111 protein-coding genes and 1 pseudogene (2 of these 112 running past the window's edge) are annotated in these 109743 nt (G+C 66.6%); 37 read left to right on the forward strand and 75 right to left on the reverse strand.

All coding sequences use genetic code 11. The features are described from left to right. On the forward strand, positions 1 to 310 hold the end of the coding sequence (gene aroG, locus BI347_RS00280) for a 3-deoxy-7-phosphoheptulonate synthase AroG (RefSeq protein ID WP_071111769.1). Its footprint begins 755 nt before the window's first position; 310 of the gene's 1065 nt are visible here — the last part of the coding sequence; its start codon lies off the left edge, out of view; the stop codon is at positions 308 to 310. A 67-nt stretch (positions 311 to 377) separates the two neighbouring features. Here the strand turns inward: aroG and BI347_RS00285 are convergent, their stop codons facing one another. After that, positions 378 to 1370, reverse strand: coding sequence for an extracellular catalytic domain type 2 short-chain-length polyhydroxyalkanoate depolymerase (locus BI347_RS00285; protein WP_071115059.1), 993 nt, complete (start codon positions 1368 to 1370; stop codon positions 378 to 380). Between the two features lie 268 nt (positions 1371 to 1638). Continuing rightward, positions 1639 to 2910: a deoxyribonuclease II family protein gene (locus BI347_RS00290; RefSeq protein WP_071111767.1), complete on the reverse strand. Its 1272-nt coding sequence runs from the start codon at positions 2908 to 2910 to the stop codon at positions 1639 to 1641. A 399-nt stretch (positions 2911 to 3309) separates the two neighbouring features. Between BI347_RS00290 and BI347_RS00295 the strand changes: the two genes are divergently transcribed. Continuing rightward, the gene (locus tag BI347_RS00295; protein ID WP_071111766.1) at positions 3310 to 4044 is read left to right on the forward strand and encodes a class I SAM-dependent methyltransferase; all 735 of its coding nucleotides are present in this window, start codon (positions 3310 to 3312) and stop codon (positions 4042 to 4044) included. Between the two features lie 154 nt (positions 4045 to 4198). On the opposite strand, the gene BI347_RS00300 is transcribed toward BI347_RS00295, so the two are convergent. Continuing rightward, the gene (locus tag BI347_RS00300; protein ID WP_071115060.1) at positions 4199 to 6220 is read right to left on the reverse strand and encodes an oxidoreductase; all 2022 of its coding nucleotides are present in this window, start codon (positions 6218 to 6220) and stop codon (positions 4199 to 4201) included. Between the two features lie 199 nt (positions 6221 to 6419). Here BI347_RS00300 and BI347_RS00305 point away from each other — a divergent pair, with 199 nt between their 5' ends. After that, positions 6420 to 6986: a carbonic anhydrase gene (locus tag BI347_RS00305; protein WP_071111764.1), complete on the forward strand. Its 567-nt coding sequence runs from the start codon at positions 6420 to 6422 to the stop codon at positions 6984 to 6986. A 79-nt stretch (positions 6987 to 7065) separates the two neighbouring features. Here the strand turns inward: BI347_RS00305 and BI347_RS00310 are convergent, their stop codons facing one another. The 17 genes and pseudogenes from BI347_RS00310 to lptM form a co-directional block, all read right to left on the reverse strand. After that, the gene (locus BI347_RS00310) at positions 7066 to 7677 is read right to left on the reverse strand and encodes a glutathione S-transferase family protein (protein WP_071111763.1); all 612 of its coding nucleotides are present in this window, start codon (positions 7675 to 7677) and stop codon (positions 7066 to 7068) included. A gap of 18 nt (positions 7678 to 7695) precedes the next feature. Beyond that, on the reverse strand, positions 7696 to 8634 hold the full coding sequence (locus tag BI347_RS00315) for an alpha/beta fold hydrolase (protein ID WP_071115061.1): 939 nt from the start codon (positions 8632 to 8634) through the stop codon (positions 7696 to 7698). 17 nt (positions 8635 to 8651) lie between these two features. Then, the gene (locus tag BI347_RS23885; protein WP_158020681.1) at positions 8652 to 8822 is read right to left on the reverse strand and encodes a hypothetical protein; all 171 of its coding nucleotides are present in this window, start codon (positions 8820 to 8822) and stop codon (positions 8652 to 8654) included. A gap of 25 nt (positions 8823 to 8847) precedes the next feature. Further along, complete coding sequence (locus tag BI347_RS00320; RefSeq protein ID WP_071111761.1) at positions 8848 to 9429, reverse strand: GNAT family N-acetyltransferase; 582 nt, start codon at positions 9427 to 9429, stop codon at positions 8848 to 8850. 174 nt (positions 9430 to 9603) lie between these two features. Then, positions 9604 to 10482, reverse strand: coding sequence for a phosphoribosylaminoimidazolesuccinocarboxamide synthase (locus tag BI347_RS00325; RefSeq protein ID WP_071111760.1), 879 nt, complete (start codon positions 10480 to 10482; stop codon positions 9604 to 9606). Beyond that, positions 10482 to 11174, reverse strand: coding sequence for a DNA alkylation repair protein (locus BI347_RS00330; protein WP_071115062.1), 693 nt, complete (start codon positions 11172 to 11174; stop codon positions 10482 to 10484). The genes BI347_RS00325 and BI347_RS00330 overlap by 1 nt, the downstream gene beginning before the upstream one ends. Then, positions 11171 to 11595, reverse strand: a pseudogene (locus BI347_RS00335) (VOC family protein). The gene BI347_RS00330 and the pseudogene BI347_RS00335 overlap by 4 nt, the downstream one beginning before the upstream one ends. Before the next feature lie 45 nt (positions 11596 to 11640). Further along, positions 11641 to 12771 carry a 5-(carboxyamino)imidazole ribonucleotide synthase gene (locus tag BI347_RS00340; RefSeq protein ID WP_071112069.1) on the reverse strand — a complete coding sequence of 377 codons (1131 nt, stop codon included), beginning with the start codon at positions 12769 to 12771 and terminating at the stop codon, positions 11641 to 11643. Then, positions 12771 to 13259, reverse strand: a complete 489-nt coding sequence (purE, locus tag BI347_RS00345) for a 5-(carboxyamino)imidazole ribonucleotide mutase (protein ID WP_071111757.1) — start codon at positions 13257 to 13259, stop codon at positions 12771 to 12773. Before purE ends, BI347_RS00340 begins: the two co-directional genes overlap by 1 nt. A 123-nt stretch (positions 13260 to 13382) precedes the next feature. After that, positions 13383 to 14204 (reverse strand): CPBP family intramembrane glutamic endopeptidase, encoded by an 822-nt coding sequence (locus tag BI347_RS00350; RefSeq protein WP_071115063.1) that lies wholly within the window; start codon positions 14202 to 14204, stop codon positions 13383 to 13385. Positions 14205 to 14278: 74 nt separating this feature from the next. Next, complete coding sequence (locus tag BI347_RS00355; RefSeq protein ID WP_139167151.1) at positions 14279 to 14620, reverse strand: cytochrome c; 342 nt, start codon at positions 14618 to 14620, stop codon at positions 14279 to 14281. Next, complete coding sequence (locus BI347_RS00360; RefSeq protein ID WP_071115065.1) at positions 14617 to 15843, reverse strand: molybdopterin-dependent oxidoreductase; 1227 nt, start codon at positions 15841 to 15843, stop codon at positions 14617 to 14619. The genes BI347_RS00355 and BI347_RS00360 overlap by 4 nt, the downstream gene beginning before the upstream one ends. A 136-nt stretch (positions 15844 to 15979) precedes the next feature. Beyond that, positions 15980 to 16285, reverse strand: a complete 306-nt coding sequence (locus BI347_RS00365; RefSeq protein ID WP_071115066.1) for a hypothetical protein — start codon at positions 16283 to 16285, stop codon at positions 15980 to 15982. An 88-nt stretch (positions 16286 to 16373) separates the two neighbouring features. Next, a complete protein-coding gene (locus BI347_RS00370) occupies positions 16374 to 16748 on the reverse strand; it encodes a hypothetical protein (RefSeq protein WP_071111752.1) in 375 nt (124 codons plus the stop codon). A gap of 62 nt (positions 16749 to 16810) precedes the next feature. Further along, on the reverse strand, positions 16811 to 17617 hold the full coding sequence (locus BI347_RS00375; RefSeq protein ID WP_139166885.1) for a hypothetical protein: 807 nt from the start codon (positions 17615 to 17617) through the stop codon (positions 16811 to 16813). 90 nt (positions 17618 to 17707) lie between these two features. Then, positions 17708 to 18802, reverse strand: coding sequence for a pyridoxal phosphate-dependent aminotransferase (locus BI347_RS00380; protein WP_071116305.1), 1095 nt, complete (start codon positions 18800 to 18802; stop codon positions 17708 to 17710). Positions 18803 to 18903: 101 nt separating this feature from the next. Next, positions 18904 to 19110: an LPS translocon maturation chaperone LptM gene (gene lptM / locus BI347_RS24925; protein WP_101686110.1), complete on the reverse strand. Its 207-nt coding sequence runs from the start codon at positions 19108 to 19110 to the stop codon at positions 18904 to 18906. 56 nt (positions 19111 to 19166) lie between these two features. On the opposite strand from lptM, the gene cyaY reads away from it, so the two are divergent. Continuing rightward, a complete protein-coding gene (gene cyaY / locus BI347_RS00385; protein WP_071111750.1) occupies positions 19167 to 19484 on the forward strand; it encodes an iron donor protein CyaY in 318 nt (105 codons plus the stop codon). Between the two features lie 74 nt (positions 19485 to 19558). Beyond that, positions 19559 to 19933, forward strand: coding sequence for a hypothetical protein (locus tag BI347_RS00390; protein ID WP_275638206.1), 375 nt, complete (start codon positions 19559 to 19561; stop codon positions 19931 to 19933). Here BI347_RS00390 and BI347_RS00395 read toward each other — a convergent pair. Next, complete coding sequence (locus BI347_RS00395; RefSeq protein WP_071111748.1) at positions 19930 to 20727, reverse strand: sulfite exporter TauE/SafE family protein; 798 nt, start codon at positions 20725 to 20727, stop codon at positions 19930 to 19932. The genes BI347_RS00390 and BI347_RS00395 overlap by 4 nt on opposite strands. Before the next feature lie 122 nt (positions 20728 to 20849). Between BI347_RS00395 and BI347_RS00400 the strand changes: the two genes are divergently transcribed. Continuing rightward, positions 20850 to 21710 carry an MBL fold metallo-hydrolase gene (locus BI347_RS00400; RefSeq protein WP_071115068.1) on the forward strand — a complete coding sequence of 287 codons (861 nt, stop codon included), beginning with the start codon at positions 20850 to 20852 and terminating at the stop codon, positions 21708 to 21710. Positions 21711 to 21720: 10 nt separating this feature from the next. On the opposite strand, the gene BI347_RS00405 is transcribed toward BI347_RS00400, so the two are convergent. Continuing rightward, complete coding sequence (locus BI347_RS00405) at positions 21721 to 22347, reverse strand: tetratricopeptide repeat protein (RefSeq protein ID WP_071111746.1); 627 nt, start codon at positions 22345 to 22347, stop codon at positions 21721 to 21723. A 139-nt stretch (positions 22348 to 22486) separates the two neighbouring features. On the opposite strand from BI347_RS00405, the gene cysE reads away from it, so the two are divergent. From cysE to BI347_RS00420, 3 genes are all read left to right on the forward strand, one after another. Continuing rightward, entirely contained in the window at positions 22487 to 23269 is a 783-nt protein-coding gene (gene cysE / locus BI347_RS00410; RefSeq protein ID WP_071111745.1) for a serine O-acetyltransferase, read from the forward strand. 106 nt (positions 23270 to 23375) lie between these two features. Next, entirely contained in the window at positions 23376 to 24218 is an 843-nt protein-coding gene (locus tag BI347_RS00415; RefSeq protein WP_071111744.1) for an isopenicillin N synthase family dioxygenase, read from the forward strand. A gap of 177 nt (positions 24219 to 24395) precedes the next feature. Continuing rightward, on the forward strand, positions 24396 to 25937 hold the full coding sequence (locus BI347_RS00420; RefSeq protein ID WP_071115069.1) for a sensor domain-containing diguanylate cyclase: 1542 nt from the start codon (positions 24396 to 24398) through the stop codon (positions 25935 to 25937). Between the two features lie 15 nt (positions 25938 to 25952). Here the strand turns inward: BI347_RS00420 and BI347_RS00425 are convergent, their stop codons facing one another. The 8 genes from BI347_RS00425 to hemC all read right to left on the reverse strand — a co-directional run bounded on the left by BI347_RS00425 (position 25953) and on the right by hemC (position 33808). Beyond that, the gene (locus BI347_RS00425; RefSeq protein WP_071111742.1) at positions 25953 to 26387 is read right to left on the reverse strand and encodes a MarR family winged helix-turn-helix transcriptional regulator; all 435 of its coding nucleotides are present in this window, start codon (positions 26385 to 26387) and stop codon (positions 25953 to 25955) included. Next, a complete protein-coding gene (locus BI347_RS00430) occupies positions 26380 to 27966 on the reverse strand; it encodes an MDR family MFS transporter (protein WP_071115070.1) in 1587 nt (528 codons plus the stop codon). The genes BI347_RS00425 and BI347_RS00430 overlap by 8 nt, the downstream gene beginning before the upstream one ends. 92 nt (positions 27967 to 28058) lie before the next feature. Beyond that, positions 28059 to 28979: a transcriptional regulator GcvA gene (gcvA, locus tag BI347_RS00435; protein WP_071111740.1), complete on the reverse strand. Its 921-nt coding sequence runs from the start codon at positions 28977 to 28979 to the stop codon at positions 28059 to 28061. Positions 28980 to 29342: 363 nt separating this feature from the next. Next, positions 29343 to 30551, reverse strand: a complete 1209-nt coding sequence (locus BI347_RS00440) for a heme biosynthesis protein HemY (RefSeq protein WP_071115071.1) — start codon at positions 30549 to 30551, stop codon at positions 29343 to 29345. Positions 30552 to 30554: 3 nt separating this feature from the next. Next, positions 30555 to 31592, reverse strand: coding sequence for a uroporphyrinogen-III C-methyltransferase (locus tag BI347_RS00445; RefSeq protein WP_071115072.1), 1038 nt, complete (start codon positions 31590 to 31592; stop codon positions 30555 to 30557). Then, complete coding sequence (locus tag BI347_RS00450; protein ID WP_083338605.1) at positions 31589 to 32320, reverse strand: uroporphyrinogen-III synthase; 732 nt, start codon at positions 32318 to 32320, stop codon at positions 31589 to 31591. The genes BI347_RS00445 and BI347_RS00450 overlap by 4 nt, the downstream gene beginning before the upstream one ends. Beyond that, positions 32317 to 32847, reverse strand: coding sequence for a DUF1697 domain-containing protein (locus tag BI347_RS00455; RefSeq protein WP_071115073.1), 531 nt, complete (start codon positions 32845 to 32847; stop codon positions 32317 to 32319). Before BI347_RS00455 ends, BI347_RS00450 begins: the two co-directional genes overlap by 4 nt. A 31-nt stretch (positions 32848 to 32878) precedes the next feature. Continuing rightward, positions 32879 to 33808 carry a hydroxymethylbilane synthase gene (gene hemC / locus BI347_RS00460; protein WP_071111735.1) on the reverse strand — a complete coding sequence of 310 codons (930 nt, stop codon included), beginning with the start codon at positions 33806 to 33808 and terminating at the stop codon, positions 32879 to 32881. 235 nt (positions 33809 to 34043) lie between these two features. Here hemC and ppc point away from each other — a divergent pair, with 235 nt between their 5' ends. Continuing rightward, positions 34044 to 36740: a phosphoenolpyruvate carboxylase gene (ppc, locus tag BI347_RS00465; protein ID WP_071115074.1), complete on the forward strand. Its 2697-nt coding sequence runs from the start codon at positions 34044 to 34046 to the stop codon at positions 36738 to 36740. Between the two features lie 94 nt (positions 36741 to 36834). Here the strand turns inward: ppc and BI347_RS00470 are convergent, their stop codons facing one another. From BI347_RS00470 to BI347_RS00490, 5 genes are all read right to left on the reverse strand, one after another. Beyond that, positions 36835 to 38100: a M28 family metallopeptidase gene (locus BI347_RS00470; protein ID WP_071111733.1), complete on the reverse strand. Its 1266-nt coding sequence runs from the start codon at positions 38098 to 38100 to the stop codon at positions 36835 to 36837. 94 nt (positions 38101 to 38194) lie between these two features. Then, the gene (locus tag BI347_RS00475; protein ID WP_071111732.1) at positions 38195 to 39667 is read right to left on the reverse strand and encodes a M4 family metallopeptidase; all 1473 of its coding nucleotides are present in this window, start codon (positions 39665 to 39667) and stop codon (positions 38195 to 38197) included. Between the two features lie 630 nt (positions 39668 to 40297). Further along, positions 40298 to 40939, reverse strand: coding sequence for a pyridoxamine 5'-phosphate oxidase (gene pdxH, locus BI347_RS00480; protein WP_071111731.1), 642 nt, complete (start codon positions 40937 to 40939; stop codon positions 40298 to 40300). Positions 40940 to 41046: 107 nt separating this feature from the next. Next, positions 41047 to 41871, reverse strand: a complete 825-nt coding sequence (locus BI347_RS00485; RefSeq protein ID WP_071111730.1) for a S1/P1 nuclease — start codon at positions 41869 to 41871, stop codon at positions 41047 to 41049. Between the two features lie 123 nt (positions 41872 to 41994). After that, positions 41995 to 42906 (reverse strand): LysR family transcriptional regulator, encoded by a 912-nt coding sequence (locus BI347_RS00490; protein WP_071115075.1) that lies wholly within the window; start codon positions 42904 to 42906, stop codon positions 41995 to 41997. A gap of 94 nt (positions 42907 to 43000) precedes the next feature. Here BI347_RS00490 and BI347_RS00495 point away from each other — a divergent pair, with 94 nt between their 5' ends. Beyond that, complete coding sequence (locus BI347_RS00495) at positions 43001 to 43921, forward strand: DMT family transporter (RefSeq protein WP_071115076.1); 921 nt, start codon at positions 43001 to 43003, stop codon at positions 43919 to 43921. Here the strand turns inward: BI347_RS00495 and BI347_RS00500 are convergent. The 11 genes from BI347_RS00500 to BI347_RS00550 form a co-directional block, all read right to left on the reverse strand. Beyond that, on the reverse strand, positions 43895 to 46621 hold the full coding sequence (locus tag BI347_RS00500) for a DEAD/DEAH box helicase (protein ID WP_071115077.1): 2727 nt from the start codon (positions 46619 to 46621) through the stop codon (positions 43895 to 43897). The genes BI347_RS00495 and BI347_RS00500 overlap by 27 nt on opposite strands. 113 nt (positions 46622 to 46734) lie before the next feature. After that, complete coding sequence (locus tag BI347_RS23890) at positions 46735 to 48075, reverse strand: hypothetical protein (RefSeq protein ID WP_071115078.1); 1341 nt, start codon at positions 48073 to 48075, stop codon at positions 46735 to 46737. 54 nt (positions 48076 to 48129) lie between these two features. Then, on the reverse strand, positions 48130 to 49458 hold the full coding sequence (locus BI347_RS00510) for a hypothetical protein (RefSeq protein WP_071115079.1): 1329 nt from the start codon (positions 49456 to 49458) through the stop codon (positions 48130 to 48132). A gap of 197 nt (positions 49459 to 49655) precedes the next feature. Next, positions 49656 to 50957, reverse strand: coding sequence for a hypothetical protein (locus BI347_RS00515; RefSeq protein WP_139167152.1), 1302 nt, complete (start codon positions 50955 to 50957; stop codon positions 49656 to 49658). Positions 50958 to 51105: 148 nt separating this feature from the next. Continuing rightward, positions 51106 to 52383, reverse strand: coding sequence for a glutamate-1-semialdehyde 2,1-aminomutase (gene hemL, locus BI347_RS00520; protein WP_071111723.1), 1278 nt, complete (start codon positions 52381 to 52383; stop codon positions 51106 to 51108). Positions 52384 to 52595: 212 nt separating this feature from the next. Continuing rightward, positions 52596 to 53057: a CYTH domain-containing protein gene (locus BI347_RS00525; protein ID WP_071115081.1), complete on the reverse strand. Its 462-nt coding sequence runs from the start codon at positions 53055 to 53057 to the stop codon at positions 52596 to 52598. Between the two features lie 4 nt (positions 53058 to 53061). Further along, the gene (locus BI347_RS00530; protein WP_071111721.1) at positions 53062 to 53523 is read right to left on the reverse strand and encodes a hypothetical protein; all 462 of its coding nucleotides are present in this window, start codon (positions 53521 to 53523) and stop codon (positions 53062 to 53064) included. A 14-nt stretch (positions 53524 to 53537) separates the two neighbouring features. After that, positions 53538 to 53954, reverse strand: coding sequence for a CopD family protein (locus tag BI347_RS00535; protein WP_071111720.1), 417 nt, complete (start codon positions 53952 to 53954; stop codon positions 53538 to 53540). A 63-nt stretch (positions 53955 to 54017) separates the two neighbouring features. Further along, positions 54018 to 54371, reverse strand: a complete 354-nt coding sequence (locus BI347_RS00540) for an MmcQ/YjbR family DNA-binding protein (RefSeq protein WP_071111719.1) — start codon at positions 54369 to 54371, stop codon at positions 54018 to 54020. Positions 54372 to 54373: 2 nt separating this feature from the next. Next, complete coding sequence (locus BI347_RS00545; protein WP_071115082.1) at positions 54374 to 55195, reverse strand: M48 family metallopeptidase; 822 nt, start codon at positions 55193 to 55195, stop codon at positions 54374 to 54376. A 5-nt stretch (positions 55196 to 55200) separates the two neighbouring features. Further along, positions 55201 to 55365: a rubredoxin gene (locus tag BI347_RS00550; RefSeq protein ID WP_011133707.1), complete on the reverse strand. Its 165-nt coding sequence runs from the start codon at positions 55363 to 55365 to the stop codon at positions 55201 to 55203. A 74-nt stretch (positions 55366 to 55439) separates the two neighbouring features. Between BI347_RS00550 and thiD the strand changes: the two genes are divergently transcribed. From thiD to BI347_RS00565, 3 genes are all read left to right on the forward strand, one after another. Then, positions 55440 to 56285 carry a bifunctional hydroxymethylpyrimidine kinase/phosphomethylpyrimidine kinase gene (thiD, locus tag BI347_RS00555; RefSeq protein ID WP_071111717.1) on the forward strand — a complete coding sequence of 282 codons (846 nt, stop codon included), beginning with the start codon at positions 55440 to 55442 and terminating at the stop codon, positions 56283 to 56285. After that, the gene (gene thiE, locus BI347_RS00560) at positions 56269 to 56898 is read left to right on the forward strand and encodes a thiamine phosphate synthase (protein ID WP_071111716.1); all 630 of its coding nucleotides are present in this window, start codon (positions 56269 to 56271) and stop codon (positions 56896 to 56898) included. Before thiD ends, thiE begins: the two co-directional genes overlap by 17 nt. Positions 56899 to 57397: 499 nt before the next feature. Further along, the gene (locus BI347_RS00565) at positions 57398 to 57625 is read left to right on the forward strand and encodes a hypothetical protein (protein ID WP_139167153.1); all 228 of its coding nucleotides are present in this window, start codon (positions 57398 to 57400) and stop codon (positions 57623 to 57625) included. Between the two features lie 53 nt (positions 57626 to 57678). Here BI347_RS00565 and BI347_RS00570 read toward each other — a convergent pair whose 3' ends face one another. From BI347_RS00570 to zwf, 6 genes are all read right to left on the reverse strand, one after another. Continuing rightward, on the reverse strand, positions 57679 to 58047 hold the full coding sequence (locus BI347_RS00570; protein ID WP_071111713.1) for a hypothetical protein: 369 nt from the start codon (positions 58045 to 58047) through the stop codon (positions 57679 to 57681). A 160-nt stretch (positions 58048 to 58207) separates the two neighbouring features. Further along, complete coding sequence (pgi, locus tag BI347_RS00575) at positions 58208 to 59851, reverse strand: glucose-6-phosphate isomerase (RefSeq protein WP_071115084.1); 1644 nt, start codon at positions 59849 to 59851, stop codon at positions 58208 to 58210. A 10-nt stretch (positions 59852 to 59861) separates the two neighbouring features. Continuing rightward, positions 59862 to 60710: a transcriptional regulator HexR gene (gene hexR, locus BI347_RS00580; RefSeq protein WP_071111711.1), complete on the reverse strand. Its 849-nt coding sequence runs from the start codon at positions 60708 to 60710 to the stop codon at positions 59862 to 59864. Next, the gene (locus tag BI347_RS00585; protein ID WP_071111710.1) at positions 60703 to 61749 is read right to left on the reverse strand and encodes a glucokinase; all 1047 of its coding nucleotides are present in this window, start codon (positions 61747 to 61749) and stop codon (positions 60703 to 60705) included. The genes hexR and BI347_RS00585 overlap by 8 nt, the downstream gene beginning before the upstream one ends. Next, positions 61730 to 62407: a 6-phosphogluconolactonase gene (pgl, locus tag BI347_RS00590; RefSeq protein ID WP_071111709.1), complete on the reverse strand. Its 678-nt coding sequence runs from the start codon at positions 62405 to 62407 to the stop codon at positions 61730 to 61732. Before pgl ends, BI347_RS00585 begins: the two co-directional genes overlap by 20 nt. A 102-nt stretch (positions 62408 to 62509) precedes the next feature. Next, positions 62510 to 63988 carry a glucose-6-phosphate dehydrogenase gene (zwf, locus tag BI347_RS00595; protein WP_071111708.1) on the reverse strand — a complete coding sequence of 493 codons (1479 nt, stop codon included), beginning with the start codon at positions 63986 to 63988 and terminating at the stop codon, positions 62510 to 62512. Positions 63989 to 64242: 254 nt separating this feature from the next. On the opposite strand from zwf, the gene edd reads away from it, so the two are divergent. Both edd and eda read left to right on the forward strand, forming a co-directional pair. Continuing rightward, on the forward strand, positions 64243 to 66075 hold the full coding sequence (gene edd / locus BI347_RS00600) for a phosphogluconate dehydratase (RefSeq protein WP_071111707.1): 1833 nt from the start codon (positions 64243 to 64245) through the stop codon (positions 66073 to 66075). Positions 66076 to 66089: 14 nt separating this feature from the next. Continuing rightward, the gene (gene eda / locus BI347_RS00605; RefSeq protein WP_071111706.1) at positions 66090 to 66716 is read left to right on the forward strand and encodes a bifunctional 4-hydroxy-2-oxoglutarate aldolase/2-dehydro-3-deoxy-phosphogluconate aldolase; all 627 of its coding nucleotides are present in this window, start codon (positions 66090 to 66092) and stop codon (positions 66714 to 66716) included. A 159-nt stretch (positions 66717 to 66875) separates the two neighbouring features. On the opposite strand, the gene BI347_RS23355 is transcribed toward eda, so the two are convergent. From BI347_RS23355 to BI347_RS00625, 5 genes are all read right to left on the reverse strand, one after another. After that, the gene (locus tag BI347_RS23355) at positions 66876 to 67127 is read right to left on the reverse strand and encodes a hypothetical protein (RefSeq protein WP_139166882.1); all 252 of its coding nucleotides are present in this window, start codon (positions 67125 to 67127) and stop codon (positions 66876 to 66878) included. 361 nt (positions 67128 to 67488) lie between these two features. Further along, positions 67489 to 67989, reverse strand: coding sequence for a DUF2867 domain-containing protein (locus tag BI347_RS00610; protein WP_071115085.1), 501 nt, complete (start codon positions 67987 to 67989; stop codon positions 67489 to 67491). Between the two features lie 81 nt (positions 67990 to 68070). Continuing rightward, complete coding sequence (locus tag BI347_RS00615; protein WP_139167154.1) at positions 68071 to 68898, reverse strand: helix-turn-helix domain-containing protein; 828 nt, start codon at positions 68896 to 68898, stop codon at positions 68071 to 68073. A gap of 120 nt (positions 68899 to 69018) precedes the next feature. Further along, positions 69019 to 70407 (reverse strand): aminopeptidase P family protein, encoded by a 1389-nt coding sequence (locus BI347_RS00620; protein WP_071115087.1) that lies wholly within the window; start codon positions 70405 to 70407, stop codon positions 69019 to 69021. A 101-nt stretch (positions 70408 to 70508) separates the two neighbouring features. After that, positions 70509 to 71717 carry a benzoate/H(+) symporter BenE family transporter gene (locus BI347_RS00625; RefSeq protein ID WP_071111702.1) on the reverse strand — a complete coding sequence of 403 codons (1209 nt, stop codon included), beginning with the start codon at positions 71715 to 71717 and terminating at the stop codon, positions 70509 to 70511. Between the two features lie 116 nt (positions 71718 to 71833). Here BI347_RS00625 and BI347_RS00630 point away from each other — a divergent pair, with 116 nt between their 5' ends. The 5 genes from BI347_RS00630 to BI347_RS00650 all read left to right on the forward strand — a co-directional run bounded on the left by BI347_RS00630 (position 71834) and on the right by BI347_RS00650 (position 76534). Next, positions 71834 to 73258, forward strand: coding sequence for an aminotransferase-like domain-containing protein (locus BI347_RS00630; protein WP_071111701.1), 1425 nt, complete (start codon positions 71834 to 71836; stop codon positions 73256 to 73258). After that, positions 73255 to 73767: a GNAT family N-acetyltransferase gene (locus tag BI347_RS00635; protein WP_071111700.1), complete on the forward strand. Its 513-nt coding sequence runs from the start codon at positions 73255 to 73257 to the stop codon at positions 73765 to 73767. Before BI347_RS00630 ends, BI347_RS00635 begins: the two co-directional genes overlap by 4 nt. Before the next feature lie 17 nt (positions 73768 to 73784). Continuing rightward, positions 73785 to 74879 carry an NAD(P)/FAD-dependent oxidoreductase gene (locus BI347_RS00640; protein WP_071111699.1) on the forward strand — a complete coding sequence of 365 codons (1095 nt, stop codon included), beginning with the start codon at positions 73785 to 73787 and terminating at the stop codon, positions 74877 to 74879. Between the two features lie 47 nt (positions 74880 to 74926). Next, on the forward strand, positions 74927 to 75691 hold the full coding sequence (locus tag BI347_RS00645; RefSeq protein WP_071115088.1) for a DeoR/GlpR family DNA-binding transcription regulator: 765 nt from the start codon (positions 74927 to 74929) through the stop codon (positions 75689 to 75691). Positions 75692 to 75754: 63 nt separating this feature from the next. After that, complete coding sequence (locus BI347_RS00650) at positions 75755 to 76534, forward strand: EAL domain-containing protein (RefSeq protein WP_071112067.1); 780 nt, start codon at positions 75755 to 75757, stop codon at positions 76532 to 76534. Here the strand turns inward: BI347_RS00650 and BI347_RS00655 are convergent. Continuing rightward, a complete protein-coding gene (locus BI347_RS00655; protein ID WP_071111697.1) occupies positions 76489 to 77661 on the reverse strand; it encodes an MFS transporter in 1173 nt (390 codons plus the stop codon). The two genes, BI347_RS00650 and BI347_RS00655, sit on opposite strands and share 46 nt — an antisense overlap. 189 nt (positions 77662 to 77850) lie before the next feature. Between BI347_RS00655 and BI347_RS00660 the strand changes: the two genes are divergently transcribed. After that, positions 77851 to 78717, forward strand: coding sequence for a LysR family transcriptional regulator (locus BI347_RS00660; RefSeq protein ID WP_239690796.1), 867 nt, complete (start codon positions 77851 to 77853; stop codon positions 78715 to 78717). On the opposite strand, the gene BI347_RS00665 is transcribed toward BI347_RS00660, so the two are convergent. The 5 genes from BI347_RS00665 to BI347_RS00690 form a co-directional block, all read right to left on the reverse strand. Further along, positions 78714 to 79382 (reverse strand): O-methyltransferase, encoded by a 669-nt coding sequence (locus BI347_RS00665; protein WP_071115089.1) that lies wholly within the window; start codon positions 79380 to 79382, stop codon positions 78714 to 78716. The two genes, BI347_RS00660 and BI347_RS00665, sit on opposite strands and share 4 nt — an antisense overlap. 35 nt (positions 79383 to 79417) lie before the next feature. Beyond that, on the reverse strand, positions 79418 to 80035 hold the full coding sequence (locus BI347_RS00670) for a glutathione S-transferase family protein (RefSeq protein WP_071111695.1): 618 nt from the start codon (positions 80033 to 80035) through the stop codon (positions 79418 to 79420). A gap of 275 nt (positions 80036 to 80310) precedes the next feature. Further along, a complete protein-coding gene (locus tag BI347_RS00680; RefSeq protein WP_071111693.1) occupies positions 80311 to 80796 on the reverse strand; it encodes a hypothetical protein in 486 nt (161 codons plus the stop codon). A gap of 166 nt (positions 80797 to 80962) precedes the next feature. Further along, positions 80963 to 81439 (reverse strand): hypothetical protein, encoded by a 477-nt coding sequence (locus BI347_RS00685; protein ID WP_071115091.1) that lies wholly within the window; start codon positions 81437 to 81439, stop codon positions 80963 to 80965. Positions 81440 to 81633: 194 nt separating this feature from the next. Further along, positions 81634 to 81903: a hypothetical protein gene (locus BI347_RS00690; protein WP_071111691.1), complete on the reverse strand. Its 270-nt coding sequence runs from the start codon at positions 81901 to 81903 to the stop codon at positions 81634 to 81636. 432 nt (positions 81904 to 82335) lie between these two features. Here BI347_RS00690 and BI347_RS00695 point away from each other — a divergent pair, with 432 nt between their 5' ends. Then, positions 82336 to 83037, forward strand: a complete 702-nt coding sequence (locus tag BI347_RS00695) for a hypothetical protein (protein ID WP_139166880.1) — start codon at positions 82336 to 82338, stop codon at positions 83035 to 83037. 69 nt (positions 83038 to 83106) lie between these two features. On the opposite strand, the gene BI347_RS00700 is transcribed toward BI347_RS00695, so the two are convergent. Beyond that, positions 83107 to 83613: a DUF2878 domain-containing protein gene (locus BI347_RS00700; protein ID WP_071111689.1), complete on the reverse strand. Its 507-nt coding sequence runs from the start codon at positions 83611 to 83613 to the stop codon at positions 83107 to 83109. A gap of 24 nt (positions 83614 to 83637) precedes the next feature. Continuing rightward, entirely contained in the window at positions 83638 to 87342 is a 3705-nt protein-coding gene (metH, locus tag BI347_RS00705) for a methionine synthase (protein WP_071115093.1), read from the reverse strand. Positions 87343 to 87465: 123 nt separating this feature from the next. Here metH and BI347_RS00710 point away from each other — a divergent pair, with 123 nt between their 5' ends. The 5 genes from BI347_RS00710 to BI347_RS00730 all read left to right on the forward strand — a co-directional run bounded on the left by BI347_RS00710 (position 87466) and on the right by BI347_RS00730 (position 94566). Further along, positions 87466 to 88224, forward strand: a complete 759-nt coding sequence (locus tag BI347_RS00710; RefSeq protein WP_071111687.1) for a substrate-binding periplasmic protein — start codon at positions 87466 to 87468, stop codon at positions 88222 to 88224. 68 nt (positions 88225 to 88292) lie between these two features. Then, on the forward strand, positions 88293 to 90434 hold the full coding sequence (locus BI347_RS00715) for a UvrD-helicase domain-containing protein (RefSeq protein WP_071115094.1): 2142 nt from the start codon (positions 88293 to 88295) through the stop codon (positions 90432 to 90434). Between the two features lie 65 nt (positions 90435 to 90499). Next, positions 90500 to 92218 carry a tetratricopeptide repeat-containing response regulator gene (locus BI347_RS00720; protein WP_071115095.1) on the forward strand — a complete coding sequence of 573 codons (1719 nt, stop codon included), beginning with the start codon at positions 90500 to 90502 and terminating at the stop codon, positions 92216 to 92218. Continuing rightward, complete coding sequence (locus BI347_RS00725; RefSeq protein WP_071111684.1) at positions 92206 to 92955, forward strand: LytR/AlgR family response regulator transcription factor; 750 nt, start codon at positions 92206 to 92208, stop codon at positions 92953 to 92955. The genes BI347_RS00720 and BI347_RS00725 overlap by 13 nt, the downstream gene beginning before the upstream one ends. Positions 92956 to 93072: 117 nt before the next feature. Next, positions 93073 to 94566 (forward strand): sensor domain-containing diguanylate cyclase, encoded by a 1494-nt coding sequence (locus BI347_RS00730; RefSeq protein ID WP_158020684.1) that lies wholly within the window; start codon positions 93073 to 93075, stop codon positions 94564 to 94566. 22 nt (positions 94567 to 94588) lie between these two features. On the opposite strand, the gene BI347_RS00735 is transcribed toward BI347_RS00730, so the two are convergent. From BI347_RS00735 to BI347_RS00745, 3 genes are all read right to left on the reverse strand, one after another. Continuing rightward, complete coding sequence (locus tag BI347_RS00735) at positions 94589 to 95017, reverse strand: organic hydroperoxide resistance protein (RefSeq protein WP_071115096.1); 429 nt, start codon at positions 95015 to 95017, stop codon at positions 94589 to 94591. Positions 95018 to 95103: 86 nt separating this feature from the next. Then, positions 95104 to 95562: a MarR family winged helix-turn-helix transcriptional regulator gene (locus BI347_RS00740; protein WP_071115097.1), complete on the reverse strand. Its 459-nt coding sequence runs from the start codon at positions 95560 to 95562 to the stop codon at positions 95104 to 95106. A 125-nt stretch (positions 95563 to 95687) separates the two neighbouring features. After that, on the reverse strand, positions 95688 to 96095 hold the full coding sequence (locus tag BI347_RS00745) for a hypothetical protein (RefSeq protein ID WP_071111680.1): 408 nt from the start codon (positions 96093 to 96095) through the stop codon (positions 95688 to 95690). 185 nt (positions 96096 to 96280) lie between these two features. On the opposite strand from BI347_RS00745, the gene BI347_RS00750 reads away from it, so the two are divergent. Continuing rightward, a complete protein-coding gene (locus tag BI347_RS00750) occupies positions 96281 to 96862 on the forward strand; it encodes a YqiA/YcfP family alpha/beta fold hydrolase (protein WP_071115098.1) in 582 nt (193 codons plus the stop codon). A 79-nt stretch (positions 96863 to 96941) separates the two neighbouring features. Beyond that, a complete protein-coding gene (locus BI347_RS00755; protein ID WP_071111678.1) occupies positions 96942 to 97916 on the forward strand; it encodes a quinone oxidoreductase family protein in 975 nt (324 codons plus the stop codon). Between the two features lie 9 nt (positions 97917 to 97925). Here BI347_RS00755 and BI347_RS00760 read toward each other — a convergent pair whose 3' ends face one another. Together BI347_RS00760 and BI347_RS00765 are read right to left on the reverse strand one after the other, a co-directional pair. After that, complete coding sequence (locus BI347_RS00760) at positions 97926 to 98366, reverse strand: hypothetical protein (RefSeq protein ID WP_139166879.1); 441 nt, start codon at positions 98364 to 98366, stop codon at positions 97926 to 97928. A gap of 30 nt (positions 98367 to 98396) precedes the next feature. Then, positions 98397 to 98738 (reverse strand): hypothetical protein, encoded by a 342-nt coding sequence (locus tag BI347_RS00765; RefSeq protein WP_071111676.1) that lies wholly within the window; start codon positions 98736 to 98738, stop codon positions 98397 to 98399. Between the two features lie 357 nt (positions 98739 to 99095). Between BI347_RS00765 and ompR the strand changes: the two genes are divergently transcribed. Both ompR and BI347_RS00775 read left to right on the forward strand, forming a co-directional pair. Continuing rightward, complete coding sequence (ompR, locus tag BI347_RS00770) at positions 99096 to 99821, forward strand: osmolarity response regulator transcription factor OmpR (RefSeq protein ID WP_071111675.1); 726 nt, start codon at positions 99096 to 99098, stop codon at positions 99819 to 99821. A 3-nt stretch (positions 99822 to 99824) separates the two neighbouring features. Beyond that, positions 99825 to 101126 (forward strand): ATP-binding protein, encoded by a 1302-nt coding sequence (locus BI347_RS00775; RefSeq protein WP_071111674.1) that lies wholly within the window; start codon positions 99825 to 99827, stop codon positions 101124 to 101126. A gap of 114 nt (positions 101127 to 101240) precedes the next feature. On the opposite strand, the gene BI347_RS00780 is transcribed toward BI347_RS00775, so the two are convergent. The 3 genes from BI347_RS00780 to BI347_RS00790 all read right to left on the reverse strand — a co-directional run bounded on the left by BI347_RS00780 (position 101241) and on the right by BI347_RS00790 (position 103299). Beyond that, complete coding sequence (locus BI347_RS00780) at positions 101241 to 102128, reverse strand: methylated-DNA--[protein]-cysteine S-methyltransferase (RefSeq protein ID WP_071111673.1); 888 nt, start codon at positions 102126 to 102128, stop codon at positions 101241 to 101243. A 1-nt stretch (position 102129) separates the two neighbouring features. Next, entirely contained in the window at positions 102130 to 102609 is a 480-nt protein-coding gene (locus BI347_RS00785) for a DUF1203 domain-containing protein (protein WP_071115099.1), read from the reverse strand. A gap of 87 nt (positions 102610 to 102696) precedes the next feature. Then, a complete protein-coding gene (locus BI347_RS00790) occupies positions 102697 to 103299 on the reverse strand; it encodes a CBS domain-containing protein (protein ID WP_071111671.1) in 603 nt (200 codons plus the stop codon). Positions 103300 to 103469: 170 nt separating this feature from the next. On the opposite strand from BI347_RS00790, the gene BI347_RS00795 reads away from it, so the two are divergent. Then, positions 103470 to 104201, forward strand: coding sequence for a chorismate--pyruvate lyase family protein (locus tag BI347_RS00795; protein WP_239690797.1), 732 nt, complete (start codon positions 103470 to 103472; stop codon positions 104199 to 104201). After that, entirely contained in the window at positions 104198 to 104974 is a 777-nt protein-coding gene (locus tag BI347_RS00800) for a transporter substrate-binding domain-containing protein (RefSeq protein ID WP_071111670.1), read from the forward strand. The genes BI347_RS00795 and BI347_RS00800 overlap by 4 nt, the downstream gene beginning before the upstream one ends. 133 nt (positions 104975 to 105107) lie before the next feature. On the opposite strand, the gene waaA is transcribed toward BI347_RS00800, so the two are convergent. After that, complete coding sequence (gene waaA / locus BI347_RS00805) at positions 105108 to 106376, reverse strand: lipid IV(A) 3-deoxy-D-manno-octulosonic acid transferase (RefSeq protein ID WP_071115100.1); 1269 nt, start codon at positions 106374 to 106376, stop codon at positions 105108 to 105110. Continuing rightward, positions 106373 to 107332, reverse strand: coding sequence for a lipopolysaccharide heptosyltransferase I (gene waaC, locus BI347_RS00810; RefSeq protein ID WP_193431048.1), 960 nt, complete (start codon positions 107330 to 107332; stop codon positions 106373 to 106375). Before waaC ends, waaA begins: the two co-directional genes overlap by 4 nt. 428 nt (positions 107333 to 107760) lie before the next feature. Here waaC and BI347_RS23360 point away from each other — a divergent pair, with 428 nt between their 5' ends. From BI347_RS23360 to BI347_RS00820, 3 genes are all read left to right on the forward strand, one after another. Continuing rightward, a complete protein-coding gene (locus tag BI347_RS23360; protein WP_139167155.1) occupies positions 107761 to 108300 on the forward strand; it encodes a hypothetical protein in 540 nt (179 codons plus the stop codon). A gap of 77 nt (positions 108301 to 108377) precedes the next feature. Further along, positions 108378 to 108800, forward strand: a complete 423-nt coding sequence (locus tag BI347_RS00815; RefSeq protein WP_158020686.1) for a GNAT family N-acetyltransferase — start codon at positions 108378 to 108380, stop codon at positions 108798 to 108800. Between the two features lie 54 nt (positions 108801 to 108854). Continuing rightward, a protein-coding gene (locus tag BI347_RS00820; RefSeq protein WP_071115102.1) for a S66 family peptidase crosses the window boundary here: on the forward strand, positions 108855 to 109743 show its 5' portion. Its footprint extends 104 nt past the window's final position; 889 of the gene's 993 nt are visible here — the first part of the coding sequence; the start codon lies at positions 108855 to 108857; its stop codon lies beyond the right edge, outside the window.

Raw genomic sequence — 109743 nt, forward strand, 5'->3', positions numbered from 1 at the left:
ACTGACCGCGGTCGGCCTGCCTCACAAGCTGATGGTGGACTTCAGCCACGCCAACAGCCGCAAGGACTATCGCCGCCAGATGGAAGTGAGCGCCGACGTCGCCGGCCAGCTGGCCGCCGGCGAGCAAAGCATCTTCGGCGTGATGGTGGAAAGCCACCTGGTGGCAGGCCGGCAGGACCAGAAGCCTGGCTGCGAGCTGACCTACGGCCAGAGCATCACCGACGGCTGCCTGGGCTGGGACGACACCGAGAAGCTGCTGGCCCAGTTGGCCGAGGCGGTGAAGGCACGCCGCGCCCGCGCCGCCGAATAAGCCCGCGCCTCTCCCGCGCAACAACAACGCCCCGCGCGATGCGGGGCATTGTCTTGTCCAGCCGGCTTCAGCGCGCCGACACCAGATGATCGGCCATCGCCTTCAGCGCCCGCATCTGGATACCCTCCTTCCAGGCATAAGCCGGGCCGGTATAGGCGAACCAGTCCCAGCAGCCCTGCGGATTGGCCGCGGAGGTGGTGGTCTGCGGGTATAGCACCAGGATGCGGTTACTATCGGCCCAGTTGTTGTAGCCGGTGTGGGCGTAGAAATCGTCGCCCACCGCGCCGGCGTACTGTTTGCAGCCGTGCAGCGCGATGTGCACCTTGCAGGCCTCGCCCTCGGCGCAGGCGCGCGGCACGTAGACGAAGCCCTCGTCGGCCAGGCTGCTGCCGGTGCCGGCGTAGGGACGCTGGTCGAAGCGCACGATGCGGCCGCCAAGCGCCTGCGCCCTGGGCTGCAGAGGGCCGTAGATGTGCTGCAGGATGACTCCGGCCTGGTCGTAGCCCTGGCCCTGCCAACTGCAATGGTTGATATAGGGCGCGGCGGTGACGTCGCAGTCGTTGCCGAAAGCCGGCGTGATCTGCGCATGGCCGGCCGGCAAGCGGCGTTCATACTGGATCTGCCGCTCCGGCACGCCGGCCAGACGGAAGAAGGCGGCGGCGCTATCGACCACCGGAGTCTTCACCGTGTTGTCCTGGCTGCCGCTGAACAGGTAGACCCGGCGCCTGGCCAGGTTCGGCAAGGGATCGATGTGGCCGCCGGCGGCGAAGGTGCTGGCGGCCGCCAGCAGCTGGACGGCGCTGGGCGGCGGGCCGCTCATGCAGGCCGCGGCGCCGGCGAAGGCGCCCAACGCGCAGTAATACGGGCCGCCGGCCACCACGCCGACTCCCACCACCGAGGCCGAAAAGGCCACCTGGTACTGCACCGCCATGAAAGCGCCGGACGACAACCCGGACACCGACGATTGCCGCGCATCGCCGTGGAAGGCCGGCAACGGCTCCGCGGCCCAGGCCGGCAAAGCCAGCAGGGCCGCCAGCAGGATCAAATGCCTGATGCTCATACATGCTCCTTGGAAGGGAAAGCCGGGCGCGCCGGCGGGATGACTTCAGGGTGCGGGGGAATGATCGAGTATGAAAATGGCAAATATTCCATTGAAAATCAATGATCATGGCGAGGATGCGCCATCCATGCGCGTCGGTGGTGGCCGTTAGACTGGGACGGAATAGGCGACATCCGGGAGCGAATCGGCCGCAAGAACGGGCCAGATGGCCGACGGTATCGCCGTCGGCCATTGGCGGCCTGGCCTTGCGGCCACGCGCCGGACAGGATCAGCGCGCCGCCGCGGTGCTGCCGCCGATCAGCGCGCCTACCGACTTGGCCAGCGTGGCGTTCTGCAGCACGAAGAACAGGCCGCCGCGGCCGTTCTGCGAGCTGGCGCAATCGCCGGACAGCGAACCTTCCTGGTTCATGTCGCCGAAGATCACGTAGGGCTTGCCGCCGCTGGTGCTGACGCCGATCTTGGCGTGATTGAAGTTGTTGCCCAGGCCGCCCTTCAACGAAAAGCTCTGGCCCTGCCAGCTGCCGGAAGTGGCGATGGCCACCGGGCCCGGCGTGGCGAGGCTGCTGTCCCAGCAGGCCGGCTTGCCGGCCTTGGTGGTGCTGGGAATCGCCGTGCTCTTGCTGCCTTCCCACCAGGTGGCGGCGCGCAGGGCCACGCCGCCCAGTTCGGCCGACACCAGCTGCCACGGCGCCACTTGCAGCGCCGACGGCTTGGAAATCAGGCTGACTCCGCTGGACAGCGCGCTGACGGTCGGCATGGCGCTGCCCGACTGCTGGCCCAGCAGGCCCACTGCCGCCTGAATGTCGGCCGGACCGCCGTTCTTGACGATTTGCGGGTTGCCCGGATCGGTCACCACGCTGGCGTTGGCCAGGCCCTGCAATACCGCCAGCACATCATTGTGGTTCAAGCGCAGCGAGAAGAAATGCTGGCTGACCTTGACATCGTTGTCGGCGACACAACCCAGGGTGTTGCCGTCGCTGCTGCGCGGGTATCGCGCATTGCCCGAAGCCGGCCACGATGGCGTGCTCACCTGCATCACCACGCCGTTGCCCTGCGCATCCCAGGCCAGCACGCCCTTGGAGTGGCCCCACGGCGCCGAGCAGGAATCGCCGGAACAGCTGGCGATGGACGGGTCGTCGTAGAATTGGTCGTTCCACACCACGTAGTTGAGCTGACCGTTGTAGATCTGATTGAAGGTGGCACCCACCGGGTCGGTCAGGGTGTCACCGACGCAGCCTCCGCCCTGGCTCAGACTGGGCTGGCTGCTGCTGGCGTAGATATACTGCTGGCTGTAGCTCTTGCCGCTGGTGTAGGTCTGCGGGCTACCGCCAAACTGACAGCTGTTGACCTGCGCTCCGCCACCGCAACCGGGGAAGGAATAGGCGTTGAACTTGAAGGCGAACCACCAGTCCACCGGATGGCTGCTGTCCAGCAGCGGAGCGGGGACATTGGCCGGGATGGCAGCGGCGCCGGCAAACTGGGCGCCGGCAACCATGGCCAGCACCAGGCAGACGTGGCGCCATGAGGGCAGAGTGGGCATGGGTTTCTCCTTTGTATTTATATCGACATGGGTAAGTACGCGCCGCAATAGCGACCGCGCGCCATGCTGATTGAATATTGTGTATGGAGTGTGAAGCCGCAGTCATGCGCAACACTTGTTAACGATGTACAAACTTATGCACAACAGCCTGCCTATCCAGGAACTTATCCACCGCATGCGGCGCGGCGGCAAAACTGTTAACATGGCGGGATGCGCGAACTCGACACCCTGATCGTCTCCAGACCCGGCATCACCCCATCGCGGGGTGAGGGGGAGGGGTGCGCGCGCGTCCCGGGAGCCTAGCTCCGTCCTTCACAAGCCCCGCCGCATCCGGCTGGGCTTGGCTATTGGCATCAAACGCCCAGCGGTCGGCATTCCACCACATGGAGTTTTTTGACAATGACGCAAAACATCTACGACAACCCCGAGTTTTTCCACGGCTACAGCCAGCTGAACCGTTCGGTCCATGGCTTGGCCGGCGCGCCGGAGTGGCCCAGCCTGCAAACGCTGCTGCCGGACCTGAAAGGCCGCGCGGTGGTCGATCTCGGCTGCGGCTACGGCTGGTTCTGCCGCTGGGCGCGGGAGGCGGGCGCCGGCCAGGCGCTGGGCCTGGACGTGTCGGAAAAGATGCTGGAAAAGGCCGTCGCCGACACCCGCGACGATGCCATCCGCTACCAGCGCCAGGACCTGGAGCAGCTGCGGCTGGACGAGCAGGCCTTCGACCTGGTCTACAGCTCGCTGACCTTGCACTACATCGAAAACCTGGCGGGCCTGCTGGCCGCCGTCCACCGCGCGCTGAAGCCGGGCGGCCATCTGGTGTTCTCGATCGAGCACCCTATCTTCATGGCCGCCGAACAGCCGCAATGGCAGCGGGACCAACAGGGCAGGCTGTGCTGGCCGGTCAGAGGCTATCAGGCGGAAGGCCCGCGGGTGACCAACTGGCTGGCCGACGGCGTAGTCAAGCAGCACCGCACCCTGGGAACGCTGCTGAATCTGGTGATGGCGGCCGGCTTCACGCTGCGCCATGTCGAGGAATGGGGTCCCAGCGCCGAACAGGTAGCGGCGCAGCCCGCGCTGGCCGAGGAAAGAGAGCGGCCCATGTTGCTGCTGGTGTCGGCCCAGCGCCAGGGCTGATCCGGTGGCCATCCAAAACGTTCCCGCCGGGAGCGCCGCCCGACACAGCCCGCGCCGCGGGCTGTGTCGTTTTCCGCCATGAAAATGAAAATGCCGTCCGCTTGGCTCAAGCGGACGGCATCGCCGCCATGCCGCGCCAGCGGCGCGCGGCCGATCAGATCGCCGCGGCCAGGCGCGTGCCCTGGTTGATGGCGCGCTTGGCGTCCAGTTCGGCCGCCACGTCGGCGCCGCCTATCAGGTGCACGGTCTTGCCGGCGGCTAGCAGCGGCTGCTGCAGCTCGCGCAGCGGGTCCTGGCCGGCGCAGATCACCACATTGTCCACCGCCAGCACTTGCGCCTCGCCCTTCACCGTGATGTGCAGGCCCTGGTCGTCGATCTTGTCGTAGCTGACGCCGGACAGCATCTTCACCCGCTTCATCTTCAGGCTTTCACGGTGGATCCAGCCGGTGGTCTTGCCCAGGTTTTCGCCCACCTTGCTGGTCTTGCGCTGCAACAGGTAGACCTCGCGCGGGCTCTTGTGCGGCTGCGCGCCTTGAGGAGCCAGGCCGCCCGCGGTTTCGCCGGTCATGTCCACGCCCCATTCCTTCATGAAGGCGGCGGCGTTCAGCGCGGTGGACTGGCCCTCGTGGGTCAGGTATTCGGCGGTGTCGAAGCCTATGCCGCCGGCGCCGATGATGGCGACGCGATGGCCCACCGGCTTCTTGTGCTTGAGCACGTCGATATAGCTCAGCACCTTGGCGTGCTCGATGCCGGGGATGGCCGGCAGCCGCGGCGCGATGCCGGTGGCCAGCACCACTTCGTCGAAACCCTGCAGATCCGCCGCCGCCACCCGGGTGTTCAGCCGCAGCGCCACGCCGCTGGTTTCGATGCGGCGCTTGAAGTAGCGCAGCGTCTCGTGGAACTCCTCCTTGCCCGGAATCTGCTTGGCGATGTTGAACTGGCCGCCGATCTCGCCGGCGGAGTCGAACAGCGTCACCGCATGGCCGCGCTCCGCCGCCACGGTGGCGAAGGCCAGGCCGGCCGGACCGGAACCGACCACCGCCAGCTTCTTCGGCCCGGCGGTTTTTTCATAATTGAGCTCGGTTTCGCGGCAGGCGCGCGGATTGACCAGACAGGAGGTCAGCTGGCCCTGGAAGATATGGTCCAGGCAAGCCTGGTTGCAGCCTATGCAGGTGTTGATCTCGTCGGCGCGGCCTTCGGCCGCCTTGTTGACGAAGTCGGGGTCGGCCAGGAAGGGACGCGCCATCGACACCATGTCGGCGCAGCCGTCGGCCAGGATCTGTTCGCCCACTTCCGGGGTGTTGATGCGGTTGGTGGTGATCAGCGGGATCTTCACCGTGCCCATCAGCTTCTTGGTCACCCAGGCGAAGCCGCCGCGCGGCACCATGGTGGCGATGGTCGGCACCCGCGCCTCGTGCCAGCCTATGCCGGTATTGATGATGGTGGCACCGGCCTTCTCGATTTCCAGCGCCAGCTGCACCACCTCGTCCCAGTTGCTGCCATCCTGCACCAGGTCCAGCATGGAGAGGCGGTAGATGATGATGAAAGCCTCGCCCACCGCCACGCGCACCGCCTTGACGGTTTCGATGGCGAAGCGGATGCGGTTTTCAAAGCTGCCGCCCCAGTCGTCGCTGCGCTTGTTGGTGGCGCGGGCGATGAACTGGTTGATCAGATAGCCTTCCGAGCCCATCACTTCCACGCCGTCGTAGCCGGCCTGCTGCGCCAGGCGGGCGCAATTGGCAAAGTCGGCGATGGTCTGGCGGATGTCGGCGTCGGACAGCTCGCGCGGCTTGTAGAAGTTGATCGGCGCGATCAGGGGGGAAGCCGACACGCAGCTTTCCTGGAAGCTGTAGCGGCCGGAGTGCAGGATCTGCAGCGCGATCTTGCCGCCGGCGGCATGCACCGCGTCGGTGACCAGCTTGTGGCTGGGCACTTCGTGCGCGTCGGACAGCTGCGCCGCGCCCTCGGCGACACAGCCTTCGGCATTGGGGCCGACGCCGCCGGTGACGATCAGGCCGACGCCGCCCCTCGCCCGTTCGGCGTAGAACGCCGCCATCTTCTCGAAGCCGCCTGGCGATTCCTCCAACCCGGTGTGCATCGAACCCATCAACACCCGGTTTTTCAGCGTGGTGAAGCCCAGGTCCAGCGGGGCCAGCAGATGCGGGTAAGCGCTCATGTTTCTTCCTCGTGTTGTTGTCGGCGGCCCGGGTGGTCCCAAGCCTTTGATTCATCTGGCGATGTCAGCCCTGGCCATCAAGATACTTACTGGTAAGTAAGTTGTCAACGGATGGCGCCGCAGGCAACTGTCATGCGCCGCGGCTGTCCACCTATAATCGCCACAGATGGCATCCGCCGTCAGACATAAGGAGAAAAACATGTGCCAGCACCCGCCCCACGCTCATACCGATTGCCTCGCCCCGCTGCCGCAGCGCCCGCTCGGCCGCCGCAGTTTCCTGCGCCTGGCCACCCTGGGCGGCGGCGCCGCGCTGCTGGCCAGCTTCCTGCCGCGCGCCGCCTGGGCCGCGGACGGCACCGACGTGCTGCTGCTGTCGTGCATGGATTACCGGCTGATCGACGAAACTTCGACTTTCATGAACCAGCAGGGACTGCGCGACAAGTACGACCATATCATTTTGGCCGGTGCCTCGCTGGGCGCCGTTACCGACAAGTACCCGGCCTGGAACACCACTTTCTGGCAACACCTGCAGGTGGCGATAGACCTGCACGGCGTCAAGCGGGTGATGCTGCTGGACCACCGCGACTGCGGCGCCTACAAGGTGATACTGGGCGAGGACCTGGCGCAGGACCCGGCCAGGGAAACCCTGGTGCATGCAGGCAAGCTGGGGCAATTGCGCAGGCTGATCAACGACAAATACCCGCGGCTGAAAGTGGAGGCATACCTGATGGGGATGGACGGCAAGGTGGAAACCCTGATCGTCTGACCCGGCCGGGAGCGACCGGGCGGGTAGCTTGCGTTCGGAGCAAAACGCCGCCCCCTGATGCCGGGGGCGGCGCGGCGCCTTATTCGCCGTGCTGGTCGGCCGCGCGGCGGTAAGCCGGCCGGGCTTCGATGCGCTCGACGAAGCGCGCCAGGTTGGGGTAGCGGCCGCGGCCGTCGCCCTTGGCCGCGATCTGCGCGACGAAAGACAGCTGCACGTCGGCGCCGGTCAAGTCATCGCCGACGAAATAGTCGCGTCCGGCCAGTTCGCCGTCCAGATAACCCAGGTGGTTTTCCAGCTCGCTGTGGATGCGCGGATGCAGCGGCGCGCCGGCCTCGCCCAGGAAGCCCACGTACAGCTGCAGCAGGATGGGCAACATCGCCGAACCTTCGGCATAGTGCAGCAGCTGCACGTAGCGGTTGTAGTCCGCGCTGTCCTGCGCCGGCGCGAAGCGGCCCTGGCCGTATGTGCGGATCAGGTAGTCGATGATGGCGCCGGACTCGATCAGCACCTGCTCGCCGTCGCGCAGCACCGGCGCCTTGCCCAGCGGGTGGATGGCTTGCAATTCAGGCGGCGCCAGCCGGGTTTGCGGGTTGCGCTGATAGCGGATCACCCGGTACTCCAGGCCCAGCTCCTCCAGCAGCCAGGTGATGCGGCGCGAGCGCGATTCATTCAGGTGGTGCACTTCTATCATGGCGAACTCCGGGGAAAATTAGAGGAGAGGCGGCGCGCAGTCGGCAGGTACCACCCTGGCCAGCCAGGCCAGGATATCGCCTTCCACTTCTGCGCGATTGCTTTCATTGAGCATTTCATGGCGGCCGCCGGGATACGCTTTGCTCTGCAGGTCCAGCACGCCGGCGTCGCGGTAGCGGATTTCCAGCTGGCCCAGCGCCAGCCGGCCCAGGCTGACCGGGTCGCGGCTGCCGGCGAACAGCAGCACCGGGCAGCGGCGGTTGACGCCGTCTCCGGCCGCCTCGCCCCGCTCCATCTCGACGATGCCGGCGAACAGGTCGGCCCACAGGCCGGGCGTCGGATCGAAACCGCATTGCGGATCGGCCAGATAGGCGTCCACCTCGGCCGCGTCGCGGCTGAGCCAGTCCATCCGGGTGCGGCTGGGGATGAAGCCGAGGTTGAAGCTGCCGAACACCAGCGCCGCCATCAGCCGGCTGGGGCGGTCCCAACCGTTGCGCCGGCCGAGAAAGCGGGCGATGGCGCCCAGCAGGCGCGCCAGCGGCCGCTGGCGGTAGCCGGTGGACGACAGCAGCAGGCCGGACAGCAAGCCGCCGTAGCGCAGGAAATAGGCGCGGGCGATGAAGCTGCCCATGCTGTGGCCCAACAGCATCACCGGCAAGCCGGGATGGCTGGCGGCGGCGTGGCGGCGCACCGCCTCCACATCGTCCACCACCTTGCGCCAGCCATCCCGCTCGGCGAAAAAGCCGCGCGCAGTCGGCGATTCGCCGTGGCCGCGGTGGTCGTGCGCGTACACCGCGTAGCCGGCGGCGGCGAGAACCTCGGCGAAGCGCTGGTAGCGCGCAGCGTATTCGCTCATGCCGTGCGAGATCAGCAGCACCGCGCGCGGCTCGGCGGCGGGCAACCATTGGCACAGCGGAATGGCCACGCCGTCGGCGGCTTCCAGGGTGGTACGGTGCATGCGGCGTCCTCGTCGGCTCAAGCGAAGCAGATGGTGGCGGCGTCCCGCACTTCAATGGGCGTGCCGAAACTCTTCAGGTTGCCCAGCGCGAAGCTGTTGTGCGCGCGCGCCGCCTCCCCGTCGTCCAGGAACGGCGTCTGGTCGGACATATGGCTTTGCACGTCTATCGCCAGCAGGGTTGTCTTCATCGCATTTTCCTTGGAGGGCGCCGGCTCAGGCCAGCAGCGGCTTGTCGTCGAAATCGGGGTTGGTCAGCGCGGTCAGCACGTGGTCGCGCCAGCCGCCGGCCAGGAACAGGTAGTCCTTGGCCTGGCCTTCCACGGTGAAGCCCAGCCGCTCTAGCAGCGCCGCGCTGCGGATGTTTTGCGGCTGGTAGTTGGCCTGGATGCGGTGCAGCTTCAGCTCGCCAAAAGCGAAGGCGATCAGCGCCTCGAGCGCCTCGCGCATCAGGCCCCGGCCTTCGTGCGCCTGGTCTATGCCGTAACCGAGGTGGCAGGCCTGGAACACGCCGCGGACGATGTTGCTGAGGCTGACGGTGCCGATCACGCGGTCAGGCTCTGTCGACATCGTCAACAGGAAGCGCGCGCCGCTGCCGTTCTCCCAGTCGCGCGCGCGCTGGCGCAATTGCATCTCCCAGTACAACTCGGTGTAGAACAGCTCGCCCGGCATCGGGTCCCACGGCGCGAAGTGGGCGCGGTTGCGCAGCTGGTATTCCAGCATCGAGCGCGCCAGCGCCGGATCGGCCGGCAGCAACTGCAGCCGGGAGGTGGACAGCACGGGTTGGGCGAGACTCATCGCTGGCGGCCTGTTTTTATGACAAGAAACTGGATGTTAGCCGCAAGCGGGCAGCGGCTCAAGCCGCGGTGGAGGATGGCCGGAAACGGGCCGGCCCCCGCGGACGCGAACCCCGGTGGAAAATCTCGGGACTCGCCGCCGCGGGGGCCGGCATGGACGGCTGCGGATCCGGAATCAGCCGGTCAGGCGCTGCAGCGCCTCGCGGTACTTGGCGGCGGTTTTCTCGCGCACCTCCAGCGGCACCGCCGGCGCCGGCGCCTGCTTGTTCCAGCCGGAGGCTTCCAGCCAGTCGCGGACGAACTGCTTGTCGAAGGACGGCGGGTTGCTGCCTTCGGCGTAGCTGTCGGCCGGCCAGAAACGGCTGGAGTCGGGCGTCAGCGCCTCGTCCATCAGCGTCAGGGTGCCATGCTCGTCCAGGCCGAACTCGAATTTGGTGTCGCAGATGATGATGCCGCGGGTGGCGGCGTATTCGGCGGCGGCCTGGTACAGCCGGATGGCGGTGTCTCGCACCTGGGCGGCCAGATCGGCGCCGATGATGTCCACGCACTGCTCGTAGCTGATGTTCTCGTCGTGGTCGCCCACCGCCGCCTTGGTGGACGGCGTGAAGATAGGCGCCGGCAGCTTGCCGGCTTCATTCAGCCCGGCCGGCAGCCGCAGGCCGCAAACGGTGCCGCTCTTTTGATATTCCTTCCAGCCGGAGCCGGCCAGGTAGCCGCGCACCACCGCCTCGATCGGCACCGCCTTCAGCCGCTTGGCCACCACCGCGCGGCCCTCAACCTGCGGCAGGTCGGCGGCCGACACCACGTCCTCCGGCTTGTCGCCGGTCAGGTGGTTGGGCACCAGGTCCTTGAGCTTGTCGAACCAGAAGTTGGAGATGGCGGTCAGGATCTGGCCCTTGGCCGGGATGGGATCGTCCAGGATCACGTCGAAGGCCGACAGCCGGTCGGTGGCTATCATCAGCATGCGTTGCTCGTCGATCTGGTACAGATCGCGCACCTTGCCGGAATAGATCTTCTTCAGGCTTGTCAGGTTGGTGGTGTTCAGTCCGGTCATCATGCTTCCTTCGAGGGCAAGGGTTCAATGCGTTTGAGCGCTTCGCGCCGCGACAGCGGCGACAGCGGCGTGGCGGCGACGAAGCCGCGCACGGAGTCTGGATCGGTATAGCCGTATTCGCGCAAGGCCCAGCCTATCGCCTTGCGGATGAAGAACTCGCCTTCGCCGGCATTTGCGGCGCAGTAGACGAACAGGCGCTCGCCGTCGGTTTCGCGCTTCCAATACAACTGGTGCAGGATGGCGACGCGGCGCAGCCAGAAGTCGCCATCCACGCTCAACGCGTCCATCCGCTGCTGCAAGGGGCGGTTGGCGCGCACCAGCTCGCCCACCACCCAGGCGGACAGACCGTCGACGGTGTCCCACCAGGATTTTTCCGCCGCCAGCGCCAGCAGCCGCGGCAGGCTGTCGGCCGGCAGCCGCGCCGCGCATTTGGCCAGCAGGTCCACTGCGGTGTATTGGAATTCGCGCTCCGGCTGCCGCCACAATGCTTCCGCCAACGCCAGCCAGGCTTCCGGACCGGCGTTCTTCAACGACTTCATCCACGGCGCGGCCAGCTTGCGCCGCGCCGGCGTCGCCACGCCCAGGAAATCGAACTGTTCGCGCATATAGGCGCGCATCGCCGGCCGCCTGGCGGGATCGGCGGCCGCCTCAAGCCGGAGGCGCAGGTCGGCCAATTCAAGCGCAACATTCATGGTTTCGGCTCTTCATCGTAAAACACCATGGCCGGATAGGGCTGGGCGCGGCAGGCCGCCAGGCGGCTGGCCAGCGAGCCGACGTGCAGCTCCAGCCGATGGCCGTCCGGATCCAGGAAGTAAAACGAGTCGCCCTCGCTGCGGTTGTCTTTCCAGCATGGCACGCCGGCATCGGTCAGCCGCGCCTTCCAGGCGGCGAAATCCGCCTGATCGACGCTGAAAGCGTAATGGGTGTAGCCGCCGCCGCTAGCCGCGTCGTCCAGCGCCAGGCATAGCCATAATCCGCCCAGGCTAAGGTAGCCGCCGCGCGCCCAGCGCGCGTGCGGCGCGGCGCGGCGCCCAACTGTGCATGGTAAAAACGCCAGGAGCGGTCAAGGTCGGTCACGGCCAGGGTCAGGTGGTTGAGTCCGTTCAGTTTCATCGCGGAAAAATGGCGAAGCCGCCGGCTTCGCCATCTGTTCCCATGCTACAGGGTGTCCTTCAACGCCCTGGCCTGCTCCAGCGCCTCGTCGACGCTGGCCGCCATCACGCTGAAGTGGCCCATCTTGCGGCCGGGACGCGGCTGCTTCTTGCCGTAGAGATGCAGCTGGGCATTGGGCGCTTCCGCCAGCACATCCCAGTGCGGCTCGCGGCCGTCCTCCTTCCACGCCTCGCCCAGCAGGTTCACCATCACCACCGGCGACAGCAGGTCGGTGCGGCCCGGCAGCAGGCCGCACATCGCGCGCACCTGCTGCTGGAACTGGTCGGTGAGGCAGGCGGTGAGCGTGTAGTGGCCGGAGTTGTGCGGACGCGGCGCGATCTCGTTGACCACCAGACTGTCGTCCCCCAGCACGAAGAACTCCACCGCCAGCACGCCGACGTAGTCCAGCTCCTCGGCCAGCCGCTGCGCCATCTTGCGCGCCTGCTCGGCCAGCTGCGGCGCCACCCGCGCCGGGACGATGGATTCGTCGAGAATGCCGTTCTTGTGGATGTTTTCCGCCAGCGGGAACACCGCGCTCTGCGCGGGGCTGACGCGGGTGACGATGGCCGACACTTCCAGCTTCAAGTCCAGCATCTTTTCCAGCACGCAAGCCTGGCCGCCCAGATCGGCGTAGGCGGCGCGCGCCTCGTCCTGGGTGCCCACCCGCACCTGGCCCTTGCCGTCGTAGCCCAGCCGCGCGGTTTTCAGGATGCCCGGCAGATAGGGCGTCAGGTCAACCTGGATGTCCTCGACGCTCTCTATCGCCAGATAGGGGGCGGTGGCCAAGCCGGCCTTGGCGATCCAGCTCTTCTCGGCGATGCGGTCCTGGGCGATGGCGACGCAGTCGCCGGACGGCGACACGCGGGTGCGCTTGGCCAGCTCGCGCATCGCGCCGGCATTGACGTTTTCGAATTCGGTGGTGACGGCGGCGCAGCTGTCGGCCAGCTCGCGCAGCGCGGACGGATCGTTGTAGGACGCCTGGATGTGGCGGTCGGCGAAGGCCGCCGCCGGGGCGTTTTCGTCGGGGTCCAGCACGGTGACGCGGTAGCCCATGGTCTTGGCGGCTACGACGAACATGCGGCCCAGCTGGCCCCCCCCCAGGATGCCCAGCATGGCCGGCGGCAGGATGGCGGCCATCATTCGATCTCCGGCAGCGTCATCGCCAGCACGGTTTCTTCCTGCTCTTTGCGGAAGGCCACCAGTTGCGCGGCCAGTTCCGGCCGGACACTGGCCAGCATGGCCACCGCGAACAGCGCGGCGTTGGCGGCGCCGGCCTCGCCGATGGCGAAGGTGGCCACCGGAATGCCCTTGGGCATCTGCACGATGGACAGCAGCGAATCCTCGCCGCGCAGGTATTTGGACGGCACCGGCACGCCCAGCACCGGCAGGTGGGTCTTGGCCGCCAGCATGCCCGGCAGGTGGGCGGCGCCGCCGGCGCCGGCGATGATGGCCTTCAAGCCGCGCCCGGCGGCCTGTTCGGCGTACTGGAACAACAGGTCCGGGGTACGGTGGGCGGAGACGACGCGGGTTTCGCAGGCGATGCCGAAGCTCTTCAGCATGCGCGCGGCGTGCTGCATCACTTCCCAATCGCTGTTGCTGCCCATCACGATGCCGACTTCAATCATGGAGATGCTGCTCGCAGTGGAGAGTAAACGGCGATTTTACCCGACTGCGGGGCCTACCCGGAATGGTTTTTTATTTTCAGATCAAGATAGTTAGCAGACGGAAAATTTCTCCTTGCCCGTGATTCACGCCAGTTTCGGATAGGTGAACAGCAACAGCTGCAGGGTATTGAAGCCCAGGTGCGCCAGCACCGCCAGCCACAGCTGGCGGCGCGCGGCATAGACCAGGCCGTAGCCTATGCCGGCCAGCGTGGCCAGCCCCGCCCAGACCCAGCCGCCGGCCAGATGGGCCAGGCCGAACAACAGCGACGCCGCCATCAGCGCGGCGAACGGTTCGGTGCGGATTTCCAGCCAGCGCTGCACGCCGCCGCGGAAGAAGGCCTCTTCCACCAGCGACACCAGGAAGCAGTTAGCGAACAACCAGGGCAGCAGCCAGGCCGGCCATTTAGGCGCCAGGGCTATGATGCCGAAGCCGGCGGCGATGCCGAACACGAACAGCAGCGCCAAGCCGCCCACCGCCGCCGCCGGCCAGCCCAGCGTGCGCTTGGGCAATGGCGCATGGCTCAGCTGCAGCAGCAGCAGCAGGCCGGCCAGGCCCTTGTCGTAGCTCCAGAACAGCTGGTAGGGCGCGCTGCCGGCGCTGGCCTTGCCCTGCCACAGCAGCGGGTTGTCGAAACCGGGCAGCGCATGCACCGCCAGCGCCAACAGCAGCGCCACCCATACCAGGAACAGCTCCGGCTTCGGGTAGCGGCGCAGGCTGAAAGTCAGGCCGGCGGCGGCCGCGGTCGCCAACACGCCCAGCGGCTGCAGCACGCCGGCGGCCAGCGCCAGCATCGCGCTGGTAATCAGGGCGATCCAGCCCGGGGCGGCGTGGCGCAGGCTGGCGGCGATAAGGCCCAGTGCCAGCAACGCGAAGGCGGCCAGCGTCAGGGTGGGCGGCAGGGGCATGGCGACTCCGTGGCGTTGAATGGCATAAGCCTCCGATGATAACGGCAGGCGGTGGTCCGGCAAAAGCCCGCCGCTCAGGGCCGGGCCGGCGGCCTGGGTTGCAGCAGGCGCCGCTGCTGGGCGTCGGCCAGGTAGCCGGCGATCTGCTCCACCTCTTCCGGCGCGATCGGCGCCTTGAACGCCACCCGCATCTTGTCGACTACCGCCTGCCAGCGCGCCTGGTTGAAGGTCGGCTGCAGCGCGATATAGTCGGCCGAATGGCAGATCAGGCATTTCTGCAGCGCCGGCAGATAGCCGGGGTGGCCGCTGTCCGGCAACATCGCGGTTTCATTGGGCAGCAGGATGGAGACGGCGCCGGCCGGACCCGCCAGCCAGGCCAACAGGACGAACAGGACGAACAGGACGGACTTCATCATGCGTCTCCCTTTATGGCGATTTCCACCCGCTCCACCACGTTGCGGGCATAGCCGCCGGGATTCCACGGCTGGCTCAGCGGCTGGGTCTGGCCGTCGTTGGCGGTGGCGCGGGCCATCAACAGCAAGGGGCCGGGACCGACCTTGTCCAGCGTATGCCGCCAGGGACGGAAGGCGAAACGGCTGGTTTCCCCGCCAAGGACGGCCGGCTGCCAGCTGCGGCCGCCATCGGCGGAAACGTCCACCCGGCGGATGCCGCTGCCACCGTCGAAGGCGATGCCGCGCAACTCCAGCCTGCCGTCCGGCGCCGCCGCCGTCTGGCCGCCGGCCAGGTTGGTGATGAAGCTGCGCACCTTCATCCGGGTGAGACGCAGCATCCGGTCCGGCTTGCTGCCGGGCGGAATGCCGTAGTCCGGCGTATCCGGCACCGTGTAGGCGGCGCTGGCGAACCAGCCGTCGAACACATGATCTATCACCTCTATCTGCGACAAGTGCTTCATCCAGTACGAGGCGTAGAAGCCCGGCACCACCAGCCGTATCGGGTAGCCGTTGAGCACCGGCAGCGGCCGGCCGTTCATCGCCCAGGCTATCATCGTCTCCGGCCGCAGCGCGTCGGCCAGGTCCAGCGAGCGGATGAAACTGGGCGTTTCCTCCAGCGCCGGCTGATCGGTGCCGCGGCAGGCGATCTGCACCGCGCCGTCGAGCACGCCGGCCGCTCGCAGCACATCGGCCAGCCGCACCCCGGTCATCTCCACGCAGGCCATCGAGCCGTTGCCCAGCTGCGCGCCCTGCACCCTGGGCTGCAGCAGCCCGCGGCCGTTGCCGGCGCACTGCATCACCACCGTCTGGCTGACCGTTTCGAAGCGGGTTTGCAGATCATGCAGCGTCAGCGTCAGCGGCTGCTTGACCATCCCCTTGATGGCGAGGGTATGGCTGGCGGCGTCAATGTCCAGCGGGTGGCCGGCCAGGTGATAACGGACGAACACCGCATCGTTGGGGGTGAGCAGGCTGTGATCGAACTGGGAAAACGGCGTTTCCAGATGCACCGGCCGGGTGGTAATGCGCAGCAGCGGCATCTTCTGCGGATAGGGCACCAACTCGCGCCAGCCGTTTTCAAAGCCCTGGTCCAGCCAGGGCGCCGCGCGCAGCCTGCCGGACAGCGCCAGCAGACCGGCGGCGGCCAGGCCGCCTTTCAATATCGCGCGCCGTTGCAGGGCGTCACCCATGATTGCGGCTCCTTGTATGCTCTAGGTGGGCCGGCAACCGCGCAGATGCCAATCGCATCGCCGGCGCTTGCGCCATCGTAGGCGCGCGCGCCGAATATGTCTACAGCATGGCCAGGATGGGAAACAGGCTGTTGCGTCAGCGGCGACGGCGACGGCGACGGCGACAGGAAAATACCCGCCAGATCGCGCCGCCGGTAGTGGCGGCAATGCCCGCCAGCGCCAGCATCACCCCCAGGCCGAACCCCGGCGGCATCTCGCCGGAATCGGGCGTGACCGGACGGGCCAGCAGCATAGACAGGAAGCCGGCGATCAGCAGCAGCACGCAGCCCAGCCAGTGCAAGCGGCGCAAGCGCCAGGCCTGGCGCAGCGAATACAGCAAGGCGGCGGCGTAGAGGACCAGCAGGGCAATCAGCGGAATCAGTTCGGGATGGATCAGGGGCATGTGGCGCGGGTCTGCTATCGGGCGGGGACCCTGGATAGACCCGCGCCGGGAGGCGAGGTTCAGCGTGGGGAACCATGGAGCCTGGTTGCTACTGCACCACGATGCCGCTCAGATGGTAGGTGCCGGTGCGGTTGGTCTGGCAGAACACCTTGGCCTTCACCGTAATGATCTTGCCCTTGTAGCGGCCCATGTCCTCCTGATTTAGCGCCAGGCTGGCCTTGGACTGCTCGCTGCAATCGGCGCCGTCGTCAAAGGTCATGGCCCGGCCCAGTTTCAGATGGTAGGCCTTGAAAAAGGTGCCGTCGGCCTTGCTGCCGGACGAGATCGGACCGATCACGGTGCCGCGCAGCGTGATCGGAGTTTCGCCGTCCTCGCGCACGGCAACGGCCTTGCCGGCGCAGGCCAGTTGGCTGGCCGCCAGCAGACAGAAGGCGGCGAGACGGGTGGTACGGTTTGTTTTCATGTTTTCTTGCTCATCGCGGTTAAGCCGCTCCTTGCGATGAGGAGCGGTGGTTTTTGCCAATCTCAGCGCGGCTGGCTACAGCGGAAGCCCAACTTGGCCAGCAAGGCCGGCTGGCTGGAGGCGACCTGCCAGTCGCCGCCGTTGCGGGTGAAACGCAATGCCAGCTTCTGGCCGCCCTTCTCCAGCTGCAGCCCCAGGCTGTTGCCGCGCCAGGATTTGAAGGTACTCTCCGCCGAGGCGTCTTTCAGGCTGCAGAACAGGCTGGCCTGTTCTGTCTGCGGCAGCGATACCAGTTGCAGGCGCCAGTCAGGCGAACTCTGCAGCTGCAATAGCGCGCTGCCGTCGGGAGACGGGGCCACCATGTTTTCGGTGCTGTAGGTGAAGAAGACCTTGCCGCTGCGATTGTCGATCAGCAGGCTGCCCGGAGCGTCATGACCGAATTGCAGATCCACGCGTTGCAGGGCATTGCCGGCCAGCGGTCCCTGGTAGAGGAAGGTGGAGCTGTCTCCATCGCCCTTGGCGACTTTCCAGCTCTTGAACTGCAGGCGCTGGCCGGCCGGCGTGGATACGGTCAGCAATTTGCCCTGACGCTGGCTGAGTTCAGGATGGGCCGCGATCATGCGCTTGTCGTCTTCCGGAATGCCCATCGGGTCCAGCAACTGGCGGCGGTCGCCGACTTCGCGCAGGATCTTCGCGCTGGCCGCGGCATCCAGTGTTTGCACCGCGATGGCGCGCGCGCCATGCTGCTGCCCGCGCAGCTGACCGGCCAGGTCGATCACCGGATCGCTGTCGAAATTGGTGATGGGCGCGGCAAGGGCGCCGCCTGCCGCCGATAGCAGCAGGCCAAGCAAGGGATAAATAGGTTTCATGATGAGAATAAGCGATACGGAATAATTTCCGCATCGCTTATGTCACTAACATTTGGCGATGTCAATGCAACTATGACCGCCCGTCCGCCCTCAGTGTCCGGCCAGCGCGTCCAGCACCTTGCTCGACAGCGCCTGCGGCTGCGCGGTGACGCGTAACAGGTGGCGCAGTGCCGGATGGGGCGGGCGGTGCACGGCGATGCCTTCGGCCAACAGCTGGCGTTGGATGGCCTCGCCGCTGACGGCGTTGGGATAGAGCACGCTGACGAAGTTGGTGTGCGAGGGCAGCACCGCCAGGTCGCGCACGCGCAGCGCGGCGTCCAGCTTGTCGCGCAGCTGCACGGTGGCCTGCACCAGCTGGCGCGCGTAGTCCGGGTCGTCCAGCACCAGTTGCGCCGCGTGCTGGGCCAGGCCGGACAAGGCGTACTGCGGGCGGATCTGGTCGGCCTTGGCTATCATCTCGGCCTGGGCCAGCGCAAAGCCGACGCGCAGCCCGGCCAGGCCGTAGGCCTTGGACAGCGTGCGCAGCCGCAGGGTATTGGGCAAGACACCCGCAAGAGGGGCATCATGCGGGTCGGTACAGAAATCGATATAGGCTTCGTCCAGGATCAGCATGGTCTGGGTCGGCAGTTGCTGACGCAGCGCCTGGATGTCGGCGGCCGACCAATAGTGGCCGGTGGGATTGTCGGGATTGGCCAGGTAGAGCACCACCGCGCGTTCGGCGTGCACCACCTCGCACAGGCGCGCCAGGTCAGGCCGCAGACCAATGCCCTGCGCCTGGTAGGGCACCTCCAGGATGCGCGCGCCCACGCCTTCGGCGAAGTAGCGGAAAGCGGGATAGGTGCCGGCGCTGCACACCACCGCGTCGCCGGCATTGCAGCGCAGCCGCAGCGCCAGCAGGATCAGGCTGTCGGCGCCGCTGTCGAAGATCACCTGGCTGCTTTCCACCCCGTGGCGTTGCGCGGCGCGTTCGCGCAGCGCCAGCGCGTAGGGATCGGGATACAGCCGCGCCAGCTCGGCCAGCGCCTCGCCCCACTGCGCCAGCAGCGGCGACTCCGGCTTGTTCATGCTTTCATTGGCGCCCAGCCGGCTGACCACCTTGTGCCCCAGCGCCGCCTCCAGCTTGGCGATGCCGGGAAAGGGATTGACGATGGTATGGTGTTCCAGGTGGCGGGCGTAGTGTGGCATGGCGGTTCCGATTCCCAAGGTGACGACGGCCATTCTAGGCCAACGCGTGTTCAGACAAACGATCGCTTGGAAATATCCTTAGCGCAAAGGAATCTCCCGGGTCAGCGGGCGGCCGAAGCCTCGCCCTTGGCCGCGGACGCGTCCACGTGGGGAGCCGGGGCGGCAGGATGGGACGCGGGACGGGACGGCGGAGCCTTGGGCAATACCAGCGGTCCTTTGTAACCACAGGCGGCCAGGGCCAGGGTCAGGCTTGCACAAGCGAGCAGGGTACGCATACTGACAGCAATCCGATATGGCAAAATCAGCATACTAGCAAAACCACGCCGCGCCGTGTTGCATCCGGCCGGCCATACAGGAAGCCACCATGAACGAAAGCGAATTTCTGCAACTGAGCGACGCCATCTTCGAACAGATCCAGGCCGCGATAGACGACTACGATCTGGACGTCGACGCGCTGCTGCTGGGCAATGTGCTGGAGATCGAGTTTGAAAGCGGCGAGAAGGTGATCGTCAACCGCCACGCCGCCAACCAGGAGCTGTGGATCGCCGCCAAGAGCGGCGGCTACCACTTCGCCCGCAAAGGCGACGCCTGGATCGCCAGCCGCGACGGCGCGGAATTCTTCTCCACCCTGGCCGAGGCCATCCGCGCCGGCAGCGGCGCCCAATTCGATTTCGACCTCTGAACGCCGCCTTCCCGGCCGGGCGCGCCAATCCTGCCGGCAAGCCTGCACGGCTCCGGCAGCGCGCCGCCGCCGTCATCGTCGTGATCGCCGCCGTGCTGTGCTGCTACGCGGTGCAGCTGAAAAACCGTCTGGCCTGGGACGACGCGCTGGACGTATGGGGTGTGCACGGCGTCGGCGGCCTGCTGATGGGCAATCCCGACTTCCTGTGGACGCAAGCGGCCGCCGCGGTGGTGTCGGGCGTGTGGGCGTTCGCCTTCACCTACGGCATGTTGTGGCTGAATAGACGGCGTCACCCCGGTCAAGGTGGACGCCGCCACCCAGCAGGCTCGGTCTGGATAACGCGCTGCACGGCGAGCAGGCCTATTTCCGACACCGGCGGCGGCATCCGCCGCGCGCCCAAGCCGCGGCGCGCCTGCGGCTTTTTGCCGGGAGCGGAGCCGCGCCGCTAAACGCTCCAGGCCCGATGCAGCAGCGCCACCGCCACCGCCGTCACCAGCAGGGAGAATCCGCGCAGCACCTGCGGCGGCGACAGCCGGCGGATCAGGCGCCGGCCCAGCAGCATGCCGCCCATCGCCGCCAGCACGAAAACGGCGCTGGGCAGCGCCGGGATGTGTACGCCATGCCTCCAGGCGGCCAGCACGCCGCCGCCGCCGACCAAAGCGATCACCAGCAGCGAGGTGGCGACGATGGCCTGCATGGACAGATTGCTCAACCGGCGCAAAGCCGGCACGATGACGAAGCCGCCGCCCACCCCCAGCAGGCCGGTGAGAAATCCGGTAAGCGCGCCGATGCCGGCCAGCGCGCAAGCGCCGGCCAGGTTCCAGCGCAGCCGGCCGGTATCCGGGTTCAGGCGGCACGGCGCGGCGCGCCCATGCTGCGCGGCGGCGGCGGAACCGGCAGAACGCCACGAACGCGCGGCCACGATCAGCATCGCCAGCGCGAACAGGCTGGACAGCAGCGGTGCCGGCAGCAGGTGAGCGGCGCGGGTCCCCAACATGGCGAACGGCACGCCGCTGGCCGCCATCCACGCGGCGGCGCGGTAGCGCACCAATTGCCGGCGCCAGCCCTCGTAAGCGCCCAACCCGGCGCCGGCCGCCACCGCCAGCAAGGCCACCGGCGCCGCCTGCGGCAGGGTCCAGCCCTGGCTGGCCATCAGCGCCGGAATCGCCAGGATGCCGCCGCCGGCGCCGGTCAAGCCCAGCACCGCGCCTATCAGCGCGCCCAGGACCAGCATCAGCAGCATGTGGGCGCCTGCGTCGTCGTTGCGGCGCCAAACGGGAAAAGCGTCATCGGGCAGTCTTTGCGAAATATCCTGGCCATCATTATATAAATTTATATAATTTAGGACCATACCGGGAGGACAACATGCCAGCGCAGATCGAAAGCTTCTACGACGCCGCCACCGGCACCGTCAGCCACGTGGTCTACGACCGGGCCGGCGGCCATGCCGCGGCGATAGACCCGGTGCTGGATTTCGACCCCAGGTCCGCCCGCACCTCGGGCCGCTCGGCCGACCGGCTGCTGGACTTCCTGCGCGGCCAGCGACTGACGCTGCAATGGATACTGGAAACCCATGCCCATGCCGACCATCTGTCGGCGGCGGCCTATCTGAAGCAGCGGGCCGGCGGCCGGATCGCCATCGGCGAGCGCATCACCCAGGTGCAGGACATTTTCCGCCAGGTGTTCAACCTGGAACCGGATTTCCGTAGCGACGGCTCGCAATTCGACCATCTATTCCGGGACGGCGAGACTTTCCGCATCGGCGAGTTGGAAGCCGAGGTGCTATGGGTGCCGGGCCATACCCCGGCGGACGTCGCCTACCGGATAGACGATGCGGTGTTCGTCGGCGACACGCTGTTCATGCCGGACGCCGGCACCGCCCGCTGCGACTTTCCCGGCGGCGACGCCGCCGCTCTGTATCGCTCGATCCGCCGGCTGCTGGCGCTGCCGGACCACACCCGGCTGCTGATGTGCCACGACTACCCGCCGGCCGGACGCGAGCCGGCCTGGTGCTCGACAGTGGCCGAGCAGCGCCGCGCCAATCTGCATGCGCATGACGGGGTGGAGGAGACCGATTTCGTGGCGATGCGCGAGGCGCGCGACGCGACGCTCTGCATGCCGCAACTGCTGCTGCCAGCGGTGCAGGTCAATATCCGCGCCGGCCAGTTGCCGCCGGCCGAGGCCAACGGCGTGCGCTATCTGAAGCTGCCGCTGGACGCGCTGTAACGCGCGGCCGTCAACGGCGGGTTTGCGACTTGGCCAGGTCCAGCGCCTTGGCGCGGGCGCCGACGTCGCCCTGCACCGCCGCCTTGGCGTACCAGCGGATGGCGGCGGGAATGTCCCGCTTCACTCCCTCGCCATGCTCGTACATGCTGGCGATCAGGTACTGCGCGCCGACATCGCCCTGCTTGGCGGCCTCCTCGTACCAGTGGGCCGCCAGCCGGTCGTCCTGCGGCGCGCCGCGGCCGAGGAAATACTGGGTGCCCAGATCGATCTCGGCCGCCAGATAGCCCTGGCGCGCCGCCAGCTGGAACCAGCGAGTCGCCTCGGTAAGCGACTTGGGCACGCCGTCGCCGCGCTCCGCCAGCAAGCCCAGCGCGTATTGTGCCTGCGCCAGCTGCTCGTCGGCGGCGCGGCGCAGCCAGTACAACGCCTGCGTTTTGTCCACCGGCCCAGCCTCGCCGCGCCAGTCCATCATCGCCAGATCGAAGGCCGCCACCCGGTCGCCGCGCTCGGCCGCCTGCCAGAAGGCAATGCGAGCGGCGGACAAGCGCCCATCCTGGTATTCGCGCCAACCCGGCACTTTCGGCGCCGCCGCCAACGCGCCCAGGCTGAACAACAGCAACGCCGCAAACCGTTTCATCGCATTCTCCCCTGATTGCAGATTAGTCGGCGATGGCGGCGGCTTCTGATGGCGCGGACAAAATGATGTTGTGCTCCCGGCGCGGCACGCGGCAGGCTACAATGTTTCGACTAGTTGCTATTGCCCCTGGAGTCCCCCAATGAGTTCCCCACTGGTTGATCCGCTGTGGTCGGCCATCCGCGATGAAACGCTGGTGGCGGTGAATGACGAACCGCTGCTAGCCAGTTTCCTGCACATGACCGTTTTGCGCCACGCCACGCTGGAAGACGTGCTGGCCTTCCATCTGTCCAGCAAGCTCGCCAGTCCGGTGATGGACCCGCGCGCGCTGCTGGAATTGTTCCGCGAGGCCTTCCAGGCCGATCCCGCCGTCAGCGCGGCGATGCGCGCCGACATCCGCGCCTGCTATGAGCGCGACCCGGCCTGCGACAGCTATTCCACGCCGCTGCTGTACTTCAAGGGCTTCCACGCCATCCAAAGCCAGCGCATCACCCACTGGCTGTGGCAGCAGAACCGCCGCACGCTGGCGCTGTTCCTGCAGAACCGCATCTCCGAAGTGACCGGCGCCGACATTCATCCCGCGGCGCGCATAGGCGAGGGCGTGATGCTGGACCATGGCACCGGTCTGGTGGTGGGCGAAACCGCCGTGATAGGCAACAATGTCTCCATCCTGCACGGCGTGACGCTGGGCGGCTCCGGCAAGGAGCGCGGCGACCGCCATCCCAAAATAGGCGATGGCGTGATGCTGGGCGCCGGCTCGGCGGTGCTGGGCAATATCAGCGTCGGCGAATGCGCCAAGGTCGGCGCCGGCAGCGTGGTGCTGGAAGACGTGGCGGCGCATACCACGGTGGCAGGCGTGCCGGCGCGGGTGGTGGCGCAGGCTTGTCCCGGCACCCCGGCGCTGGACATGGACCAACGGGTGTAGCCCATGCCGACGGCTTGGCTCGCTGTAGTTTAGCGGCTACAATTCGCGCGCTGACGACCGCCCCGATATTGCCCGGCGGCGTCAGGTTCATCAGGAAAGCCACCCCATGAACGTCAAAGTTGTCGATTACCGCGCGCCGGATGCGGCGGAACGCTTCACCCGTTCGCTACACGAGACCGGCTTCGGCGTGCTCACCAACCATCCGATTCCGCAAGACCTGGTGGAGAAGATCTACGCCGACTGGCTGCGCTTCTTCAACAGCGAAGAGAAGTTCGACTACGCCTTCTCGATGGAAAAGCAGGACGGCTGGTTCTCACCGGAAGTCTCCGAGACCGCCAAGGGCGCCAGCCTCAAGGACATCAAGGAATACTTCCACGTCTACCCGTGGGGCCGCGTGCCGCCGGCGCTCAAGGCCGACGCCGATCGCTACTATCAGGTGGCCAACCAGCTGGCGCGCGAGCTGCTGTCCTGGGTGCAGCAATACACCCCGGCCGCCATCGCCGCCAACTACCGCGAGCCGCTGTCGCACATGATCGAAGACAGCCAGCAGACGCTGCTGCGCGTGCTGCGCTACCCGCCGCTGACCGGCAAGGAGCCGGCCGGCTCCTTGCGCGCCGCCGCACATGGCGACATCAACCTGCTGACCATCCTGCCCGCGGCCAACGAGCCCGGCCTGCAGGTGCAGGACAAGAACGGCGACTGGATAGACGTGCCCTGTGATTTCGGCACTCTGGTGGTGAACATCGGCGACATGCTGCAGGAAGCGTCCGCCGGCTTCTATCCGTCCACCCAGCACCGCGTGGTCAACCCCAGCGGCGAGGGCGCGAAGAAGAGCCGGGTCTCGCTGCCGCTGTTCCTGCACCCGCGCCCGGAAGTGGTGCTGTCCGACCGCCACAGCGCCGGCAGCTACCTGGACGAGCGCCTGCGCGAGCTGGGCGTGAAGATGTAAGCCCACCGCCGCGAGAAAAGGCCGAAGCCCCGCTTCGGCTTTTTTTTCGGGCTGCGTCGGCAGGCTGCGCCAACTACGATGACAGTAGGACGCGGTCCTTGTCTTCCCGCCTTTACGGCGCCGCATCGGACTGCCCCGCTGGGCCGCGCATGCGGCCTGTCTGCAAGAGGGAATTTCATGCGCGGCATTCTTTCCGCTTTTCCGGCTGCCCCCAACTGGCTGGCCTGCGTCCTGGTGGCGGCGCTGTATTGCGCGTCGGCCTGGCTGGGCAGCCGTCTGCTGATGCTGGAGCTGGGAATGGACAGCGTGGTCTGGCCGCAGCCGGGCCTGGCGCTGGCGGCGATGCTGCTGCGGGGCCGGCGGATATGGCCCGGCGTGCTGCTGGGCGCGCTGCTGGCCGAGGGCTGGCAATGGTCCGCCCTGATCGACGGCCTGGGCTGGCTGCTGCCGGCCTGCGGCGTGGCGCTGGGCGTGCTGGCGCAGACACTGCTGGGCGCCTGGCTGGTGCGGCGCCATATTGGCCGCGGCAATCCGCTGGACAGTTTCAGCCACTGCCTGCTGTTTTTCGTCATCGTGGTGGCGATGACCCTGCTGGGCACGCTGATCGCCATCGCCAGCCTCTATCTGTCCGGCCAGCTGCCGCAGAAGCAGCTGGTGGCGGAAGGCTGTCTGCGCTGGCTGAGCAGCGGTTGCGGCGTGCTGCTGTTCGGCAGCATGCTGCTGATTTTCCACCGCCACCGCTGGCCCAGGGTCGGCCGCGAAATCTGGTACGAGATGCTGGCCTATTTCGGCATGGTGACCCTGCTGACCGCCAGCATCTTCGTCTGGTGGCACCCGACGCTGGACACCACCTATCCGCTGGACATGCTGGTGCTGCCGCTGGTGGCCTGGGCGGCTTTCCGCTTCACCCCGCGCGAGGTGGTGCTGGCGCTGCTGCTGATCATGACGCTGGCGCTGTGGGGCACCCGCCACGGCGGCGGCCCCTATCTGGGCTACTCCGCCTACAGCACGCTGATCATCGTGCAGACCTATATCGGCATCCTGACCGTGGTATCGCTGTGCGTGGGGGCGCTGATGAGCGAGCAGCTGCGGATCAAGCAGGAGCTGGACCGCCAGCAGGAACTGCTGGAGCAGCAGGTGCGCATTCGCACGCTGGCGCTGGAGCAATCGCACGCCGAAGTGCTGGCCCTGTCGCGGGTGGACCCGGTGACCGGCATCGCCAACCGCCGCTGCTTCGAGGAAAGCCTGGACGGCGAATGGCGGCGCGCCCGCCGGTTGGGCGCGCCGCTGGGCATGCTGATGATAGATATCGACTACTTCAAGCTGTACAACGACCACTACGGCCACGTCAGCGGCGACTACTGCCTGCGCGAGGTGGCGCAGTCGATACGCAGCAGCGTGCGCCGGCCGCAGGACCTGGTGGCGCGCTACGGCGGCGAGGAAATCATCTGTCTGTTGCCGGACACCACCGAGGACGGAGTGGCCTGCGTCGGCGAGGCGGTGCTGGAAGCGGTGCGCGATCTGCAACTGCCCCACGTCGGCTCGGCGATCTCCGCCATCGTCACCATCAGCGTGGGCGGCGCCTCGGTGCTGCCGCGCGAGACGCCGGACAGCCGACAGCTGGTGGAAGCCGCCGACCGCCAGCTGTACCGCGCCAAGCAGCAGGGCCGCAACCGGATGGAAATCGCCGGCGACGAACCGGACCCGTCCACCGGCTGAGCCGGCCCCGGACGCTCAGCGCGTCTCCGCCGCCATCCGGCGGAAACGCTCCTCCAGCTGCCGCAGCACCTGCAGCGCGCTGTCCAGCTGCTGCGGCTCTATCCCCTCCAGCGCCTGGAGAAAAAAAGCCTGCCGCTGCGGCGCGGCCTCGCGCAGCAGCGCGTGGCCTGCGGCGCCCAGCGTCACCAGGGTCTGGCGGTTGTCGGCCGGATCGGTGCTGCGCGTCACCAGCTGCTCCGCCTCCAGCTGCTTCAACTGACGGGTGAGCGCGCCGGGGTCCATCTGCAGATGGCAGGCCAGCCGCTTCTGGCTGGCCGTTTCCAGCTCTTCTAGCGATTTCAGGATGCGCCAGCGCGGCAGCGCATGGCCCACCCGGCTTTCGAAGGCGCCGTACATGGCGCGGCTGCTGCGGCCCAGCTGTTGCAGCAGATTGGGCGTAGTGTCAGTCATGTTGCGGCTCCTGTGGCGAAACCGCGGAAGACAGCACCACCGCCGGCACCTTGCTCGCCAGCCACAACCCCAGCAACAGACCGCCGGCCACCAGCCACTGGCTGAAGTGGATGGCGTCCACCAGCAGCTGGCGGGTGCACGCCAGCAGCCGCTCCGGCCCTACGGCCGCCGCAGCGTGGCGGAACTGCGCCAGGCTGTCGGGATTGAGCAGGGTCTGCGGATCGGCCAGCCAGCGCAGCCAGGCTTGCGCATGCTGCGTGGCCAGCATGCCGGCCACGCCGTGCTGGAACTGGTGGCTGACCACCGCTCCCATCAGCGCGGTGCCCAGCATGCCGCCTATCATCCGCGTCGACTGCAGCATCGCGGTGGACACGCCCAGTTGCCGGCGCGGCGCCAGTTGCTGGACGAAGATAGTCAGATTGGGCATCAACAGGCCCAGGCCCAGGCCGCCCATCACCATATTGGCGATGATCAGCCAGTGAGCGGTCTCCGGTCCGGCCTGGCTCAGCAGCGCCGCCGTCAGCGCGAACATCAGCAGCCCCACGCTCAGCAAGCGGGTAGGGTGGCGCAGCCGCTGCACGATGCGGCCGTTGAGCATGCTGCCGATGGTGATGAACACTACCAGCGGCGTCACCAGGATGCCGGCGTGGTTGGGCGACAGGCCGAAACCGGCCTGGAACATCAAGGGTGCGTAGTACATCACCGCGAACATGCCGAAGCCCATCAGCAGCGACAGGCCGAACAGCGGCGCCAGGCCGCGGTGGCTGAGCATGCTGGGCGGCAGCAGAGGATTGGGACTGCGCTTTTCCCACCACACCAGGCCAACCAGCGCGGCCAGGCTCAGCGCGGCCAGCGCGCTCAGCAGCCACGGCGACTTGTGTTGCGGCAGCCACTCCACCGTCAACTGCAAGGAGCCGAGGAACAGCGCGATCAACGCCGCGCCCTGCCAGTCCAGCCGCGAGGGCGCGTGCGCCGCATGGCGGATCACCGGCAGAAAGCGCCAGACGAACCACAGGCTGACCACGCCCACCGGCAGGTTGACGAAGAACACCCAGCGCCAGCCCAGGTATTCGGTGAGGAAGCCACCCAGCGAGGGACCAATGGCGTTGGCCAGGCCGAAGGAAGCCGACAGCATCACCTGCCAGCGCAGCCGCTCGCGGGTGTGCGGGAACAGGTCGGGCACGCTGGCGAAGGTGGTCGCCACCAGCATGCCGCCGCCCACGCCCTGCAGCGCGCGCGCCAGCACCAGCTGCAGCATGTCCTGCGCCAGGCCGCACAGCATGGAGGCGGCGGTGAACAGCACGATGGCGGTCAGCACGAAGGGCTTGCGGCCATGGTCGTCGCCCAACTTGCCGAAGATGGGCACAGTGATCACCGAGGTGAGCAGGTAGGAGGTGCCGACCCAGGCGTAAAGCGAGAAGCCGCGCAGGTCGGCCACCACGGTCGGCATCGCGGTGCCGACCACGGTCTGGTCCAGCGCCACCATGATCAGGACGAAACACAGGCCCAGCATCGCCAGCAGGCGCTGGCGGAAATCCAGCGCGCTGGCCTGGCTGGAAGGATTGGAGGGAGCGTTCATGGTTGATGAGTCAATAGTTGCTATAGCAAGCATTTTGCCGGACAGCCGCCCCGGCTGTCCAAACCATGATGGTTAAGAAATGTGACGGCGCTTTAGTAGCCCTGCCGGGTCAGCCAGCTGGCTTCCTCGCTGAGAGCGACGGTGCCCACCAGCCAGTCGCGGAAGGCGCGCACCTTGGGTAGCTCCGCCAGTTCGTGCGGATACACCAGGTAGTAAGCCCATTCGGTTTCCAGCACAGTGTCGAACGGAATCACCAGCCGGCCGCTGTCCAGGTCCTGGGTCACCATCGAGGCCTGCGCCAGCGTCACGCCCATGCCGGCCACCGCCGCGTGCAGCGCGTACTCCAGCGCGTCGAAAGTGACGCCGCTTTCCGGATTGACGCCGGTCACGCCCGCCAGCTTCAGCCAGCGCTTCCAGGTGTTTTGGTCGCGCCAGGGATGCAGCAGGGTGTGGTGCTTGAGGTCGTGCGGTGTGTGCAGCGGATGCTTGCCGGCCAGCAGGCTGGGCGAGCATACCGGGATCAGCTTCTCGCGGCAGATGCATTCCAATCTGAGGTCGGCGGCGGCCTCGGGACTGGACAACCCCACCACCGCCAGGTCGTACTCGGCGCGGTTGAACGGCTTGTTGTGGATCAGCTGGGTCAGCAGGTGCAGCGTGTATTCGGGGTGGCGGGCCTGGAAATCGGCCAGGTTGGGCAGCACCCAGCGCATCGCCGGCGTCGGCGGCATCCGCACCCGGAGGTCGCTCTGGCGCAGCCGCAGCGCCTCGCTGGCCTCGTTCAGCAACTGGAAGGCTTCGCGCGCCGGCTTGAGCAGCGCCTCGCCCTCGGCGGTAAGGGCCAGGCCGCGGGCCTGGCGGGTGAAAAGCGTGGCGCCGTAGTACTCTTCCAGCGTCTGCACATGGCGGCTGATCGCCCCCTGGGTCAGGCTGAGCGCGGCGGCGGCGCGGGTAAACGACAGGTGTTCGGCGGCGACTACAAACACGCGCAGGGCATTCAGCGGAGGCAGCTTCATGCTGTTACATGCCTTTTCTTCATAGTTTTCATGAGATTAACTGCTTTGTGTAAAACCGCGCCGCCACGTATGCTGGGGCTGGTGTTGTCGCAAGCTGCGGCAACATGGCGACGGCAGCCGGTATGCATAGGACTCACGCCAACCATGCATAATGGTTGATTCTGGCACAGCTTTCGCCGCTCGGCATCCTTATTGTCTGACAGGATGCCTGCCTGCACTCTCGTATCGATTTGTTGTTGCCAGTCCACGTTGGCATGAGCGGGCTCCCTGGGGAGTCCGATTTTTTTGCCCGCGGCGGAAAACGGCAAGAAAAATGCCGCCGGCCAATCAGGCGGGCGGCATCGCGGCCGAAGCCGGCGCGGCTCAACAACCCTGGTTCAACGCCATTTCCAGGCTCTTCTGGTAATGCTGCTGCGACTGCTGCTCCTTGCCGGTGGCCTCGAACAGCCGCGCCAGTTCGGCGTGCGCGCACAAGGTCGGCTGGATCGAGACGCTGGCCTCCAGATAGTTCTGCGCCTTGCCCCACAGTTGCTGCGCCTGTGCCAGGCGGCCCAATGCCAGCAGCAGCCAGTGGTCGCGCGGCCGCTGCTTCAGCCAGCCTTCGGCGTTCTTCAGCAGCTCCAGCCGCTTTTCCACGCTCAAGTGGTTGGCCAGCTGGCCCAGCTCGCGCGCCAGCTCAGGCAATTCCATCTCGTCGCTGGCCAGCGCGCCGGCCAACAGCGTGGCGGCGTAGTCGTACTGCTGCAGCTTGATCAGATGCTTGACCACCTGCTGCAGCAATTGCGGGTTGCCGCGTTCGGCTTCCGGTATGCGGCGCAGCCAGTCGCGCACTTCGCGCTCGCCCAGCATGCCCGCCAGCTGTTGCTGATAGGCGGCCAGCCGGTAGCGGCGCGCCTGTTCCGGCTCCACCGCGTCAGCCTTCAGCAGTTTCTCGGTCAGGCCGAGGATGGCCTCCGGCTGTCTTTGCAGCAAGCGGACCTTCAACTCCAGCTTGAGCGCGTTGGTGAGGTTGGGCGACAAGGCGCGCGCGCGCTCGATCGCCGCCAGCGCGCCCAGCGCGTCCTTGTCCTCCAGCCGCAGCTCGGCGTCCAGCATATGGCGCGCCAGCTGCAGCCGCTCCGGCAATTGGTCCAGCTGGACGAGATATTCGTCGCGCTTGGAGCCGGCGCCTGCCGCGCCGGCGGAGCGGGCGGCGATCAGCAGCGCCAGCGCGCGGTTTTCCGGCGCGTATTCATCGCCCAGCGACTTGGCGGCTTCGCGCTCGGCCTTCTGGAAGCGGCCCTCGAAGAAGGCGATGCCGGCCTCGCGCAGCGCGTGGCGCGCGGCCTTCAGCTTCTTCTGGCGCTGGAAGCGCTGCACCTGGCGCGGCAGATCGGTGGCCAGCGCGATCAGACGCAGGGTCAGGTGGGTGACGACGATCAGCGCGATCACCAGCACGATCATCAGGTTGAACGACACCTCCATCCGGTACGGCGGCAAAAACAGGATGGCGTAGCCGGTATTCAGGGTGGAGGCCAGCCCCACCAGCACGGCCAGCGCGAACAGGCCGGTAATCCACAATGCGAATTTCACCGTTTACTCTCCGCTGTTGCCTTGGGCATCGCGCACCGCCTTCAGGCTGGCGGCCATGTCGGGCAGGCTGATGTCGAGCGGCGCGCCTTCCAGTTCGGATAGCGTCGCCAGCCACTGGGTGGTGGCGGCGGCGTCGCGGTCGAAATAGCGCTGCACGTAGCCGCGCGCGGCGGCGACGTCGGCGGCGTAGGTCTTGCCGTCGCGCTGCATCAGCGCCAAGCGGGCGTCCAGCAGGCGCATCTTCAGGTTTTCCCGCAGGAAGAAAGCCTGCTCGGGCGACAACAGCAGCGCCTCGGGCTTGTCCATGCGGCGGATATGGATCAGCTCGCCCAAGCTGGCGCTGATCTCGGCGGAAAGGCGCTCCCACCACGGCACGCCGGCCGGCAGCGCCGCCGGCTGGGCGGCGTGGACGCCGCCCAGCCGGTGGGCATCCACCACCAGCGGCAGCGAGTCGACGCCCAGCATCAGCCGGTCGATCTTGACGGTGAGGCCGACGCTGTCCAGATACGGCAGCGCCTTCAGTTTTTCCAGATCGGTGGCCACCGCCTTCTTCACGCCTATCAGCTGCGGGCGGTCGAACTTGGCCAGCCGGGCGTCGACCATCTCCAGCGCCGACACCGCGGCGCCGACATTGCCGGCCAGCTGCAGCTGCTGGCTGGCGATGGCCAGCGTGTGCTCGATCTCGGACAGCAGCCAGTCGGTGCGGTTCTTGGTCAGTTCCTGGTACATGCCGTTGAGGGTGGCGTACTGGCCGGCGGCCTCGTTGACGCGGGCCTCCACCAGCGCCAGCTTGCCGTCGGTGGCGCGCGCGGCCAGCATCGCCTGCTCGGCGATGGCGCGCTGCTCCTTGCCGGCGCCGCTGCCTTCCGCCAGCCGGCGCGCCAGCTCTTGGCGCATCGAGTCCAGCTGCTGCTGGGTGGTGTAGAACTGCCAGCTTGCCACGCCCAGCGCGGCGACGGCCAGCCACAGGGCCAGGCTGGGGCGTTTGCGGGCAGGGCGCGGCGGAGCCTGGACGGCTTCGTTGATCTGGGATTCGCTCATGGGTGACGACGGAACCATTCTTTGAGGCCGGCGACCAGTGCGGCATCGTCGGCTCGGGTTGTCACGATGCGTGTCGCGCCGAACGCGGCCAAGCGCTCGGCGATGCGCGGATGCGGCACGCAATATAGCAGGCATTGTAGCGTCCCCGCCCGACTCGGGCCAGCCAGTCGGAACAATTGCTCTACCATTTCGCCTGAGGTGAGGACGATGGCATCCGGCGGCGCGGCGTCGAAGGCGTGCCAGTCGGGCGCGCCGTCTACGCGGCGGTAGACCTCGGCCAACGCTACCTGCGCGCCGCGCTCGCTCAGCGTGTCGGCCAACAGCCCCCGGCCGCCGGCGCCGCGCACGATCAGCCAGTTCTGGCCCCGCACCTCGGACAGCTCCGGCAACGCCAGCAGGGCTTCGCTGTCGCTGCCGTCGCGCGGATGCAGCACCGGCTGCCCGGCAAGCGCTTGCAGGCGGCGCGCGCTGGACGCGCCGACGCAAGCCAGGCGCTTGCCGGCCAGGCTTTGGCCCGACAAGGCCGGCCAGCCGGTATCGATGGCGCTGGGGCTGACCCAGAACAGCGTGTCCGCCTGCTGCGCCTGCCATGGCAGGGCGGCCAGCGCCGCCGGCTGCGGCATGATCTCCAGCAGCGGCAGATGCTCCGCCTGCCAGCCTTCGGCCCGCAACTGCGACAGCAAGCCGGCGGCCTGGACCGGCGGACGGGCCACCATGACGCGCGTCACCGCGCCAGCGCCTGTTGCAGTTTCAGCACCGTGGCCCAATTGCGGGTGGTGACGCTGTCGCCCGTCCTCTGGTTGAAAGCCTGCAGCAGCTTGCTGTCCAGAATGCTGTCGGCGCTCCAGAAATAGGCGGCGTGGCTGCCCAGCGCCAGGCGCTCGGTGCCGGTCTGCCGCTCGGTCAGATCGTGGCAGGCCTGCAACGCCGCTGGCGCGGCGCTGAACGCCACCAGCAGACGGGAAGGGTTGCTGGCGATGTCGCGCAGCGGATTTCCCGCGATGATGGCCGGCAGGGCGTCGGCGCCCAGCGTGATCACCCGGGCGGAAAAACCGAAGCGGGCGGCGATGCCGGCTTCCAGATCGGCGGCCAGCGCGGCCGCCGATGTATAGCGGCACAGCAGATTGCCGCTGTTGAGCACGGTAACCGCGTCCTGGCCGCCCAGTTCCGCCGCCAGCTGGCGCAGATCGGCCATCGCGATGCGCTTGGCCTTGCCGACATTGATGCCGCGTATCAGTGCGATGCAGTGCTCCATGCCAGCCTCCCTTTATTGAATGGTCCTGTCCTCAGCGCGGTTCGGCCAGCACCGCGTCTATCAGCGGGCGGGCGCCGTCGTCGATCAGCTTCTTCGCCACCGCGCGGCCCAGCGCCTCGGCGTAGTCGGCCGGCGCGCTGGCGCTGGCGGTCAGCACCACCGAGCCGTCCGGATGCGCCACCAGGCCGCCCAGCGTCAGCGTGCCTTCGCTCAAGGTGGCGAAGGCGCCCAGCGGCACCTGGCAGCTGCCGCCCAACTCCTTGGCCAGCGCGCGTTCGGCCATGGTACAGGCGCGGGTTTCGGCGTGGTTGAGCGGCGCGAGCAATGCCACTAGATCGGCGCGGCCCTCGCGGATTTCGATGCCTAGCGCGCCCTGTCCGGCGGCCGGCAGGCTTTCCGACGGCGCCAGTTCGCTCTTGATCCGTTCCGCCAGGCCCAGGCGCTTGAGGCCAGCGGCGGCCAGGATGACAGCGTCGAATTCGCCGTCGTCCAGCTTCTTCAGCCGGGTCTGCACATTGCCGCGCAGCGGCTTCACCACCAGCTGCGGGAAGCGGGCGCGCAGCTGCGCCTCGCGCCGCAGGCTGGAAGTGCCCACCACGCTGCCAGCCGGCAGTTCGGCCAGGCACTGGAAACGGTTGGATACGAAAGCGTCGCGCGGGTCTTCGCGCTCGCACACCGCCGCCAGCGCGAAGCCGTCCGGCAGCGTCATCGGCACGTCTTTGAGCGAATGCACCGCCAGATCGGCGCGGCCCTCGGCCAGCGCCACCTCCAGTTCCTTGACGAACAGGCCCTTGCCGCCGATCTTGGACAGCGTCTGGTCGAGGATCTGGTCGCCTTGGGTGGTCATGCCGAGGATTTCCACCGCGAGTTGCGGATACAGCGCTTGCAGGCGGGCCTGGATGTGTTCGGCCTGCCACATGGCCAGCCGGCTTTCGCGGCTGGCGATGACGATCTTGTCCATGAAACCGGGTCCCATCGGAAGGGGTGAAGTCAGGCGACGATTCTACCACGCCGCCAGCATGGACTTGGCCGACATGTTGCTGCGACGCAGCAAGATCAAGGCCGATAGCCGGAAATTGCCGTAGTCTCCCCACTACGGCGCGCAAGCTGCTTATGATGGCCATTCGATTATGACAGGTGATGAATCGGCATTGGCGCAGTGCCGATTGATGACCAGTCGAAAACAGGGATGAAACATGAGCGAACAAGACAAGGACCTGCCGCTGCGGGCGGATCTGGCCTGCCTGGACCGGCTGCTGGCCGAAGTGGTGAACGAACAGGAAGGCCCGGTGGTGTACGGCGCGGTGCAGGCCATCGCCCAGCGCCGCGGCGATGAGCGCAGCCACCCGCTGCCGCAGCTGGCACCTGAAGCCGCCGCCTCGCTGCTGCGCGCCTGCGGCCTGTACGCGCAGCTGTTCAACATCGCCGAGGATCTGCACCACAACCGCCGCCGCCGCGCCCACCAGCTGGCGGGCTCGCTACCGCAGCAAGGCAGCCTGGCCCGCGCGCTGCACAAGCTGCGCCAGGACGGCGTCAGCTTCCACAGCCTGCATCAGCTGCTCAGCCACGCCCAGGTCGGCGCCATCCTCACCGCCCACCCCACCGAAGTGCAGCGGCAGAGCGTGCTGGACGGTCATCGCGCGGTGCGGCGCTTCCTGTCCCAACTCAACGCCGCCGATCTGACTCCTGAAGAGCGCGAGGAGCTTGAGGCCAAACTCAAGCGGGTGATCCTTGGCCTGTGGCAGACCTCGGAAATCCGCCATTTCAAGATGACGGTGCGCGACGAGATCACCAACGGCGTCGCCTACCACCCGCTGGCCTTCTTTGAGGCGCTGCCGGCGCTGTACCAGCGGCTGGAGCGCGCAATCGGCCAGCTGTGGGGCGAGGTGCCCTGCCTGCCGTCCTTCATCCGCGTCGGCAGCTGGATAGGCGGCGACCGCGACGGCAATCCCAATGTCGACGCCGGCCTGCTGCGCCAGGCGGTGACGCGCCAGGCGCAGCAGGCGTTCGAACACTATCTGCGCGAATTGCAGAGCCTGTATCGCGAGCTGTCGCTGTCGTCGCGGCTGGTGAGCGCCAGTCCGACGGTGCTGGAGCTGGCGGCGGACTCGCCGGACGGCGCGGTCAGCCGCAGCGAAGAGCCGTACCGCCGCGCGCTGGCGACGATGCAGGGCAGACTGCGCGCCAGCGCCCAGCAGCGCGGCGTCGAGCTGAACTGCCGCTGGGACGAACGCCAGCCTTATGACAACCACCACGCGCTGGCGGCCGATCTGGCGGCTCTGTCCGACTCGCTGCACGCGCACGGCAGCGCGCTACTGGCCGAAGGCCGCCTGGCCAGCCTGATCCGCGCCGTCGATGTGTTCGGCTTCTTCCTGATGCCGCTGGACCTGCGCCAGCACGCGGCGGTGCACGAGGGCGCGGTGGCCGAGCTGTTCAGCGCCGCCGGCCTGGAGGAATACCGGGCGCTGGACGAGGCGGCGCGGGTGCGGGTGCTCACCCGCGAGCTGGCCACGCCGCGGCTGTTGTATTCGCCCTATCTGCGCTACAGCGCCGAAATCGCCAAGGAGCTGGCCATCTTCCGCGAAGCGGCGGCGATCCAGCGCGAGTTCGGCGTCGACGCCATCGGCCAGTGCATCATCTCCAACTGCGCCAGCGTCAGCGACATCCTGGCGCTGGCGCTGCTGTGCAAGGAGGCCGGGCTGATCCGGCAGGAAAACGGCGCGCCGCGCGCCAGCGTCAACCTGGTGCCGCTGTTCGAAACCATCGCCGACCTGGAAAACAGCAGCGCGGTGATGGCGGCGCTGTTCGCCCTGCCCTGGTACCGGCAGTTGCTGGACAGCCGCGCGCGGGTGCAGGAGGTGATGCTGGGCTATTCTGACAGCAATAAGGATGGCGGCTACCTGACCAGCCAGTGGCAGCTGTACCAGGCCGAAACCCGGCTGGTGAAGTGTTTTGACGAGGCCGGCGCGCGGCTGCAACTGTTCCACGGCCGCGGCGGCTCGGTGGGCCGCGGCGGCGGGCCATCCTACGAGGCCATCGTCGCCCAGCCGGCCGGCAGCGTGGCCGGCCGCATCCGCATCACCGAGCAAGGCGAGGTGATCACCGCCAAATATTCCGATCCGGCCATCGCCGGCCGCAATCTGGAAGCATTGGTGGCCGCCACGCTGGAGGCCAGCCTCGGCCATGCGCCGGGCGGCGAGACCGACATCCAGCCATTCGAGGAGCTGTCCTGCACCGCTTTCGCCGCCTACCGCGCGCTGGTGGAAACGCCGGGCTTCATGCAGTACTTCCTGGAGGCGACGCCGGTGACGGCGATCGCCAAGCTCAATATCGGCAGCCGCCCGGCCTCGCGCAAGAGCCTGTCCGCCATCACCGACCTGCGCGCCATTCCCTGGGTGTTTTCCTGGTCGCAGTCGCGGCTGATGCTGCCGGGCTGGTTCGGCGTCGGTTCGGCGGTGGCCGCCTATGTGCAGAAGCACGGCGACGCCGGTCTGGCGCGGCTGCAGGGCCTATACCGCCATTCGCCGTTCTTCCAGGTGATGCTGTCCAATATGGAACAGGTGCTGGCCAAGGCCGACCTGGGCATCGCCCGCCGTTTCGCCGGCCTGGTGGCCGACCGCGAACTGGCGGCGCGGCTGTTCGGCATGATAGAGGCGGAATGGCAGAAGACCCACGACGCCTTCTTCGCCATCAGCGGCCAAAACGCATTGCTGGAGGGCAACCCGACGCTGCGCCGCAGCCTGGAAACCCGGCTGCCCTACCTGGACGCGCTGGGCCTGCTGCAGATCGACCTGCTGGCCAAGCTGCGCGCCGAGCCCGAAGATGAAGACACGCTGCACGCCATCCACCTGACCATCAACGGCACCTCGGCCGGCCTGCGCAATACCGGCTGAACGTAAAAAAATCCGCGGCCCGGCGCGAAGCCGTAACCGCGGCAGAATCCATGGCGCCAGCCCCATGGCAGGCGGACGCCTGGACGGAGAGCGCTCAGCGCAGCTCGGCCACCTTGCTTGCCTTGGCGGCTGGGCCGTCGCTGCCCAGCTCCACCGCGTAGGCCAGCGCCAGCTGCGAGAACTTCAGCGCATGGCGCGCCTGGTTGCCGGAGCTGGCCAGGGTGTCGCTACTGCTGTGGATATAAGGGTTGGACTTGTCGAAGCTGGACTCGAACGGGAAGGACGCCGGGTAGCCCTGCGCGTGCCACGAAGCGTGGTCGGAGCAAGCGTAGCCGCACTGGCTGTAGCCGACTTTCAGGTTGGGCAGATAGGCCTTGGCCAGATTGGCGAGGAAGGTATTCTGCGCCGCGTTGGTGTAATCGGTGAACAGAAAGATGTCCTGCGCGTCGCCCTGATAGTTGGTCATGTCCAGTTGCAGCGCGCCCACCACCTTGACCTGCTGCTGCTTGAAGCGCTTGGCGATGTCGGACGAGCCGCGCAGGCCCACCTCCTCCGCCGCGTAGGCCATGAACTTGATGGTGCGGCGCGGCTGGTAATTGCTGGCCAGCAGCACGCGCGCCACCTCGGTCAGGCTGGCCACGCCGGAAGCGTCGTCGTCGGCGCCGGGGGCGCGGCTGTTTTCGCCGGTGCCATTGCCTACCGTAGAGTCCAGATGGCCGCCCAATACCAGGGTTTCGGCGGCGTTGTCCGTGCCCTTGATGGTGAGAATCACCGATTTCTGCGGCCAGCTGGCGTGGCTGAACTGCTCCACCGTGACATCGCTGCGGCTGCCGGCGAGCTGCTTCCACTGGCTGGCGATCCAGTTGGAGGCATTGACGCCGTGGCTGGTGGTGTAGAAACGGTTCTGGTAGCCGGACAGCGACTGGATGGTGCCGAGGATGTTGCTGTCCTGCAGCTGCGGCAACAGCTTGTTCACCGTCGCCTGGTTGTCTATCGCATAGCTGGGCGCCAGCGTGGCCAGCGCGGCGGCGGGCCCCCTCAGCGAAGCGCGCGCTTCCTGCAGGCTGGGGTGGACGATGAAGCCGCCGCAGTGGCGCAGGTTTTCATGGATGGCGTCGGACAGGCGCGGCAGCAGCGCTTCGTCCACGGCCACCAGATGCACGGTCTCGTCGGCCTCGCCCTTGGCCAGCGCGCTATTGGGCGCCAGCTTGCGGCTCTCCTGGCTCTTGATGCCGGCATCGAGCTTGCGCAGCAGCTGGTAGCCTTGTTCTCCCAGCGAAATCCAGACCGGTTGCGCGGCCTGAGCGGTGCCGGCCAGGCTCAGCATGGCCAGCAGTATGGTTTGACGCAGTTTCAACATGTATGGTGCTCCCGAGCGGAGGCCGGCGCCTCCCGGCGCCGGCACTGCTGTCAGATGCGGCCCCGGACGGGACCGCGGTCCTGGCGGCGGCTTATTACTGCTGGCAAGTCACGCCGACGGCGGAGAAGGCCTTGGTGACATCGGCGCTGCTGTAGCCGCGATCGCCGGCCGCCTTGACCACGCCGCAAGCGGCGCTGTTGTAGGTGGCGTTGGCGGTCCAGTACAGGCGGTTGGCGTCGACGAACACTTCAAACGCCTTGCGGGTGTTCCAGCCCGGGCTGGTGGCGATCAGGTAGAACGCCTTGTTGTATACCCCGCTGGAATAGTGCACATCCAGGCCGTTGTAGTAGTCCTTGGCGTTGCCGATCGATTGGCCGTCCTTGGTCGGGTCGGCGAAGTAGCGCAGCGCGCCGGTCTTCTTGAAGATTTCCGCGCCCACCAGGAAGTCGTTCTTGCCCTTCATGTAGTACTCAGCGGCTTCGCCTGCCATGTCGGAGAATGCCTCGTTGATGCCGCCGGACTGGCCGTCGTAGACCAGGCCGGAGTTCTGCTCGGTGAAGCCGTGGCTGACTTCATGCGCGGACACATCCAGCGAGACCAGCGGGTAGAAGGTGCTGGCGCCGTCGCCGAAAGTCATCGCGGTGCCGTCCCAGAAGGCGTTCTCGTAGTTGCGGCTGTAGTGCACCTTCATCAGCAGCTTCTGATTGATCGGCTTCAGATTGAACCAGTCCTTGTACAGGTTGAACACCACGTTGCCGAAATAGTGGGCATCGTTAAGCGGCGAATAGGCGCCGTTGATGGCCTTGTAGGTATTGGTCGGGCAAGCGAACTTGTACGGCGTGGTGCCGCTGGTGCCGCCGTTGAGGTTGACGGTGGCGACGTTGCCGCTGTCCATCTTGCAGTCGCTGGTGACGATCAGCGGACCGTAGTCGGTGCCGTACAGGTATTTGCCGGTCTTGGCATTGCCGCCGGGGCCGTTGGCTTCGGCGTGGTTCAGGCCTTCCCATTGTTTCAGCACCTGCCCGCTGTTGGCGTCGATGATCAGGTGCGGGCGGCTCGGCTCCTTGCCGTCGACCACGAAGGACACCAGGTAGACCAGCTGGGCGGTGTTGCGCTCGTTCAGGCGCACCACCAGGTCGGCCTTCTCGTTGTAGGTGGGGTTGCCGTTGGCTTTCAGCGATTTGGCCTGCGACAGCGCCTGGGCGACGCTGAGAGTGGGCTTGGAGGACGCCAGGTCCGACTGGATGCCGGCGATGTAGTGGCCGGACAGCTTGCCGACAGTCTTGGCGACGGCGCCGGCCTGTTTTTCCTCAACCACGGCCTCGCCCCATACCGGCACGCCCTGGTAGTACTGCTGGAAGCGGGTAACCACTTTGCCGGTGGCGAATTGGGTGCTGCGCAGCGGCTTCAGGTCGGCCTGATCGACGCCGGCGAAAGCCGAAGCGCTGTTGGCCTGGGCCTTGCCCAGTTTTTCCAGGTCGATACGCTCGGCCGCCAGCGCCGCCGAGCTGAGCACCGCCAGGGCGGACAATACCAGACCACGCAACATCAATTGCTGTTTTCTCATCACGGACTCCAAATGTAGGCAAGGCAGGACGGGATGCGTCCTGCGCAACGTCGCCAGCTGATGGCCAGCGACAACGGAGCCGTAGCGCGGTCCCTGGACGGGCTGTCGTCATGCCGCCGGTAGTCCGGCGGTTTTGAAGGGAGAACCGATGCCGCCCGGGCGATGTACTGTCCGCCGGCGCCTCTCGCGGGAGCCGTGCGCATTGCCGGGCGCCATCATTCGCCACCCTGAAAACGGATTCCGAGGCGCGTCTGCGGCTAGCACCCGGGAGGGATCCGCCGCGACCCCCTGCCAGGTAGTCGCAAACTGGATGGACGGTGGTGACAGTGTCCTGACCCATTCAATCCCAAGTGCATAAATTATGTATTGGAATTTTCTTGCGCATATTCATCTGTACTTTCTGGCAGTTGCAGATAAGGTATGAGCGCCTGATGAGGCTGGATCAATTGCGGTATCTGGTTTTTTGTGTTCCGGCGACAGTCCCTTGGAAACGTAAATTAACGATATATTTCGCGATTGTTTTTATTTACGCGAATTTGTTGTAAAAATATGACAATAGTATTTTTTGACCGGCTGGAATGATCATTTTTCGACAGACACGGGCCGGCAAAACCGGCCCGGATGGGGAGGTCACGGGGCGAGACGGGAGCGCTGCCAGCCGCCATCCAACTGCAGGATATACACCACGCGGTCATGCAGGCGGCTGGGGCGGCCCTGCCAGAATTCCACCCGGTCGGGCGCCACCGCATAGCCTCCCCAGTGCGGCGGACGCGGCACATTGATGGGATGGCGCGCGCCGAACATCGCCGCGCGGGTGACCAGCACCGCCTTGGAAGAGATTTCGCTGCTCTGCTCGCTGGCCCAGGCGCCCAGGCGGCTGGTATAGGGCCTGCTGGCGAAGTAGGCGTCCGAAACTTCAGGCGCCACCCTGGCCACCTTACCCTCCACCCGGACCTGGCGCTCCAGTTCCGGCCAGAAGAAGGTCAGCGCCACATGGGGATTGTGGTCCAGCTGCTGCCCCTTGCGGCTGAGATAGTTGGTGTAGAACAGCAGCTGGCCGTCCTCCACCCCCTTGAGCAGCACGATGCGCGAGGCGGGCCGGCCGTCGGCGCCGACCGAGGCCACGTTCATCGCGGTCGGTTCCGGCACCTGGGCGGTCAGCGCTTCGTTCAGCCACACTTCAAACTGCGCCACCGCATCCGGCAGGCAGTCCTCCGGCGACAATTCTTTCTTCGAGTATTCCAATCGGACATCGGCGAGATTGAGCGACATATTTCCTCCTGAGCCGGTCATCTTAGTGTATCCCGGCCGTCGCGGAAATGCGCCGCGTCAGATGGCCCGGCCATCCCGCCTGCCAGCGGGGCTGGCCGGACCCGAGCTCAGTTCAGCGCCTGGTTGATCACCGCGGCGATGCGGGCGCCGGCTTTGGCCAGTTGCTGCTCCACCAGCAGTCCGCCGGCGCGCAGATAGGTGTTGTCCAGGTAGACCGGGGTGGCCGGAGAGCTGCCGCAGGCAAAGCCGGCCAGCGGGCCGTAGACTTCGCTCCTGGCGTACTGGTTGGATTCATGCACCCAGTCCATCACGCTGCCGCGCTGCCAGCCGGCGACATCGCGCCGGTAGCGCTGCAGGTCCTGGCCGGCCCAGCTCTGTTCGCTGGCGCCGGCAAGCTGCTGCTGCACCAGGGCGGTATCCCATACCGAGTGCAGATTGCCGACCTTGCGGCTGCCGGGCAGCTGCACCTTGAAATCGTTGCCGCCGCGGTCTAGGTTGTCGGCCGCGTGCAAGGGCTGGTGGATGTCGCCCACCATGTGGATCAGGAAAGTCAGCGCCTGGGCGCGATCGGCCTTGGCGGCGGACTTGTCGGCCAACACCTGGCGGTAGCGCTCGATCTGGTTGGCCGCGCAGTTGCCGTCCGGGCACTCGTCCTCGGTCACACCGGAGCACACCGGCTCATCGTTGTAATGCCACTGGTCGGAGCCGGGCAGCGTCTGTTTCAGCTCTTGCTTGTGCTGGTCCATGTACAGCGCCAACTGGGCGAAATCGGCGTTCGGGATCAGCTGGTTCACCGCCGTCCTGGCTTGCGCGCTCAGCAGCTGCTGGGCGATGTAGCCGGTGATGCGGTGGCCTTCCTGGCCCCAGGCCAGCGCCTGGGCGCTGTTGGCGGCGCAGCCCGCGGCCAGCAGCAATGCAACGATCTTCTTCATGTTTTCTCCCGGATGATTTCTGTTGTTCTATGGCTGACTTGTCGCAGCGACGCGCATCATACGGGATGAATATGAAAAACAGATAAATGCTTTAATATAAAGATAATACTGATCAATAACTTCTCATTGAAAACCATTTGAAATCAATATCGATTCTTCGCCGCCGCTGGCCGATTGGTATTTTTCCAGCAGCATCCGCCGCAGCGCGTCCAGCGCCGGCTGACGCCACTGGCGGCGGCGGATCAGCACGGTCAGCGCGCGCGCCAGGTCGGCAGGCAGCCCATGCACCGACACCTGCCCGGCCACCAGCGGCATGCTGTCCAGCAGGCTGCGCGGCACCATCGCCAGGCCCATGCCGCTGGCGACGCAACTGAGCATCGCATGGTAGGAGGTCAGCTCCACAATGCGCCGCGGCTGCACGCCCTGCTGCCGCAGCCAGTATTCCAGCCGCTGGCGGTAGGCGCAGCCGCTGCCGAAAGTCAACAGGGTGGAGTCGGCGAGAAAATGCAGCGACAACTGCCGCAAGCCGGCCGCCGCCACCAGCACGATTTCTTCCTCGAACACCACGGTCTGCTCCAGCCTGTCGTCGTCGGCCGGCCCGCTTACCAGCGCCGCATCCAGTTTGCCGTCCAGCACCGCATGGATCAGCGCGCGCGACTCCCCGGCCTGCAGCTCCAGGCGCACTTCCGGATAGCGGTGATGGTAGTCGGCCAACAGCGGAGCCAGCCGCGCGGCGGCGGTGCTTTCCATCGCGCCCAGGCGCAATTGGCCGCGCGGCGTCTGGTCCAGCATCGCCTGGCGCGCCTCCTCGGCCAGCGCCAGCAGGCGCTCGGCGTAGCCTCCCAGCCGATGGGCGGCGTCGGTGGGCAGCAGGCGCCTGCCCTCGCGCAGAAACAGCTCCACGCCCAGTTTGTCCTCCAACTGACGCAAGCGGGTGGTGACGTTGGATTGCACCCGGTTCAGCCGCTGCGCGGCACGGGTGATGCCGCCCTCCTGCAGCACGGCCTGGAAGATGCGCAGTTCATCCAGATCCATCATTCTCTCCTGAAGATTATTTTTATCATAATAATTCATTTTTAATGAATATTTTGCGGATCTACCATCAAGCATCCCACTCAAGGAGCTTCCGATGCCCGCACTCTCATCCCGCCAGGGTTATCTGGCCGCCGCCGGCGCCGTCGCCATCTGGACCGGCTTCAATATCGTCTCCCGTCTGGGCGGCAAAAGCGTGTTGGCCGGCACCGACATCCTGGCCCTGCGGGTCGGCACCGCCGCGCTGATCCTGCTGGCCTGCGGCGGCCTGCCGCACGGCGCGATCCGCGACGCCAGACTGTGGCTGCTCACCCTGCTGGGCGGCCTGGGCGTCAGCGTCTTCGCCTACAGCGGCTTCAAATTTGCGCCGGCCGCGCACGGCGGCCTGCTGCTGCCGGGACTGCAGCCCTTCCTGGTGGCGCTATTCGCCTGGCTGCTAGCCGGCGAGGCGCTGCAACACCGCAAGTTGCCAGGCTATGGCCTGATCGCATTGGGTCTGGCCATCAGCGCCGTCCCGATGCTGGACGGAGAGTCGGGCGGCCAAGCCTGGCTGGGCGATCTGCTGCTGCTGGCGGCTTCCTTATGTTGGGCGGCCTTCGGCGTGCTGGCGCGGCGCTGGGGCTACCAGGCGTGGCCGCTGACGCGCGCCATCACCATCATGGGCGCGCTGCTCTATCTGCCGCTTTACCTGCTGCTGCTGCCCAAACATCTGGCGGCGGCGTCTTGGGGCATGCTGGCCTTCCAGGCGCTGTACCAAGGCGTGGCCGCCGCCATCCTGGCGATGCTGCTCTACCTGCGGGCCATCGCCAGCCTGGGCGCGGTACGGGTGGGGGCACTGTTCGCGCTGATTCCGATCCTGGCAGGCGTGCTGGCGGCGCCCCTGCTGAACGAGCCCTTGACCGGCTACCTGGAGGCCGGACTGGCGCTGGTCAGCCTGGGCGCCTGGCTGGCGGCTCGGGAAACCCGGGCCACGCCGCCCCAGGCCTGCCGGCTAGGCGCTGCGCAGCAAGGCCAATAACGCCTCGCCGTCCAGCCTGGCGCTGATGTCGGCGCCGGCGAGCAGGCTGTCGGCCAGCGCGCGCTTTTCCGCGTGCAGCGCGACGATCTTTTCCTCTATGGTGCCGGCCGCCACCAGCCGGTACACCGTCACCGGGCGCTGCTGGCCCATGCGGTAGGCGCGGTCGGAGGCCTGGTCCTCCACCGCCGGATTCCACCACGGGTCCAGGTGGATGACGTAATCGGCGGCGGTGAGGTTGAGGCCGGTGCCGCCGGCCTTCAGGCTGATCAGGAACAGCTCGCCGTCGCCAGCCTGGAACGCTTCCATGCTGGCCTTGCGCTGCTTGATAGGCGTCGATCCATCCAGGTAATGGTAATGCACGCCCAGGCCGTCCAGATGGCGGGCGACGATGGCCAGGTGGTCGACAAACTGGCTGAACACCAGCGCCTTGTGGCCGTTGTCCAGCAGCTCCTCGCAGATTGCGGCGAAAGCCGCCAGCTTGCTGGCCGGCAGCGCGCTGTCCGGCTGCGTCAGCTGCGGATGACAGCAGAAGCGGCGCAGCCGGGTCAGTTCAGCCAGCACCTGCATCGCCTGGCCGCCGGCGGCCGGGTCGGCCTCGGCCAGCTTCTGCAGCGCCTGCTGGCGCATCGCCTCGTAAACGTGGCGCTCTTGGTCGGACAACTCTACCAGGCGGACGATTTCGGTCTTGGGCGGCAGCTCGGTCAGCACTTCGCGCTTGGTGCGGCGCAGCAGGTAGGGCTGGATCAGCGTCTTCAACTGCCGGCGGGCATCGTCGTCGCCATCGGCTATCGGCTGAGCGTAGCGCTGCTCGAACTGCGCCAGGTTGCCCAACAGGCCGGGCGCGACGAAGCGGAACAGGCTCCACAGCTCGCCCAAATGGTTTTCCACCGGCGTGCCGCTGGCGGCCAGACGGAAATCGGCGCGCAGACTCTGCGCCACCTGGGCGCGCTGGCTGGTCGGATTCTTGATCGCCTGCGCCTCGTCCAGCACCGCCGTCGCCCAATGCACCCCGCAGAACGCGTCGGCCTGGCGCTGCAGCAGGCCATAGCTGGCCACCACCAGGTCGCCGGGACCGACATCGTCCAGCCGGCGGTTCTGCTGATAGGGGCGCAAGCGCAGCGACGGCGCGAAGCGGGCGGCCTCGGCCAGCCAGTTCAGCGCCACCGAGGTGGGAGCCACCGCCAGCTGCGGCCCCAAATGGGCGCGGGTGAGCAGCAGCGCCAGCGTCTGCACCGTTTTGCCCAGGCCCATGTCGTCGGCGAGGCAAGCCCCCAGTCCCCAATGCGACAGCCGCGCCATCCAGGCGAAGCCCTGCAGCTGGTATGGCCGCAGGCTGGCCTGCAGCGTGGGCGGCACCTGCGGCTGGAAATCGGCCGCCGTCCGCCAGCGCGCCGCCTGCCGGCGCCAGTCCTCGTCGCCGCCGAATTCGCCGGCTTCCTCGCCCAGTTCCAGCAGCCGCGGCGCGGCCAGCGGGCTGATCGCCAGGCCATCCGGACCGGCGTGGTCCACCAGCCGCGACAGTTCGCCCAGGCGGTCGCGCAGGCTGCCGGACAGCGCCAGCCAATCGCCATCGGACAGCTTGAGATAGTTGCCGCGCTGGCCGGCCAGCGCCGCCAGCAGATGGCGCAGCGACACGATGCGGCCGTCGTCCAGCTCCAGCTCGCCGTCGGCCTGCAGCCAGCCGCCGCGCTTCTTCACCTTCAGGCGCAACTGCGGCAGGCCGGCGCCCGCCGCCAACCTGATCTTGTCGCCCTGCGGCCACAGGCAATGCACGACGCCTTCGCCCTGGGCCTGCAGCTGCGCCAGCATCGCCAGCGCCGACTGCTGCCCGGCGAACAGCCAGCCGTCGCCGTCGCGCTGGCCGCTGGCAATGGCCGGGCAAGACTCGCGCAGCGCGCGCAGGCGGCGGCGCTCGTCGGCGAGATCGCGCCGCAACTGCCGGTATTCGCCGTCCAGCTCCAGCACCAGGCCCTCGGCGCCGCGGCCGGGGGCGCTCCAGGCCGCGGCCGGATGCGGCCTCACCTTCAACTGCAGCCGCAAGCCTTCCTGCTGCCGGGTCAGCAGCGCGTACAGCGCCGGGTCGGCCGGGCTGCTGGGCAGGGCGGGGTCGAAAGCCGGACTGGCGTCCAGCAGCGGCAGGCCGGGCGCGACGTCGCGGATAGCCTCCAGCACCCGATGGCGCGCCTGCCACGGCACCCTCAGGCCGTGGCCGACCAGATCGGCCAGCGCCGACAGCTCGGCCGTCAGCTCGTGCACCAGCAGCCGCTCCGGCGCCGGGCGCTGCCACAGCACGCCGCCGCAATTGGCCAGGCCGGCGGGAGTCAGCCGCAGCCGCAGCTCGGCCCCCGCCCGCTCCATCTCCAGCGCCGGCTGGCCGCTTTCCACATGAATGCGCCGCGCCGGTTGTTCGGCGTCGAACACCAGCGGGTGGCCGATCAGCATCGGCAATGCGGCGGTGGCGTCCAGCAGGCCGGCGTCGCCGTCATGCTGGTCCAGCTGCGCCAGCAGCAGGCGCAGCAAGGGCAGGTCGTGCGGGCGCAGCGCCTCGCTTTCCCTTTGCAGCAGGGTGGCCAGCGCGCAGGCGCGGCCGCGCCCCCAGCCATCGGCGGCGGCGGTTTGCAGCAGCGGCCGCAGCTGGACGCCGGAGTCGGCGAGGCGCAGGCGCCAGATCAGGCGAATGGAAGGTTGCGCTTCGGTCATGAGTCATCGCAGAACGGGAAATCGGGCCGATGTTGCCGGATTCGGCGCGCGCTGCAAAGCGCAATCAAAAACGGCAGCCTGGGCTGCCGTTTGCCTTGACGGTCAAAGCGCGCTTATTGCTGCTCAACGGGCGGCTCGCGGTCGCAGCCGCCCGGCTGGGTCGCCTCGTTGCGCAAACGCTGGTACTGCTTGCCGTCCCAACGCCAGACCGATTCGCAGAAACCGTTGCCGGCCAGCCGGATATCGTTGCGCGGATTGTCACCCGGGCTATTGGCGCCATCGGTCACCACCACCTTGGTCGCCGGCACGCCCAGACTGACACGCAGATGGCCGTCGTCGTCGCGGTCGAAGGTCCAGATGCTCTGGCCGGTGTTGCCGGATGTGCAGTTGTCGCCGCCGCGGATCCAGATCTCGTTGTGGTCCTCATCGTGCGACTTGCCATAGGAACCGCTCAGGCGGAACGGCGTCCGGCATTTCTCGGTGACGAACCCCCAGTTGTCCTGGTCCTTGACCACATAAGTCATGCCCAACCCGGCCAACACCTCTTTCAAGTCGGCATCGGACAGCTTGTTGCCGTCGTCGAACAATGCGGCATTGGCGTCGGCGGGAGGCTGGTTGGCAGCCGTGCTCTGGTCGTCGCCTTCATCGCCCGGCCCGGAGTCGTCGACGCCGGCATCGGACCAGCGCTGCCAGCGCTTGCGGCAGCTGTCGTCGGCACACTGGTACTTGCCTTCCTTGTCGTCGAAGACGAAGCGATAACGCTGCTTGTCGTTGCCGGCGGTCAACAGCAGCGGATAGTAGCCGTCGCCGGATCCGGCCTCGACGCGGTAGTCGAAGCGCTGCTCGGCCTCGTCCGGCAGCTTGCCGAACAGCTCGCCGGCGATGTTCTCGATCTGCTCCTTGCGCGCGGCCAACAGCAGCGGCTCGCCGCGCCGGCTCGTCATGCCCTCCAGCAGCCAGCCCATGTCGCCCTTGCCGCTCAGTTGCAGCAGCCGGACATCGGACGGCGCTTTGCGGGCATCGTCGAGGAAGGACACCAGCCGGGTGCTGGCAATGACCTCATGGCTGTCGCCATTGACGATGACCGCGCCCAGCAGACTCCAGAGGTCGAGGTCGCCGGTCTCGGTCGGCATGGTGCGGCCATCGGCGCCGGCCAGCAGATACAGACGCGGACCGGCGGCGCTGTCGACGCGGTCCAGCTGGATGGGTTTCATGCAGAAATCAAAGTCGCTGGCGGTATTGGTCCAGCAATGCTGCTTGCCGTCATAGGCATCGTGGCCGTACAGCTTGTCCATCAGTTCGTCGGCCAACCGGCGATTCTGCTGGCTGCCCAGGTCCAGCCGCTCGACGCGGCCGTTGCTTTGGTGCAGCACGCGGTAGGCGGCAAAAATCAGGCCCAGCAGCACCATGCCCGTGATCGCCAGCGCGATCCAGTGTTTCTTGTTCAATTTCACGGAATATCCTTGGAAAGTCCCAGACAACGCGGCCGCAGGCCTGCGGCCGCCGTTTTATTCGCCGCCGCAGCCGCCGGGCTGGGTGGCGATATTCTTCAGGTGCTGGTACTGGCTACCGTCCCAGCGCCACACCGCTTCGCAGAAGCCATTGCCGGACAGCCGCAAGTCGTAGCGGCCGTTGTTGAGATCGCCGGTCACCGCGGCCTTGGTCGCCGGCCCCCCCAGGTTGGCGCGCAGATGGCCGTCTTCGCCGCGGATGAACAGCCACACGCTCTGGCCGGTGGCGCCGGAGGTGCAGGCGCTGCCGCCCTCCACCCACAATTCGTTGTGGCGGTCCTTTTCATCGCTGGGGTAGGAGGCGCTCAGCTTGAACGGCTGGCGGCACGGCCCGGTGACGAAGCCCCAGTTGTCTTGGTCCTTGACCACGTAAGTCGCGCCCAGAGCGCCCAGCACGTCCTTCAGGTCGGCGGCCGACAGCTCGGCGCCGTCGCTGAACAGCGCGGCGTTGGCGGTGGCCGGCGGCTGAGTCGACTGGCTATCGTCGCCTTCTGCTTCGTCCGCATGCTCCGGCTGATATTCCGGGATGCCCTGCTGCTTGCGGCAGGCCTGGTCGGCGCAGACATAGCGCCATTTATCGTGGTCGAAGCGGAAGCGGAAGCGGGCGACGACCTTGTCCGCTTTCACCGTCAGAAGCAAGGGGTAGACCTTGGCATCGGGTTGGCTGGCGTCGGGCTGGTAGTCGAAGCCCAGTGTCTCGGCCATGCTCTCCGTCTTGCCGAACACCTCGCCGCCAATTCCCACCACCTTCTTGCCCTTGGGCGCGAATAGTTGCGGATAGCTGGTGGTGATGCCCTGATGCTCATCGCCGCCCTCGGCGAACCAGCCCATATAGCCGCTGGATGACAACTGCAACAGCCTCACCTCTGCCGGCGCGCTGGCGAAGCTGTTGCTGAAAGACAGCTCGCGGTTGCCGGCAATCAGTTCGTGGCCCTTGGCGTCGACCACGAAAGCCCCGACCAGCGCCTCGCTATCGACATGGCTACCATCAGGCCGGCTGGCACCGGCGAACAGGTACCAGCGCTCCTCTCCGGCCGCATGCACGCGGTCCAAGGCCAGCGGCTTCATGCAATAGGTGGCCGAGTCCTCATCCTTGCTGGCCGCATGGTCGATGTTCCAGCACTTTGCCTTGCCGTCGTACGCGTCCTTGCCGTACATCTTGTCCATGATGTCGCCGGCCAGTTGCCGGCCGGGATCACCGTCCAGCGCCAAACGCTCTACCTGCACCGCCTGGTGCGACTTCCAGTATTTCCAGCCGCCGAAACCGGCTGCGATCAGCAATGCCGCGGCGCCTGCCAGCAACGCGAGCTTTTTCTTGTTTTCCATATGATCTTGTCTCAATCCGGATGTATTGATGCCAATTGAAACAATAAGCATCAATAAATTTGACTTGTCATTCTATCAGGCCGCATCAAAAGCGTGGATTGACTGGCGATGAAGGCAGGATGGACGGCCCGCCGGCGGAACCGCCGGCAGTCAGCAGAGGCTACGGCGAAATGACGCAGCGGCGGCGCGCCCCGCCGCTAGAGATCGGCACCGTCGCAGCCGCCGGTCTGGGTCGGGATGTTCAGCAGATGGACGAAGGCCTTGCCGTTCCAACGCCACAGCCGGTCGCAAAAGCCGGCCGAGCCGACCCGCAGGTCGTGCACGCCGGCCGACACGTCCCGGGTGCGGCGCACATCGGCGGCCGGCATGCCTAGGTTGACGCGCAGGCGGCCGCCGCCATCGCGGACGAAAATCCAGACGGAAGCGCCGGCCGCGCCCGAGGTGCAGCCATCGCCGCCGCGCACCCACAGCTGCTCCTGCCCGCCGTCGCGCTCGAAATGGGCGTCCAGCGGATAAGGCGCGTCGCAGCCGTTCTGGCCGATGAACCCGGCCGCACCATCCTGCGCGACGTAACGCATGCCCAATTGGACCAGCACGTCGCGCAAATCGGCATCGGATAGCTTGCGCCCGCGGCCGAATAGCGCCTCGTTGGCGTCGGCCGCGGGCGCGGCCGGCTGCTGGGCGGTTTCCTCGCGCCCCGGCCGCATCGGCAGACCGGCGCGCACTCGGCAGTCCACGTCGGCGCAGACATATTCCCAGCGCCGGCGGTCGAAGCGGAAATCGAAGCTGGCCAGCTGCTTGCCCTTGCCGTCGCGGACGGTCAGCGACAGCGGGTAAACCCTGGCGCCGCCCTGGGCGCTGTCCAGCTGGTACGCGAACTTCAGCCCGTCGATGGCGTCGGCGTCGCGGCCGAACACTTCGCCGCCGATCGCCACCACCTCGTCGCCCCTGGGCGCGTAAAACTGCGGAAACTCCTCGGCCCCGCCGCCGGGCGCTGCGCTTCCGACAGCGAACCAGCCCATATAGCCGTCGCGGGACAATTGCAGCAGCTGCACCTGATCCGGGCCGGCGGCGCGGCGGTTGGAAAAGTCCAGCTCCCGGCTGCCGGCGATCGGCGCCAGGGTGTCGGCGTCGGCGACGAAAGCGCCGACCAGGCCGCTCAAATCCTCATCGCGCGCGCCGTCCTTGCCGCCGCCGGCGAACAGGTACAACCGGCGCTGGCGCCCCACCGCCACCCGGTCCAGCGCCAGCGGACTCAGGCAGTAATCGCCACCGTCCTCGCGCAGGTAATGCCAGCAATTGCGCTGCGGATCATGCTGCTCGCTGCCATAAACCCGGTTCATGATTCCCGCCGCCTGCCGGCGGCCGCTGTCGTCGTCCAGCGCCAGCCTCTCGATGCTGACCTCGCCGCCGCCGCGCAACAGCCAAACCGCGGCCAAGACCACGACCGCCAGCGCGCCGACGCCGGCGGCCAGGCACAGCCTGGTCTTCCTTTCCATCCACATCCCCTTCACTGCCGCAATGTCCTGCGGACCTATTCGGTCCGAATGTTTTTTTGAATCCGGCGGCAATATTACCAATTCGGCCCGTTTTCTTCAGCGCAATAAAAAAGGGAGCCAAAGCTCCCTTGTTCATCTTTGTTAACGGTCAGACGCGCGCGAAGGCCCTGCCGGCGGCGGCGATGGTAGCCTCGATCAGTTCATCGGTATGGGCGATGGAAACGAAACCGGCCTCGTAGGCAGACGGCGCGAGGTAAATGCCCTCGTCCAGCATCGCGTGGAAGAAGCGCTTGAAGGCTTCGATGTCACAACGGGTGGCTTCGGCGTGAGATTTGGGCGCCTGCGCGCTGAAGTAGAAGCCGAACATGCCGCCGACGCTGTCGCTGGACAGGGTGACGCCGGCCTGTTTCGCCGTGTCGGCCAGGCCTTGCGCCAAGCGGGCGGAGCGGCGGCCCAGCGTGTCGTGGAAGCCGGGTTGTTGGATCAGCTTCAGCGTGGCCATGCCCGCTGCCACCGACAGCGGATTGCCGGACAGAGTGCCGGCCTGGTAGACGGTGCCCAGCGGCGCGATTTTGCCCATGATGTCGGCGCGGCCGCCGAAGGCCGCCAGCGGCATGCCGCCGCCGACCACCTTGCCCAGCGTGGTGAGGTCGGGCGTGACGCCATGCAGACCCTGCGCGCAAGAGAGCGCCACGCGGAAGCCGGTCATCACCTCGTCATAGATCAACACCGCGCCGTATTGCTCGGTGAGGGCGCGCAGCGTCTTGACGAATTCCGCCGACGGCTGGATCAGGTTCATATTGCCGGCGATCGGCTCCAGGATCACGCAGGCGATCTTGTCGCCGATTTCGGCGAAGGTGCGGGCCAGCTGCTCCACATCGTTGTATTGCAGTACCAGCGTGTGCTTAGTGAAATCGGCCGGCACGCCGCCGGACGACGGATTGCCGAAAGTCAGCAGGCCGGAGCCGGCTTTCACCAGCAGGCTGTCGGAGTGGCCGTGGTAGCAGCCCTCGAACTTGACGATCAGGTCGCGGCCGGTGAAGCCGCGCGCCAGGCGGATGGCGGTCATCGTCGCCTCGGTGCCGGAGGACACCAGCCGCACCTGCTCGATCGACGGCAACAGCTTGCAGATTTCCTCGGCGATCACCACCTCGCCCTCGGTGGGCGCGCCGAACGACAGGCCGCCTACAGCGGCGTCCTGCACCGCTTTCACCACCTCCGGATGAGCGTGGCCGACGATGGCCGGGCCCCAGGAGCCGACATAGTCCAGATACCGCTTGCCGTCGGCGTCCCAGAAGTAAGCCCCCTCGGCGCGCGTGACGAAGCGCGGCGTGCCGCCGACCTGGCCAAAGGCGCGCACCGGCGAGTTAACGCCGCCGGGGATCACTTGCTTGCCACGTTCAAACAGTTCCAGATTGCGGGACATGAGCTTTTCCTTGTCTGGCGGCCGTCTGGGCCGCGGAGTGAGATGAGGCGCGGTGGGGGATTGGGTCCACTGGGCTGGCCTTATTTTACATGATGACGGGAACCACGGTGGGGTGGGGCCGGATGGCGCGCCAAATTGCAAGATCGGCTGCCGTCCCGACCAGGACGCGACCCGCCTGGCCGGCATCGGCGCCGCGGCGGCAAGCCAGGCGTTTACCACTTGCGGTATGGATTCTTGGACAGATAGGCGTTGGTATAGCGCCCATCCTCCGTCACTTCCTCGCCCACCCACCGCGGCTTTTCAAACGGCGAGTCCTCCGCCGGCAGCTCTATCTCCGCCAGCACCAGGCCGGCGTTGTCGCCGAAGAACTCGTCCACCTCCCAAATAAAGCCGCCGTGCTCGATACGGTGGCGCAGCTTGTCCACCACCATCGGGCACATCGCCGCCATGATGGTCTGCGCATCGGCCAGCGGGATCGGGTATTCGAACTCGTGGCGGCTGACGTTGCTGATATTGCCTTTCAGCGTGAGCCAGGCTTGATCGCCCACCACCCGCACCCGCACCGTGCGCTCCTTCTCCACCGACAGGTATCCCTGCCGGTACTGCACCGCGGGAGCCAGTCCGCGCCAGGCGTCGCCGTCCACCACGAAGCGGCGTTCGATTTCCAATCCCATGATTTCATTCCTTTGCTTTGTCGGGGCCGGGCGGCGGGCAAGCGGCCTGCCGCTCCAGATAAAAGGTAAGGCTGCTGCGCTGCGGCTCCACCCCAGGCGCTTTGCCGTAGGGATACACCAGCTGCTGCAGGCCGCCCAGCAGCTGGCGGCCGTCCTCCAGCGCCAGCTGGCTGTCCAGACGCTGCGCGCCGGCATCGTCGCGCCAGCTCAGCTGTAGATTGACCAGCGGATAAGCGTGTCCGCGCGGCGCCTGCAGCCGGCCTTGCGCGTCCAGTTCCGCGCCATCCTGACGGCGCGCAGCGTGGAAGCTGCCGTCGGCGGCCAGGCATAGCGGCAACTGCCGCAACGGCTCGCCGTCGCGCTCCACGCTGAGCAGCAGCGCGGGCGGCAACGACGGCTGGGATGCAGGCGCGGCCTGGACCTGGGAGGCCGCCAGCAGCAGCCCGGCAAACACTATGCGCATCATGATCGGGCTACCTGTCAGAACGGCTTGACCACCACCAGGATCAGCACCGCCAGCAACACCAGCACTGGCAGCTCGTTGTACACGCGGAACCAGGCATGGCTCCTGCGGTTGGCATGGGCGGCGAAATCGCGGCACAGCTTGCCGCAATAGCCGTGGTAGACCACCAACACCCCCACCAGCGCCATCTTGGCGTGCAGCCAGCCGCCGGCGATGCCGAAGCCCAGCCACAACGTCAGGCCGGTCGCCAACGCCAGCAGACCCAGCGGAGTCATGAAACGGAACAGCTTGTTCGCCATCAGCAGCAGACGGTCGTATTCCGCCGGTTGCCGCGCCATGGCCAGGTTGACGAAGAGGCGCGGCAGGTAGAACAGGCCGGCGAACCACGACACCACGAAGAAGATGTGGAAGGCTTTGAGATAGAGATAGCTCACGGTGTGTCCGTAAATAATGAGGGATGGGCGATGGACTGCCGGTCTGGACCACGGTTCCCCCGGTCAGGGCGGATAGGCCAGCCGCAGCGCCTTGGGCAGTTTTTGCAGCACCAGCTGGCGCGAACGGGCGAGACCCTGGCGGATGTCGTCCGGCGTCAAGGCCTCGAGCGAGGCCACCTGCACCCAGCGCGCACGGGCCAGATACGGCGCCGGACGCACGCCAGGCAGGCCGCTCTGCATAAGAAACTGGTCGGCGTCCACCTTGTAGCTGAGCGTGTCCGCGCCGAACACCGCGAACATCTTGCCGCCGATGCTGGCCACCCGCTCGCTGCCCCACTTGATATCGAAGCTGGCGCCGGGCAGGCCGCAGGCGTACCGCAGCAATTCATCCAGCAAGGCGGCGGACAGGGCGCGCATGCTCAGCCCTTCTTCGGGGCAGCCTGGTACAACGGCCACACTTGAGCGATGTGCGACTGCAGATCGCGGATGCGGGTGGGGCCGGACGGGTGAGTGGACAGGAACTCCAGGCCACCGCCGTTGCCGGCCGCCTGCATCTTCTGCCACACGTTCACCGCGGCGTTGGGGTCGTAGCCGGCGCGCGCCATCAATTCCAGCCCCATGATGTCGGCTTCCGACTCCATGGTGCGGCTGTGCGGCTTGCTCAGCGTCACGTCGGTCACCATCGAGGCCAATTTCAGCTGGTCGGCGCTGAAGCCGGCCAGCACCCCCACCAGCGACAGGCCGATCTGCTGCGCGTACTCCTGGCTGAGGTTCTCGCGGGTGTGCTCGCGCAGCGCGTGCGAGATCTCGTGGCCGATCACCGCCGCCAGTTCGGCGTCGGAGAGCTTGAGCTGGCTCACCAGGCCGGAGTAGACCATGATCTTGCCACCGGCCATCGCGTAGGCGTTCATGTCGTCGGTGGCCAGCACATTCACTTCCCAGGGCCAGGTTTTGGCATCGGCGCGGAAGGCCGGGGTCTGGGCGATCAGCCGTTGCGAGATGCGCCGCACACGCGCGGTCAGCGCGGCATCGTGGTTGAGCCGTCCGGCGGCCCGGGCCTGGGCCAGCTGCTGGGCATAGGACTGCGCCGACATCTGCGCTACTTCCTGGCTGGACAGCAGCATGCTCTGGCTGCGGCTGACGCCCACCGCGCCGCCGCCGGTGGTGCTGACCTGCGCGCAGGCCGCCAGCAGCGCAGCCAGCCCCGCGCCGCCCAGCCAGCATTTCCATAATCCGGACATGGCGGTCAGATCTCCACCATCTGGAAATCGTCTTTGCGCGCGTCGCAGTCCGGACAGGTCCAGTTGGGCGGCAGGTCTTCCCAGCGGGTGCCGGGCGGAATGCCGTCTTCCGGACGGCCCGCTTCTTCGTCGTAAATGAAACCGCAGATCAGACACATCCAAGTACGCATCGCTTCGCCCTCGTGTTCGGATAAAATGAATATTCTAAATCGTGCCACCGCAATAAAACAAAAGAGGTTAGCCCTTGACCACTCCTTCTTCCCCTCCCGTGGTACTGACCCTGGCCGGTTCCGACCCTTCCGGCGGCGCCGGCATCCAGGCCGACATTCTGACACTCGCCAGCCTCGGTTGCCATCCGTTGTCGGTGATCACCGCCATCACGGTGCAGGACACCGTCGGCGTCAACGATCTGATGGTGCTGGACGCGGACTGGGTCAACGACCAGGCGCGCTTTCTGATGGAAGACATGCCGGTGGCGGCGTTCAAGATCGGCATGCTGGGCAGCGTGGAGAACGTCGCCGTGGTGGCGCAGCTGCTGGCCGACTATCCGGACATCCCGGTGGTGCTGGACCCGGTGCTGGCCAGCGGCGGCGGCCACGAGCTGGCCGACGAGGATCTGATCGGCGCCATGCGCGACATCCTGATCCCGCAGGTGTCCATCCTCACCCCCAACAGCCTGGAGGCGCGCCGGCTGGCCAGCAGCGATCCGGACGAGGACGAGGAGTTGACGCTGGACCAGTGCGCCGAGCGCATCCTGGCGCTGGGTTGCCCCTATCTGTTGATAACCGGCACCCATGAAAATACCAAGGAAGTGGTGAACAGCCTGTACAGCCCGGACGGCGTGGTGCGCGCCGACCACTGGGAACGGCTGCCCGCCAGCTATCACGGCTCCGGCTGCACGCTGGCTTCGGCCATCGCCGGCATGCTGGCCACCGGCCTGTTGCTGCCGGAGGCGGTACGCGAGGCGCAGGAGTACACCTACCAGACGCTGCTCAACGGCTTCCGCCCCGGCATGGGCCAGTTCCTGCCCGACCGGATGTTCTGGGCGCGCGGCGACGATGAGGACGGCGACGATGCCAAACCGGATTGAGGGGCTGTACGCCGTCACCCCGGACAGCGACGACAGCGAAAGGCTGCTGGAGCTGGCGGCGGCGGCGCTGGAAGGCGGAGCGCGGGTGCTGCAATACCGCGACAAGAGCCGCAACCCGGCGCGCCGGCTGTGGCAGGCCAATCTGCTGGCCAGCCTGTGCCGCAGCCGCGGCGCGGCCTTCATCGTCAATGACGACGTCCAGCTGGCGCTAGCGGTGGGGGCCGACGGCGTCCACCTAGGCCGCGACGACGGCGACATCGCCGCCGCGCGCGCGCGGCTGGGGCCGGCGGCCATCATAGGCGCGTCCTGCTACGATCAGTTGGCGCTGGCGCGGCGGGCGGCGGCGGCGGGCGCCAGCTACGTCGCCTTCGGCGCGGTGTTTCCGTCGCGGACCAAGCCCGGCGCGGTGGCCGCGCCGCTGTCGCTATTCGCCGAGGCGGCCGAACTGAAGCTGCCGCGGGTGGCGATAGGCGGCATCACCGCCGCCAACGCCGGCCAGGCCGTCCAAGCCGGCGCCGACGCCATCGCGGTGATAGGCGGCCTGTTCGAGCAGCTGGACCCGGCCGCGGCGGCGCGGGAACTGGCGGCGATGTTTCGCCCTGCCGCTGAATGATCCCGTCAGATGCGAATGCGGCACCGCAAATGGTAAAACCGTCCTTTTTCGCACAACAAAAGCATATTTCGCGCAGCGGCACCGCGCCGCCGCGCGCCATCCGTGTCGAAAGGATAGTTTTGTGAAAAGTGCAAGCGTCTTGCTGGCGGCAGCGGCGATATTGGCGGGCTGCGCCGCGCCCAAAGTCAAAATATCGGCGAATGCCGAAACGGCAATGGCCTTTACCGCCAAAGTCGGATAGAAGCGGCCGTTTTATACCAATCTGCACCGGGACTTCGGCCCTCTAACCTTGTATTGGCTGCAGGATAATCGCGGCGAAAAGACCCCGGTCGTATCGTCGAATGCCAATTACGCGGTCGGCCAATGCGTGACGCTGTGGCGCTCGTCACAAGACTCCTACCCCAAGATCTCCGCCGCCAACCGCGATTGCTCAACCCTGAAGCAGCAGCCGCGCAGTGTCGACACTTAACTATTACACCGTTCAGGACTGGGGCGCGGAATGGATGTACATCTTCAATATATGGATAACTGGCTGGGCCTGAGCGATAACCAACTGCTGGGCGCCAATTATTGGGGCGCGCCGGAAAATAGCTATGTCAGCGGCAAATCGAAATATCTGACCTACAAGCGGGTTTCCCCGCAGGGCCTCTATCGGTGTAAAACCACCTTCGAAGTCCAGAATGGCGTCATCTTCAATTACCATGCCTATGGCAACGACTGCTGGTAACACCCGCGCAGCGTATCCAACCATCACGGCCGGCCTTGCGCCGGGCCTTGCGTTCACCGCAGTTCCACATCCGCCAGCCGGTAGGTGCCGCCGCGGTCTTCCTGGCAAAACACCCGGGCCTTTACCCTGACGGCGCGGCCCTTGAGCCGGGCCATGTCCGGCTGGCTCAGCGCCAGGCTGGACACGCGCTGGCCGCCGCAGGCGGCGCCGTCGTCGAAGCTCGCCGGCCGGTCCAGCTTCAGATGGTAGGCCTGGAAGAACGTGCCTTCGGCCTTGCTGCCGGAGTGCAGCGGGCCGATCACGGTGCCGCTGAGCGTGACGGGGGCGTCGCCGACGACATGAACAACCTGGCCGGCGCAGTGGCCGGCCAGGCTGATGGCCAGCAGAACGCCGGCCAGCAGGGTATTGCAGAACTTACTCATCCCGATGAATCTTCTTCAGTTCATTGTTTTTGTCAGACTTGTGCCGCCATTTCAGCAGGCCTGATCCTGTCCGACAATCGGGGTTATCCCGACTATGGCGCAAAACAAACAAAAAGCCCCCACCGGATGACAGGGGCTTTGGGTCGATGGCTATCCCGTTTCAGGCGTTGGCCTTGCGGTACAGCTGGATCAGCCGGCTGGTGGAGCTGTCGTGCTCGGCCAGCGGCAGCTTGCCGGTGAGTTCGCCGTGAATGGTCTTGGCCAGCTGCTTGCCCAGCTCCACCCCCCATTGATCGAAGCTGTTGATGTGCCAGATCACGCCCTGGACGAAGATCTTGTGCTCGTACAGCGCGATCAGCGAGCCCAGGTTGCGCGGGTCCAGCCGGCTCATCAGCAGCGTGTTGGTCGGGCGGTTGCCGTCGAACACCTTGTGCGGCACCAGATCGTCCAGCGCCGCGCCTTTCAGCCCCTGCTCCGCCAATTCGGCGCGCGCCTCGTCGGCGGTCTTGCCGCGCATGAAGGCCTCGGCCTGGGCGAACACGTTGGCCAGCAGGATCTCGTGGTGGCCCGGCAGGCTGGAGCGGTTTTCCAGCGAGGCGATCAGGTCTATCGGCGAGATGTGGGTGCCCTGGTGCAAGAGCTGGAAGAAGGCGTGCTGGCCGTTGATGCCGGTTTCGCCCCAGATGATGGGCGCGGTTTCAAAGTTGACCGGCTGGCCGTCCAGCATGGTCTTCTTGCCGTTGGACTCCATGTCCAGCTGCTGGATAAAGGCCGGCAGCCGGTGCAGGTATTGGTCGTACGGCGCGATGACGTGGCTGCCGCCGCCGTAGTAGTTGATGTACCAGACGCCTATCATCGCCAGCAGCACCGGCATGTTCTGCTCGAACGACGCGTTCTTGAAGTGCTGGTCCATGATGTGGGCGCCGTTCAGGAGCTCGGTGAAGTTCTCCTCGCCCAGATACAACATGATGGGCAGGCCGATGGCCGACCACAGGCTGTAGCGGCCGCCCACCCAGTCCCAGAATTCGAACATGTTTGCCGGGTCGATGCCGAAGTCCGCCACCGCCTTCTGGTTGGTGGAGACGGCGACGAAGTGCTTGGCCACCGCCTTTTCGTCGCGGGCGCGCGCCACGAACCATTCGCGCGCGGTCAGCGCGTTGGTCAGCGTTTCCTGGGTAGTGAAGGTCTTGGACTCCACCACGAACAGCGTGGTCTCTGGATGCACCTTCTTCAGCGTTTCCTTCAACTGGGCGCCGTCGACATTGGAGACAAAGTGCATGTTCAGCCGCGGGTGGGCAAACGGCTTGAGCGCGCTACAGACCATCAGCGGCCCCAGGTCGGAGCCGCCGATGCCGATGTTGACGATGTCGGTGATCGGCTGATTGGTATAGCCCAGCCAGTAGCCGGAACGCACCGCGTGAGCGAACTTGCCCATCCGCTCCAGCACAGAGTTCACCTTCGGCATTACGTCCTCGCCGTCAACGAAGATCGGCGAGTTGGTGCGGTTGCGCAGCGCCACGTGCAGCACCGAGCGGTTCTCGGTGCGGTTGATCTTGTCGCCCTTGAACATCGCCTTGATCTTGGCCGGTAGGCCGGCTTCGCGCGCCAGCTGCATCAGGCCCAGCAGGGTGGCATCGGTGATGCGGTTCTTGGAATAGTCGAGGAACAGTCCGCCCACTTCCAGCGAATAGCGTTCGGCGCGCTCGGGATCGGCGGCGAACAGCTCGCGCATGTGCAGATGCCTGGCCTCGGCAAAATGGTCCCACAGCGCTTGCCAGGCCGGCAGCTCGGTCAGCTCACTCATGACGTATGTCCTATTCCGGTTGTCTATTGTCCAGCCTGCGGTTCTTCAGGCTGTGCTTGGTCTTTTCCAGCTGGCGGATCAGCCCCGGGCCGCGCCGCAGCGCCACGCTGACGGCCAAGATGTCGATCTGCACCAGATGCACGATGCGCGAAATCATCGGGCTGTAGGTTTCGTTGTCTTCCAGCGTGTCGGCGATCAGCGACACGGTGGCGCGGCGCGCCAAGGGCGAGCCGCTGGTGGTGAGCGCGATCACCTTGGCGCCGGCGGAAATCGCCACGTCCACCGCCTCCAGCAGCTCCATGGTGCGGCCGGAGCTGGAAATGGCCACCAGCACGTCCTCGGGGCCCAGCACCGACGCCGCCATCATCTGGATGTGGGTGTCGGAATAGGCGACGGTGGGGATGCCGAAACGAAAGAACTTGTGCTGGGCGTCGGCGGCGATGATGCCGGAGTTGCCCAGGCCGTAGAACTCGATGCGGTGGGCGTCGGTCAGCAGCTGCACCGCGGCCTCGATCGCCTGCGGATTGACGTCGTTGCGGCACTTGAGCAGCGCCGACACGGTGTTGTCGAACACCTTGGCGACGATTTCCGAGGTCGGGTCTTCCGGGCGCACGCTGGAATGGACGTAGGGCACGCCGGTGACCAGGCTGCCGGCCAGCTTGAGCTTGAAGTCGGGCAGGCCGGAGCAGCCGACGGTGCGGCAGAAACGGATCACGGTGGGCTGGCTGACGCCGGCGTTCCTGGCGATGTCGGCCACGGCGGCCTGGATCACGGTGTAGGGTTGCTCCAGCACCAGCTCGGCCACCTTGCGCTCGGCCGAAGACAGCGTCTCCAGTTGGCCTCGGATGCGATCAAGCATGCATGTCTCCTGCAAAGCCGCCTCGAGGAGGGGTGGAGGCATCCACCGGGGCATGGTCGCTGCGCGACGCCAGATGGGCCGCCAGACGGGCGGCCACCCCCGGCAAGGCCGGGTAGGCGCTGGTAATCAGGTAAACCGGGATGGCGGCAAGATAGCCCGACATCCGTCCCTTGTCCTCGAAGCGGCGGCGAAATGGGGATTGTTCAAAAAAACCGCTCAGACGCGGCACAATACCACCACCTATATACACCCCGCCATGGGCACCGAGCGTCAACGCCAGATTGCCGGCCGCCGAGCCGAGGATGCCACAGAAGATTTCCAGCGCCTCGCGGCAGCGCAGGCAGCGCGCCGACAAGCCAAGCGCGCTGATTTCGGCCGCGCTGCGCGGCTGGCCGCTCTCGCCGTCGCGCTCGCACAGCGCCTGGTGCAACAGCGCGAGGCCCGGGCCGGACAGCAGCCGTTCATGGGAGACGTGGCCGAAGCGGGCGGCGGCGTAGCGCCAGATCTCCACCTCGCGCTCGTCCGCCGGAGCGAAGGAGACATGGCCGCCCTCGCAGGACAACGCGCGCCAGCCGCCGGCGTGAGGCACCAGCGCGGAAACGCCCAGGCCGGTGCCGGGGCCGATCAGCGCCAGCGGCGCGTCGTCCCTGGGCGCGCCGCCGCCTATCTGCTCCAGTTCGTGGCGCGGCAGGCAGGGCAAGGCCAAGGCCAGCGCGGTGAAATCGTTGAGCAGCAGCAGGGTGGTGAAGCCCAGCGCCTGGCGGGTGGCCTCGATCGAGAACGCCCAATGGCAGTTGGTCATCCGCACCTGGTCGCCGTTCAGCGGATTGGCGATGGCGATAGCGGCGTGGGCGACGCGGCGCGCGCCCACCTGGTCCAGATAGCTTTTCAGCGCGTCTTCCAGCGTCGGGTAGCCGGCGATGGCCAGCACCAGGATGTCTTCTATCACCCCGGGGCCGGTTTCCAGCGCGAAGCGGGCGTTGCTGCCGCCCACATCGGCCAGTAGCCGCGGCCAGGTCTCAGGCAGACCAGTAGACATCGACCGGCACCCGGGTCTGCGCCAGGAAGTGGCTGATCGGCAGCGCGTCGCTCGCCTCGCGAAGGGCGGCGTCGAACACCTCGCGCTTCTTCGCGCCCTGGATCGACAGCACCAGGCAGCCGGCCTGCAGCAGCGCGGCATAGCTCATCGAGATGCGGCGGTGCGGCGCGGCCGGCGGCGTGACCGCCAGCAAGGGCCGGGTTTCCTCCGGGTCCAGGCCCTCCACCAACTCGGCAGCGCCGGGAAACAGCGAGGCGGTGTGGCCGTCCTCGCCCATGCCCAGGATGGCGACGTCGGGCGCGATGAATTCATGGCAATCGACCGCCACTTCGGCGGCGATGTCGGCGATCTCGCGCACCAGCGGCAAAAAGCGCGCCGGCGCGGCGCGGCCGGTCAGCAGATGGCGGCGCACCAGCGCGGCATTGCTGTCGACGTGGTCGGGCGCGACGAAGCGCTCGTCCACCAGGGTGACGGTGATGCGCGCCCAGTCTATCGCCATCTCGCTGAGCAGCTGGAAGAAGGGAATCGGCGACTTGCCGCCGGACACTGCCAGCACCGCCTGGCCGCGGCTTTCTATCGCGGCGGACAGCCGCGAGGCGACGCTGTTTGCCAGCGCGCTGGTCTGCTGCGCGGCGTCGGGAAATTCCAGCCAGTTCATTCGCTTACCTCGGTTGTGTTTGGTGCGGCGCGGCGCGCCGATGTCCGGTCATTGTATTGGTAGGGTGCGTCACCCCGAAGGGGCGACGCACCGATCAAGCGTTCAGCACTCCTCGTGCCAGCCGATGCCGTCGCGCGACAACAGCGCGCTGGAGGCGGCCGGCCCCCAGCTGCCGGCGGTGTACTGCTTGGGCGGGGTATTGTTGCTGCGGCTCCAGGTGTCCATGATCGGCTCCACCCAGCGCCAGGCTTCTATCAGCTCGTCGCGGCGCATGAACAGCGCCAGCTTGCCGCGGATCACATCCAGCAGCAGACGCTCGTAGGCGTCGGCGCGGCGCACCTTGAAGGCCTTGTAGAAGTCCAGGTCCAGATAGGCCGGCTGCAGCCGCATGGTGTCGCCCGGCTCCTTGGCCAGGAAGTACATGCGTATGCTTTCCTCCGGCTGCAGGCGGATCACCAACCGGTTGGCGGTGTGGCTGCCGCCCATCGGGCCGGTGAACAACTGGTGCGGCACATCGCGGAAATTGATGACGATTTCGGCCAGCCGCTCCTGCATCCGCTTGCCGGTGCGCAGGAAGAAGGGCACGCCGGCCCAGCGCCAGTTGTCGATCTCGGCCTTGATGGCGACGAAGGTTTCGGTCTGACTGCCTTCCGGAATGCCGTTTTCCTCAAGATAGCCGACCACCGGCTGGCCGGCGATGGCGCCGGCCTTGTACTGGCCGCGCACGGTCTTGCCGGCGACGTCCTGCTCGCTGAATGGCCGCAGCGCCTTCAGCACCTTCAGCTTCTCGTCGCGCACCGCGTCGGCCTCCATATTGGCCGGCGGCTCCATCGCCACGATGCACAGCAATTGCAGCAAGTGGTTCTGCACCATGTCGCGCAGCGCGCCGGTACCGTCGTAGAAGTCGCCGCGGCTGCCCACGCCCAGCTCTTCCGAGATGGTGATCTGCACGTCGTGTATCCACTCGCGGCGCCACAAGGGCTCGAACAGCGCGTTGGCGAAGCGGATGGCCATCAGGTTCTGCACCGATTCCTTGCCCAGGTAGTGGTCGATCCGGTACAGCTGCTCTTCCTTGAAGAAGCGCGCGACCTCGTCGTTGATCTCGTTGGACGAAGCCAGGTCGGTGCCCAGCGGCTTCTCCAGCACCACCCGCACATTGGCGCGGTTCAAGCCCACCGCCGCCAGGTTGTCGCAGATGCCGGCGAACAAATTGGGCGCGGTGGCCAGATAACAGACCACCACCTTGCCATTGTCAGCGCCGACCTTGGCGGCCAGCGCCGGGAAATCGGCCGCTTGCGAGGCGTCCACCTTCAGGTAGTCGATGCGGGCGCAGAAGCTGTCCCAGGCGGCGGCGGAAAAATGCGACTTGACGTGGATGCGGGAGTTCTTCTCGACGAAAGCCAGATAATCGTCGCGGCTCAGATCCTTGCGGCCCAGCGCCAGAATGCGGCCCTGCTCGTTGAGCAGCCCGGCGGCGTGGGCCTGATACAACGAGGGCAGCAGCTTGCGCATCACCAGATCGCCGGCGCCGCCGAACAGCACCATGTCGAAGGCCGGGGTAGGGGTGGAACGGGTCTCCATCCTGATCTTCCATCTCGAAGTGTATTAGATGTAGTTATATTACCATTCGATACCGCGCTGTCTACGTCAGGACAGGCCTAGTGGCCGCTTTTGCAACACCTTTTGCCCTGGCGCAATAATTGGATAATTCCGCTGGAAATCTCGCGCGGGAAAGCGGATAGTCTCGCTAAGCCGCCGCTGGCGGCGCGTAACTCGCCTTGCATTTTTCGTGTAGTAAAACTACTATCGGCTTCAATTCAATACGGAACGTCACCATGGCCTTGCATCCCACCCTGTCCGCCGTTACCGACCGCATCGTCGCGCGCAGCCAGCCGCGCCGCAGCGCCTATCTGGAACGCGTGCGCGCGGCCGCCCAGCTAGGCCGGGTGGAGCGGGCCCATCTGTCCTGCACCAATCTGGCGCACGCCTTCGCCGCGATGCCGGACAACGTCAAGATCCACCTGAAGGAAGAGCACCGCCCGAATCTGGCGATTGTATCTTCCTACAACGACATGCTGTCGGCGCACCAGCCGCTGCAGGCCTTCCCCGCCTGGCTGAAGGAGGCCGCGCTGGCGGCCGGCGCCACCGCCCAGTTCGCCGGCGGCGTGCCGGCGATGTGCGACGGCGTGACCCAGGGCCAGCCCGGCATGGAGCTGTCGCTGTTCTCGCGCGACGTGATCGCGATGAGCACCGCGGTGGCGTTGAGCCACCAGATGTTCGACGCCGCGCTGTACCTGGGCGTGTGCGACAAGATCGTGCCCGGCCTGATGATAGGCGCGCTCAGCTTCGGCCATCTGCCGGCGCTGTTCGTTCCCGCCGGCCCGATGACCACCGGCATCGCCAACGACGAAAAAGCCAAGGTGCGCCAGCTGTACGCCGAAGGCAAGGTGGGCCGCGAGGCGCTGCTGGAATCGGAATGCCAGTCCTACCACGGCCCGGGCACCTGTACCTTCTACGGCACCGCCAATTCCAATCAGATGCTGATGGAGATCATGGGCCTGCACCTGCCGGGCGCCGCCTTCGTCAACCCAGGCACCCCGCTGCGCGAGGCATTGACCCGTGCCGCCGCCGGCCAGGCGGCGAAAATCGCCGCCCAGGGCAAGCAATTCACCCCGGTGGGCGAGATGATCGATGAAAAATCCATCGTCAATGCCATAGTCGGCCTGCTGGCCACCGGCGGCTCCACCAACCACACCATGCACATCGTCGCCATCGCCCGCGCCGCCGGCATCGACATCAACTGGGACGATTTCGACGAACTGTCGGCCGTCATCCCGCTGTTGGTGCGCGCCTATCCGAACGGCAAGGCCGACGTGAACCACTTCCACGCCGCCGGCGGCATGGGCTTCGTGATCCGAGAGCTGCTGGCCGCCGGCCTGCTGCACGAGGACGTAGGCACCGTGGTGGGCCGCGGCCTGTCGCACTTCGCCAAGGAGCCGTGGCTGAACGGCGGCGAGCTGCAATGGCGCGACGCGCCGGCGGTCAGCGGCGACGACAGCGTGCTGCGTCCGGCCGCCAACCCGTTCTCCGCCGACGGCGGCCTGCGCCTGATGTCCGGCAACCTGGGCCGTGGCGTGATCAAGGTGTCGGCGGTCAAGGCCGAGCACCGGGTGGTGGAAGCGCCGGCGGTGGTGTTCCACGATCAGAACGACATGCTGGCGGCGTTCAAGCGCGGCGAGCTGGAGAAAGACTTCATCGCGGTGATCCGCTTCCAGGGCCCGCGCGCCAACGGCATGCCGGAGCTGCACAAGCTGACCCCGGCGCTGGCCATCCTGCAGGAGCGCGGCTTCAAGGTGGCGCTGGTGACCGACGGCCGCATGTCCGGCGCGTCCGGCAAGGTGCCGGCCGCCATCCACATCTCGCCGGAAGCCCTGTCCGGCGGCGCCATCGGCAAGGTGCGCGACGGCGACTTGGTTCGGCTGGACGCCAACCGCGGCGAACTGTCGGTGCTGGTGGACGCGGCGGAATGGGCGGCGCGCGAGCAGGCGCAGGCGGACCTGTCGCACAACGATTTTGGCGTCGGCCGCGAACTGTTTGCGGTGTTCCGCGACGTGGCCGACGATGCGGAAGCCGGCGCGATGAGCTTCCGCCACCCCGGCTGGAAATAATCTAGGAGAATGAAATGGATGCACTGACCCTGTTGCGCCAAGGCCCGGTAGTGCCGGTGATCGTCGTCAACGACGCGGCGGCCGCGGTGGACCTGGCCCACGCGCTGGTGGCCGGCGGCGTGACCGTGCTGGAAGTGACGCTGCGCACCAAGGCGGCGCTGGCAGCGATGCGCCGCATGCGCGACGAAGTGCCGGGCGCCATCGTCGGCGCCGGCACGCTGCGCAACCGCGCCCAGCTGGAAGCGGCGGTGGACGCCGGCGCGCTGTTCGGCGTCAGCCCCGGCTTCACGCCGGAACTGGCCGCCGCCGCCCGCGCCGCCAACCTGACGCTGATCCCGGGCGTGGCCACGCCATCGGAAGCGATGCGCGCGCAGGACGAGGGCTTCAATGTGCAGAAGCTGTTCCCGGCCGAGGCGGTGGGCGGCATCAAGCTGCTGAAGTCGCTGGCCGGCCCATTCGCCGACCTGCGCTTCTGCCCGACCGGCGGCATCGACATCAAGAAGGCGCCGGAATACCTGGCATTGCCCAATGTGTTGGCGGTGGGCGGCAGTTGGCTGACCCCAGACGACGCCATCGCGGCGCGCGACTGGGACCGCATCACCGCGCTGGCCCGCGAAGCCACCCAGCTGGCGCGCGGCTAAGCCTCAGCGCACCTTGCATCGAACAGGCCGCCGGAAGCATCCGGCGGCCTGTTTGCTTTCCAGTCCGGCAGACCACGTTCACACCGAAGTGTCGCGGCGCCTGCCGCGCGGACAACGATTCAGATCGTCGTTCCGCCCGGATGATGGCGGCAGCGCGGCTCAGGAGCAGTTGGCGTTGAGCGAGGGATAGGCGGTGTTTAGCAGCCAATTGCCGCCGCTGCCGGGCGTGTTGTAATACCAGAAGCACAGCTTGACCGGGGTGAAGTTCTGCCAGGTTTCGCACAGGCCGTTCTGCGCCGCCTGGGTGCACTTCCGGCCCTGAGTGATGTTGACAGCTTGGCGTGGACAATGTCCTTGGGGCCGCCGCTGGTGCCGCAGTTGACGCGGGTCTGCTTGTCGTCCTTCACCCACAGGTCGTGCGCAGGATTGGACCCATCGCCATCGCTCAAGCCGACATCGGCAGACCTGAACCAACGCGCCGCCATCCCCATCAGCGCAAGCCGGCTCTGGAGCCATTCCCAAGGTTTTAAGACGCCGGTTGTTCGACGCGGGGCGACGTTAGCGCGCCGCTAGTTCCGGCGGTTCCTTGGGAATGGGTTTGAAACCGGGGTTTCGCCGCGCTGTTGTGGCGGCCTGGGATTGCCAAGGCGCTGGCCGCACAGCCGCTGCCCCCGTCAGCCGGGCGGAACCGGCATCAAAATCAATCGTTCGCGAAGCGAACACGAAACCCAAAACGGTGCGTCGCCCCCTTCGGGGTGGCGCACCCTACGGCTCATCCCCTCTCCAGCGCCTCCGCCATCCTCTTGATGCTCGCCGCCACGATCAAATGATGAAACGGCGTCACCGCCGCCAGATAGGTCCTCCCCAACAGATTGTGCGTCCGCACCAGCGTGCTCACCTGCAGCCTCCCCGGCCGCCACTGCAACACCAGCCGGAAATCCAGATGCCGGTCGTCCTCGCCCAGCACCGCATCGCGCTCGCCCAGATGCAGGATGCGGAACACGCCCAGTTGCTGGCCGACACGGAAAGGTTCGGCCGAGGCGGAGGCCGCCGGGGCGGTTTTCAGGCCCAGCGGCGCCACTAATAGATCGCGCAGGCGCATCAGCGCGCGGGCCCAGGGCGGCATCGCGGTGGAGAAGACGCGCAGCAGGCTGGCGGAGTCGGCCACCGGCGCGCCGGGCGGCAGGGGCTGGCTACGGCAGTCTTGCCATGGATAGCAGCTGGACGCTTCGACGAGCAGCGGGATGGCGGAAAAATCAGGCTGGACGGACATTGGAGTCTCCCCGGGTGGCGATAGTCGCAGCATGCCGAACGGCGACGGGGCCGTCTTGAAGCGAAACGACGCGCGGCCGGCTCAGGCGCGCAGGCCGGGCTCGGCGCACATCCGCAGTATCGCCTCCCGGGGCAGGCGGTACAGCCCCAGCGCCGGGTCGGCGTCGCCCAGGCCCCGGACATAGGCGCTGGGCGTGCGGCCGGCGTAGCGGACGAAGTCGCGGTGCAGGTGGGCCTGGTCGGCGTAGCCGGCGGCGGCGGCCACGTCGGCCCAATCGGGCGACGGCGTCCAGCGCGCGTGCAGCAGCAGGCGATTCAGGCGCGCCTGCGGCCGAAAGGCGCGCAGGGTCTGGCCGGTGCTGGCGCGAAAGCGGCGTTCGAACTGGCGGAGGCCGAGGCCGAAGTGCGCGGCCAGATCATCCGTGCCGCGCGCCGGCCAGCCGGACGGCAGCGCCAACGTAGGCAGCCGGTGGCCATGCTGGCGGGCCAGGCGGAACAGCAGCGCTTCCGCTTGGAGGCGCAGCGCGTCGGCTGCGGCATCGGCCAACGGCGACAGCCAGGCCGCCGGCAGCAGCAGGTCCAGCGGCAGATGGGCGTCGAACGCCTCGGCGGCGGAAATGCCCAACAGGCGCGGCAACTGGCCAGGCTTCAGCCAGGCCATCCGCACGCGCGTCCCCGGCGACGCCGTGGCCAGCCTAACGCCGGCGCTGCCGCCCAACAGGCCGGCCCGGGCCAGCGCGCCGCCGTTTTCCAGGCGGATGTCTCCCGCAGCGACAAACACCAACATCGGGTGCAAGGTGGCCGGCAGCAGCAGCGGACCGCCGGGCAGCGCGATGTCCAGCGTGTCGCCCAGCAGCGCCCCCAGGCCTGGCGGCGGCGGCTGCAATGCGGGGAGCGGCGGGAGTGTCATGGCGGGTGGGCGCGAGATAGGTTGCCGCCATTGTGTCGCCGCCGCGGCCGGCCGGTCAATCCGGACGCCGGCCATGAAAAACCCCGCTCAAGGCGGGGCTGTTCCGAGCCGGGAGGCGGCTTATACCGCCATCACGGCCTCTACTTCCTCCACCGTCTTCGGGATCGGCTCGCCCAGCACCCGGCTGCCGGTCTCCGTCACCAGCACGTTGTCCTCGATGCGGATGCCGCCGAAGTCGGCGTATTCGCGGAACTTGGCGTAGTTAATATACTGGCTGTGGCGGCCTTCCTTCTCCCAGGCGTTTATCAGCGCCGGGATGAAATAGATGCCGGGTTCCACCGTCAGCGCCATGCCTGCCTTCAAGGTTTTGCCCAGCCGCAGGTAGCCCAGGCCGAACAGGCCGCTGCGCTCGGCGCCGTCGCCGTAGCCCACCAGGTCTTCGCCCAGCGCTTCCATATCGTGCACGTCCATGCCGATCTGGTGGCCCAGGCCGTGCGGGAAGGCGATGGCGTAGGCGCCGGACTCCACCACTGCATGCGCGTCGCCCTTGAAGAAGCCCAGCTCGGCCATCCGCTCCACCATCACCTGGGCGGCCAGCTTGTGGATGTCCTGGTATTTGACGCCCGGCTTGATCGCATCGATGGCGGACAGCTGCATGTCCAGCGCGATGTCGTACAGCTCGCGCTGGCGGGTGCTGAACTTGCCACCCACCGGGAAGGTGCGGGTGATGTCGCTGGCGTAGCCCTGGCCGCTGCTGCAGCCGGTGTCGTTGAGGATCAGGTCGCCCTGCTGCAGCACGTTGTCGTGGTGGTGGTTGTGCAGCACCTCGCCGCGGCGCGAGAAAATGGACGGGTAGGCCAGCTGCCAGTCGTGGCGGCGCATGATGCCTTCCATGATGCCCACCACCTGGTATTCGATCACGCCCGGCTTGGCGTTTTGCATCGCGGCGATGTGCATGGCGTGGGTGACGCCCAGCGCGGCCTCCATCTCGGCGATTTCCTCGGCGCCCTTGATTTCGCGCAGCGCCACCACCGCGCGGGTGAGCGCGGGCGAGAAGCCGTCTTTGACCTTGGCAGGGTGCACGTCCAGCAGCCGGCCCATTTCGATCAGTGTCTCGCCGCGATACGGCGCCAGGTAGTGGACGGCGCGGCCGGCGGCGCGCGCTTCGGCCAGCGCCTGCGCCAGCTCGCCGTAGGCGCGGCTGCTGTCCAGCGCCACCTTGGCGGCGCGCTCGGCGAGCGACGGCAGCGGGCCGGTCCAGACGATGTCGGCCACGTCCGGGTCGTTGCCGAACAGGGTGGCCTTGCCGCTGTCGGCGTCGATCAGGCCGGCCAGACCCGGCTCGTTCAGGCCGAAGAAGTAGCGGAAGCTGGAGTCCTGCACGAAGGGCAGGGTGTTGTCGCGGTAGTTCATCGGCGAATCGACGTTGCCGACGAACAGCAGCAGGCCGGACAGGCCGGAAGCTTGCAGGCGGGCGCGGCGCTGAGCGTAAATGGCGGGGGCGAACATGCTTTTCTCCTTGGCCGCATGGCGGCGGGAGACGGCCACGCGGCATATTGTATGCAGCCGTATAAATTATCACGCGCGCGCCGCGCCGGCCAGCCGCCGGCCTATCCGGCGGGCGCGGTTTTGGCCGCTTTCTGCGCCGGTTTGCCCGGACGCAACAGCCGGCACAGCGCGCCGCCGGCCAGCAGCGCCCACAGCGGCGCACCCAGGCCGGCGATGGTGACGCCGGAGGCCGCCACCACGAAGGTGAGCAGCGCCGCCTCGCGGTGTTCGCCGTCGGCCAGCGCCGCGCCCAGCGACGAGGCCAGGGTGCCGAACAGGGCCAGGCCGGCGGCGGTCACCACCAGCGCCTTGGGCAGCAGCAGCACCAGGGCGGCCAGCGCGCCGCCCACCAGTCCCAGCGCGATGTAGAGCAAGCCGCAGAAGATCCCGGCCACATAGCGGCGGCGGCGGTCGGCATGCGCCTCCGCCCCGGTGCAGATGGCGGCGATGATGGCGGCCAGCGTCACGCCGTGGCTGCCGAAAGGCGCGGTGAGCATGGACATCAGCCCCAGCGCCGTCACCGGCGAGCGCGCCGGCAAGTCGTAGCCCGAAGCGCGCAGCACCGCCATGCCGGGCAGGAACTGGCTGGTCAGCGCCAGCAGCGCCAGCGGCAGCGCCAGGTTGACCATCGCGCTCCACGACCACTGCGGCATCGTGAAAAGCGGGCCGCCGCCCAGCGCCAGCGCGCCGGCGGGACGGCCCACCTGGCCGGCCCACAGCGTCAGCGCCACCCCCAGCGCGATGGCGGCCAGCAGGGAGAAGCGCGGAAACCCGCGCCGGCCGATGAAGAACAGCGCGCACATCGGCAGCACCAGCCACAGATCGCGCGCGGCCTCGCCCACCACTTCGCTGACGAAATGGAACAGGATGCCGGCCAGCATCGCTGCCGCCAGCGCCGGCGGGAACACCCGCATCAGGCGGTCGAACATGCCGCTTGCGCCCACCGCCGTCACCATGGCGGCGGCGGCCAGAAAAGCGCCCACCGCTTGCGGATACGGCACGCCGGGCAACGACGCCAGCAGCAGCGCCGCGCCGGGAGTGCTCCAGGCGGCGATCACCGGCGCCTTCCAGCGCCAGCTCAGCCAGATACCGGCGATGCCGGAGCCCAGCGACACCGCCCACACCCAGGAACCCAGCTGGGCGGCGCTGAGTCCGGCCGACTGCGCGGCGTGGACGATGATCAGGAAGGGGCCGGAATAGCCGACCAGCAAGGCCAGCACGGCGGCCAACAGGGAAGAGGGCGCGGCGTCGCGCCACAGGGTTTTCAACATAGCCATCGCTCCAGCAATCAGGACATGACCGCAGCTTGACATGCCGCGGCCAAGCTCCCTCCCACAAGCGGCGCAAACAGTTTATGCTGCAATCAATCTGTTCTATATAACAGTCCATGAGCGCACGTTACCAAGACATCGCCCGCCAGCTGGAACGCCGGCTGGACGCCGGCGAATTCCCGCCCGGCAGCCGGCTGCCGTCGGTGCGACGGCTGGCCAGCGAGCACGGCGTCAACAGCTTGACCGCGCTGGCCGCCTACCGTTGGCTGGAGCAGCGGCAACGGGTGCTGGCGCGGTCGCGCGCCGGCTTCTACGCCGCGCTGCCGCCGGCCGACCCGCTCGCCCACCCTGCCCAGGCGCTGCCGTCGCCGGCCACGCTGGTGGAAGTGGACAGCCGCATGTCGCAGCTGCTGGCGCTGTCCGGCTCCGACATCGCCGTGCAGCTGCACATGGCGGAGGCTCACCACAGCCTGTACCCGTCGCAAGAGCTGGCACGCCGGCTGCAGCAGACGCTGGCGCAGCGGCCGGAGCTGATCGGCGCCTACCTGCCGGCGGCGCAGGAGGCGCGGCTGCGCCGCCTGCTGCAAAGCCTGGCGGCGGACTGGCGGCTGGACTTGCCGGAAGAGGAAATCCTGTTCTGCAACGGCATCACCGAGGGCATCAGCCTGGCGCTGCGCCACCTCACCCGCCCCGGCGACACGGTGGCGGTGGAGACGCCGGTGTACTTCGGCCTGCTGCAGACGCTGGCCAGCCTGGGGCTGAAGGCGCTGGAGATTCCCTGCACGCCGGACGCCGGGCTGTCGCTGGAGGCGTTGGAGTTCGCTCTGCAATACGGCCCGCCAGTGCGCTGCCTGGTGACGGTGACCAATTTCCAGAACCCCAGCGGCGCGCTGATGCCGGACGACAACAAGAAGCGGCTGTTGGCGCTGGCGCGCCGCCACGGCCTAAGCATCATAGAAGACGACGTGTTCGGCGAGCTGTACTTCGGCAACCAGCGGCCGACGCCGCTGAAGGCCTGGGACCGCGACGGCGACGTGGTCTACTGCGCGTCGTTCACCAAGAGCCTGGCGCCGTCGTTCCGGCTGGGCTGGCTGTCCGGCGGCCGCCACCACGAGGCGCTGGCCAGGCTGCGCGCCAGCAGCAGCCTGGTGAGCCCGGCGCTGCTGCTGGGCGCGCTGGCCGACCTGCTCGCCAGCGGCGACTACGCCCGTATGAGCCAGAAGCTGCGGCAGCAGTTGGCGCAACAGATGGAACGGGTGGCCGACGCTGTGCTGGCGGCCTTTCCCAGGGGCACCCGCCTGCGGCGGCCGCAAGGCGGGTTGTTGCTATGGGTGGAATGTCCGGAGGGACTGGACAGCGGCAGGCTGCTGGAGGCCGCGCTGGCGCAGTCGATCAGCTTCGCGCCCGGCATGCTGTTTTCGGCGCAGCCCAGGTTCCAGCACTGCCTGCGGCTGAACTTCGGCCAACCTTGGAACGCGGCGCAAGCCGACGCCATCGCCGCGCTCGGGCGGCTGGCGACCGAACAATTAAGGCGGACATGAGCGCGGACTCCCGATTCATCCGGCCGGCCGCGCCGGCCGACCTGCCCCTGCTGGCCGATATCGAACTGCGCGCCGCCAGCCTGTTTCCCGAGCGCGATCTGCCGCCGGCGCTGCGCGGCGCCGCCTTGCCGGCCGACGAGCTGTGGCAGGCGCAGACCGCCGGCCTACTGTGGGTGGCGGAGGACGGCGGCCAGGTGGCCGGCTTCGCGCTGGCGGAGACGCTGGACGACCAGCTGCACCTGGCGGAGATGGACGTGGACCCGGAGCATGCCCGCCGCGGCCTGGGCGGCATGCTGCTAGCCCGGGTGGTCGCGCATGCCGGTCGGCTTGGCCACGCAGCCGTCACCCTCACCACTTTTTCACACCTGCCATGGAACGCGCCGTTCTACCGCCGCCACGGCTTTGTCGAGATCGCGCCGCCGCCTGGATCCCAGCTGGCGGCGCGGTTATGGGAGGAGGCGGCGCTGGGGCTGGCGCGGCGCGTGGCGATGCGGCGCGCCATCGTTTAATCGAGCGGGAGCGGACAATGGACAAAGTGGACGCGGTGGTGATAGGCGCCGGCGTAGTCGGGCTGGCGACAGCGCGCGCGCTGGCGCGGGCAGGGCGCGAAGTGGTGATCGTCGAGGCGGAGCAGGCGATCGGCCAGCACGCCTCCAGCCGCAACAGCGAGGTGATACACGCCGGCCTGTACTACCCGGCCGGCAGCCTGAAGGCCAGGCTGTGCGTGGCCGGACGCGACGCACTGTACCGCTACTGCGCCGAACGCGCCATCCCGCACCGCAGGCTGGGCAAGCTGATCGTCGCCAGCCGCGCCGGCCAGCTTGAGAAACTGGCGGCGCTAGAGGCGCAGGCGCGCGCCAACGGCGTCGGCGACCTGCAAAGGCTCGACAACGCCCAGCTCAAGCGGCTGGAGCCGGCGCTGGACGCGGCGGCGGCGTTGCTGTCGCCGTCCACCGGCATCATCGACAGCCACGCGCTGATGCTGTCGCTATTGGGCGACGCCGAGGCCGCCGGCGCGCAGCTGGCGCTGGACTCCGCCGTGGAAGGCGGCGCGGCGACGGCGGACGGCATCGCGCTCAGGGTGGCGGGCATGGAGCTTTTGGCCGACATCGTGGTCAACGCCGCCGGCCCGTTCGCCCCGGACGTGGCGCGCAGCATCGCCGGTATCGCGCCGGACGCCATCCCGCGGGCCTGGTACGCGCGCGGCGTGTATTTCTCGCTGCAGGGCAAGGCGCCGTTCTCGCGGCTGATATACCCGCTGCCGGAACCCGGCGGGCTGGGCAGCCACCTGACGCTGGACCTCTACGGCCAGGCGCGCTTCGGCCCGGACGTGGACTGGGTGGACGGCATCGACTACCGCGTCGACCCGGCGCGCGCCGACGCCTTCTATCGATCGGTGCGCGGCTGGTGGCCGCAACTGCCGGACGGCGCGCTGTCGCCCGGCTACGCCGGCATCCGCGCCAAGATCGCCGGCCCCGGCCAGCCGGACGCCGATTTCGTGGTCCAGGGCGAGGCAATCCACGGCGTGACGGGCCTGGTCAACCTGTTCGGCATCGAGTCGCCCGGCCTCACCAGCTGCCTGGCGCTGGCAGATGAAGTGCGACGCGTGCTGGCGATTTAGGGCGGATCGCTTACAATCGTCCGCAGACTGCGGAGAAACCCATAAGCATGCTGATCCTGAATCAAAGACAACAAGAGCTGCTGGACCTGGTCAAGCGCGACAGCTACGTCAGCGTGGAGAAGCTGGCCGACCACTTCTCCGTCACCCGCCAGACCATACGCCGCGACATCGCGCTGCTGTCCGAACACCAGCTGCTGCAGCGCTACCACGGCGGCGCCAGCGTGCTGTCCAGCGTGGAGAATGTCGCCTACCAGGCGCGGCAGGTGCTGTGCATAGAAGAGAAGCGCCGCATCGCGCGCTGCCTGGCGCGCCACATCCCGGACAACGCGTCCTTGTTCATCAATCTGGGCACCACCACCGAAGAAGTGGCCAAGGCGCTGCACCGCCATCGCGGCCTGAGGGTGATCACCAACAACCTGCACGTGGCCGAGCAGATGTGCGACTACCCGGACTGCGAGGTGATCGTGCTGGGCGGCACGCTGAGGAAACGCGACCGCGGCCTCACCGGCGAAGCCACGGTGCAGCTGATCCGCCAGTTCCGCGTCGACTACGGCATCATCGGCGTGTCCAGCATCGAGGCCGACGGCACGTTGCGCGACTACGACTACCGCGAGGTGCGCACCACCGAGGCCATCATCCAGCAGTCGCGCCAGGTGTTCCTGGCCGCCGACCACAGCAAGTTCGACCGGCCGGCGCTGGTGGAGCTGGGCCGGCTGAGCCAGATCGCCGCGCTGTTCACCGACAAGCCGGTCAGCCCCCCGCTGGCAAGGTTGATGCAGGAAGCCGGCACCCAGCTCCACATCGCCGAATAAACGGAATACGTATTATCCACAGTTGCTATGCTGAAGCATCATGTCCTGTCCGGCAGGTGCTTCATGCAGCGAACCTTCAGTCCGCAGGCCGACGGCCTGCTGTTCCGCGACGCCTCCGGCCGCTACTGCGCCCGCCTGTCCGGCTACCGCTTCTACAGCGTGTTCCAGCCGCTGTTCTACCGCGGCGGCGGCCTGTTCGGCTACGAAGCGCTGCTGCGGGTGGTGGACGATGACGGCGAGTGGTACGCGCCCGACCGCTTCCTCGCCAGCCTGCCGCCGCAACAGGCGCTGGAGGCCGACCGGCTGGCGCGGCTGATCCATGTGCGCAACTTCGCCCAGAGCCGGCAGGACCACTGCCTGACCCTCAACCTGCTGTCGCATACCGTGCTGGGCGACCACGGCGGCCGCACCCACCTGCCGCTGCTGCAAGGCCTGCTGCAGAGTCTGGAAATCGACAGCGGCGGCGTGATCTTCGAGTTGCCGGAATACGAAGTGGAACAGCACGGCCAGCCGCTGCTGGACGGCCTGCGCCATGCGTCGGACATCGGCTTCGGCGTGGCGGTGGACGACTTCGGCGCGCTGGACTCGCGCCATGGCCGGGTGGGCGAGCTGTGCCCGGACATCATCAAGATCGACCGCAGCCTGCTACTGGACTACATGGCCGGCGAGAGGCAACGGCTGCCGGCGCTGCTGGAGTTCGGCTGGCAGATCGGCAGCCGCATGCTGGTGGAGGGCATAGAAAGCGCCGAGCAGCACCAGGCGATGCAGGCGCTGGGCGTCGAACTGTACCAAGGCTATCACCTGGGCAGACCCACCGAACTGCCGGTGGCCTGCCAGCTGTAGCCGCGCCGGTCCAGGCGCAAACTGAGCCAGCCCAGCAAAGCCAGCGCCGCGCCCAGCCACAACGGCGCGCGCAGGCCCAGCCCCGCCTCCAGGCAAACGCCGCCGGCCCAGGCGCCGAAGGTCAGCCCCAGGTTCACCACCGCCATGTGCAGGCTGTTCGCCATCGGTCCGCTGCCGCCGACGCGCGCCACCCGCGCCACCATCGCCGGGTTCAGCGGCAGACCGGCGAACCCCAGCAGGAACACGCAGACCGCGGTCAGCGTCCGCCATTGCGCGCACAGCGCCAGCAGGACCAGCGTCGCCAACAAGGCGAGCAGGCCCAGATTCAGCACGCCGCGGGTATGGCTGTCGGCCAGCCTGCCGGTGAGCATATTGCCCAGCACCGTGGCCGCGCCATACACCGCGAACAGCAGCGGCACCGCGCCGGCGTTAAAGCCGCTGACGCGGGTAAGCAGCGGAGCCAGATAGGTGAAGGCGGCGAACACCGCGCCTATGATCAGCCCGCTGGACAGATAGGCCGCCCACAAGGCCGGCGCGGCCAGTTCGCGCCAGCCCTCCCGCATCCTCCCCGCATCGGGCTTGTCGCCGGCCGGCACCAACAAGACGATCGCCGCCGCCGCCAGCAACACCAGCACGGCCACCAGCCAGAACGCCGTCCGCCAACCCCAGTGCTGGTCCAGCAGGGCGGCCAGCGGCAGGCCGGCCACCGAAGCCAGCATCAGACCGTTGAGCACCAGCGCGGCGGCGCGGGCAATCCTCTGCGGCCCCACCTGTTCCGCCGCCAGCGCCAGCGCCACGCCGAAGAAGGCCGACTCAGCCACCCCGCAGATCACGCGCGATGCCAACAACTGGGCATAGCTGTCGGCCATCGCGCCGGTCAGCTGCCCCAGCAGGAACAGCAGCAGCAGTCCCAGCAGGGTCGGCTTGCGGCGCGCCCCCCGCAGCCACAAGGTCAGCAACGGCCCGCCCGCCACGATGCTCAACGCGTACGCCGACACCAGATTGCCGACGTCGGCCAGCGAAACATGGAAGGCGGCCGCCAGCGACGGCATCATGCCGGCCACCATGAATTCGGAAGTGGTCTCGGCGAAGATGCACAGGCCGAGGATATAGATGGCGATGGGCATCAGGCGGCTCCTGGCGGCGGGTTTTCAGTCCGCGCGGCGTCAAAATGGCAGATAGCGCTTGTCGCTTGCATGTCAGTCCTGGAGGTAGCGGGACAGTCAATGCTAGCGGCCGGCGCGTGACGAATAAATGGTTTAGCATTCCGCTTATAATGGAAATAATTTCCGCAATAAAATGCCATGATGGAAAAAATGAATGGAATCGAGTTGTTCGTGCAGGTGGCGCGCCAAGGCAGCCTGGTAGCGGCCGGCCGGCAGCTGGGCCTGTCGGCGTCGGCGGTGGGCAAGGGGCTGGCGCGGCTGGAACAGCGGCTGCGCGTGCGGCTGGTCCATCGCAGCACCCGGCGGCTGGCGCTGACCGCCGAGGGCAACCAGTACCTGGCGCGCTGCCTGCGCATCCTGGACGAGGTGGACGCGGCAGAGCGGGAGCTGCTGCAAGGACTCGCCGCGCCCAGCGGCCGGCTGAAGGTGGGCCTGCCGCACGAGAGCGGGCTGTTGACGCCGCATCTGGCCGGCTTCATGCGCGCCTATCCGCAAGTGGGGCTGGACCTGGACTACAGCGACCGGCTGGTGGACGTGATAGGCGAAGGCTTCGACGTGGTGGTGCGCGGCGGCGAGCCGGGCGACTCGCGGCTGTCGGCGCGCCGGCTGGGCGGCTACCAAATGCTGCTGGCGGCAGCGCCGGCCTATCTGGCCGAACACGGCGCGCCGCGGACAGCGCGGGACCTGCTGCGCCACCGCTGCCTGCATTACCGCTATCCCAGCAGCGGCAAGCTCGCTCCCTGGCCGCTGGCCGAGGGCAAGCAACTGACGCTGCCGGTCAGCGCCAGCTGCAATACCGGCGAGGCGCTGATCGAACTTGCCGAGCGCGGCATGGGCATCGCCTGCCTGCCGGACTTCTCGGTGGCCCGCCAGCTGCGCGACGGCCGGCTGCAGCGGCTGGGCCAGCCCGAGGCGGCGCGCAGCGGCAATATCTACCTGCTATGGCCCAGCACGCCGCAGATGCCGCCCAAGCTGCGGGCCTTCATCGACTACATGGCGGAAAACGCGTTCGCCTAGGCTTCCACGATCGCCAGCGCGAAACCGTCGTAGCCCTTGGCGCCCACCGTCTGCAGCGCGGTGGCGGACAAACGGGGGTTGGCGCCCAGCAGCTCGATGAAGCGGCGCGTGCCCTGGATCGCCGGATCGGCGCTGGCGGCGTTCACCACCTCGCCCTTGCGCACCACGTTGTCGCCGATAATCACCGTGCCCGGCCGCGACAGCCGCAGCGCCAGCTCCAGGTAGTGCGGATTGTTGGGCTTGTCGGCGTCGATGAAGATCAGGTCGAACGGCGCCGCGCCTTCCGCGATCAGTTGCGCCAACGTGTCCAGCGCCGCGCCCTGGCGGATGTCCACTTTGTCGGCCTGGCCGGCGCGCGCCAGATTGGCCGCCGCCACTTCCACATGCCTGGGCTCGAACTCCAGCGTCACCAGGCGGCCGTCCGCCGGCAGCGCGCGCGCCAGCCAGATGGCGCTGTAACCGCCCAGCGTGCCGATCTCCAGAATCCTCCGGGCGCCGTGGATGCGCGCCAGCAGATTGAGGAACTTGCCCTGGTTGGGCGCCACATTGATCGCCGGCAGGCCGGCGGCGGCGCTGTCAGCCAGCGCCGCCTCCAGCGCGGCGTCCTGTTTGACCAGGCTGCGGCTGAAATAATCGTCCACCGCATTCCATTGCTGAACTGACATGTGCTTTCCTTTGCTCGCTTGGATCGGATATGCGCTCAGGCCGCGCCCAGATTGCCGTGAGCAAGGTAGGCCGGCCGTTGGCGCAGCCTCTGGTAATAAGCTTCCACCCCGGGCAGACCGGGTTTGTCGAACGGCGTCAGCAGCCAGCGCTGCACCGACAGGCCCAACACGATGTCCGCCAGCGTGAAGGCGTCGCCCAGCAGCCAGTGGTCGCCCAATTGCGGCTCCAGGATGGCCATGCATTCGTTCCAGCCCGCCACGCTGGCGGCGATGCGCGCCGGGTCGCGGTGGTCGGGGCTGTTGCGGCTGAGGGCGTGGAAGGCGTACATCCAGCTGGCGTTCAGCTCGGTGGCCTGCCAGTCCATCCACATCTCCACCTTGGCGCGGCCGGCCGGGTCCTGCGGCAACAGGTCGTGGCGGCCATGCTTGGCGGCCAGGTAGCGGCAAATGGTGTTGGATTCTCTCAACGCGGTGTCGCCGTCCACCACCACCGGGATCAGGCCGTGCGGGTTGAGCGCCAGGAATTCCGGGCTGCTGGTGGGCTGGAAACCGCGGCCCCAGTCTTCGCGTTGGTAATCGATGCCGATCTCGTGGCAGGTCCACAGCACCTTGCGCACATTGATGGAACTGGTACGGCCGAGGATACGCAGCATGGCACAGCCTTTGCTCAGGAGTGGTAACGGTGCGTCAGTGTAATCGACGTTATGCCATGTATGTATGAAGAAATGCCGGACGCTGTGTTCAATGAAACCGGCTGGCCCCGCCCGGCGACGCCGGCGGATAGGGCCCTGGACGGATCGCGAGGAGGGTGGATGGGCGAGAACACCGTGTTCTTTGGGCCAGCCCGCCACGCGGCCATGGCGAGGGAAAACCGGCGGACGACCCCGACAGGGGCCGCCGCCTGACGCCGCGAAGCGCGGCCGGACGGTCAATTGCTGCCGGCCTTGACTGGAGCGGCAACAGCGGCCGGTTGGGAAGCGGCAAAGTCGATGTGGCTTCTGGCGCGCTCGGCCTCCAGCAGCGTCGGCTTGTATTCGGTCCAGTTGTCGCTGTCCTTGACGCGGTAGCGGATGATGCCCCGGTCCAGGTCGAAATCGTAGAACGGATAGACTTCGCGCAGGTTGAAGAACAGCGCCGGGGCGAAGAACAGGATGTCGGCGGCCACGTAGCCGCCATTGAACTTCAGCGGCAGCAGACCGTAGAGCGGCTGCTTGCCGTCACCGGTGGCTTTGAACTCATAGTTGCCGAAGCTGGTGGTGGGATAGGTTTCGCTCTTGGGCAGCTCCAGCGTGGTCACCTGCTGGCGCTGGTAGATGGAAACCGCGCCCTTGGGGGCGGAGTTGCTCATGGTGGTCATGGCACTGCAGCCGCTTAGGGCCAGCGCGCAGGCGGACAGCGCGAGTATTTTTTTCATCACGGTTCTTTATGGTTATTTGCCGGAAAACAGCCGCGCTGGCGGATAGCTCCAGGCGCGGGCAGATATTATCCAATACCGACAGTCTCAACCATAAATTCCATGGGAAGCGGGTGGATCGACTGCGTCCTCTCACGCGGACGCGTCCGACCGCAAAAACATGCGTTCAATTGTTGCGCGGTATGGCGGCAACTGGCTCGGAGGCGGCGAAATCTATGTGCCGCCTGGCGTTATTCGCTTCCTGCTCGGTGGGTTTGTACTCGGTCCAGTTGTCGGTCTCCCTGGCGCGGTAGCGCACCACGCCCTGGTCCAGGTCGAAATCGTAGTAGGGGTACACTTCGTGCAACAGCAGCAACGCCGGCGGGAACAACAGGATGCCGACGGCGATGTTGCCGCCGTTGTACTTCATCGGCAACAAGCCATACAAGGACGGCTTGCCTTCCCCGGACGCCTTGAATTCGTAATGGCTGGTCGGTGTGACAGGGTAGGCCTTGGTTTGCGGCAACGGCAGCCGGGCGACCTGCTTGCTGTCATAGATGGCGACCGCGCCGTTGGGGGCGGAGCCACTCAAGGTGGTGGTCGAGGTGGCAGCGCAGCCGGACAATGCCAGCGCGCAGACCGCCAATGCGGGGAAATTCTTCATGGCAAATCTTCAATCGTCGGGTAAAACAAAACCGGCGGGATTCACCCGCCGGCTGCAACGCGCATTTTACCCGCGAAAAAATGTTTGATCCAGATAATTTCACATGCAATCAACAATCAAGCCATTGAAAATAATATGATTTTTGCGTTGAAATTCATTTGGCATGAATGATTTCTCCTACGACCCTCACCGGCTCAATCTGGTTCGCTCCCGGTCCGCAGCAGCCTGGCATGCAGCACCATGTTCTCCAGCGTCAGCCGCGCGGTGGCGGCCAGATAGACCAGCATGCGCCGCGACTGGTCGGGTTCTTCGGCGCGGAACAGCAGTTCGCGCTCCAGCAGCGAGTCGACGATCAATTCACGCAGGTTGCGCTCGTCGAACGGCAGGTCGGCATAGTCTATCGGGTCCTCCGCCTCCACATCCTCCACCAGGCAGAGCAGGTTTTCGCGGCTCAGCATCTCCATCGCTCACTCTCCCGCAGCATGGCCCCGGCGCCCGACGCAGCCGAGCAATGCCAGCCTGCATTCTGAGTGTAGCGGGTTTGGCGCGGGCGCATGGATGGTCCGGCGCTTGCGGCCATGACCCAGTCTCCGCTGGCCGGATGTGCCAGCATGATCGCGCCAGCCCGGCCTTCCGCCATCCGTGGCTCGCAAGACTAGACTTATCCACAGCAGTCCGCCAGACGGCCTGTTATCCACAGCCGTGGCCGACGGCGCCCAATCGGAAGCGATTTACCCTGAAATCCGCCGCAAGATGCCGAAGCGCCTTGAAGCGCTGGACGGTCTGGAACCGTCGAACCGGGGAAGAGTCGCTCAAACCAGGTGAATAGGTAAATTGGGCTTGCCAGACTGCTATGGCAAAATCACACAGTTATCCACATTTTTTGCGAATCCAAAATGAAAAGAACGTTGCTCCCGTTGTTGCTTGGCCTGCTGGCCGTATGCCACCACGCCGACGCCGAAACCATCAAAACCCGCTACGGCACCGTTTCCGACGAGACAAGAACCGAACTGCGTCTGAACAAAAAAGCCATTTACGCCGACAACGGCAACATGATCTACCTGCAAGGCAGCTACCCGCTGAAAGACAAGGATGTGGCGCTGGTCAGCAGCAACTGCGGCGGCAGCGGCTGCGTGCGGCAGAGCTTCGCGCTGATCGCCATCGGCAAAGGCGGCGTCGCCAGGAAGTATAAGCTGGGAGACTTCGGCACCGACGTGGAAGCCAAGGCCAGGCTGGAGGGCCAGCAACTGAGAGTGGAATTCAGCCCGGAAGCCGGCATGCAGACCACGATCCTATTCGATGGCGACAAGACCCGCAAAACCGAACAGCGCGTCCAATCCAAGGCCGCCGTGGCACTGGCAGATTGTCAATCGGTGTATGAAATAGCCGACGCCTGCGTGGACGCCGGTCAGCAGGGCAGCGACTGCAATGGCAAAATGAGCGACGATTTCGCCGGCGGAGACGCCCGCGCGCTGGCCGATCTGCAAGGCAGTTACAAGGAAACCGCCTTCAACCAGGTGTGCCAGAGCTTCTGCCAGGCAAAACGCAAGACCATCGCTTTCAGGGCTTTCTCCAAGCGCGTCTGCGTATTGAAGTAAGCCTGACCGCCAGGCGCCGCCGCTTATCCACAGCCATTGGCAACTTGCCGCTTTATCCACAGCGGCTGGCTATTGCGCGCCGCGCGGCTGCTCGCCCTTTTTTCGCGCCAGCCGGCTGGCCAGCGGCAGCCACAACCCCCAGGCCAGGCCCAGGATAGGCAGCAGGCCGTACCAGGCGATGCCGGGCTGCAAAGCCTGTAAACGGAAGCCGGCGTAATAGGACGCCGGTCCGGCCAGCGCGCCCAGCAACATCAGCATCTTGCCGGACGGCCGCCAGTATTGCAGCTGCCACAGCCACCAGCAGGCGAAGCTGAGCCATAGCGTGATCATCCACAGCGGCAGCGCGCCGACGCCGACGAAGCGCAGCAATCCGGCGGCGGCGAGGGAGAAGTCCAGCAGGCAGCCGACGGCGGCCAGCGCCAGCGCCCGCGCCTTCAGCCCACGCGGCAGCATCTCCCACGCCAGCAAGGCTCCGGCCAGCGTCAATAGCGCGAGATGGTCGCGGAACCACACCAGCAGCAGCCACCAGCCGTTGAAAGCCAGGCCGCCGAGCGCCAGCCGGACCGGAAGCCTCATGACAGCGCCTCGCGGCGTCCCGGCTCAGGCGTCATAACCCAGATTCGGCGCCAGATCGCGCTCGGCCTGCTCTATGCTGACGCCGCGCCGTTCGGCATAGCTTTGCACCTGATCCTTTTCCACCTTGCCGACGCCGAAGTAGCGCGAGGCCGGATGGCTGAGGTAGAAGCCGGACACGGCGGCGGTAGGCAGCATCGCGTAGCCTTCGGTCAGCGTCATGCCGATCGCCGGCGCGTCCAGCAGATCGAACAACGCCTTCTTCACCGTGTGGTCCGGGCAGGCCGGATAACCGGGAGCGGGGCGGATGCCGCGGTATTGCTCGTCGATCAGCGCCTCATTGTCCAGATGCTCATCGGTCGCATAGCCCCAGAACTCGCGCCGCACTCGGGCATGCATCAGCTCGGCGAAGGCTTCGGCCAGGCGGTCGGCCAGCGCCTTGAGCAGGATGGCCGAGTAGTCGTCGTTGGCGTCCTCGAAGCGCTTCACGTGCGGCTCGATGCCGATGCCGGCGGTGACGGCGAAGGCGCCGATGTAATCCTCCACGCCGCTGTCCTTGGGCGCGACGTAGTCGGCCAGCGCCCAGTTGGCCTTGCCGTCCAGCTTGGGCAGCTGCTGCCTGAGGCCCACCCAGCGCATCAGCGCCTCGCCCTCGGAAGAGTAAATCTCGATGTCGTCGTCGTCGACACTGGCTGCCGGAAACAGGCCGATCACCGCGTTGGCGCCCAGCCAGTTTTCCTCGATGATCTGTCCCAGCATCGCTTGCGCGTCGGCGTACAGGCCGCGCGCCGATTCGCCGACGATCTCGTCGTCCAGGATGCGCGGGAAGCGGCCGGCCAGCTCCCAGCTCTGGAAGAACGGCGTCCAGTCGATATGGGCGGCGATCTCGGCGAGCGGATAGCTCTCGAAGCGGCGCACGCCCAGCCATCGCGGCTTGGGCGGAACGTAATCGGCCCAGTCGATTTTTTCCTTGTTGGCGTGCGCCGCCTCCAGGCTGACAACTTTACGATTGGCCTTGTTGGCGTGGCCGTCGCGCGCGCGCTGCTGCTCGGCGGCGTTTTCCAGCACGAAAGCGTCCAGCAGGGTGTCGGACAGCAGGTTGGAGCAGACGCCGACCGCGCGGCTGGCGTCCGGCACGTAGACTACCGGTTGCCGGTAGTGCGGGGCGATCTTCACCGCGGTGTGCACCTTGGACGTGGTCGCCCCGCCTATCAGCAAGGGGATGCTGAAGCCCTGACGCTGCATCTCCTTGGCCACGTGGCTCATTTCTTCCAGGCTGGGCGTGATCAGGCCGGACAGGCCGATGATGTCGGCCTTGTGCTCGGTCGCGGCGTCGAGGATCTTCTGGCACGGCACCATCACGCCCAGATCGATCACCTGGTAGTTGTTGCAACGCAGCACCACGCCGACGATGTTCTTGCCGATGTCGTGCACGTCGCCCTTGACCGTGGCCATGATGATCACGCCCTTGGCCGGCGCATCCGCCAGGCCCAGCCGGATCTTCTCTTCCTCGATGAAGGGCTCCAGGTGGGCGACGGCGGCCTTCATCACGCGGGCGGATTTGACCACTTGCGGCAGGAACATCTTGCCGGCGCCGAACAGATCGCCGACCACGTTCATGCCGTCCATCAGCGGACCTTCAATCACATGGATGGGCCGCGCGCACTTCAGCCGCACTTCCTCGGTGTCCTCGACGATGAAGGTGGTGATGCCCTTGACCAGCGCGTGCTCCAGCCGCTTTTCCACCGGCAGGCTGCGCCAGGCCAGGTCTTCGCCCTTGGCCTCCTTGGCGTCGCCGCGGAAACTTTCCGCCAGCGCGATCAGCGTTTCGGTCACCGCCATGATGTCGTCGCCGCGCATCAGCACCACGTCTTCAATGCGCTGGCGCAATACCGGATCGACTTCGTCGTACACCTCCAGCGCGCCGGCGTTGACGATGCCCATGGTCATGCCGCGCTGGATGGCGTGATAGAGGAACACCGCGTGGATCGCCTCTCGCACCTTGTTGTTGCCGCGGAAGGAGAACGATACGTTGGAAACGCCGCCGGAAATCTTGGCGTGCGGCAGGTGCTGCTTGATCCAGCCGGTGGCCTCGATGAAGTCCAGGCCGTAGCGGGCGTGTTCCTCGATGCCGGTGGCCACCGCGAAGATATTGGGGTCGAAGATGATGTCTTCCGGCGGAAAGCCCACCTCGTCCACCAGGATGCGGTAGCTTTTGTCGCAAATCTCTATCTTGCGGGCGTAGCTGTCGGCCTGGCCCTGCTCGTCGAAGGCCATCACGATCACCGCCGCGCCGTAGCGGCGCAGCAGCCGCGCCTGCTCGACGAACTTGGCGCGGCCTTCCTTCATCGAGATTGAGTTGACAATGCCCTTGCCCTGAATGCACTTGAGGCCGGCCTCGATCACCTCCCACTTCGAGCTGTCTATCATGATCGGCACGCGGGCGATGTCGGGCTCGGCGGCGATCAGCTTGAGGAAGCGCTCCATCGCCGCCAGCGCGTCGAGCATGCCCTCGTCCATATTGATGTCGATGATCTGCGCGCCGTTTGCCACTTGCTGGCGCGCCACGTCCAGCGCGGTCGCGTAATCGCCGTTCAGAATCAGCTTGGCGAAGGCGCGGCTGCCGGTGACGTTGGTGCGCTCGCCCACGTTCACAAACAGATCATCGTCGCCGATATTGAACGGCTCCAGGCCCGACAGCCGGCATTTCTTCTCGATATCCGGCAGCGGGCGCGGCGCGACGCCAGCTACGGCCCGGGCGATGGCGGCGATGTGCTCCGGCGTGGTGCCGCAGCAGCCGCCGACGATGTTGATCAGCCCCGATTCCGCCCATTCGCGCACATACTCGCCCATCGCCTCCGGTTCCAGGTCATAGCCGCCGAAGGCGTTGGGCAGGCCGGCGTTGGCGTGCACCGAGACGAAGCCGGCCGACACCCGCGCCAGCTCTTCCACATAGGGCCGCAACAGGTCCGGGCCCAGCGCGCAGTTAAGGCCGTAGCTGACGGCGTCGGCGTGGGACAGCGAGTTGTAGAACGCCTCGGTGGTCTGGCCGGTGAGAGTGCGGCCGGACTGGTCGGTGATGGTGCCGGAAATCATGATCGGCAGCCGCGGCGTGGCCGGATGGTCGTCGATATACCGGTGGATGGCGAACACCGCCGCCTTGGCGTTCAGCGTGTCGAAAATGGTCTCCACCAGCAGGAAATCGGCGCCGCCGGCCACCAGGCCGTCTATCGCCTCGGTGTAGGACGCCACCAGCTCGTCGAAGCTGACATTGCGGTAGCCAGGGTCGTTGACGTCGGGGCTGATGGAGCAGGTGCGGTTGGTGGGGCCTAGCACGCCGGCGCAGAAGCGCGGCCTGGCGGGGTTCTTCGCCGTCTGGGCCTCGCACAGGTCTTTCACCAGACGGGCGGCGGCGTGGTTGATTTCCCACACCAGGCTTTCCATCCGGTAGTCCGCCATCGCGATGGAGGTGGCGTTGAAGGTGTTGGTCTCGATGATATCGGCGCCGGCGTCCAGATAGGCCTGGTGGATGCCGGCAATCACGTCCGGGCGGGTCAGCACCAACAGGTCGTTGTTGCCTTTGACGTCGCTGGGCCAGTCGGCGAAGCGCTGGCCGCGGTAGTCGGCCTCCTCTAGCCGATGACGCTGGATCATGGTGCCCATGCCCCCATCCAGGATCAAAATGCGTTGCGCGAGGTGCTGATAAACAGGATGGGTTAATGGCTTCGTCATGTCGCTTGCAGTTATTTTGTCTAAAACGATATCTAAAGACTACGGCGCTACTGGTTTATCCATCTTAACATCGGCATCCTGCTGATCCGACACCCGGCATTAGAATAAAGAGAGAACACCTATATGGCCAGTTTGCATAAAAAATGGCTCCTCCCCTGCCTGTTGCTGGCATCGACATCGGCCTGGGCGGCTACCAGCCTGCGCATAGGCGTGGCCGATACCGACGCGCCGCCGATAGCGGTGCTGTCAGAGGACGGCAATACCCTGACCGGCGGCCTGGCGCGCGATCTGGGCCTGCTGCTGGCCGAAGAAATCAACCTCAAGCCGCAATTCGTGCTGCTGGCCCGCCGCCGGGTGGAGCCCAGCATAGAAAGCGGCAAGGTGGACATCATCTGCAACGCCAATCCCGACTGGTTCCCCAACTCCAGCCGCCTGGGCTGGACCCATGAAATCTACCCGCTGGTGGAGCGCGTGCTGTCGCTAAAGGGGCAGCCGCCGATCCGCCAGCTGGACGACCTGGCCGGCAAGAACATCGGCACTCTGCACGGCTACCACTACCCGACGCTGGAATACCTGTGGGCCAGCAACCGCAGCCAGCGCCAGACCGAGGCGCGCTTCGACCTGCTGTTCAAATCGCTGGAAAAGCACCTGAGCGACGTGGCCATCGTCACCGAGCTGACCTATGTCTGGTGGACCCGCGGCCATGCGCAGGAGGCCGCGGCCTTCAAGGTGCACCCGCTGCTGGTGTCGTCGCAGCCCACCATGTGCGCGCTGTCGCCGCAATCGCCGCTGAAGCTGGACGAGCTCAACCGCGCCATCGACCGGCTGCACAAGAGCGGCAAGCTCAAGACGCTGATGTCGCGCTACCAGTGGCAGGAGTAGCAAGCCCGGACGGATGGCGGACGCACGCATGCTAAAATGGCGTTTTTGCAGCGGAAGCCCCTCCCGTCATGAGCGATCTGTTAGCCGGTCTCAACCCGGAACAACTGCGTGCCGTCACCTGGCCGGCCAAGAGCGCGCTGGTGCTGGCCGGCGCCGGCAGCGGCAAGACCCGGGTACTGACCACCCGCATCGCCTGGCTGCTGTCCACCGGACAAAGTTCGCCGGCCGGCGTGCTGGCGGTGACCTTCACCAACAAGGCCGCGCGCGAGATGCAGACCCGGCTGGCCGCCCAGGTGCCGGTCAACGTCCGCGCCATGTGGATAGGCACCTTCCACGGCCTGTGCAACCGGCTGCTGCGCATCCATTACCGTGACGCCGGCCTGCCGCAAACCTTCCAGATCCTCGACTCCGCCGACCAGCAGGCGGCGATCAAGCGCCTGCTGAAAAGCCTGGAGCTGTCCGACGAGAAGTACCCGCCGCGCGCGGTGCAAAGCTTCATCAACGGCAACAAGGAAGCCGGCGTGCGCGCCGACCGGCTGCCGCCGGCGCTCAACCCCTACGAAGCCAAGCTGGTGGAACTGTACGCCGCCTACGACGCCCAGTGCCGCCGCGAAGGCGTGGTGGACTTCGCCGAGCTGCTGCTCAGAAGCTATGAGCTGTTGTCGCGCAACGAGGCGCTGCGCGCCCACTATTGCAGCCGCTTCTCCCACATACTGGTGGACGAGTTCCAGGACACCAACCGCCTGCAATACGCCTGGCTGAAGCTCTTGGCCGGCGAACACGGCGCGCTGTTCGCGGTCGGCGACGACGACCAGAGCATCTACGCCTTCCGCGGCGCCGAAGTCGGCAATATGCGCGCGCTGCTGGCCGATTTCCACGTCGCCGAGCCGGTGCGGCTGGAGCAGAACTACCGCTCGATGGGCACCATCCTCAACGCCGCCAACGCGCTGATAGAAAAGAACGATGGCCGGCTGGGCAAGAACCTGTGGACCGACGCCGGCGAAGGCGAAAAAATCCGCTTCTTCCAGGCGATGAGCGACGGCGAGGAAGCCGAGTTCATCATCGACGAGGTCAAGGCGCTCAAGCGCGATGGCCTGCCGTTGTCCGACATCGCGGTGCTGTACCGCTCCAACGCCCAGTCGCGGCTGATGGAACACGTGCTGGTCAACGCCCAGCTTCCCTATCGCATCTACGGCGGCCTGCGCTTCTTCGAGCGCCAGGAGATCAAACACGCGCTGGCCTATCTCAGGCTGATGGCCAACCCTGACGACGACAACGCGCTGCTCAGGGTGATCAACGTGCCGGCGCGCGGAATCGGCGCGCGCAGCGTGGAAGGCCTGCAAGCCGCCGGCCGCGAACAGGGCATCTCGCTGTGGCAGGCCTCCTGCGGGGCCGGCAGCGGCCGCACCGCCGCCAAGATAGGCGAATTCGTGCTGCTGATCGAAAAGCTGCGCGAACGCAGCCAGGGCTTCAGCCTGGCCGAGACCATCAGCCTGGCGATCAACGACAGCGGCCTCTATGCGATGTACGAGCAGGACAAGAAGGACGGCGAGGAGCGGCTGGCCAACCTGGACGAGCTGGTCAACGCCGCCGTCGGCTTCCTGCCCGACGATCCGGCGCAGGCGCTGACCGAGTTCCTCACCGCCGCCAGCCTGGAGGCCGGCGAGCATCAGGCTGAAGCCGGCAGCGAGGCGCTGCAGCTGATGACGGTGCACGCCGCCAAGGGCCTGGAGTTCGACGCGGTGTTCGTCACCGGCCTGGAAGAGGGCCTGTTCCCCCACGAGAACAGCATGCAGGACAGCAAGGGCTTGCAGGAGGAGCGCCGGCTGATGTACGTGGCCGTCACCCGCGCCCGCAAGCGGCTGTACCTGTCCAGCGCGCAAAGCCGGATGCTACACGGCCAGAGCCGCTATCCCATCCCGTCCCGCTTCATCGACGAGATTCCCGCGGAACTGATCCACTCGCTGTCTGCTAAAGTGAAAGCACCCGCCCAGCCGCAGTTGGCGCGCAGCGCCGCCAAAGCGCCGCGCCGCCAGGCGGACAACGCCTACGGCCTGAACATCGGCCAGTCGGTCAGCCACGCCAAGTTCGGCATCGGCGTGGTGATCCAGGCCGAAGGCAGCGGGGAAGACGTGCGCTTGCAAATCAACTTCGCCGAACACGGCGTGAAATGGCTGGATTTGCGTTATGCGAAACTGACGCCGGCCTGAGCCGCGTGCCGCCGGAGCGCCAATCCGATCGAAACAGGATCATGCTGCAAGCAGACGAAAGTCCCATGAGCGAATCCACCACCCCCAACTCGACGACGGCAGCCGACGGCCGGGCGCATCATGTGCGGGCCGCTCCGCAGCGCAACAATTACGACAATCCGTACGCCAAGCGGCTGTTCCTGATCATAGACAGCCTGCCGCAGATGCAGCGGGCGCTATCCATGACTTTGTCATCTTTCGGCGCCAACAGCGTGGAGTACGCCGCCAAAGCCAGCGAAGCGCTGGCCAAGATGGCCAAGTACGACTTCGACGTGGTGCTGTGCGACTATGATCTGGGCAACGGCTACGACGGCCTGTACCTGTTCGAAGAGGTCAGGGAGCGCAATCTGCTCAAGCAGTCGTGCGTGTTCATGATCGTCACCGGCGAACGCCGCTCGCAGCGGGTGATCTCCGCCGCCGAGATGACGCCGGACGATTACCTGCTCAAGCCGTTCACCGGCGAGGTGCTGCGCGAGCGGCTAGAGCGGGCGATGCGCAAGCGCGAGGCGTTCCGGCTGGTGGACGAGGGCATCCTGCGCCACGAATACCTGGCCGCCATCGAGGCCTGCGACCGCAAGATCGACGAAAACAACGAGTTCTCGATAGACTTCATGCGGCTGAAAGGCTCGCTGGCGCTGAAAATCCACGATTTCGACAGCGCGCGCGACGCCTATATGCAGGTGCTGCGCATCAAGCCGTCCACCTGGGCCAAGATGGGGCTGGCCAAGGCGCTGGCCGGCCTCAAATCCCTGGACGAAGCGCGGCTGCTATTCGAGGCGGTGCTGGCCGACAACAACCAGGTGATGGAAGCCTACGACTGGCTGGCCAGGCTCTACCGCGACAACCACGACCTCAGCCGCGCCCAGCACACGCTGCAGACCGCCGCCGAGATGTCGCCGGCGGTGTTCCGCCGCCAACAGCAGCTGGCCGAGGTGGCGGTGCTCAACCACGACCTGGCCACCGCCGAGGCCGCCTGCCAGCAGACGCTGGACATCGCCAAACACACCTGGCACCGCAGCCCCACCCATTACGCGGCGCTGGCGCGCATCCAGCTGGCGCGCGGCGACACCGGCAACGTCGGCCGCACGCTGGCCAGCCTGCGCCACGACTACCGCTACAACGAAGAGGCCGAATGGCTGGCCAATGTGATGGACAGCCAGCTGCAGGCCAAGAGCGGCAACGCCGACAAGGCGCGCGCGCTGCTGGAGGAGGCCGAGGGGCGCTTCAAGCAGTTGGCGGCGAAGCTGGAACAGGAAGCCCAGATGGAATACGCGCGCGCCTGCTACCAGCAGGGCAAGGAAGCCCAGGGCAACGAGGCGATGCAGTACCTGGTGCGCAACCATCACGACGACGAGCAGCTGCTGGCCCATTTCAGCGACATGTTCGAGGAGCTGGGCATGGGTCAAACCGGCCGCCAGCTGATCGCGCAAAATGTGAAATCAGTGCTGGAACTGAACAACCAGGCGGTGCGCGAGGCGCAGACCGGCGAACTCGACACCGCGATCGAACGCTTCGCCAAGGCGCTGGAGGACATGCCGCACAACGTGCAGATCATGCTCAACCTGGTCAACGCGGTGCTGGCCCACGTCAGCCAGCACGGCTGGCACGAAAGCCATATGCGCCGCGCCTACGAGCTGCTGGGCAAGGTGCGCGACATCGCGCCGACCAACAACAAGTTCCAGAAGATCCTGCAATCCTGGCGTCTGCTGGTGGACAAGATGGACAAGCCGCAATGGGCGCTCTGAGCCAGTTGCGAGTGGTGGTGGTGGACGACGAGGCGCCGGCGCGCGAACGACTGAACCAGTTGCTGGCCGATTGCGGCGTCAGCCGGACCCACAGCCTGGCGGACGGCCAGTCCGCGCTCGCCTGGCTGGCGCAGCATCCGGCGGACGTGGTGCTGCTGGACATCAGCATGCCCGGCCTGGACGGCATGGCGGTGGCGCGCCAGCTCAAGCTGCAGCCCTTGGCGCCGCAGCTGATTTTCAGCACCGCCCACGACCATTTCGCGGTGGAGGCCTTCGAACTGAACGCCGCCGACTACCTGCTCAAGCCGGTGCGGCGCGAGCGGCTGGAACAGGCGCTGCAACGAGCGCTGGCGCGCTGCGGCGGCCAGGAGGAAGCGCCCAGTTTCACCGTGCGCCAGCGCGGCCGGCTGTTGACGGTTCCCTTCACCGACGTGCGCTACCTGAAGGCCGAACTCAAATATGTCACCCTGGTCGCGCAAAACGGCGAATACCTGCTGGACGAAGCGCTGGTGACGCTGGAGCAGCGGCTGGGCGGCGCCGTGCTGCGGATACACCGCAACTGCCTGGTGATGCGCCACGCGGTGCAGGAGCTGCGCCGCAGCGGCGGCGACGGCAGCGAAGAACAATGGGTGATACGGCTGCGCGACGTGGCGGCGCCGCTGCCGGTCAGCCGCCGCCAGATCCACGCCATCAAGGACGCGCTGGGCGCCTCGCCATCCTTACGTACTATTACTTAAATGGGGATTTCGCCGATTTATTGCTAAAAAACGGGGTCCCGTTCTTATAGAATCACCCATTGCCGAATATATGTCGATGGTTTTAACATGCAAGCAAGACTGGTTTATGCTGGGTGCATGGCCCTGTGGCTGATATTGAGCGCGCTGGCGGCCCTGTCGATTGCCAGCCGCTCGCTGCTGGGCGCGGAACAGCAATTCAACAACCAGTCGCAGCAATTGACCGAGCAGTTGAAACAGCGTCTGCTCACCAATGAAACCGTGCTCGACAGCTACGCCACCTTCAGCGCCCTGGACCACCGAAACGAAATCCGGCAGAAACATCCCTTCGTATTGCAGCTGCTGCGCCGCTATCCGCAGATCACCACCCTGGCCCACATCGAACGGGTGCCGCAATCCAGAATCGACGGCTACAACCGCCAGTTGCAGCGCGAATACGGCGCTGGCTACCGACTGCGCGCCTATGCGCGGCCATCGGCCGCCCGGCCGCTGCCGGCCCAGGACGAATATTTCCCATTGATGTTCGCCGAGCCGCAGTCGCAGGGCAATCTGCAACTGGTGGGAATGGACGCCTCGCAGCAGCCGCAATTGCGCGAAGCGCTGCAGGAAACCCTCAATAGCGGCCGCACCACGCTATCGCGCCAGCTGCGTCTGCCCGATGGCGAAGCCGGCTACGTGCTGCTGCGCAGCATAGACAAGCATCAGGCCAGCGGCCCGCTTGAGCTGCAACCCCGGCATTTCGCCATGCTGTTCATCCGCGCCGACTCGCTGCTGCCGCCCGACCTCATCCTGCCGCCGGGCATGGCGGTCAGCGTGCGCCACCGCGACGATCCCCTGCGACCGCCCGGCGGCCAGGCGCTGTTGCTGGGCAACAGCCATCCCGACGCGCTGGAGCGCCTGCTGTTCCCGCGGCTGGAAACCAGCCAGCTGCTGGGCGGCGCCGGCCAGCCGCTGCGCTTCACCCTCAGTTGGCAACAGGGTTGGGCGCAGATCGGCTTGTTCGAATGGGTGGTATGGCTGCTGCTGTCGCTGCTGCTGGGCTCCGGCCTGGCGCTGGCCAGCTACAGCTTCGTGCGCAGCAACAACAGCCGCCGCCTGCGCGAGAGCCAGCTGTTCCACCTGGCCAACCACGATCGGCTTACCGGCCTGGCCAACCGCAACCTGTTCTACGACCGGCTGCAGCACGCTATCAGCCGGGTCGATCGCAGCGGCAAGCGCCTTGCGCTGCTGTTCCTCGACCTGGACCGTTTCAAGCCGGTCAACGACACCTACGGCCACATTGCCGGCGACCGGGTACTACAGCTGATCGCCGCCCGCATCCAGGACGTGATCCGCAACGAGGACACCGTCGCCAGGCTGGGTGGCGACGAATTCGTCATCCTGATGGAAGACATCGAGTCCAACCGCGAGGCCGACAAGGTGGTGGCGCGGCTGAAGCAGGCAATCCAGATGCCGTACCCGGTGGACCAGCACCGCATCATGGTGGGGGTCAGCATAGGCATCGCCTATTACCCGGAGGACGGCCTGCTGATAGACGAATTGCTGGCGGTGGCCGACCGCAAGATGTACGGCAACAAGCAATCGCCCAACCGCCAGTCGGAAACCGTCGCCTGACGGCGGCCTCCGGCCGCCATCCTCACTTCAGGCTCAGCTCCACCGCGATATTGCCGCGCGTGGCGTTGGAGTAGGGGCAGATGCGGTGGGCCGCCTGCACCAGCTCCTCCGCCGCGGCGCGCTCCATCCCCGGCAGCGAAACTTCCAACCGCACCGCGATGCCGAAACCGTGCGCTATCGGCCCGATGGCAACCTTGCCGCTGACCGCTACTTCGGCCGGCAGGCGGAGTTTGGCCTGCATCGCCGCCACTTTCAGCGCGCCGATGAAGCAGGCGGAATAGCCGGCGGCGAACAGTTGTTCCGGATTGGTGCCGTCGCCGCCGACGCCGCCCAATTCGCGCGGCGTGCTCAACTGCAGCTGCAGCGCCTTGTCGCTGGACTCGGCGCGGCCATCGCGGCCGCCAAAGGCGGTGGCTTCGGCCGTGTACAGCACTTTTTGCAGGGTATTCATCCAGATTCTCCTTCGCTCATGGTTTGAGATAAAAATAACTAGCTATTAAATAGCGAGCTATATAAATACCAAAACCCAAACGGGCTTCATGGCTGCAGCAGCTGATCGCGCAAGCCGCACAAGGCTGCTCTCAACTGCTGTATGTCCTCTAAGGGCAGTCCGCTGCGGCACAGCATCTTCAGCGGAATCGATTCCGCCTGGCCGCGCAGCTCTCGTCCGGCCGCGCTCAACCGCACCACCACTACCCGCTCGTCGCTGGCCAGCCGCTCGCGCGACAGCCAGCCGGCCGCCTCCATCCGCTTGAGCAGCGGCGTCAACGTCGCCGAGTCCAGATAAAGCTTGTCGCCGATGTCGGATACCGAGCGCTGGTCCTGCTCCCACAGCACCAGCAGCACCAAGTATTGCGAATAAGTGATGCCCAGCGGTTTCAGGCTGTCGCGGTAGGCCTTGTTCATCGCCAGCGAGGCGGAGTACAGCGCGAAGCACAGTTGCTGATCCAGTTGCAGCAGCTTGGGGTCGGACGGGCAGATTGGGTTTGGATCCATGTCCAAATATTAAATAGTGCGCTATTTATTTGCAAGCAATAATTTTTACCGCAAGCCGGACTCCCGCCCTATGCGCAAAAAACGGAATCACGTCCTCGGGTGGGCTCCGCTTGCGCCGGTTCGGCTCAGGCCGCCACCCGCACAGGGCCGCGGCCCAGATCGGCCAGCGACTGGCACACCTGATGCCAATCACCCAGGCTGCGCACGCCTTGCAGAATAATGCGGGCCAGCGATTCGTTGCAAACCTCCGGACCAAACTGCATCAGCATCTCATGCAGCGCAAAACGCAGGGTATGGCTGCCTTGCAACAGGGCATCCACTTCGTCGTGCACCTCCGCGCAAACCCGCATTTCGCCCTGGGCGTCCCATTGCACCTGATGCCGGGGACAGAAGCCGGAACGGATCAGCGCCACATCGCCGTTCAGATCCGGCGCGAACAGCAGGGCGCTGTGCTGCAGATAGCCGCAAGCCACGATCAGGCTTTCCAGCGAATGCGGGGTAGCGGCCGGCGCGCCGGCGGGAAGGGTGGTCATGTCGTTTCTCCTCGATTTTTATTTGTCGCTTATTTGAGCATCCGCCGCGCCTGGATGACAATGGCCGGCAATGGATGGCAAAGAGCTTTTACCCTAAATTTACAACTCGTCCAACTATCCGCGGCAACTGACAAGCGCTGCGCCGCGTCGTAACATCAAGTGCTATTCCACTGGCGGCAAACTTCATGCATATCGTCTATCTTCATGGCTTCAACTCCAGCCCGCAGTCGCTGAAGGCCGGCGAAACCGCCGCCTGGCTCCGGCAGCATGCGCCGGACATCGAACTGCATTGCCCGCGGCTGTCGCCGCATCCGGCCGAAGCCGTGCGCCAGGCTGGCGAACTGCTGGCCGCGCTGCCGGAAGACACGCTGCTGATCGGCAGCTCGCTAGGCGGCTTCTACGCCAGTTGCCTGGCCGAACGGCAGCGGCGCCCGGCGGTGCTGATCAATCCGGCCATCCGCCCCGACCGCGACCTGGCGCGCTTCGCCGGCGAGCAAACCAATCCCTATACCGGCGAGGCCTACATCCTGGGAGACGACGATCTGGCGGCGCTGCAGTCGCAGCGGGTGGAAACGCCGAGCCGGCGGCGCTACTGGCTGCTGCTGAGCAGCCGCGACGAAGTGCTGGACTGGCGCGAAGCCGCGGCCCATTACCGTCACAGCCGGCAGACTGTATTCAATGGCGACGACCACCGCCTGAACAACTGGCCTAAGGTATTGCCGGAAGTCGTCGCCTGGGCGCGCCGGCAACTGTCCATCTCCGTTTGACGGCCCGTTCAGCGGCGCGGGCTTGCCGCTGGCATGGCGTCGGAGCAGACTGACGCTTCCCATTTCCAAGGAGTGCGCCATGAGCCACAGCATCGTGTTTTCAGAAAGCGGCAGCCCGGATGTGCTGCGCCTGGCCCCGGCCCAGGTAGGACAGCCCGCCGCGGGCGAAGTCCGGCTGCGACATACCGCCATCGGCGTCAACTTCATCGATATCTACCAGCGCAGCGGCCTCTATCCGCTGCCGCTGCCCAGTGGCCTGGGCAGCGAAGCCGCCGGCGTGGTGGAGGCGGTGGGCGAGGGGGTGGACTGGCTCAGGAGCGGCGACCGCGTCGCCTATGCCGGCGGCCCTCTGGGTGCCTATTCCAGCCAAAGGCTGATCTCCGCGCAGCACCTGGTCAAACTGCCGGACGAGATCGGCGACGAAACCGCCGCCTGCGCGATGCTGCAGGGCATGACCGTCGAGTATCTGGTGCAGCGCACCTACCCGGTGCAGCCTGGGCAGACCGTGCTGTGGCATGCCGCCGCCGGCGGCGTGGGCCAGATCGCGCTGCAATGGCTGACAGCGATGGGAGCCAAGGTGATCGCCACCGTCGGTTCGGCGGCCAAGGCGGAAATCGCCCGCGCGCTGGGCGCCGCCCATGTGATCAACTACGGCGAGGAAGACGTGGTGGCCCGGGTGCGCGACATCACCGGCGGCAAGGGCGTGCCGGTGGTGTACGACTCGGTGGGCAAGGACACTTTCCAGATTTCGTTGTCCTGCCTGGCGCCGCGCGGCATGATGGTCAGCTTCGGCAATGCCTCCGGCCCGGTGCCGGCCCTTTCGCCGCTGGAGCTGACCAAGCACGGCTCGCTGTTCCTCACCCGCCCCAAGCTTGGCGACTACACCGCCAGCCGCGAAGAACTGGAGGCTTCGACCCAGGCGCTGTTCGCGCGGCTGGCTGACGGCCGAATCCGGGTGACGCCATCGCACCGCTATCCGCTGGCCGAGGCCGCGCAAGCGCACCGCGATCTGGAAGCGCGCCGCACCACCGGATCGGTGATCCTGCTGCCCTGAGCCGCAGGCTCAATCCGCCAACGGCGGCGCCGACAGGCACCAGCCGGCGCCGCGGCGCCGCGACGAGTCGCAGGCTCCCTCCGCGCAGCTCTGCGGCAAGCGCGAGCAGTCGCCTGACGGCAGGCGTTCGTCTATGCACTGGCGCCGACCGGCGCCGGTCATGCCCTCGCAGGACGCCTGCGCCGCCAGCAAGGCTTCGCAACGCTTGGCGTCGCGCTGGCGCTGGCAACTCAATGGCGGAGTGTAGTAGGCGAGGCAGACGCGCCGCTGCGGTTCGGCCAGGTCCAGGCAGCTGCGCAAGCCCTGCTGGTAGGCCTGGCAGCGCTGCGGCGCGATGGCCCGGCTGCAATCGACATCCGCCGCCGCCGCTTGGCTGCCCAGGCAGCACAGCAACAGTCCGAAACCGGCGCGGACGCACCCCTCCCAGCTGGACATCCCCTGTTGCTTCATCACAGCGTCCTTTCCCGAGCGGACGACGAATTATTCGGACTGGTTCTGTTGTTGTTCCTGCCTGCGCTTATCTTGCCAAAAATTCGGCCTGACCGGCGTGGTTTGCGCGTGCCCGTCCGGCGTCGGCGGCAACAAGCGGTTGGACTGGTGCTTGACCGGATCAAATCCCATGTCGCCGTTCTTCGCGGCTTCGCGCAGGCGCAGATTGCGCAAGCGGCGGTTTTCCGGGCATTGCGGATCGGTTTGACACGATGTCGGCGCTGACCTGGCCTCGGCGCTGCGGGCCGGGCCATGCTGGTGGAAAGTCTGCGCCAGCGTGGCCTGTTGCGCAAACAGGCTGCCCCACAGCAGAATGATCAGGTATCGCTTCATATCGGCATTTTATCCTGTCTATGACAACCACGGCCATGACCACTCGGGACGGCATGGCGGAATCGGGTTGTCCACTGGCCTGGGGGCAAGCGTCTACCGGCCTGGATCCGCCATTGCGCCCATGATGGCGCGGCTTTTCCAAGCATTTGAAAATATTGGCCGTTGCATTGCGGAACCGGACTTTCGTCCCGCTGTTGTCCAAGCTTAGGGCCAAGCATTTGCGCAGACGTCTGCGTCGGCCCCACAATTGTTAACGACTGTATCGCGACGAGCGGGCTTAACATCTGTAAAAACAAGGCCTGCCAGAGCGCGCGCGCGCAACGCTAAGCTGGCAGCCTGAACACTGAGGACAACCACATGGAACACAATAAAATCCTGGTCGTGGACGACGATGCCAAGCTGCGCGAGCTGCTGACCCGTTACCTGACCCAACAGGGTTACAGCGTGGAAACCCTGCCCGACCCCAAGGATCTGGACCGCAAGCTGGCACGCAACCGGCCCGACCTGATCGTGCTGGATGTGATGATGCCCGGCGAGGACGGACTGGCGGTGGTGCGCCGCCTGCGCGCCCAGGGCGAATCGCTGCCGGTGATCATGCTGACCGCCCGCGGCGAGGACATCGACCGCATCCTCGGCCTGGAAATGGGCGCCGACGACTACCTGCCCAAACCGTTCAATCCGCGCGAGCTGACCGCGCGCATCCAGTCGGTGCTGCGCCGCCACCATACCACGCCGGCGCTGGCCGCCCAGCACAATGCCGACGACGTGGTGGAGTTCGGCGAATTCTCGCTTAATCTGGGTCAGCGCGAGCTGCGCCGCAGCGGCCAGGCGATCGCGCTGACCAGCGCCGAGTTCGCCGTGCTGTCGGTGCTGGTCAACCACCCGCGCCGCCCGCTCACCCGCGAACAGTTGATGGAGCTGGCGCTGGGCAAGGGCAACGGCGAATCGCTGGACCGCAGCATAGACGTGCACATCTCGCGCCTGCGCAAGGCGCTGGAAAACGGCGACAGCCAGTTGCGCTACATCCAGACGGTGTGGGGCTACGGCTACGTGTTCGTTCCGGACGGCTCGCCCAGGGAGTAAGCCTTGTTACGCAAGCTGTTTGGCTCGCTGTTCTTTCGCTTGGCGCTGCTGGTGGTGACGGTGGTGATCGCCACCCAATTGTTCACCATCTCGCTGGCCAACCTCGAAAGACACAAGCTGCTGGAGCGCCAGCTGTACATCCAGGTGTTGGACACGCTGTCCTATCTGGAAGACTCGATGACCGGCATGAGCAACGAGGAGAAGCAGGCCTTTCTGGACAACTACAACCGTCCCGGCCTGCCCAGCCTGCTGCCGTTCAACGCCGACCACGGCCAGAGCTTCGCCGACGATCTGCCCAAGATAGGCGCCATGCTGGCGCAGCGGCTGTCGCATGACCTGAACGAGCCGATCCAGGCCCATTATGCGCGGCGCGAAGACCACAGCGAGCTGTGGGTGCACGTGCACGTGCTGGATCAGCCGTACTGGCTGGTGATTCCGTTTGGCCGCTACCGCGAGCGCTGGATCAATCCGATGCTGCAGGCGTCGCTGCTAGCCGCATTGTTCGCCACGGTGCTGGCGTCCCTGTTCGCTTGGCGCATCACCCGGCCGATCAGCCGGGTGGTGATGGCCAGCCGCGAACTGGCCGGCGGTTCGATGCCGCAGGCCATCCCGGAAACCGGCCCGCGCGAAGTGCAGCTGCTGGCGCACAACTTCAACAGCATGGCGCAGGCGCTGGACAACGCCGCGCGCGAACGGCGGCTGATGCTGGCCGGATTGTCGCACGATCTGCGCACCCCGCTGACCCGGCTGAAGCTGACGCTGGAAATGCAGGACGCCAGCCACGATCAGCACGACATGCTGTCCGACATCGACGAGCTGTCGCGCATCGTTCGCCAGTTCATCGACTTCGCCCGCGCCGAGGAAACCAGCCGCCTGGAGCCGGTGGCGCTGGCCGACCTGGCCGCCAGCGTGGTGGCGCGCTTCCGCCGCGAAGACATGGACCTGAAACTGGACATCCGCAACGAGCCGGAACTGCAGGCCGACGCGCTGGCGCTGGAGCGCCTGCTCAGCAATCTGCTGGAAAACGCCCGCCGCTACGGCCAGCCCCCGGTGGTGGTGAGAGTGGAGCAAGGAGAGGGCGAAGTGCTGCTCAGCGTGATAGACCACGGCCAGGGCATACCGGCCGCCTTGCGCGAAACCGCGCTGGCGCCATTCGAACGGCTGGCCGAGCACCGCGGCACCGATGGCGGCAGCGGCCTCGGCCTCGCCATCGTCTCCCGCATCGTCAAGCAGCATGGCGGCCGACTGGAGCTGGCCGACGAGGACGGCGGCTTCAAGGTGGCGATCCACCTGCCGCTGGCCTGAGACCGGGGCCGGGCATCCGTCCGGCCCTGTCGACGCAACCGCAAACTTCTAGCCCGGCGGTTTTGGCCAGATCCCGCCGCGCGAACCCTGCGCCGAACCGGACGGATTCGCGCCTCAGGCCATCCATGCCGCGTCTTGCGGCTGCGCCGCCAACTGCGCGCTTTCCCAACCGACCAGTTCCGCCTTGCGCGCCTCGCCCCAGCGGTATTGCCCCAAGGCGCCCTCGGCGCGGATCACCCGGTGGCAGGGAATCAGCCAGGCCACCGGATTGGCGCCGACGGCGCTGCCCACCGCCCGTGCCGCCTGCGGCCGCCCAATGCTGGCCGCCAATTGGCCGTAACTGAGTAGGCCGCCATAAGGCACACCGAGCAACGCCCGCCACACCTGGATCTGGAAATTGCTGCCCTGCACCCTCAAGGCCAGCGGCGGGCCGTCGCGCAGCGACAGCGGCGCGAACAGCCGCTCGGCCAGCGCCCGCCCCTGGCCATTCTGGCGACGCAAGCGCGCCTGCGGCCATTGCTCGTGCAGCCAGGTTTCGGCGCCCGCCTCATCCACGACGAACTGCAAGGCGCAGATGCCGCGCGCCGTCTGCGCCAGCAGCAGCGGACCGAAGCGGCTGGCCTCCACGCTCCAGCCTATCTCCAGGCCGGCGCCTCCCCTCTGATATTCGCCCGGCGTCATCGCCTCCAGCGTGACGAACAGATCATGCAATCGGCTGCCGCCCGACAGGCCCAACTCGTACGCCAGCGGCAATACCGGCACGCCGGCGGCCAAGCGCGCTTTAGCCGCTTCGCAGGTCAGCTGCTGGATAAAACGCTTGGGGCTGACCCCGGCCCAGCAGGTGAACAGCCGCTGCAGCCGCGATTGCGACAGGTGCACGGCGGCGGCCAAATCAGCCAGCTGCGGCTGCTCGGTGGCGTGCGCCACCAGATAGCGGATGGCGTCGCCGATGCGGGCGTAGTCGCGCGCGTCTTCTGGATGGGTTTGCAATTGGAGGTCCATGTCAGCCGTTCCTGTCTAGCCGCAGAGCATGGCAGCCTTGGGCGGGAAAACGCAACAACGCGCTGGCGACTTCGGGCCGCGCCGCCCAGCGCGCCAGCAGATCGGCCGCCAGGCCAAGCTCGACCAGCATCGCCTCCAGCATGAATTCGCGGCGGTCGTAGGCGCGCAGCGCAATGCGCTCGCCCAGATAGGCGTCGTCCCCCGCGCGCCGCAACAAGGCCGGCAAAGACGGCGAGGACTGCGGCTGCGCCGCCGCCAAGAGGTAGACAGGCCCGTACTCGCGGTACGGCCCGGCCTGCCGGAACGGACTGTAGCTGGCCAGGATCAGCGGCTCGCCGGGCCGGGCCCGGCGCAAGGCGTCGCGGCAGGGCTCGTCTCCCTGCGCCGTCAAACGGACCACCGACTGGCCCAGATCGTCCAGGCCGTCCTCCCGCGTCCGCCGCAAAAAGCCGTCGTTCAGCGTTTGCACTCGCCAGGTCATCGCGTTCTCCTTGAGGTTTTCGATGCCTCAAGTCTAGGGAGAGGGCCGGCGGGACACGACCCGATTCTTGCCGACTTGCCGACCGGATCAGCCGGTGTACAGCAGCGAATACTGGATTTCCGACAAGGCCTGCGGTACCCGGATGAAGGACAGCGGCATGCCCAGCAGGCGCGCCATGTGGCTGGTGGAGAACAGCCCGCACACTTCATGATGGCCGCTGGCCGGATTCAGTTCCACCACCAGCGCGTGCTGGCGGCCCAGTTGCTTCATCGTCGCCACCAGCTGGCCGACATTGGCTAGCGCCACATCGGTCAGTTGCAACGCATCCAGCCTGGCGCGCGGCGTCATCACGTCGCCGACCAGCACGTCGGCGTGGTGCTTGCCGTGCTCTTTCATGCACTGGATCGGCCGCTCGCCCAGCAGATCCACCGCCGTCACCAGCCCCAGCAGGCTGCCTTCGTCATCGTGGACGAACAACAGGCGGATGCCGTGGCTGATCATGCGCTGGTGAGCCTCGCGCAGCCCGGCGTCGGCGGAAATGCCCACCGGATTGACCAGGCGCAGGTCGGTCATCGCGCTCAGCGCCGGGCTGTGCACGGTAATCGGAGGATGCGGACGCTGCTCCAGTTGCACCAGATCGGTGGTGCGTGGCAGAGTCAGGGTGGGCAAGGATTGAAAATCGTTAGCCATGGCGGCTCCTCGCGGGCCAAGACAGAAGGTGAGACGGGCTGCCCAGCCCGTTGCGGGCGGCCCAGCTTTCACGTTAGCGGAAAAGCCTCCCGACTTCAGCGTCCCGACAGGGAACTTTACGTTTATACAACGTCTATTTAATGTCTTTGTTCTAATTCTTCCGCAAATCTATGAACCATCATGCCAACCGCCGGCTCAATGCCGCTCGATTCCCCCTCAAGGCGCTGGGGCTGTTGCTGCCCGCCGCCCTATTGCTGTCCACCGCCGCTCGCGCCGACGGCTGGCCCTATCCTGGCTGGCAGGACAGCGAGGCCACCCGCGTCAAGGCGCTGGCGCTGCTGCAAACCGTCAACGCCACCCTGTTGAGCAACAGCAGCGCCACCCGCACGCTGCAGCAGTGGTGCGGCGAGCACCGGCTGGCGGCGGAGCCACGCATCCGCGCGCTGCGCGACAACAACACCCGCAAGCCGGCCGACGCCGAAATCCGCAAGCAGCTGCAGGTCGGCGCCAGCGAGGCGATAGGTTACCGCCGGGTGCAGCTGGCCTGCGGCGACCATGTGCTGTCGGAAGCCGACAACTGGTACGTGCCGTCGCGCCTCACTCCGGAGATGAACCGTCTGCTGGACACCACCGACACCCCATTCGGCACCGCGGTGCGAGCGCTCAATTTCACCCGCCGCACCGAACAGGCCAAGCTGCTGTGGTCGCCGCTGCCGCAGGGCTGGGAAATGCGCCCGGCGCCGGCCGCCGCCAAAACCCAAGGCCTGGAGATTCCGGAACAGCTGATCCAGCACCGCGCCGTGCTGTACCGGGACGGCAATGTGCCGTTCAGCCTGGTGGTGGAAACCTACCGCCACGACCTGTTCGCCTTCCCGCTCAACCAGCCGCAGACTGCGCCATGACCAGGCGCAGATTCCTCCTGGCCAGCCTGGTCGCAAGTTGCGCGCTGGCCGGCCAGACCGCCGGCGCCGACCAGTTGGACAACATCCTGCAACGCGGCGAGTTGCGGGTGGGCACCACCGGCGACTACCTGCCGTTCAGCGGAAAGGACCCGGCCAGCGGCCGCTACCAGGGCCTGGACATAGATTTGGCGGAAGACCTGGCCCGCGCGCTGGGCGTCAGGCTGCGCTTGGTTCCCACCAGCTGGCCGGCGCTGATGCGCGACCAGGCGGCCGACAAATTCGACATCGCGATGAGCGGAATATCGGTCAGCCTGGAGCGGCAGAAGCGGGCTTTGTATTCCATCCCCTATCTGAACGACGGCAAAACGCCGATCGCCCGCTGCGAAAACCAGCGGCGCTTCCAGACGCTGGCGCAAATCAACCAGCCTGGCGTGAAGCTGGCGGTCAATCCCGGCGGCACCAACGAGCGCTTCGCCCGCACCAATCTGCCGCAGGCTGAATTGACGGTTTTCCCCGACAATACCCGGATTTTCCAACAGATAATCGATGGAAAGGCAGATCTGATGGTCACCGACGCGGTGGAAACCCGCTATCAGCAAAAACTGCATCCGGCGCTGTGCGCGATCCATCCGGAGCGCCCCTTCGATTTTTCGCAGAAAGCCTATCTGCTGCCCAACGACTGGCGCTGGAAGGCCTGGGTCGACCAATGGCTGAGCCAGAGACTGCAGGACGGCGGCTTCGCGCGCTTGTCGGCGCAGTGGCTGGGTCAGTGAATCGGATGCCGGCCCGGACGGGGCAGGATGCAGCAATGGGTTGCGCCTTGGCATGCCGGCTCCCCTAGCCGAAACAATAAAAAAGCCGTCCGCGCCCGCAGCGTGAACGGCTTTGCCAACTTCAAGCCGCGACTTATTCCCGCGCCGCCAGCGTGGCGCGTATCAGTTCCAGCATCCGCTGGCTGGCGCCGCGGTGGGCCTGGCGGAATGCCGCCGCGCCCCGGCGCATCGCCTCGCGCCGCGCCGGATCCGCCAGCAGCGCCAGCGCCGCCGACACCATCCCGGCGGCATCCTCCACCTGGGTCGCCGCGCCGGCCGCCTGCGCGTCGGCGGCGGCCTGCTGGAAATTGAACACCGAAGGGCCGAACAGCGCCGGCACGCCGACGATCGCCGGCTCGATCAGATTGTGGCAACCGAAAGGCTGCAGGCTGCCGCCGATGAAGGCGACGTCGCAGGCGCCCAGGTAGCCGAACATCTCGCCCATGCTGTCGCCCAGCCATACCCGGGTATCCGCCGCCAGCGCGGCTTCGTCGCTGCGGCGCTGCAGCTTCAGGCCGCGCTGCGCCGCCAGTTCCGCCACCGCGGCCAGCCGTTCCGGATGGCGCGGCACCAGCGCCAGCAGCGTGTCGCCGACGGCGGCGCCAGCCGCGAGCCAAGCATCCAGAATCAGCGCTTCCTCGCCATCGCGGGTGCTGGCGCACAACAGCGTTTGCCGGCCGCCGATGCGGCGGCGGAAAGATTCCGCCAGTTGCATTTGCGCTGACGGAATCTCTATATCATATTTGCTGCTGCCGCAAATCGTAATGTTTTCCGCGCCCAACTGGCGGAAACGGTCGGCATCGTCAGCCGTTTGCGCAGCAATGGCGGTCAACTCCCGCATTGCCGGCCGGATCAGGCCAAGTATCCGGCGGTAGCCTTTCAGAGATTTGTCGGACAGCCTGGCGTTGGCCAGAATCAGCGGCACCCGCTGAGCGGCGGCGGCATGGATCAGATTGGGCCACAGCTCGGTTTCCATCAGGATGCCGCAGCGTGGCCGGTAAGCGGCGAGAAAAGCGGCGGCAGCCTGTGGATAATCGTAGGGCAGGTAGCGCACCTCCGCGCCCGGGTACAGCGCCTCGGCGGTGGCGCGGCCGGTCGGCGTCATCTGGGTCAGCAGCAGCGGCGCATTCGGCCATTGCCGGCGCAGCGCCTCCACCAACGGCTGGGCGGCGCGGGTTTCGCCCACCGATACCGCGTGTATCCAGATGGCGCCGGTGGCGCGTGGCTGCAGCGCGCGGCCGAAACGCTCGTCCCAATGCTCCAGATAGGCCGGAGCCTTTTGCGCGCGCTTTTTCAGATAGCGGCGAATCAGCGGCGTCAGCGGCCGCCACAGCCCGCCGTACAGGCGGCGCTGCCAGCTCATGTCCAGTCCCTGCGGGCAAACAGCGCCTGCAATACCGCTTCCACCGTCGGACATTGCCCGACATTGCCCAGATTGGTCGCCCAAGGCGTTTCCACCACCCCGGTCTGTTGCGGATCGGTATCGGTGTAGATGGCCACCAGCGGTACGTTCAAGGCGTTGGCCAGATGGGCCAGCCCGGTATCCACGCCGATGACCGCGCTGGCGTGGCCCAGCAGGCCGGCAGCCTCCAGCAGATCCATCTTCGGCGCCACCACAGCGGCCGGCAGCCGGGCCGCCAGCCGCTCGGCGCGCGCTTTCTCGCGCGGGCTGCCCCAGGGTAGCACCGTCACCAGGTCATGCTGGCTGGCCAGCCGGATTCCCAGCTCCACCCAACTCTCCTCCGGCCACTCCTTGGAAACGCGGCTGGTCGCATGCAGCAGCACCGCGTAACGGCCGCTGAGCATCCACGCCGGTTTCGCGCCGGCCTTGACGCCGAATTGCGGCTCGCCCTGCGGCTGATAGCCGAAGCTCAGGCCGAACAGGCGGCGGTTGCGCTCTATCGCCGACAACTGGCGCGACACCGTGTGCTTCTTGTCGTAGAACAGGCTGGCCAACGATTCGCGCGCGCTGTGCCAATCCAGTCCGGCCAGCGGCGCAGCGGCCCAGCGCGCCGGAATGGCGCTTTTCAACAGCCCTTGGCTGTCCAGCACCAGATCGAAGTGGGTGTCGCGCAGCTGTTGCTTCAGCGCTTTCAGTTCGCGCCAAGCGGCAGGCCGCAGCAGACGCTTGCGCCAGCTACGCCAGCGCAGGGTCAGCACCTCGGCGACTTGCGGATGCAGCCGGGCAATGTCGGCGAAGCTTTCCTCGGCCAGCCAACTCAAGCGGATATTGGGGTAATGCGTCTTCAGCTCGGTGATGGCGGGCCAGGTGTGGATAAGGTCGCCCATCGACGAGGTGCGCACGATCAGCACATTCATCATGGCGCGCATTGTACCCGAGGGGGGCTGTGGTTAACCAAGTAAAATCCCTCCGCAGCAAATGTGGATAAGCCACTGTGAATAAGTGAAGTCAGATTTATCCACAATCTGCCAGACCTTTGCGCGCTGCAATAATCCCATGGCTATCAACAGGACAAACACATGAAAAATATGACCTTTTAATGATTATCCACATAAAAAGCCCTCCTTCAGCATTATCATCATTTTATAACTGCGTTAAAGAAACAACGGTGAGGCCACATCGGCCGAGCGCAAAAAATCCGTGCACAGCGCAAGCAGCGATAGCGGCCGCCAACATGTGGAAAACCAGGCTTCCACGAAAAAACTCAAACTTATCCACAACTGGCCAGTCAGCAACAAACATGGCTGACAACAGCTTTCCAGTTATAGCAAACCATTGAAATACAATGGTTATAGGTACTTACCCACAGACAAAGACCCTCTTCTACCAGTTTCTTCAATATAAAAATGGGAATACTAAGAAAAGAAGCGGGCAGGAAATATTTAGCGGCGCAGCGTGCAAAAACAGCTGGAAAAGACAAACAGAAGCACTGCAGAACAGAAGTTTGCAAAAAAGCGAATTGGCTTGTGGACCAGTTCATCCAAGCAGGGCAAAGGTCATAGCCTCAACCTATCGACGCAAAGTTATCCACTTCTCCCTTAGGAAAGCCTTGCTGGGACCAGACAGTCCGGCAAGCGGAAACCAAGCATCCAAAGCAGGGGGAAAACGAAAATTGTCATTTATTTTCAATGATATGAATGGTTCTCCACACTGGAAAAACCCGTGCCGTCATTACAGCGGACAACTTGCCGCTAACAAACGGGCTGCTGGTTTCAACATGGCAACGACGTGGGCAGCAGTGGTAAAGCGCCGCGTATTCAAGCGATGGACTGCTCGCCGGGCAAGACAGGCAAGATGTTTCGGCCCGGCATTGAATGACATTTGATTGTTCGACTTCATCTGATGCAAAATGGAATTTTGCCCACCTGATGATCGATGACGATGCAAGCCTTGGTCAGATCCATGCTGGAGAGCGACATCGCCGAGGTGGCGCGGCTATGCGGCGATCTGGACTATCCCAGCAGCGAAGAGGATGTCGCGCGGCGCTACGCCACCATCCGCGCCTTTCCCGACAACGAGATCTGGGTGGCGGAGCGCGAAAGTCGGGTGGTCGGCTGGGCGCATGGCCACGGCGTCCATCTGCTTGAGGCCGAATCCTGTGTGGAAATCGGCGGCATCGTAGTGGACCCGGCCTTCCAAGGATTGGGCATAGGCAGGCTGCTGCTGGCCGCCTGCGAGCAATGGGCGCAGGAAAGGGGCTATCCGCGGATCCGGCTGCGTTCCGGACAGCAGCGCCTGGACGCGCACGCCTTCTATCGCCATATCGGCTATCAGCAGAAAAACACCGGCATCACTTTCGCGATCGATCTGCCGCGTACGGCGTGAACGCCTTTCGACTTATCCACAGATACGGCGCCGATCGCCAGGTAATCCACAGTTATGAAGATCCAGTTTCCCGCTCCCTTGCAAGCCGGCGACGCCGTAGCCGTCACCGCCATCTCCTCGGGCGTGCCCGCCCATCTGCACGCAGGTCTGGACGCCTCGCTGGACAGGCTGCGCGCGCGCGGCTGGAAGGTGGTGGAGGGCGATTGCCTGCGCGAAGAGAAGCATGACGCCAGCGCGCCGGCAAAAGCGCGGCTGGCGGAATTCAACCACTTCCTGTTCGATCCCGGCATCCGCGCCATCCTGCCGCCGTGGGGCGGCGAGCGGGCGATCGAGCTGCTGGCCGGCATGGACTTCGCCGCGCTGGCCAAATTGCCCGCCAAATGGCTGGCCGGCTTTTCCGACATTTCCACGGTGGCGGCGCCGCTGACCCTGCTGTCCGGCTGGGCGACGCTGCACGGCGCCAATCTGTACGACCTGGCGAGTGAGGAGGGCGATTTCGGCTGCGCGGCGCTGCTGGAGACCCTGGAGTGCGGTTTGCCGCCGCTACAGACGGCCTGCGGCGAGTTCTGGAGCTGGGGCAGCCCCATGCAGCGCCATCCGGGCCAGCTGCGCGTGCTGGGCGCCGCAGAGGCCCGCATCGAGGGACGGCTGATCGGCGGCTGCCTGGATACGCTGAGCCGGCTGCAGGGCAGCCGCTATTTCGATTTGAGCGCTTTCAAGGCGGAGCCGGCCATCCTGTATCTGGAAAACTGCGAAATGGGGCCGTGCGAGCTGCTGCGCGCGCTGACCGGCTTGCGGTTGGGAGGCGCGCTGGATGGCCTGGCCGGGCTGGTGTTGGGCCGCAGCGGCGGGCCTGACGCCGGCGACGCCAACGCGCTGGATTACCGGGCGGCGCTGGAAACGGCGCTGGCCGGACTGCCGTATCCGGTGGCGGTGGATGCCG

This window comes from Chromobacterium sphagni (assembly GCF_001855575.1).
GTDB lineage: Bacteria > Pseudomonadota > Gammaproteobacteria > Burkholderiales > Chromobacteriaceae > Chromobacterium > Chromobacterium sphagni.

What these genes read in the sequence shown, in the direction of transcription:
- hemL (WP_071111723.1), bottom strand. Translation starts at nt 52,383, where the DNA reads ATGTCCCGCAATCTGGAACTGTTTGAACGTGGCAAGCAAGTGATCCCC.
- BI347_RS00715 (WP_071115094.1), top strand. Translation starts at nt 88,293, where the DNA reads ATGAGCGATCTGTTAGCCGGTCTCAACCCGGAACAACTGCGTGCCGTC.
- BI347_RS00700 (WP_071111689.1), bottom strand. Translation starts at nt 83,613, where the DNA reads ATGAGGCTTCCGGTCCGGCTGGCGCTCGGCGGCCTGGCTTTCAACGGC.
- pgi (WP_071115084.1), bottom strand. Translation starts at nt 59,851, where the DNA reads ATGAGTGAGCTGACCGAGCTGCCGGCCTGGCAAGCGCTGTGGGACCAT.
- BI347_RS00330 (WP_071115062.1), bottom strand. Translation starts at nt 11,174, where the DNA reads ATGAATGTTGCGCTTGAATTGGCCGACCTGCGCCTCCGGCTTGAGGCG.
- lptM (WP_101686110.1), bottom strand. Translation starts at nt 19,110, where the DNA reads ATGCTGATTTTGCCATATCGGATTGCTGTCAGTATGCGTACCCTGCTC.
- BI347_RS00550 (WP_011133707.1), bottom strand. Translation starts at nt 55,365, where the DNA reads ATGCGTACTTGGATGTGTCTGATCTGCGGTTTCATTTACGACGAAGAA.
- BI347_RS00735 (WP_071115096.1), bottom strand. Translation starts at nt 95,017, where the DNA reads ATGAATACCCTGCAAAAAGTGCTGTACACGGCCGAAGCCACCGCCTTT.
- BI347_RS00650 (WP_071112067.1), top strand. Translation starts at nt 75,755, where the DNA reads ATGCAGCGAACCTTCAGTCCGCAGGCCGACGGCCTGCTGTTCCGCGAC.
- BI347_RS00475 (WP_071111732.1), bottom strand. Translation starts at nt 39,667, where the DNA reads ATGAGAAAACAGCAATTGATGTTGCGTGGTCTGGTATTGTCCGCCCTG.
- BI347_RS00665 (WP_071115089.1), bottom strand. Translation starts at nt 79,382, where the DNA reads ATGTCAGTTCAGCAATGGAATGCGGTGGACGATTATTTCAGCCGCAGC.
- BI347_RS00530 (WP_071111721.1), bottom strand. Translation starts at nt 53,523, where the DNA reads ATGATGCGCATAGTGTTTGCCGGGCTGCTGCTGGCGGCCTCCCAGGTC.
- gcvA (WP_071111740.1), bottom strand. Translation starts at nt 28,979, where the DNA reads ATGAAGCTGCCTCCGCTGAATGCCCTGCGCGTGTTTGTAGTCGCCGCC.
- BI347_RS00625 (WP_071111702.1), bottom strand. Translation starts at nt 71,717, where the DNA reads ATGTTGAAAACCCTGTGGCGCGACGCCGCGCCCTCTTCCCTGTTGGCC.
- BI347_RS00325 (WP_071111760.1), bottom strand. Translation starts at nt 10,482, where the DNA reads ATGACCGGACTGAACACCACCAACCTGACAAGCCTGAAGAAGATCTAT.
- BI347_RS00425 (WP_071111742.1), bottom strand. Translation starts at nt 26,387, where the DNA reads ATGACTGACACTACGCCCAATCTGCTGCAACAGCTGGGCCGCAGCAGC.
- BI347_RS00295 (WP_071111766.1), top strand. Translation starts at nt 3,310, where the DNA reads ATGACGCAAAACATCTACGACAACCCCGAGTTTTTCCACGGCTACAGC.
- BI347_RS00755 (WP_071111678.1), top strand. Translation starts at nt 96,942, where the DNA reads ATGAGCCACAGCATCGTGTTTTCAGAAAGCGGCAGCCCGGATGTGCTG.
- BI347_RS00515 (WP_139167152.1), bottom strand. Translation starts at nt 50,957, where the DNA reads ATGGAAAGGAAGACCAGGCTGTGCCTGGCCGCCGGCGTCGGCGCGCTG.
- BI347_RS00320 (WP_071111761.1), bottom strand. Translation starts at nt 9,429, where the DNA reads ATGAGTCTCGCCCAACCCGTGCTGTCCACCTCCCGGCTGCAGTTGCTG.
- purE (WP_071111757.1), bottom strand. Translation starts at nt 13,259, where the DNA reads ATGATTGAAGTCGGCATCGTGATGGGCAGCAACAGCGATTGGGAAGTG.
- BI347_RS00745 (WP_071111680.1), bottom strand. Translation starts at nt 96,095, where the DNA reads ATGACCACCCTTCCCGCCGGCGCGCCGGCCGCTACCCCGCATTCGCTG.
- BI347_RS00375 (WP_139166885.1), bottom strand. Translation starts at nt 17,617, where the DNA reads ATGAAACCTATTTATCCCTTGCTTGGCCTGCTGCTATCGGCGGCAGGC.
- BI347_RS00610 (WP_071115085.1), bottom strand. Translation starts at nt 67,989, where the DNA reads ATGTCCGTCCAGCCTGATTTTTCCGCCATCCCGCTGCTCGTCGAAGCG.
- BI347_RS00445 (WP_071115072.1), bottom strand. Translation starts at nt 31,592, where the DNA reads ATGAGCGAATCCCAGATCAACGAAGCCGTCCAGGCTCCGCCGCGCCCT.
- BI347_RS00500 (WP_071115077.1), bottom strand. Translation starts at nt 46,621, where the DNA reads ATGACCGAAGCGCAACCTTCCATTCGCCTGATCTGGCGCCTGCGCCTC.
- BI347_RS00360 (WP_071115065.1), bottom strand. Translation starts at nt 15,843, where the DNA reads ATGGGTGACGCCCTGCAACGGCGCGCGATATTGAAAGGCGGCCTGGCC.
- BI347_RS00365 (WP_071115066.1), bottom strand. Translation starts at nt 16,285, where the DNA reads ATGCCCCTGATCCATCCCGAACTGATTCCGCTGATTGCCCTGCTGGTC.
- zwf (WP_071111708.1), bottom strand. Translation starts at nt 63,988, where the DNA reads ATGGAGACCCGTTCCACCCCTACCCCGGCCTTCGACATGGTGCTGTTC.
- BI347_RS00285 (WP_071115059.1), bottom strand. Translation starts at nt 1,370, where the DNA reads ATGAGCATCAGGCATTTGATCCTGCTGGCGGCCCTGCTGGCTTTGCCG.
- BI347_RS00725 (WP_071111684.1), top strand. Translation starts at nt 92,206, where the DNA reads ATGGGCGCTCTGAGCCAGTTGCGAGTGGTGGTGGTGGACGACGAGGCG.
- BI347_RS00695 (WP_139166880.1), top strand. Translation starts at nt 82,336, where the DNA reads ATGAAAAGAACGTTGCTCCCGTTGTTGCTTGGCCTGCTGGCCGTATGC.
- BI347_RS00750 (WP_071115098.1), top strand. Translation starts at nt 96,281, where the DNA reads ATGCATATCGTCTATCTTCATGGCTTCAACTCCAGCCCGCAGTCGCTG.
- BI347_RS00545 (WP_071115082.1), bottom strand. Translation starts at nt 55,195, where the DNA reads ATGTCCGGATTATGGAAATGCTGGCTGGGCGGCGCGGGGCTGGCTGCG.
- BI347_RS00630 (WP_071111701.1), top strand. Translation starts at nt 71,834, where the DNA reads ATGAGCGCACGTTACCAAGACATCGCCCGCCAGCTGGAACGCCGGCTG.
- BI347_RS00740 (WP_071115097.1), bottom strand. Translation starts at nt 95,562, where the DNA reads ATGGATCCAAACCCAATCTGCCCGTCCGACCCCAAGCTGCTGCAACTG.
- BI347_RS00690 (WP_071111691.1), bottom strand. Translation starts at nt 81,903, where the DNA reads ATGGAGATGCTGAGCCGCGAAAACCTGCTCTGCCTGGTGGAGGATGTG.
- BI347_RS00660 (WP_239690796.1), top strand. Translation starts at nt 77,851, where the DNA reads ATGAATGGAATCGAGTTGTTCGTGCAGGTGGCGCGCCAAGGCAGCCTG.
- metH (WP_071115093.1), bottom strand. Translation starts at nt 87,342, where the DNA reads ATGACGAAGCCATTAACCCATCCTGTTTATCAGCACCTCGCGCAACGC.
- BI347_RS00370 (WP_071111752.1), bottom strand. Translation starts at nt 16,748, where the DNA reads ATGAAAACAAACCGTACCACCCGTCTCGCCGCCTTCTGTCTGCTGGCG.
- hexR (WP_071111711.1), bottom strand. Translation starts at nt 60,710, where the DNA reads ATGCTTGATCGCATCCGAGGCCAACTGGAGACGCTGTCTTCGGCCGAG.
- BI347_RS00645 (WP_071115088.1), top strand. Translation starts at nt 74,927, where the DNA reads ATGCTGATCCTGAATCAAAGACAACAAGAGCTGCTGGACCTGGTCAAG.
- thiE (WP_071111716.1), top strand. Translation starts at nt 56,269, where the DNA reads ATGCCAAACCGGATTGAGGGGCTGTACGCCGTCACCCCGGACAGCGAC.
- BI347_RS00730 (WP_158020684.1), top strand. Translation starts at nt 93,073, where the DNA reads ATGGCCCTGTGGCTGATATTGAGCGCGCTGGCGGCCCTGTCGATTGCC.
- BI347_RS00470 (WP_071111733.1), bottom strand. Translation starts at nt 38,100, where the DNA reads ATGTTGAAACTGCGTCAAACCATACTGCTGGCCATGCTGAGCCTGGCC.
- BI347_RS00585 (WP_071111710.1), bottom strand. Translation starts at nt 61,749, where the DNA reads ATGTCTACTGGTCTGCCTGAGACCTGGCCGCGGCTACTGGCCGATGTG.
- BI347_RS00415 (WP_071111744.1), top strand. Translation starts at nt 23,376, where the DNA reads ATGAACGTCAAAGTTGTCGATTACCGCGCGCCGGATGCGGCGGAACGC.
- BI347_RS00300 (WP_071115060.1), bottom strand. Translation starts at nt 6,220, where the DNA reads ATGAGCGCTTACCCGCATCTGCTGGCCCCGCTGGACCTGGGCTTCACC.
- BI347_RS00780 (WP_071111673.1), bottom strand. Translation starts at nt 102,128, where the DNA reads ATGGACCTCCAATTGCAAACCCATCCAGAAGACGCGCGCGACTACGCC.
- BI347_RS00495 (WP_071115076.1), top strand. Translation starts at nt 43,001, where the DNA reads ATGCCCGCACTCTCATCCCGCCAGGGTTATCTGGCCGCCGCCGGCGCC.
- BI347_RS00640 (WP_071111699.1), top strand. Translation starts at nt 73,785, where the DNA reads ATGGACAAAGTGGACGCGGTGGTGATAGGCGCCGGCGTAGTCGGGCTG.
- BI347_RS00765 (WP_071111676.1), bottom strand. Translation starts at nt 98,738, where the DNA reads ATGAAGCGATACCTGATCATTCTGCTGTGGGGCAGCCTGTTTGCGCAA.
- BI347_RS00405 (WP_071111746.1), bottom strand. Translation starts at nt 22,347, where the DNA reads ATGAAACGGTTTGCGGCGTTGCTGTTGTTCAGCCTGGGCGCGTTGGCG.
- hemC (WP_071111735.1), bottom strand. Translation starts at nt 33,808, where the DNA reads ATGGACAAGATCGTCATCGCCAGCCGCGAAAGCCGGCTGGCCATGTGG.
- BI347_RS00795 (WP_239690797.1), top strand. Translation starts at nt 103,470, where the DNA reads ATGAACCATCATGCCAACCGCCGGCTCAATGCCGCTCGATTCCCCCTC.
- BI347_RS00380 (WP_071116305.1), bottom strand. Translation starts at nt 18,802, where the DNA reads ATGCCACACTACGCCCGCCACCTGGAACACCATACCATCGTCAATCCC.
- waaA (WP_071115100.1), bottom strand. Translation starts at nt 106,376, where the DNA reads ATGAGCTGGCAGCGCCGCCTGTACGGCGGGCTGTGGCGGCCGCTGACG.
- BI347_RS00615 (WP_139167154.1), bottom strand. Translation starts at nt 68,898, where the DNA reads ATGACACTCCCGCCGCTCCCCGCATTGCAGCCGCCGCCGCCAGGCCTG.
- BI347_RS00710 (WP_071111687.1), top strand. Translation starts at nt 87,466, where the DNA reads ATGGCCAGTTTGCATAAAAAATGGCTCCTCCCCTGCCTGTTGCTGGCA.
- BI347_RS00485 (WP_071111730.1), bottom strand. Translation starts at nt 41,871, where the DNA reads ATGAAGAAGATCGTTGCATTGCTGCTGGCCGCGGGCTGCGCCGCCAAC.
- BI347_RS00540 (WP_071111719.1), bottom strand. Translation starts at nt 54,371, where the DNA reads ATGCGCGCCCTGTCCGCCGCCTTGCTGGATGAATTGCTGCGGTACGCC.
- BI347_RS00570 (WP_071111713.1), bottom strand. Translation starts at nt 58,047, where the DNA reads ATGAGTAAGTTCTGCAATACCCTGCTGGCCGGCGTTCTGCTGGCCATC.
- pgl (WP_071111709.1), bottom strand. Translation starts at nt 62,407, where the DNA reads ATGAACTGGCTGGAATTTCCCGACGCCGCGCAGCAGACCAGCGCGCTG.
- BI347_RS00290 (WP_071111767.1), bottom strand. Translation starts at nt 2,910, where the DNA reads ATGCCCACTCTGCCCTCATGGCGCCACGTCTGCCTGGTGCTGGCCATG.
- BI347_RS00455 (WP_071115073.1), bottom strand. Translation starts at nt 32,847, where the DNA reads ATGGAGCACTGCATCGCACTGATACGCGGCATCAATGTCGGCAAGGCC.
- cysE (WP_071111745.1), top strand. Translation starts at nt 22,487, where the DNA reads ATGAGTTCCCCACTGGTTGATCCGCTGTGGTCGGCCATCCGCGATGAA.
- BI347_RS00760 (WP_139166879.1), bottom strand. Translation starts at nt 98,366, where the DNA reads ATGAAGCAACAGGGGATGTCCAGCTGGGAGGGGTGCGTCCGCGCCGGT.
- BI347_RS00635 (WP_071111700.1), top strand. Translation starts at nt 73,255, where the DNA reads ATGAGCGCGGACTCCCGATTCATCCGGCCGGCCGCGCCGGCCGACCTG.
- BI347_RS00655 (WP_071111697.1), bottom strand. Translation starts at nt 77,661, where the DNA reads ATGCCCATCGCCATCTATATCCTCGGCCTGTGCATCTTCGCCGAGACC.
- BI347_RS00490 (WP_071115075.1), bottom strand. Translation starts at nt 42,906, where the DNA reads ATGGATCTGGATGAACTGCGCATCTTCCAGGCCGTGCTGCAGGAGGGC.
- BI347_RS00340 (WP_071112069.1), bottom strand. Translation starts at nt 12,771, where the DNA reads ATGGCCGCCATCCTGCCGCCGGCCATGCTGGGCATCCTGGGGGGGGGC.
- BI347_RS00395 (WP_071111748.1), bottom strand. Translation starts at nt 20,727, where the DNA reads ATGCTGCTGATGCTGGTCCTGGGCGCGCTGATAGGCGCGGTGCTGGGC.
- BI347_RS00680 (WP_071111693.1), bottom strand. Translation starts at nt 80,796, where the DNA reads ATGAAAAAAATACTCGCGCTGTCCGCCTGCGCGCTGGCCCTAAGCGGC.
- BI347_RS00350 (WP_071115063.1), bottom strand. Translation starts at nt 14,204, where the DNA reads ATGCCCCTGCCGCCCACCCTGACGCTGGCCGCCTTCGCGTTGCTGGCA.
- cyaY (WP_071111750.1), top strand. Translation starts at nt 19,167, where the DNA reads ATGAACGAAAGCGAATTTCTGCAACTGAGCGACGCCATCTTCGAACAG.
- BI347_RS23360 (WP_139167155.1), top strand. Translation starts at nt 107,761, where the DNA reads ATGGTTATAGGTACTTACCCACAGACAAAGACCCTCTTCTACCAGTTT.
- BI347_RS00400 (WP_071115068.1), top strand. Translation starts at nt 20,850, where the DNA reads ATGCCAGCGCAGATCGAAAGCTTCTACGACGCCGCCACCGGCACCGTC.
- BI347_RS00305 (WP_071111764.1), top strand. Translation starts at nt 6,420, where the DNA reads ATGTGCCAGCACCCGCCCCACGCTCATACCGATTGCCTCGCCCCGCTG.
- waaC (WP_193431048.1), bottom strand. Translation starts at nt 107,332, where the DNA reads ATGAATGTGCTGATCGTGCGCACCTCGTCGATGGGCGACCTTATCCAC.
- BI347_RS00670 (WP_071111695.1), bottom strand. Translation starts at nt 80,035, where the DNA reads ATGCTGCGTATCCTCGGCCGTACCAGTTCCATCAATGTGCGCAAGGTG.
- BI347_RS00785 (WP_071115099.1), bottom strand. Translation starts at nt 102,609, where the DNA reads ATGACCTGGCGAGTGCAAACGCTGAACGACGGCTTTTTGCGGCGGACG.
- pdxH (WP_071111731.1), bottom strand. Translation starts at nt 40,939, where the DNA reads ATGTCGCTCAATCTCGCCGATGTCCGATTGGAATACTCGAAGAAAGAA.
- BI347_RS00510 (WP_071115079.1), bottom strand. Translation starts at nt 49,458, where the DNA reads ATGGAAAACAAGAAAAAGCTCGCGTTGCTGGCAGGCGCCGCGGCATTG.
- BI347_RS00310 (WP_071111763.1), bottom strand. Translation starts at nt 7,677, where the DNA reads ATGATAGAAGTGCACCACCTGAATGAATCGCGCTCGCGCCGCATCACC.
- ppc (WP_071115074.1), top strand. Translation starts at nt 34,044, where the DNA reads ATGAGCGAACAAGACAAGGACCTGCCGCTGCGGGCGGATCTGGCCTGC.
- BI347_RS00565 (WP_139167153.1), top strand. Translation starts at nt 57,398, where the DNA reads ATGGATGTACATCTTCAATATATGGATAACTGGCTGGGCCTGAGCGAT.
- eda (WP_071111706.1), top strand. Translation starts at nt 66,090, where the DNA reads ATGGATGCACTGACCCTGTTGCGCCAAGGCCCGGTAGTGCCGGTGATC.
- BI347_RS00720 (WP_071115095.1), top strand. Translation starts at nt 90,500, where the DNA reads ATGAGCGAATCCACCACCCCCAACTCGACGACGGCAGCCGACGGCCGG.
- BI347_RS00620 (WP_071115087.1), bottom strand. Translation starts at nt 70,407, where the DNA reads ATGTTCGCCCCCGCCATTTACGCTCAGCGCCGCGCCCGCCTGCAAGCT.
- BI347_RS00355 (WP_139167151.1), bottom strand. Translation starts at nt 14,620, where the DNA reads ATGATGAAGTCCGTCCTGTTCGTCCTGTTCGTCCTGTTGGCCTGGCTG.
- BI347_RS00685 (WP_071115091.1), bottom strand. Translation starts at nt 81,439, where the DNA reads ATGAAGAATTTCCCCGCATTGGCGGTCTGCGCGCTGGCATTGTCCGGC.
- BI347_RS00790 (WP_071111671.1), bottom strand. Translation starts at nt 103,299, where the DNA reads ATGGCTAACGATTTTCAATCCTTGCCCACCCTGACTCTGCCACGCACC.
- BI347_RS00315 (WP_071115061.1), bottom strand. Translation starts at nt 8,634, where the DNA reads ATGCACCGTACCACCCTGGAAGCCGCCGACGGCGTGGCCATTCCGCTG.
- BI347_RS00815 (WP_158020686.1), top strand. Translation starts at nt 108,378, where the DNA reads ATGCTGGAGAGCGACATCGCCGAGGTGGCGCGGCTATGCGGCGATCTG.
- BI347_RS00525 (WP_071115081.1), bottom strand. Translation starts at nt 53,057, where the DNA reads ATGGGATTGGAAATCGAACGCCGCTTCGTGGTGGACGGCGACGCCTGG.
- edd (WP_071111707.1), top strand. Translation starts at nt 64,243, where the DNA reads ATGGCCTTGCATCCCACCCTGTCCGCCGTTACCGACCGCATCGTCGCG.
- BI347_RS23885 (WP_158020681.1), bottom strand. Translation starts at nt 8,822, where the DNA reads ATGAAGACAACCCTGCTGGCGATAGACGTGCAAAGCCATATGTCCGAC.
- ompR (WP_071111675.1), top strand. Translation starts at nt 99,096, where the DNA reads ATGGAACACAATAAAATCCTGGTCGTGGACGACGATGCCAAGCTGCGC.
- BI347_RS00800 (WP_071111670.1), top strand. Translation starts at nt 104,198, where the DNA reads ATGACCAGGCGCAGATTCCTCCTGGCCAGCCTGGTCGCAAGTTGCGCG.
- BI347_RS00430 (WP_071115070.1), bottom strand. Translation starts at nt 27,966, where the DNA reads ATGAACGCTCCCTCCAATCCTTCCAGCCAGGCCAGCGCGCTGGATTTC.
- BI347_RS00420 (WP_071115069.1), top strand. Translation starts at nt 24,396, where the DNA reads ATGCGCGGCATTCTTTCCGCTTTTCCGGCTGCCCCCAACTGGCTGGCC.